This window comes from Bradyrhizobium sp. 25ACV, assembly GCF_054863005.1.
On the sequence record NZ_JAVAYO010000003.1, the window covers coordinates 55793 to 169652 of the forward strand.

Annotated in this window: 108 protein-coding genes and 3 pseudogenes (2 of these 111 cut by a window edge); 39 read left to right on the forward strand and 72 right to left on the reverse strand. The window is 64.3% G+C overall.

All coding sequences use genetic code 11. The annotated features are described in order from the left end of the window. The 24 genes from RAD04_RS07320 to motA form a co-directional block, all read right to left on the reverse strand. Positions 1-265, reverse strand: the start of a protein-coding gene (locus RAD04_RS07320) for a transglycosylase SLT domain-containing protein (RefSeq protein WP_461623236.1). 317 nt of this gene lie to the left of the window's left edge; the window shows 265 of its 582 coding nt (coding positions 1-265); its start codon is at positions 263-265; its stop codon lies beyond the left edge, outside the window. Beyond that, on the reverse strand, positions 216-1544 hold the full coding sequence (fliK, locus tag RAD04_RS07325) for a flagellar hook-length control protein FliK (protein WP_461623237.1): 1329 nt from the start codon (positions 1542-1544) through the stop codon (positions 216-218). Before fliK ends, RAD04_RS07320 begins: the two co-directional genes overlap by 50 nt. Then, positions 1541-2719 (reverse strand): chemotaxis protein, encoded by a 1179-nt coding sequence (locus tag RAD04_RS07330; protein WP_461623238.1) that lies wholly within the window; start codon positions 2717-2719, stop codon positions 1541-1543. Before RAD04_RS07330 ends, fliK begins: the two co-directional genes overlap by 4 nt. Then, complete coding sequence (locus tag RAD04_RS07335) at positions 2716-4029, reverse strand: MotB family protein (protein ID WP_461623239.1); 1314 nt, start codon at positions 4027-4029, stop codon at positions 2716-2718. Before RAD04_RS07335 ends, RAD04_RS07330 begins: the two co-directional genes overlap by 4 nt. Before the next feature lie 6 nt (positions 4030-4035). Further along, the gene (locus tag RAD04_RS07340) at positions 4036-4728 is read right to left on the reverse strand and encodes a hypothetical protein (protein ID WP_461623240.1); all 693 of its coding nucleotides are present in this window, start codon (positions 4726-4728) and stop codon (positions 4036-4038) included. Next, entirely contained in the window at positions 4725-6350 is a 1626-nt protein-coding gene (gene fliF / locus RAD04_RS07345) for a flagellar basal-body MS-ring/collar protein FliF (protein ID WP_018318450.1), read from the reverse strand. Before fliF ends, RAD04_RS07340 begins: the two co-directional genes overlap by 4 nt. Positions 6351-6642: 292 nt before the next feature. Next, the gene (locus RAD04_RS07350; RefSeq protein WP_461623241.1) at positions 6643-7554 is read right to left on the reverse strand and encodes a flagellin N-terminal helical domain-containing protein; all 912 of its coding nucleotides are present in this window, start codon (positions 7552-7554) and stop codon (positions 6643-6645) included. A gap of 263 nt (positions 7555-7817) precedes the next feature. Beyond that, entirely contained in the window at positions 7818-8723 is a 906-nt protein-coding gene (locus RAD04_RS07355; protein ID WP_461623242.1) for a flagellin N-terminal helical domain-containing protein, read from the reverse strand. Between the two features lie 241 nt (positions 8724-8964). Continuing rightward, positions 8965-9705 (reverse strand): flagellar type III secretion system pore protein FliP, encoded by a 741-nt coding sequence (fliP, locus tag RAD04_RS07360; RefSeq protein ID WP_018318447.1) that lies wholly within the window; start codon positions 9703-9705, stop codon positions 8965-8967. Next, a complete protein-coding gene (locus tag RAD04_RS07365) occupies positions 9702-10145 on the reverse strand; it encodes a flagellar basal body-associated FliL family protein (RefSeq protein ID WP_461617581.1) in 444 nt (147 codons plus the stop codon). The genes fliP and RAD04_RS07365 overlap by 4 nt, the downstream gene beginning before the upstream one ends. Before the next feature lie 42 nt (positions 10146-10187). After that, positions 10188-10895: a flagellar basal body L-ring protein FlgH gene (gene flgH / locus RAD04_RS07370; protein WP_091960834.1), complete on the reverse strand. Its 708-nt coding sequence runs from the start codon at positions 10893-10895 to the stop codon at positions 10188-10190. Then, positions 10896-11666: a MotE family protein gene (locus RAD04_RS07375; protein WP_461623243.1), complete on the reverse strand. Its 771-nt coding sequence runs from the start codon at positions 11664-11666 to the stop codon at positions 10896-10898. A 67-nt stretch (positions 11667-11733) separates the two neighbouring features. Further along, entirely contained in the window at positions 11734-12864 is a 1131-nt protein-coding gene (flgI, locus tag RAD04_RS07380; RefSeq protein ID WP_461623244.1) for a flagellar basal body P-ring protein FlgI, read from the reverse strand. Next, positions 12861-13337 carry a flagellar basal body P-ring formation chaperone FlgA gene (gene flgA / locus RAD04_RS07385; RefSeq protein WP_461623245.1) on the reverse strand — a complete coding sequence of 159 codons (477 nt, stop codon included), beginning with the start codon at positions 13335-13337 and terminating at the stop codon, positions 12861-12863. Before flgA ends, flgI begins: the two co-directional genes overlap by 4 nt. 13 nt (positions 13338-13350) lie before the next feature. Beyond that, positions 13351-14139, reverse strand: a complete 789-nt coding sequence (gene flgG / locus RAD04_RS07390; RefSeq protein ID WP_018318441.1) for a flagellar basal-body rod protein FlgG — start codon at positions 14137-14139, stop codon at positions 13351-13353. Between the two features lie 17 nt (positions 14140-14156). Then, complete coding sequence (locus RAD04_RS07395; protein WP_018318440.1) at positions 14157-14486, reverse strand: flagellar hook-basal body complex protein FliE; 330 nt, start codon at positions 14484-14486, stop codon at positions 14157-14159. Positions 14487-14488: 2 nt separating this feature from the next. Further along, positions 14489-14905: a flagellar basal body rod protein FlgC gene (gene flgC / locus RAD04_RS07400; protein ID WP_461623246.1), complete on the reverse strand. Its 417-nt coding sequence runs from the start codon at positions 14903-14905 to the stop codon at positions 14489-14491. Positions 14906-14916: 11 nt separating this feature from the next. After that, on the reverse strand, positions 14917-15297 hold the full coding sequence (gene flgB, locus RAD04_RS07405; RefSeq protein WP_461617578.1) for a flagellar basal body rod protein FlgB: 381 nt from the start codon (positions 15295-15297) through the stop codon (positions 14917-14919). Between the two features lie 84 nt (positions 15298-15381). Next, positions 15382-16467 carry a flagellar biosynthesis protein FlhB gene (gene flhB / locus RAD04_RS07410; RefSeq protein ID WP_461617577.1) on the reverse strand — a complete coding sequence of 362 codons (1086 nt, stop codon included), beginning with the start codon at positions 16465-16467 and terminating at the stop codon, positions 15382-15384. A gap of 13 nt (positions 16468-16480) precedes the next feature. After that, positions 16481-17521: a flagellar motor switch protein FliG gene (locus RAD04_RS07415; RefSeq protein WP_091960819.1), complete on the reverse strand. Its 1041-nt coding sequence runs from the start codon at positions 17519-17521 to the stop codon at positions 16481-16483. A 2-nt stretch (positions 17522-17523) separates the two neighbouring features. Continuing rightward, on the reverse strand, positions 17524-17913 hold the full coding sequence (gene fliN, locus RAD04_RS07420; RefSeq protein WP_091960816.1) for a flagellar motor switch protein FliN: 390 nt from the start codon (positions 17911-17913) through the stop codon (positions 17524-17526). Positions 17914-17989: 76 nt separating this feature from the next. Further along, on the reverse strand, positions 17990-18304 hold the full coding sequence (locus RAD04_RS07425; protein WP_461623247.1) for a hypothetical protein: 315 nt from the start codon (positions 18302-18304) through the stop codon (positions 17990-17992). Next, complete coding sequence (locus RAD04_RS07430) at positions 18285-19226, reverse strand: flagellar motor switch protein FliM (protein WP_028145750.1); 942 nt, start codon at positions 19224-19226, stop codon at positions 18285-18287. The genes RAD04_RS07425 and RAD04_RS07430 overlap by 20 nt, the downstream gene beginning before the upstream one ends. Then, positions 19223-20119: a flagellar motor stator protein MotA gene (gene motA / locus RAD04_RS07435; RefSeq protein ID WP_028145751.1), complete on the reverse strand. Its 897-nt coding sequence runs from the start codon at positions 20117-20119 to the stop codon at positions 19223-19225. The genes RAD04_RS07430 and motA overlap by 4 nt, the downstream gene beginning before the upstream one ends. A gap of 143 nt (positions 20120-20262) precedes the next feature. Between motA and RAD04_RS07440 the strand changes: the two genes are divergently transcribed. The 4 genes from RAD04_RS07440 (at position 20263) to RAD04_RS07455 (ending at position 24698) form a co-directional block, all read left to right on the forward strand. Further along, positions 20263-21048, forward strand: coding sequence for a DUF1217 domain-containing protein (locus RAD04_RS07440; protein ID WP_461623248.1), 786 nt, complete (start codon positions 20263-20265; stop codon positions 21046-21048). Between the two features lie 3 nt (positions 21049-21051). Beyond that, positions 21052-21780 carry a flagellar basal-body rod protein FlgF gene (flgF, locus tag RAD04_RS07445; RefSeq protein ID WP_104461701.1) on the forward strand — a complete coding sequence of 243 codons (729 nt, stop codon included), beginning with the start codon at positions 21052-21054 and terminating at the stop codon, positions 21778-21780. Positions 21781-21883: 103 nt separating this feature from the next. Further along, the gene (fliI, locus tag RAD04_RS07450; RefSeq protein ID WP_461623249.1) at positions 21884-23209 is read left to right on the forward strand and encodes a flagellar protein export ATPase FliI; all 1326 of its coding nucleotides are present in this window, start codon (positions 21884-21886) and stop codon (positions 23207-23209) included. Between the two features lie 853 nt (positions 23210-24062). After that, positions 24063-24698: a MarR family winged helix-turn-helix transcriptional regulator gene (locus RAD04_RS07455; RefSeq protein ID WP_091960795.1), complete on the forward strand. Its 636-nt coding sequence runs from the start codon at positions 24063-24065 to the stop codon at positions 24696-24698. A gap of 616 nt (positions 24699-25314) precedes the next feature. Here RAD04_RS07455 and RAD04_RS07460 read toward each other — a convergent pair. Continuing rightward, the gene (locus tag RAD04_RS07460; protein WP_461623250.1) at positions 25315-26886 is read right to left on the reverse strand and encodes a porin; all 1572 of its coding nucleotides are present in this window, start codon (positions 26884-26886) and stop codon (positions 25315-25317) included. A gap of 512 nt (positions 26887-27398) precedes the next feature. On the opposite strand from RAD04_RS07460, the gene RAD04_RS07465 reads away from it, so the two are divergent. After that, a complete protein-coding gene (locus tag RAD04_RS07465) occupies positions 27399-27878 on the forward strand; it encodes a MarR family winged helix-turn-helix transcriptional regulator (RefSeq protein ID WP_091960789.1) in 480 nt (159 codons plus the stop codon). Between the two features lie 76 nt (positions 27879-27954). Here RAD04_RS07465 and RAD04_RS07470 read toward each other — a convergent pair whose 3' ends face one another. Together RAD04_RS07470 and RAD04_RS07475 are read right to left on the reverse strand one after the other, a co-directional pair. Beyond that, a complete protein-coding gene (locus tag RAD04_RS07470; protein ID WP_461623251.1) occupies positions 27955-29037 on the reverse strand; it encodes an alpha/beta hydrolase family protein in 1083 nt (360 codons plus the stop codon). Between the two features lie 21 nt (positions 29038-29058). Further along, complete coding sequence (locus RAD04_RS07475) at positions 29059-29394, reverse strand: hypothetical protein (RefSeq protein ID WP_461623252.1); 336 nt, start codon at positions 29392-29394, stop codon at positions 29059-29061. Positions 29395-29868: 474 nt separating this feature from the next. On the opposite strand from RAD04_RS07475, the gene RAD04_RS07480 reads away from it, so the two are divergent. Beyond that, positions 29869-30933 (forward strand): ketopantoate reductase family protein, encoded by a 1065-nt coding sequence (locus RAD04_RS07480; RefSeq protein WP_461623253.1) that lies wholly within the window; start codon positions 29869-29871, stop codon positions 30931-30933. A 27-nt stretch (positions 30934-30960) separates the two neighbouring features. On the opposite strand, the gene RAD04_RS07485 is transcribed toward RAD04_RS07480, so the two are convergent. Beyond that, entirely contained in the window at positions 30961-31545 is a 585-nt protein-coding gene (locus tag RAD04_RS07485) for a LysE family translocator (protein ID WP_461623254.1), read from the reverse strand. Positions 31546-31805: 260 nt separating this feature from the next. Between RAD04_RS07485 and RAD04_RS07490 the strand changes: the two genes are divergently transcribed. Together RAD04_RS07490 and RAD04_RS07495 are read left to right on the forward strand one after the other, a co-directional pair. Beyond that, positions 31806-32624, forward strand: a complete 819-nt coding sequence (locus RAD04_RS07490) for a YkgJ family cysteine cluster protein (protein WP_461623255.1) — start codon at positions 31806-31808, stop codon at positions 32622-32624. Positions 32625-32727: 103 nt separating this feature from the next. Next, positions 32728-34242 carry a helicase HerA domain-containing protein gene (locus tag RAD04_RS07495; RefSeq protein ID WP_461623256.1) on the forward strand — a complete coding sequence of 505 codons (1515 nt, stop codon included), beginning with the start codon at positions 32728-32730 and terminating at the stop codon, positions 34240-34242. 3 nt (positions 34243-34245) lie between these two features. Here the strand turns inward: RAD04_RS07495 and RAD04_RS07500 are convergent, their stop codons facing one another. From RAD04_RS07500 to RAD04_RS07535, 8 genes are all read right to left on the reverse strand, one after another. Further along, the gene (locus RAD04_RS07500) at positions 34246-34986 is read right to left on the reverse strand and encodes an ABC transporter ATP-binding protein (RefSeq protein WP_091960769.1); all 741 of its coding nucleotides are present in this window, start codon (positions 34984-34986) and stop codon (positions 34246-34248) included. After that, positions 34983-35828, reverse strand: a complete 846-nt coding sequence (locus tag RAD04_RS07505; RefSeq protein ID WP_461623257.1) for an ABC transporter ATP-binding protein — start codon at positions 35826-35828, stop codon at positions 34983-34985. The genes RAD04_RS07500 and RAD04_RS07505 overlap by 4 nt, the downstream gene beginning before the upstream one ends. Next, positions 35828-37651: an ABC transporter permease gene (locus tag RAD04_RS07510; protein ID WP_461623258.1), complete on the reverse strand. Its 1824-nt coding sequence runs from the start codon at positions 37649-37651 to the stop codon at positions 35828-35830. Before RAD04_RS07510 ends, RAD04_RS07505 begins: the two co-directional genes overlap by 1 nt. A 54-nt stretch (positions 37652-37705) precedes the next feature. Beyond that, entirely contained in the window at positions 37706-38863 is a 1158-nt protein-coding gene (locus tag RAD04_RS07515; RefSeq protein WP_183236977.1) for an ABC transporter substrate-binding protein, read from the reverse strand. Between the two features lie 59 nt (positions 38864-38922). Beyond that, positions 38923-39501, reverse strand: coding sequence for an alkylhydroperoxidase domain protein (locus RAD04_RS07520; RefSeq protein WP_461623259.1), 579 nt, complete (start codon positions 39499-39501; stop codon positions 38923-38925). Positions 39502-39516: 15 nt separating this feature from the next. Further along, complete coding sequence (locus tag RAD04_RS07525) at positions 39517-40119, reverse strand: CMD domain protein (protein ID WP_461623260.1); 603 nt, start codon at positions 40117-40119, stop codon at positions 39517-39519. Between the two features lie 35 nt (positions 40120-40154). Beyond that, positions 40155-41189 (reverse strand): putative FMN-dependent luciferase-like monooxygenase, encoded by a 1035-nt coding sequence (locus tag RAD04_RS07530; RefSeq protein WP_095426610.1) that lies wholly within the window; start codon positions 41187-41189, stop codon positions 40155-40157. 166 nt (positions 41190-41355) lie between these two features. Further along, complete coding sequence (locus RAD04_RS07535; RefSeq protein WP_461623655.1) at positions 41356-42150, reverse strand: MetQ/NlpA family ABC transporter substrate-binding protein; 795 nt, start codon at positions 42148-42150, stop codon at positions 41356-41358. 320 nt (positions 42151-42470) lie between these two features. Between RAD04_RS07535 and RAD04_RS07540 the strand changes: the two genes are divergently transcribed. Beyond that, positions 42471-44258, forward strand: a complete 1788-nt coding sequence (locus RAD04_RS07540; protein WP_461623261.1) for a peptide ABC transporter substrate-binding protein — start codon at positions 42471-42473, stop codon at positions 44256-44258. A 1639-nt stretch (positions 44259-45897) separates the two neighbouring features. Here the strand turns inward: RAD04_RS07540 and RAD04_RS07545 are convergent. The 9 genes and pseudogenes from RAD04_RS07545 to RAD04_RS07585 form a co-directional block, all read right to left on the reverse strand. Next, on the reverse strand, positions 45898-46173 hold the full coding sequence (locus RAD04_RS07545; protein ID WP_461623262.1) for a DUF2934 domain-containing protein: 276 nt from the start codon (positions 46171-46173) through the stop codon (positions 45898-45900). A 232-nt stretch (positions 46174-46405) separates the two neighbouring features. Beyond that, positions 46406-46591, reverse strand: coding sequence for a hypothetical protein (locus tag RAD04_RS07550; RefSeq protein WP_104463822.1), 186 nt, complete (start codon positions 46589-46591; stop codon positions 46406-46408). Continuing rightward, the gene (locus RAD04_RS07555; protein WP_091960736.1) at positions 46588-46749 is read right to left on the reverse strand and encodes a DUF2934 domain-containing protein; all 162 of its coding nucleotides are present in this window, start codon (positions 46747-46749) and stop codon (positions 46588-46590) included. The genes RAD04_RS07550 and RAD04_RS07555 overlap by 4 nt, the downstream gene beginning before the upstream one ends. Before the next feature lie 485 nt (positions 46750-47234). Then, positions 47235-47417 carry a hypothetical protein gene (locus RAD04_RS07560; protein ID WP_091960733.1) on the reverse strand — a complete coding sequence of 61 codons (183 nt, stop codon included), beginning with the start codon at positions 47415-47417 and terminating at the stop codon, positions 47235-47237. A 47-nt stretch (positions 47418-47464) separates the two neighbouring features. Next, positions 47465-47776: a hypothetical protein gene (locus RAD04_RS07565; protein ID WP_461623677.1), complete on the reverse strand. Its 312-nt coding sequence runs from the start codon at positions 47774-47776 to the stop codon at positions 47465-47467. Positions 47777-47827: 51 nt separating this feature from the next. Beyond that, a pseudogene (locus RAD04_RS07570) lies at positions 47828-47974 on the reverse strand (hypothetical protein); the annotation flags it as partial. 13 nt (positions 47975-47987) lie between these two features. After that, complete coding sequence (locus RAD04_RS07575) at positions 47988-48686, reverse strand: alcohol dehydrogenase catalytic domain-containing protein (RefSeq protein WP_461623263.1); 699 nt, start codon at positions 48684-48686, stop codon at positions 47988-47990. A gap of 296 nt (positions 48687-48982) precedes the next feature. Then, on the reverse strand, positions 48983-49762 hold the full coding sequence (locus RAD04_RS07580) for a crotonase/enoyl-CoA hydratase family protein (protein ID WP_461623264.1): 780 nt from the start codon (positions 49760-49762) through the stop codon (positions 48983-48985). Positions 49763-49777: 15 nt separating this feature from the next. Next, positions 49778-50266 (reverse strand): tautomerase enzyme, encoded by a 489-nt coding sequence (locus RAD04_RS07585; protein ID WP_461623265.1) that lies wholly within the window; start codon positions 50264-50266, stop codon positions 49778-49780. Positions 50267-50386: 120 nt separating this feature from the next. On the opposite strand from RAD04_RS07585, the gene RAD04_RS07590 reads away from it, so the two are divergent. After that, the gene (locus RAD04_RS07590) at positions 50387-50977 is read left to right on the forward strand and encodes a TetR/AcrR family transcriptional regulator (RefSeq protein ID WP_244550611.1); all 591 of its coding nucleotides are present in this window, start codon (positions 50387-50389) and stop codon (positions 50975-50977) included. 31 nt (positions 50978-51008) lie between these two features. On the opposite strand, the gene RAD04_RS07595 is transcribed toward RAD04_RS07590, so the two are convergent. From RAD04_RS07595 to RAD04_RS07620, 6 genes are all read right to left on the reverse strand, one after another. Next, complete coding sequence (locus RAD04_RS07595) at positions 51009-52517, reverse strand: tripartite tricarboxylate transporter permease (RefSeq protein WP_461623266.1); 1509 nt, start codon at positions 52515-52517, stop codon at positions 51009-51011. A gap of 8 nt (positions 52518-52525) precedes the next feature. Next, positions 52526-53011 carry a tripartite tricarboxylate transporter TctB family protein gene (locus RAD04_RS07600; RefSeq protein ID WP_461623267.1) on the reverse strand — a complete coding sequence of 162 codons (486 nt, stop codon included), beginning with the start codon at positions 53009-53011 and terminating at the stop codon, positions 52526-52528. A 3-nt stretch (positions 53012-53014) separates the two neighbouring features. Continuing rightward, positions 53015-53962: a tripartite tricarboxylate transporter substrate binding protein gene (locus tag RAD04_RS07605; protein WP_461623656.1), complete on the reverse strand. Its 948-nt coding sequence runs from the start codon at positions 53960-53962 to the stop codon at positions 53015-53017. 142 nt (positions 53963-54104) lie between these two features. Further along, positions 54105-55085, reverse strand: coding sequence for a Bug family tripartite tricarboxylate transporter substrate binding protein (locus RAD04_RS07610; RefSeq protein WP_461623268.1), 981 nt, complete (start codon positions 55083-55085; stop codon positions 54105-54107). Positions 55086-55210: 125 nt separating this feature from the next. Next, entirely contained in the window at positions 55211-55996 is a 786-nt protein-coding gene (locus RAD04_RS07615; protein ID WP_461623269.1) for a 2-keto-4-pentenoate hydratase, read from the reverse strand. A gap of 5 nt (positions 55997-56001) precedes the next feature. Beyond that, positions 56002-57702 (reverse strand): acyl-CoA dehydrogenase family protein, encoded by a 1701-nt coding sequence (locus RAD04_RS07620; protein ID WP_461623270.1) that lies wholly within the window; start codon positions 57700-57702, stop codon positions 56002-56004. Positions 57703-57902: 200 nt separating this feature from the next. Between RAD04_RS07620 and RAD04_RS07625 the strand changes: the two genes are divergently transcribed. The 4 genes and pseudogenes from RAD04_RS07625 to RAD04_RS07640 form a co-directional block, all read left to right on the forward strand. Beyond that, complete coding sequence (locus RAD04_RS07625) at positions 57903-58832, forward strand: LysR substrate-binding domain-containing protein (RefSeq protein ID WP_461623271.1); 930 nt, start codon at positions 57903-57905, stop codon at positions 58830-58832. Positions 58833-58937: 105 nt separating this feature from the next. Continuing rightward, positions 58938-60149, forward strand: a complete 1212-nt coding sequence (locus RAD04_RS07630; RefSeq protein ID WP_461623272.1) for an ABC transporter substrate-binding protein — start codon at positions 58938-58940, stop codon at positions 60147-60149. A 33-nt stretch (positions 60150-60182) separates the two neighbouring features. Beyond that, positions 60183-60635, forward strand: coding sequence for a VOC family protein (locus RAD04_RS07635; RefSeq protein ID WP_091960650.1), 453 nt, complete (start codon positions 60183-60185; stop codon positions 60633-60635). Positions 60636-60679: 44 nt separating this feature from the next. Beyond that, a pseudogene (locus tag RAD04_RS07640) lies at positions 60680-62158 on the forward strand (AMP-binding protein); the annotation flags it as partial. Between the two features lie 51 nt (positions 62159-62209). Here the strand turns inward: RAD04_RS07640 and RAD04_RS07645 are convergent. The 3 genes and pseudogenes from RAD04_RS07645 to RAD04_RS07655 all read right to left on the reverse strand — a co-directional run. After that, positions 62210-63217 (reverse strand): annotated as a pseudogene (locus tag RAD04_RS07645) (tyrosine-type recombinase/integrase); the annotation flags it as partial. A gap of 570 nt (positions 63218-63787) precedes the next feature. Further along, on the reverse strand, positions 63788-64624 hold the full coding sequence (locus RAD04_RS07650) for a universal stress protein (RefSeq protein WP_461623273.1): 837 nt from the start codon (positions 64622-64624) through the stop codon (positions 63788-63790). Between the two features lie 64 nt (positions 64625-64688). Further along, on the reverse strand, positions 64689-68267 hold the full coding sequence (locus tag RAD04_RS07655; RefSeq protein ID WP_461623274.1) for a GAF domain-containing protein: 3579 nt from the start codon (positions 68265-68267) through the stop codon (positions 64689-64691). 384 nt (positions 68268-68651) lie between these two features. Between RAD04_RS07655 and RAD04_RS07660 the strand changes: the two genes are divergently transcribed. After that, positions 68652-69002, forward strand: a complete 351-nt coding sequence (locus tag RAD04_RS07660; protein WP_461623275.1) for a DUF7662 domain-containing protein — start codon at positions 68652-68654, stop codon at positions 69000-69002. A 644-nt stretch (positions 69003-69646) separates the two neighbouring features. Here RAD04_RS07660 and RAD04_RS07665 read toward each other — a convergent pair. From RAD04_RS07665 to RAD04_RS07675, 3 genes are all read right to left on the reverse strand, one after another. After that, positions 69647-70018 carry a hypothetical protein gene (locus RAD04_RS07665; RefSeq protein WP_461623276.1) on the reverse strand — a complete coding sequence of 124 codons (372 nt, stop codon included), beginning with the start codon at positions 70016-70018 and terminating at the stop codon, positions 69647-69649. 573 nt (positions 70019-70591) lie between these two features. After that, positions 70592-71269 carry a hypothetical protein gene (locus RAD04_RS07670; protein ID WP_461623277.1) on the reverse strand — a complete coding sequence of 226 codons (678 nt, stop codon included), beginning with the start codon at positions 71267-71269 and terminating at the stop codon, positions 70592-70594. A gap of 229 nt (positions 71270-71498) precedes the next feature. Then, the gene (locus tag RAD04_RS07675) at positions 71499-72398 is read right to left on the reverse strand and encodes a LysR family transcriptional regulator (protein WP_461623278.1); all 900 of its coding nucleotides are present in this window, start codon (positions 72396-72398) and stop codon (positions 71499-71501) included. A 99-nt stretch (positions 72399-72497) separates the two neighbouring features. Between RAD04_RS07675 and RAD04_RS07680 the strand changes: the two genes are divergently transcribed. The 4 genes from RAD04_RS07680 (at position 72498) to RAD04_RS07695 (ending at position 75833) form a co-directional block, all read left to right on the forward strand. Beyond that, the gene (locus tag RAD04_RS07680) at positions 72498-73703 is read left to right on the forward strand and encodes an arabinose transporter (RefSeq protein ID WP_461623279.1); all 1206 of its coding nucleotides are present in this window, start codon (positions 72498-72500) and stop codon (positions 73701-73703) included. After that, entirely contained in the window at positions 73700-74485 is a 786-nt protein-coding gene (locus tag RAD04_RS07685) for a carboxymuconolactone decarboxylase family protein (protein ID WP_461623280.1), read from the forward strand. Before RAD04_RS07680 ends, RAD04_RS07685 begins: the two co-directional genes overlap by 4 nt. A gap of 130 nt (positions 74486-74615) precedes the next feature. Continuing rightward, positions 74616-75011, forward strand: coding sequence for a (R)-mandelonitrile lyase (locus tag RAD04_RS07690; RefSeq protein ID WP_461623657.1), 396 nt, complete (start codon positions 74616-74618; stop codon positions 75009-75011). 48 nt (positions 75012-75059) lie between these two features. Further along, positions 75060-75833 (forward strand): SDR family NAD(P)-dependent oxidoreductase, encoded by a 774-nt coding sequence (locus RAD04_RS07695; protein ID WP_461623281.1) that lies wholly within the window; start codon positions 75060-75062, stop codon positions 75831-75833. A 124-nt stretch (positions 75834-75957) separates the two neighbouring features. On the opposite strand, the gene greA is transcribed toward RAD04_RS07695, so the two are convergent. The 3 genes from greA to RAD04_RS07710 form a co-directional block, all read right to left on the reverse strand. Beyond that, positions 75958-76440, reverse strand: a complete 483-nt coding sequence (gene greA, locus RAD04_RS07700) for a transcription elongation factor GreA (protein WP_461623282.1) — start codon at positions 76438-76440, stop codon at positions 75958-75960. A 61-nt stretch (positions 76441-76501) separates the two neighbouring features. Beyond that, positions 76502-76987 (reverse strand): hypothetical protein, encoded by a 486-nt coding sequence (locus RAD04_RS07705; RefSeq protein ID WP_461623283.1) that lies wholly within the window; start codon positions 76985-76987, stop codon positions 76502-76504. Positions 76988-77132: 145 nt separating this feature from the next. Next, positions 77133-77480 carry a hypothetical protein gene (locus RAD04_RS07710; protein ID WP_461623284.1) on the reverse strand — a complete coding sequence of 116 codons (348 nt, stop codon included), beginning with the start codon at positions 77478-77480 and terminating at the stop codon, positions 77133-77135. A 258-nt stretch (positions 77481-77738) separates the two neighbouring features. On the opposite strand from RAD04_RS07710, the gene RAD04_RS07715 reads away from it, so the two are divergent. Continuing rightward, positions 77739-77972: a DUF3551 domain-containing protein gene (locus RAD04_RS07715; protein ID WP_461623285.1), complete on the forward strand. Its 234-nt coding sequence runs from the start codon at positions 77739-77741 to the stop codon at positions 77970-77972. Positions 77973-78039: 67 nt separating this feature from the next. Here RAD04_RS07715 and RAD04_RS07720 read toward each other — a convergent pair whose 3' ends face one another. Together RAD04_RS07720 and RAD04_RS07725 are read right to left on the reverse strand one after the other, a co-directional pair. Beyond that, a complete protein-coding gene (locus tag RAD04_RS07720) occupies positions 78040-78570 on the reverse strand; it encodes a hypothetical protein (protein WP_461623286.1) in 531 nt (176 codons plus the stop codon). 250 nt (positions 78571-78820) lie between these two features. Continuing rightward, a complete protein-coding gene (locus RAD04_RS07725; RefSeq protein WP_461623287.1) occupies positions 78821-80368 on the reverse strand; it encodes an acetolactate synthase large subunit in 1548 nt (515 codons plus the stop codon). Between the two features lie 262 nt (positions 80369-80630). On the opposite strand from RAD04_RS07725, the gene RAD04_RS07730 reads away from it, so the two are divergent. Then, positions 80631-81209, forward strand: coding sequence for a L,D-transpeptidase (locus tag RAD04_RS07730; RefSeq protein WP_461623288.1), 579 nt, complete (start codon positions 80631-80633; stop codon positions 81207-81209). Between the two features lie 215 nt (positions 81210-81424). Further along, positions 81425-82240: a DUF2927 domain-containing protein gene (locus tag RAD04_RS07735; protein ID WP_461623289.1), complete on the forward strand. Its 816-nt coding sequence runs from the start codon at positions 81425-81427 to the stop codon at positions 82238-82240. A gap of 76 nt (positions 82241-82316) precedes the next feature. Here RAD04_RS07735 and RAD04_RS07740 read toward each other — a convergent pair whose 3' ends face one another. Next, entirely contained in the window at positions 82317-83123 is an 807-nt protein-coding gene (locus RAD04_RS07740) for a class I SAM-dependent methyltransferase (protein ID WP_461623290.1), read from the reverse strand. A gap of 269 nt (positions 83124-83392) precedes the next feature. Further along, positions 83393-84517, reverse strand: coding sequence for a threonine synthase (locus RAD04_RS07745; protein ID WP_461623291.1), 1125 nt, complete (start codon positions 84515-84517; stop codon positions 83393-83395). A 324-nt stretch (positions 84518-84841) separates the two neighbouring features. On the opposite strand from RAD04_RS07745, the gene RAD04_RS07750 reads away from it, so the two are divergent. The 3 genes from RAD04_RS07750 (at position 84842) to upp (ending at position 88137) form a co-directional block, all read left to right on the forward strand. Further along, positions 84842-86098 carry a GTP cyclohydrolase II gene (locus tag RAD04_RS07750; RefSeq protein ID WP_104465600.1) on the forward strand — a complete coding sequence of 419 codons (1257 nt, stop codon included), beginning with the start codon at positions 84842-84844 and terminating at the stop codon, positions 86096-86098. Positions 86099-86105: 7 nt separating this feature from the next. After that, positions 86106-87344 (forward strand): URC4/urg3 family protein, encoded by a 1239-nt coding sequence (locus RAD04_RS07755; protein ID WP_461623292.1) that lies wholly within the window; start codon positions 86106-86108, stop codon positions 87342-87344. Positions 87345-87507: 163 nt separating this feature from the next. Continuing rightward, positions 87508-88137, forward strand: a complete 630-nt coding sequence (upp, locus tag RAD04_RS07760) for a uracil phosphoribosyltransferase (RefSeq protein WP_018317218.1) — start codon at positions 87508-87510, stop codon at positions 88135-88137. A 9-nt stretch (positions 88138-88146) separates the two neighbouring features. Here the strand turns inward: upp and RAD04_RS07765 are convergent, their stop codons facing one another. Together RAD04_RS07765 and RAD04_RS07770 are read right to left on the reverse strand one after the other, a co-directional pair. Next, positions 88147-89259, reverse strand: coding sequence for a M48 family metallopeptidase (locus RAD04_RS07765; RefSeq protein ID WP_461623293.1), 1113 nt, complete (start codon positions 89257-89259; stop codon positions 88147-88149). Positions 89260-89262: 3 nt separating this feature from the next. Further along, on the reverse strand, positions 89263-90417 hold the full coding sequence (locus tag RAD04_RS07770; RefSeq protein WP_461623294.1) for a YjgN family protein: 1155 nt from the start codon (positions 90415-90417) through the stop codon (positions 89263-89265). A 416-nt stretch (positions 90418-90833) separates the two neighbouring features. Here RAD04_RS07770 and RAD04_RS07775 point away from each other — a divergent pair, with 416 nt between their 5' ends. Continuing rightward, a complete protein-coding gene (locus tag RAD04_RS07775) occupies positions 90834-92099 on the forward strand; it encodes a cytochrome P450 (RefSeq protein ID WP_461616792.1) in 1266 nt (421 codons plus the stop codon). Positions 92100-92160: 61 nt separating this feature from the next. Further along, positions 92161-93435 (forward strand): cytochrome P450, encoded by a 1275-nt coding sequence (locus tag RAD04_RS07780; RefSeq protein WP_461623295.1) that lies wholly within the window; start codon positions 92161-92163, stop codon positions 93433-93435. A gap of 227 nt (positions 93436-93662) precedes the next feature. Here RAD04_RS07780 and RAD04_RS07785 read toward each other — a convergent pair whose 3' ends face one another. Next, positions 93663-94583: a LysR substrate-binding domain-containing protein gene (locus RAD04_RS07785; protein WP_183236919.1), complete on the reverse strand. Its 921-nt coding sequence runs from the start codon at positions 94581-94583 to the stop codon at positions 93663-93665. A gap of 125 nt (positions 94584-94708) precedes the next feature. Between RAD04_RS07785 and RAD04_RS07790 the strand changes: the two genes are divergently transcribed. The 4 genes from RAD04_RS07790 (at position 94709) to mdlC (ending at position 99630) form a co-directional block, all read left to right on the forward strand. Then, the gene (locus tag RAD04_RS07790) at positions 94709-95878 is read left to right on the forward strand and encodes an acyl-CoA dehydrogenase family protein (protein WP_018317224.1); all 1170 of its coding nucleotides are present in this window, start codon (positions 94709-94711) and stop codon (positions 95876-95878) included. Between the two features lie 10 nt (positions 95879-95888). After that, positions 95889-96992, forward strand: a complete 1104-nt coding sequence (locus tag RAD04_RS07795; RefSeq protein WP_461623296.1) for a CaiB/BaiF CoA transferase family protein — start codon at positions 95889-95891, stop codon at positions 96990-96992. A 14-nt stretch (positions 96993-97006) separates the two neighbouring features. Further along, positions 97007-97858 carry an HTD2 family dehydratase gene (locus RAD04_RS07800; RefSeq protein ID WP_461623297.1) on the forward strand — a complete coding sequence of 284 codons (852 nt, stop codon included), beginning with the start codon at positions 97007-97009 and terminating at the stop codon, positions 97856-97858. A gap of 137 nt (positions 97859-97995) precedes the next feature. Continuing rightward, the gene (mdlC, locus tag RAD04_RS07805; protein ID WP_461623298.1) at positions 97996-99630 is read left to right on the forward strand and encodes a benzoylformate decarboxylase; all 1635 of its coding nucleotides are present in this window, start codon (positions 97996-97998) and stop codon (positions 99628-99630) included. A gap of 191 nt (positions 99631-99821) precedes the next feature. On the opposite strand, the gene RAD04_RS07810 is transcribed toward mdlC, so the two are convergent. Next, complete coding sequence (locus RAD04_RS07810; RefSeq protein WP_461623299.1) at positions 99822-100598, reverse strand: SDR family NAD(P)-dependent oxidoreductase; 777 nt, start codon at positions 100596-100598, stop codon at positions 99822-99824. 75 nt (positions 100599-100673) lie between these two features. On the opposite strand from RAD04_RS07810, the gene RAD04_RS07815 reads away from it, so the two are divergent. Then, the gene (locus RAD04_RS07815; protein ID WP_461623658.1) at positions 100674-101129 is read left to right on the forward strand and encodes a MarR family winged helix-turn-helix transcriptional regulator; all 456 of its coding nucleotides are present in this window, start codon (positions 100674-100676) and stop codon (positions 101127-101129) included. A gap of 164 nt (positions 101130-101293) precedes the next feature. On the opposite strand, the gene RAD04_RS07820 is transcribed toward RAD04_RS07815, so the two are convergent. Then, complete coding sequence (locus tag RAD04_RS07820) at positions 101294-102088, reverse strand: SDR family oxidoreductase (RefSeq protein WP_461623300.1); 795 nt, start codon at positions 102086-102088, stop codon at positions 101294-101296. 53 nt (positions 102089-102141) lie between these two features. Further along, the gene (gene trhA, locus RAD04_RS07825) at positions 102142-102837 is read right to left on the reverse strand and encodes a PAQR family membrane homeostasis protein TrhA (protein ID WP_461623301.1); all 696 of its coding nucleotides are present in this window, start codon (positions 102835-102837) and stop codon (positions 102142-102144) included. 178 nt (positions 102838-103015) lie between these two features. On the opposite strand from trhA, the gene RAD04_RS07830 reads away from it, so the two are divergent. Together RAD04_RS07830 and RAD04_RS07835 are read left to right on the forward strand one after the other, a co-directional pair. Continuing rightward, positions 103016-104485, forward strand: a complete 1470-nt coding sequence (locus RAD04_RS07830; protein WP_461623302.1) for a YcjX family GTP-binding protein — start codon at positions 103016-103018, stop codon at positions 104483-104485. Continuing rightward, positions 104482-105510 carry a YcjF family protein gene (locus RAD04_RS07835; protein WP_461623303.1) on the forward strand — a complete coding sequence of 343 codons (1029 nt, stop codon included), beginning with the start codon at positions 104482-104484 and terminating at the stop codon, positions 105508-105510. The genes RAD04_RS07830 and RAD04_RS07835 overlap by 4 nt, the downstream gene beginning before the upstream one ends. 47 nt (positions 105511-105557) lie before the next feature. Here RAD04_RS07835 and RAD04_RS07840 read toward each other — a convergent pair whose 3' ends face one another. Beyond that, positions 105558-107087: a glycosyltransferase family 39 protein gene (locus RAD04_RS07840; RefSeq protein WP_461623659.1), complete on the reverse strand. Its 1530-nt coding sequence runs from the start codon at positions 107085-107087 to the stop codon at positions 105558-105560. 416 nt (positions 107088-107503) lie between these two features. Between RAD04_RS07840 and RAD04_RS07845 the strand changes: the two genes are divergently transcribed. The 4 genes from RAD04_RS07845 to RAD04_RS07860 all read left to right on the forward strand — a co-directional run bounded on the left by RAD04_RS07845 (position 107504) and on the right by RAD04_RS07860 (position 111403). Then, positions 107504-109237 carry an adenylate/guanylate cyclase domain-containing protein gene (locus RAD04_RS07845; RefSeq protein ID WP_461623304.1) on the forward strand — a complete coding sequence of 578 codons (1734 nt, stop codon included), beginning with the start codon at positions 107504-107506 and terminating at the stop codon, positions 109235-109237. 237 nt (positions 109238-109474) lie between these two features. Further along, positions 109475-110674, forward strand: a complete 1200-nt coding sequence (gene sorA / locus RAD04_RS07850; protein ID WP_461623305.1) for a SorA family sulfite dehydrogenase catalytic subunit — start codon at positions 109475-109477, stop codon at positions 110672-110674. Positions 110675-110686: 12 nt separating this feature from the next. Further along, positions 110687-110995, forward strand: a complete 309-nt coding sequence (gene sorB / locus RAD04_RS07855) for a SorB family sulfite dehydrogenase c-type cytochrome subunit (RefSeq protein ID WP_461623306.1) — start codon at positions 110687-110689, stop codon at positions 110993-110995. Between the two features lie 207 nt (positions 110996-111202). Beyond that, entirely contained in the window at positions 111203-111403 is a 201-nt protein-coding gene (locus tag RAD04_RS07860) for a cold-shock protein (protein WP_008134691.1), read from the forward strand. A gap of 169 nt (positions 111404-111572) precedes the next feature. On the opposite strand, the gene RAD04_RS07865 is transcribed toward RAD04_RS07860, so the two are convergent. Continuing rightward, positions 111573-112034: an Lrp/AsnC ligand binding domain-containing protein gene (locus RAD04_RS07865; protein ID WP_018317238.1), complete on the reverse strand. Its 462-nt coding sequence runs from the start codon at positions 112032-112034 to the stop codon at positions 111573-111575. A 114-nt stretch (positions 112035-112148) separates the two neighbouring features. Between RAD04_RS07865 and putA the strand changes: the two genes are divergently transcribed. Next, a protein-coding gene (gene putA / locus RAD04_RS07870; RefSeq protein WP_461623307.1) for a bifunctional proline dehydrogenase/L-glutamate gamma-semialdehyde dehydrogenase PutA crosses the window boundary here: on the forward strand, positions 112149-113860 show its 5' portion. It continues 1288 nt past the right edge of the window; 1712 of the gene's 3000 nt are visible here — the first part of the coding sequence; its start codon is at positions 112149-112151; the stop codon falls past the right edge of the window.

Here is a 113860-nt window from a genome sequence, read left to right on the forward strand (position 1 = left end):
CCTGGAAATTTGCGATCGCATCATCCATGTCCCTGGCGAACACGGTCTGGCCGTCGGCGCCGAGGGCATAAGGATGCAGCGCGCCGCGGCGGCCGGTCTCGGTGAGACCGACTGCGTAGAGAATGCCAAGCGGAATCCCATGTTGCTGGGCCGCGCGCGCCATCTCGCGCTCGCAGGGGCGCGCGGCGTCGGTGGCCGCGTCCGCGGCGCCGGCATTACAGATAAACAGGGCCGCGACGAAGATGCGGCGCCACGTCCTGGTCATGACGCGTCTCCTGGCTGGGCTGGCGCTCCTGGCGGGCCTGCTTCGCGCCGCCATCGGATTGCCCCGACGACGTGCCTGCGCCACCGAACGCACCTTGCGACTGCGACGAAGGCTGTTGCTGGCCCGAGAGCTGCGGCTGCGACTGGCCGGAGCCGCTCTGGAATCCATCCAGCGAGCCGTGCTGCACGGGCGCGACGTCGGCGACATAACCCGCCGTCTGCATGAGATCACGGATCTGGTCGCGCTGCTGATCCAGCATCTGGCTCGTGTCCTTGCGCGCGGCCGCAAGGTGGACGGACACTTCGGTGCCGACGAGACGAAGGCGCACGGTGACGTTGCCGAGCGCGGGCGGCTCAAGATTGATGGTTAGAATCTTGAGCGGCTGATCCGGCGCATTGGTCTGGGATGCTGCGAGATCGGGCGCTGCGGACGCCGCCGGGGCTGCGGAGTCCTTCAGTTCGGCGACGACCGCATTGGCGACTTGTTGCGGGGCGTTGAACTGCGCCGGGGGCAGATGGGTCTCCTGCTGGACCACGGTGACCTTGGTCGTCTCGGGCAATGCGTCGCGCGTCGAGACCTTGGCGGCGCGTTCGACATTGGCCGTGACCGCCTCGAAGCCTGATGTCGCGGGCATGGCTTTGGCGGAAGCCTCGCTGCCTGGCTGCGCGGTCGCGGCTTGCGATGCATCGCCTTGTGCACGCGCGCCGGTCGGAACGGCAGCAGACGGCGCGGAATCCGCTGTCGTTGCCTTCGCCATGGCTGTGGCCGCAACTTCGCGCTTCGTCCCGGATGAGCGCTCGTCGCGCGCGGGCACGTCTTTCCTGTCGCCCGACTGCGACGGCATTTGCGGCTTCGCGGCCGATGCGGCAACGAGATCCTGTCCGACCATCACGGGAGCGTTCGGGCCGTTCGGAACGTCCGGCTTCGGATCATGGCCGACCGGACTTTGCGTCTCCGACGATTTGTCGGTCGTCTGGTCGCCAACCTTGAGCACGTCGGTCGCCTCGGTGCGCTCGTCCGTCTCGTCCTTCGACTTGTCCTTGCCCGCTGGGTGGGCCAGACGCGTGCGCAGCGCTCCGGCCTTCGCGGTCGCATCGCTGCCCTCATCGTTGAGTGCCTGCTTGGCGAGGTTCGAGACGGTGTGGAGCAGATCGTTGAACGACGAGCCAGCCTGCGATTTGGCCCCGGCGCTCTTTGCCGAACGCGACGTGCCGCGGATGTTGAGGCTCTCGGCGAGACCCGAGAAGAGCTGTCCGGAGGTTCCACTGAGCTTGGTCATGGGCGGCGGTCCCTGGTAAGGAGTTCGAGTTCGCCGAGCTGCTTCTGCGCGCGCGCGAGCGTCACGGTCGATGACGCCAGATCGAGACGCGCCGGCGTTGCCGGAGGCTTGTCGGAAGCAGTGGCGGATCCGCTCGGAAGCGGCTTGCGAATGTCAAGCGCAAGCTGCAGCGTGGCATTCAGAAGAGGCACGTCGCGCTCGGGCAGCTTCGACCGGTCGACTGCCTTCAGCTCGGCAAGACCGCCGTCATACTCGTCGGTGAGCGCCCGCGCGGCGCCGCGGAAGAAGTGCGCCCGCTCGCGGTCCGCCGAGGCGTCGGCGCTGAGCGTCAGCGCCCGTTCGCCGGCAAGCCGCGTCACGGCCATCTGCCCGCGCACCATCGCCGCGCGCGCGATCACGAGATAGAGCTTGAGGCGACTCGCGCGATCAATCTGCTCGAGCAGCGCTGCGATCCGCGCGAAGCGGCGATCGTCGAGCGCCAGACTCGATTGCGTCAGGCCCGAGGAAAAGCGCTGCCAGAAATCGCCGGCATAGATCGAGTTGCGGTAGTGGCGGATATAGGCCAGCGCCAGGAACTCGAACTTGTCGAAATCCTCCGCCTGCCCCACCAGCAGGATCTCGCGCCGCAACGCCGCCTCCTCCACCAGCGTACCTGGCAGGAGCAGGCGCGCATCGTCCAGACGCTCGATCGCGAGCGATGCCTCGGAACGCGCGAACAACGCGCCCTGGACCAGCGCGACCTGTCCGCCGAGGCCGGAGGACAGCGTCCGCGGCTTGACGTCCTTGAGCAGCTCCCGCGCTTCCTCCTGACGGCCCTCGACATAGGCGAGCGCTCCGTTGAACAGCCGCTCGTCGACGTTCATCTTGTCGCGCGGCAGCTTGCGGACGATCTGCGGCGCGCCGCCGCTGAGCAGGTAGATGACCGCAGCCTGGCTGTTCTGCGCATTGCTCCACACGCCCGGATCAGCGGCGAGAAACTTCTCTCCGATCTGCCGGATCAGCGTGACGTGGCTGCCATGCGCGGCGGTGTCACCGTTGGCGATGCCGTCCTGCACGGCTTGCAACGCGCGGACGAGCTCATAGGGCTCGCCCGACTGGCGCGCGGGTTGTGCGAGCGCGTTCGCTGCCGTGAACGGCAGGAGCAGCAGGGCGGCGCAGAAGAGCGGCCTCATCAAGGGCGCTTCTCACGAATCAGGATCTCGATCCGGCGGTTCTGCGCGGCCGCCGGATCGTTCGGAAGCTTCGGCCGGCGGTCGGCATAGCCTTCGACATGCTCGATCCGCAGTGCGTCGACGCCGGAGCGAACCAGCATGTAATAGGCCATCTGCGCGCGAGCGGTCGACAGCCGCCAATTGTCGTAAGTCTCCGAACGATACGGCCGATTGTCGGTATGGCCGCGGACGATGATCATGCCCTGGCGTTTCGTCAGCAACGGCCCGATCTTGTCGATCACGCGGATCAGCTCGGGCCGCGGCTCGGCCGAGCCGACCGCGAACATGCCGAAGCTCGCATCGTCGGTCAGGCTGATCAGAAGGCCTTCCTCGACCTGACGCACCTCGGCCGCCGGCCCGGCGCCCGCCTTGATGTCCGAGAGCGCGTCCGCGATCGCGGCCTGAAGCTGCTTGACGGTCGGCTGCTGGGTTTGCGCCGCATCGCGCGGCTCGGACTCCTTCGTCGTATCGTTGGGACGCGCCTGCGCGGCGGCGTTGGCTTGAACGCTCGCCTGAGCGCTGCCCTCGCGCGGGGCTTGCGCCGGCGCGGGCCCCGGCGGCAACAGCGGCGACAAGTTTGCGGACGACGCATCCGCGTTCGGCGCCAGGCTTCCGCCGGCATCGTCCGCCTTGGCACGACGCGGCTGCGGCTCGCCCTGATTTGTGCCTGAGGCGCCGTCGCGCGCGGAGGCAGTCGGCTTGGGCTCGCTCTCGATCATGCGATCGGCATCCTTGGACGCTTGCGGCGCCAGCTTCCAATAGCCGGGGTCGAAGGGATCGCGGTAGGCGTCGCCGCCCTTGAGACCATCCTCTTCGGCGGACGTCAGCGCGCCGGCGCGCCGCTGTCCCGTAGACTGGTTCGCGCTGTTCGCGATCTCGGAGAGCGTCGCATAGGGATCACGGAACAGAACTTTCTCTTCATAGGAGGCCGGCTTCTCGGCCGTCGGCGAGTCGCCGCGACGTTCCTCGTTCGAGCCGGCCGGCTGACGCTTGCCGTCCTGACCTTCGAATGAGGTCGGCTCCTTCTTGGAGAGATTCTTCAGGCCCTTCGGCGCGGGGGCATTTTCCGCCAGCTGGATCGGATTGAAATAGCTCGCGACGACCTGCTTCTGATCCTGGTTGAGCGCGTTGAGCAGCCACATGACCAGGAAGAACGCCATCATCGCGGTCATGAAGTCCGCATAGGCGATCTTCCATACGCCGCCGTGATGCGCCTCCTCAGCGAAAGCGCTGCGCCGGCGGACGATCACGAGTTCATGCTTGACCTCTTCCATGGCGGGTTACCGGCGTGCTTCCTTCAGGCGTTCGCTCCAGGCCGTGATCCGCGTCTCGATCACGGTCTGGTCGGCCACGACGCGAACCTCCAAGGTGTCGGCGGCCTCGTACTCGATGCCGGTGCGCCTGGACGTCTCGAGCTGCGTCTTCACGAGGTCAAGCAGCTCGCTCGGGCCAGTGACCTTGAACGCCGGCACCGACGAGTTGCCGGTCAGCGCCGCGATCTGCTCGACTAGCGATCCGATCGCCTTGTCGCGGACTGCCTCGGTGAGGAACGGCAGTAATATCCGCGCCACGGAGCTTGCGATGTTGGTCTCGATCTCGCGGCAAGCCGTCTCGAAGCCGCTCACGATCGCGACCGCCTGCTGGTCGGACCATTTGGCGCGCTCCTCGCCGAGACGGATCGCGCTGCGGACGCGCTCCTCGGCAAGCCTGGCGTCGCCTTCCGCGACGCCGGCCGCATGGCCGCGCCGGTAGGCGTCGTCCAGGAGATTGGCCGGCGGGGCTTCCGCCTTCAGCGCTGGAGACGGCGACTGCGGCAACGGCTGCGAATGGGCCAGGGGCTGCGGCGGGGGCTCGCGCATGACCTCCTTCGGCCTCGTCAGTACGTCCTGGATCCTGGGCGGCGGAGGCGGCGGTGATTTGACCCGGCCGTTCGCGTCGAACTGCGTCAGAAATTTTCCGATTGCCGCGTTCATGCCGCCTCCTCGCGTCGCATCCAGTCTTTAAGGATCGCTGCGGCTTGCGCCTGGTCGAGCCGGACGATCTGCTCCAGTCGCTTCTGCGGCGTTCGCTGCATCTTGCCTTCGAGATCTTCGACGAGATTGAGCTCGGGGTCCTGACTCTCGGCCAATGCAAGGGCCGCAGCAGCCTCGATCTCAGCGGCCTCGGCCGCCTCCACCTGCTCCTGCTCCGCGCGATGGGTCAGAATGCCGTTGACCGCTGGCCGCAAGCCGAACCAAACCAGCATCGACGCGACGGCCAGGATCGTCACCGCGTTGATGACGCTGCCGAGCTGCTTGTTGATCATCTCGACGAAGCTGATCGGCGGCACCGGCGCCAGCTCGCGCGAGCCCTCGATGAAGTCGACGGCCGTCACCTGGATCTGGTCGCCGCGCTGCTTGTCCAGTCCGCCGGCCGTCGCCGCGAGCTGGCTGATCTCGGCGAGCTTGCTGTCGACGATGGCCTGGTTGCTCTTGTCGCCGAGATCGGCGACCAGCCGCGCCCGATTGACCAGGACGGCGATGAAGAGCTTCTTCACCGAATAGCCGTCGCTCACCGTCGTCGTGGTCTTGGACGAGACCTCGAAGTTGGTGACATCCTCGCGGCGGGTCTTGTCCTCGCTGGAGTTCTTGCCGCCGCCGGCGTTGACCTGTTGATCGGGAAGGTTCTGCTGCACCGTGGTCGGCGTCGAACGGTCGGCGTTCTGCGAGGATTCCTTCTCGCGCACGTTCCGCACCGAACGCTCGGCCCGGCTTTCCGGATCGTAGACGGTCTCGTTGATCTGCCGCTTGTCGGTGGAGAGTTGCGGTGCGACGCTGACCTCGAAATTGTCGAGGCCCAGATACGGCGTCAGCGCCTTGCGGATGTTCTCCTGCACCATGCCGCCGACCGTCTTCTGGAGGCTCGCCATCTTGGTCGGAGCGGCGCTCGCCTCGTCCTCTTCGGCGAGCAGCATCGAGCCGTCGGCATCCAGCACCGTCACCTTGTCCCGGTTCATGCCTGGAATGGCGGCGGCGACGAGATGGCGGATCGACTGCGCCGTGCGTGCCTCGATCGCGCCGTCGGTGCGCAGCACGACCGATGCAGATGGCGGCTGCTGCGTCGCGCGAAAAGAGCCACGCACCGGCAGCACGATATGCACCCGCGCCGCCTTGACGCCCTTCATCAACTGCACCGTGCGCGCGATCTCGCCTTCCAGCGCCCGGAGCTTGGTGACTTCCTGCATGAACGAGGTCAGGCCGAGCGAGCCGATCTTGTCGAACAGCTCGTAGCCCGAATTGGCGCTGGTCGGCAGCCCCTTCTCGGCCAGCAGCATCCGCGCCTGCATGGTCTGGCTCGGGCGCACCGAGAGCGCGTCTCCGGCGGTATTGACGTCGAAGGTGATGTTCTGCTCGCGCAGCGCGGCGCCCATGCGCGTCACGTCTTCGCGGGTGAGGCCGGTATAGAGCGTCTCGAATTCAGGCCGGCTCAGATAGTACGCGCCGCCGACGACGGTCACGAGAACGGCAAAACCGATCAGGCCCAGGGCCATCAGGCGTCGCGGCCCAAGCTCCAGCAGATTGTTGAGCAGTTGCTGTACCTGCGCACGACTGAGCATATGACCTCGTACCAATGCGAACGTACGGGACACTCCGCTGCCAACCTTGTCTGAAGGTTGCGCGAGGACACGAATGTGTCAGTTCGCAGGCGAGGCGTTGCAATTTTACAAGAAGCCCGAGTGACGCGACCGGCCAGCGGCTACGTGCGCCTGGCCGCACGATCGGCCGCTGCGCATCGCATGAAATTCAACGTCGGGAGATCGATTGCGGGCATGTCGTGCCGTCGCGTCCGCCGGTCACGGCGGGGACCGTGCTCCCTCAAGGGAGCACGGTCGTTTTCGAAAGCGCCGCTTAGCCGCGGAACAGCGACAGGATGCTCTGGCTGTTCTGGTTGGCGATCGAGAGCGCCTGAACGCCGAGCTGCTGCTGGGTCTGCAGCGCCTGGAGCCGGGTCGATTCCGCGTTCATGTCGGCGTCGACGAGCTGGCCGATACCACGATCCACCGAGTCCATCAGCGACTTCACGAACTCAGTGTTGTTCGAGATGCGGTTCTTGATGGCGCCGAGGTTGGCGGCGGACTGGCTGACCGTGTTGATCGCGGCGGTGACCTGCGCGATGTAGGTATCGATCGTGGTCTGGTCGGCCGTCGAGTCGGTCAGCGCACCGATGTTGAGGCTGTCGACCGACGCGCTGCCGCTCACCGTATCGAGGATACCACTCGTGCTCGAGGTGTAGAGCGAGTAGTTGGCGACCGTCACCGTGATGGTGTTGATCGTCGGCGTGGCGCCGACGCGCGAGAACGACGACACCAGATTGACCGTGGCCGGGGTGGAGGCGTTGGTGCTCAGCCAGTTAACGCCGTTGAACGTCGCCGCATTGGCCACGTTCTTCATGTCCTGCTGGATCTGGGTGATTTCCGACTGGATCTTCTTGCGGTCGATACCGGCGGTCTTGGCTTCGACCAGCAGCGCCTGGAGCTTGGTCAGGCCGGAGTTCTGGTCGCCGATGACCTTGTTCAGAGCGGTGTATTCGGTGTCGACGGTCGCAGCCGACAGACCGAGCGAGTCGGAGACGGCGGAGAGCGCGGCGTTGTCGGCGCGCATCGAGGTCGCGATCGACCAATAGGCCGAGTTGTCCGAAGCGGTCGAGACGCGCTGACCGGTGGAGATGCGGTTTTCGGTCGTCTGCAGGTTGGCGCTGACATTCCGGAGGGTCTGGAGCGCAGTCATTGCAGCGGAGTTGGTAAGCAGGCTGGAAGCCATCTTTGATGTCCCTTTGAAAACAGATTGGATGGGGACATACCGGGCTTGCACCGGTACGACAGGGCGGCATCATGCCTTTGGGCTGCGGAAATGCGCGTAAACCCAATCCGTCGTAGCGGCCAGACTAGTCAACGAAGCTTGTGCGAGGCTTGTGGCGTTGTGATCCCGTTGCAACAGGGCAGCCGAAATCACCGTCCGCGCGTCAGGCAAACGAAAGGGCCGCGCTTCGCAAGAAGCGCGGCCCTCCTGAGATCGTCGAAGGCTTAGCGGAACAGCGACAGGATGCTCTGGCTGTTGTTGTTGGCGATCGAGAGCGCCTGAACGCCGAGCTGCTGCTGGACCTGCAGGGCCGCCAGGCGGGTGGACTCCTGGTTCATGTCGGCGTCGACGAGCTGGCCGATACCGCGATCCACCGAGTCCATCAGCGACTTCACGAACTCCGAGTTGTTCGAGATACGGTTCTTGATGGCGCCGAGGTTGGCGGCGCCCGAAGACACCGTGCCGATCGCTGCGGTGACCTTCGCGATGTAACCATCGAGAATGGTCTGGTCCGCAGCCGAGTCGGTCAGTGCACCGATGTTGAGGCTGTCGACCGACGCGCTGCCGCTCACCGTGTCGAGGATACCACTCGTGCTCGAGGTGTAGAGCGAGTAGTTGGCGACGGTCACCGTGATCGAGCTGGTGGTCGGCGTGGAGCCGACACGCGAGAACGACGACACGAGATTGACGGTCGTCGGCGTGGAGGCGTTCGTGCTCAGCCAATTGACGCCGTTGAAGGTCGCCGCGCTGGCGACGTTCTTCATGTCCTGCTGAATCTGGGTGATTTCCGACTGGATCTTGCTGCGATCGATACCGGCGGTCTTGGCTTCGACCAGCAGCGACTGGAGCTTGGTCAGGCCGGAGTTGCTGTCGCCGAGGACCTTGTTCAGAGCGGTGTACTCGGTGTCGACGGTCGCGGCCGACAGACCGAGCGAGTCGGAGACGGCGGAGAGCGCGGCGTTGTCGGCGCGCATCGAGGTCGCGATCGACCAGTAGGCGGCGTTGTCCGCGGCGGTAGCCACGCGCTGGCCGGTGGAGATCCGGCTCTGCGTGGTGGAGAGTTGCGAGCTGACAGACCGCAGGGTCTGGAGCGCGGTCATGGCGGACGAGTTCGTGAGCAGGCTTGACATTGCGAATGTCCCTTTATGTACGCGTTACATTTTCATCAGGGGACATACCGGACTTGCACCGGTACGGAGGGGCGGCATCATGCCTTTGGACTGATATGGGTGAGGTCCAACCCGCCGTGACGCCTTGCTAACACGTCGAATCTTGCCGGCGGATTAAGATCTGCCTGAATTCATCAGCAATATCATATGGTTAATATTACTTTCCGCTAACCATAACGCGCCGGGCCGTCGGTCGCCGCCGTTACGAGAACGAGCGCACCAGTCCGGAGGCGAGCAGATTCCAGCCGTCGATCAGCACGAAGAACAGCATCTTGAACGGCAGCGCCAGGATCGTCGGCGGCATCATCATCATGCCCATCGACATCGTCAGCGTCGCCACGATCATGTCGATGACGAGAAACGGCAGGATGATGAGAAATCCGATCTCGAACGAACGCCTCAGCTCGGAGATCATGAAGGCCGGGATGATGACGCGCAAATCGACACGCTTGTCGTCGAACTTCTTGCGAAAGCTCTCCGCGGCGAGCGACTCGAAGGTCTGCAGATCCTTGTCGCGGACATGGGCCAGCATGAACTCGCGGAACGGATCCGTGATCTTCAGATAGGCCTGCTCTTCCGAGATCTCGTTCTTCATCAGCGGCTGGACACCGGTCTCCCAGGCGCGATCGAACGTCGGCGCCATCACGTAGAAGGTCATGAACAGCGCGAGGCTGATCAGCACCAAATTGGCCGGCGTGGTCTGCAGGCCGAGCCCGGCGCGCAGGAACGACAGCGCCACCGCAAATCGCGTGAAGCTCGTCACCATGATGAGCAGTCCCGGCGCCACCGACAGCACCGTGATCAGCGCCATCAGCTGGATGATCCGGCCGCTGGTCGAGCCGTTTCCGGGCGGCAGCAGCGAGTTAAGGTCCGGTATCTGGGCGAGCGCCACTTCGGGCAGCACGACCAGAACCAACGCGAGCAGCAGGATTTTCACTCTCACTGAATCACCAGGGTCTCAATGATCAATTCGCGCACCTTGCCCGACGAGCGGATATTGGCGCGCTCGGTCAGGTCGTCGCGCAGATGCTGAAGCCCGCGCGATCCCTCGAATTGGGTCACCGTCGCCGACCGCAGATAGGTGACGATGTCCTCGCTGATGTGGGCGGCCAGGATGCCGGCATCCTCGTCGCTCATGCTCTCGGTCACCATGGAGGCTTCGATGCGGGCCCAGTTGTTGGCCGGCGCGGACAGATTGGTCACGATCGGAGACAGCTTCCTGAGCCGGGCGCTGCCGGCGTAGCTCGAGGCAAGCGGCGGCGGCGTGGCGGTCTTCTTCGCGTCGGCGACACGCTCGGCAGCCGCGAACAGATGCAGCCCGGCCAGCGCGCCCGCACCGATCGCGACAAGGGTCAGCGCCACGATGGCCGCAATCAGGCGCATCACGTCCCCTGCCCTCGCGACGCGGCCAGACCGGCGCGGACTTCAGAATGGTGCCACGGCGTCATAGATCCGATGTCCCCATCCAGGCTGCTGCACGTCGGACAGATTTCCGCGACCGCCATAGGACACGCGGGCTTCGGCGATCTTCTCGTAGGAGATCGTGTTGGTGCGCGAGATATCGCGCGGACGCACGATGCCGCCGACGTTGAGCACGCGCATCTCCGTGTTGACGCGAAACTCCTGCGAGCCGCTGATCATCATATTGCCGTTCGGCAACACGTCGGTGACGATGGCCGCGATCGAGAGCTTGATATCCTCGGTGCGATCGATCTGGCCGTTGCCCTTGATCTGGGTGTTGGTGCTGAGATTGGCGTTGGTCGATCCCTTGTCGCTCCACCCTGCGACGTCCATCAGCCAGTCGAGCCCGAACTTGACCTGCGAATCGCGCGAGCGCCCGGTCTTGTTGTCGAGCTTGGCCTTGTCCTGCATCGAGATGATCACGGTCACGACGTCACCGGTGCGCCGGGCGCGGGGATCGCGGTAGAGATCGGTGCCGTCGTCCCAGGTCGAGCGATAGCTGACAGGCGTGCGCATGCGCGGCGTCACCGGGATCGGATCTGCCTGGGTCCGGAGGCCACTGCCGACCGGCGACATTTGCGGGCCGGTCAGGACCTCGGACGGATCATGGAAGCATCCGGCCAAGGGCACGGACGCCAGCACGAGCGAGAGGATGAGGATCGGCTTCTTCATCTATTTGGTCTTTCCGTCATCCACGCGACGCATTCCGCCAAGCAGGTCGGCGAGGTGCGCCGCGCGTGCCGTATCCATCTCGTTGAAGATCGCGCTCGAGTTCCTCGGGCTGAGCTTGGCGAGCACGGCGGCGGCAGTCTCATCCGCCATGCCGGCAATCTGGGTCGCCGCAGCTTCGGGCTTCATGCGCGAATAGATCTCGACGACGCTGGCTTCGGCCTTCTTCAGGAAGTCATCGCGCAACGCCATCCACTTCTCATACTCGACGCGCTTGGCCTCGACCTCGGCGATCCGCTCGCGGAGCAGGCTCTCGGCCTTTTCCAGCTCCTTGAGCTGCCAGGCCAGCCTCGCATCGACGGCGGGGTCGGCGACGTTGCTGCAGAACAGGGCGACTTCATTGTCCGCGGATACAGCGGCCGGCGGCGCGGGTTTCGACGGCGCCGTGACGCTGCCGGGCTTGGCCGGACGTGCCGGTGCAGCTGGTGGTGCAGGTGCAGCCGCTGGCGTCTGGGAAGCAGGCACCGTGCCGGTAGTCGCAGGTCCCTGGTCTTCGGCCGCCCATGCCGTCGCCCGGATCGACGCATTGTCGCCTGGCATCGTGGTGACCGGCAGCGGCTTCTGCGGGCCGGAGGCGCGGGCGCGCGCGAAGGAGAGCAGATTGAGCGGCTTCGGCGGCTTGGCCTCGTCCAGGGCCAGCACGGGCGACGCGCCCGCGAGCACGGATGCCGCGACCAGCAGGAGGAGTTTGGTTTTGTGATCCAGCTTCAGCATCGGGCCGCGTGCGATTCTCGGTCGAGACCCCAGCATTGAGCGACCAAGCTTGCACGACGCTTGCGCATCATTGCACGATGACGTCGGCCTGGAGCGCACCAGCCGTCTTGATCGCCTGCAGGATCGCGATGATGCCCGACGGCTTCAGGCCGATCTGGTTCAGCCCGCGCACGAGGCGCTGGAGATCGACCCCGCTGAGGATAGCCACCTGCGATCCCGCCTCGTTGGCCTCGACCACGGTCTGCGGGACCACCACGGTCTGCCCTCGCGAGAACGGCGCCGGCTGCGACACCACGGGCATCTCCGTGACACGAACCGTCAGATTGCCGTGCGTCACGGCCACGGTCGATATCCGCACGTCGCGCCCGATCACGACCGTGCCGGTGCGCTCGTTGATCACCACCCGTGCCGGCGTGTCCGGCTCGACCGTCAGTTCGCCGATCTCGGCGAGGAAGCGGACAGGGCCGATGTGGCGCGGCTTCGACAGCACGATGGTGCGGTAGTCGCGCTCGAAGGCGATCTGCGCGCGGTAGCGTCCACCGGCGTAGCGGTTGATGGCGTCCAGGATGCGCGTTGCGGTAACGAAGTCGGGGTTCTTCAGCTGCAGCACCAGGAACTCCATCTCATGGAGACTTCCCTGCACCTCGCGCTCGACCAGCGCACCGTTCGGGATGCGCCCAGCCGTCGGCGTGCCCTGACTGACGTTCTGCGCCTGGCCTCCGACGCTGTAACCGGCGACCGTGATCGCGCCCTGCGCCACCGCATAGACGGCGCCGTCCGCTGCGCGCATCGATGTCATCACCAGCGTACCGCCGAGCAGCGACGTCGCATCGCCGAGCGACGACACCGTCACGTCCATGCGCTCGCCAGGCCCGATCGAGGGCGTCAGGTCCGCAGTCACCATCACGGCCGCGACGTTGCGCGTGCGCAGCGTCGTCGGACGCGTCGGATTGTTGGTGCTCGTGGTCTCGTTCCTGACGTTGATGCCCATGTTCTCGAGCATCGATTGCAGGGACTGCTCCGTGAACGGAGCGTTGCGAAGCGTATCGCCGGTGCCGTTCAGGCCGATCACGAGGCCGTAACCGACGATCTGGTTTTCGCGCAGACCCTTAATGTCCGCGATGTCCTTGATGCGGACGGCGGCATAGGCGCTGGCGGCCGAAAGCAGCAGGACGAGCGCAAGCAGGATTCTGGTCATGACCCGTCCACGACCTTCACGGTGCCGTCCGGCTGGACCACGCCCCTGATGATCACCCCGGTATCCGTATTGCGCACCGGGATGAGCGCGCCGGCCGCACCCGATTGCATCGCCGAACCGTAAGTGACGATGGACAGGCCGCTGTCTTCCACCACGACCTTGACCATGGCGCCGCGGGCGACGGTCCAGGGGTCTTCCACCGAGTTGGTTGGGATGGGCTGGCCCGGCAGCAGCGCGCGCCGCGCCATGCGGCCGACCAGGACCTGGCGCCCTTCGACGAACATGGCAACGCCAAGCAGGCTCGGCGCGAATGCGCGCTCGGTGATCATGTCGTCCCGGATCAGCTCGCCGGCGCGGATCGCAACCGCCGGCACCGGAAGCCGCTTCTCCTCGGCCTCGGCGAGGCGCGCCGAAGCCAGAACCAGCAGCACGGCGGCCAACCCGCGCACGATCAGGCCCACCCTGTTCAACATCGAGACACCGGAACTAGCGCATGCCCTTCGATACCGTCTGGGCCATTTCGTCCGAGGCCTGGATGACCTTGGCATTCATTTCGTAGGCGCGCTGCGCCGAGATCAACTCGGTGATTTCCTTGACCGGGTCGACGTTGGAGGCTTCGAGCCATTTCTGGTTGATCTTGCCGTATCCGGAATCGCCCGGCAGGCCGACGACCGGCGTGCCCGACGCCGTGGTCTCCTTGTAGAGATTGCTGCCCAGCGGCTCGAGGCCCGCCTCGTTGGCGAAGTTGGCGAGGTTGAGCTGGCCGATCTGGCGCGGGTTCACCTCGGTATCCAGCTTGGCGAAGACCTGGCCGGTCTGGTTGACCGTGACCTCGACCGTGCCCTGCGGTATTGTGATCGCGGGATCCAGCAGATAGCCGTCGATGGTGACGAGCTGGCCGTTGGCATTGGTGTTGAACGAGCCCGCGCGGGTGTATTGCACCTCGTTGTTCGGACCGAGCACCTGGAACCAGCCGCGGCCGTTGATCGCCATATCGTAGGGGTTACCGGTCTGCGTCAGCGCGCCCTGGATGTGCAGCTTGCGGATCGCCGCCGACTTGACGCCGAGACCGAGATTGGCGCCTTCCGGGATCGGCGAGGAGCCGTTGACGTTCGCGACGCCCTGCATGCGGTCCATCTGGTAGAACAGATCGGTGAACTCCGCGCGCGCACGCTTGTACGACGTCGAATTGATGTTGGCGATATTGTTCGCGATGACTTCGATGTTGGTCTGCTGGGCATTCATGCCCGTGGCCGCAATGGCAAGCGATTTCACAGCTTCATTCCTTCAGATCAAATCGACATCCGGACGACTTCTTGGTACGCCTGCACGACCTTGTCGCGAACCGCGACCGCCGTCTGCAACGCCTGCTCGGCCGACATCAACGCCTCCACGACCTTGCGCGTCGATTCCTTGCCCTGCATCGCCGAGATCGACGCCGCTTCGCCTGCCTTGAGCGTCCCGATCGCGTCGGTCGTCACCTGCTTCATCACCGATTCGAAGCCGACATCGTCGGTGGACTGAATGGCGGTCGGAGCCGCCGGCGAGATGGCCTGCGCCTCGGTCGCACGGCTCGCCGCTTGCCCAGCGGAAATCGCAGTGGATGAAATTGCCTCAAGCATTGTCAGCTCCTCAAGAGGTCGATGGTCATGCCGAGCATCGACCTCACCTGTTTCACGACCTGGAGATTGGCTTCATAGGACCGGTTGACTTCCCGCATGTCGGCCATCTCGATCATCATGTTGACGTTCGGCAGCTTGACGTAGCCGGCCTTGTCGGCAGCGGGATGTCCCGGGTCGTACTCCACGCGGTACGGCGTGGTGTCGACCCCGATCTCCTTGACCTTCGCCAGCTGCGCGCCCGAGGCGCGGTCCATCGCGGCATCGAAGGTGATGGTCTTGCGCTGATACGGATCGGCGCCGGCGGCACGCCCCGTCGAGGTCGCGTTCGCCAAATTCTCCGAGACGATGCGCATACGCGTCGACTGCGCTTCGAGCCCGGAGCTCGCGACCGTCAATGACGTTTGCAGTGAGTCCAGCATCTCAATTCACCTCAGCTCTTCGCGCTCGACAGCAGCATGCGGTGAAACGACCGCACGACTGCCGAGTTCATCGAGTAATCGCGACTGACGTCGCTGCCCTTGATCATTTCCTGCTCGAGGCTGACCGAATTGCCGGAGTGAACCACTTCCCAGCTGTCCTTCTTCGCGGTCGCCCGCGTGTCGGTCTCGGCCGCGGCCAGCTGCATGTGCGACGGCGACGTCATGGCAAGCCTCACCGGCATGCCGTCGAGCACCTTGTTGAAGGGCTCGACGTCGCGCGCCTTGAAACCGGGCGTGTTGGCGTTGGCGACGTTGGTGGCAATGGTCGACTGGCGGAGCTCGAGATAGCGCGCCTGCGACGATGCGAGTTCGAAGAGATAAAGCGGTCCCACGACAGCCCCGTTATTGTCCGTTGGGGCAAGCCTAGGGCGTTAAGCTTTCGTCAAGCTGTTGGGCAGGACGTCGTCCTCGGAATTCTACTGAACCTTCTCGGTTCGCGGCGCCTGCTTCGACTGCAGGAAGTAGATGATCTCGGCTACGGGGCGGAAAAACTCCGCCGGGATCACCTGATCGACCTGGACCGCCTCGTAGAGTGCGCGCGCCAGTGCCTTGTTCTCGATCACGGGAATCCGGTTCTGCTCGGCGACCTCGCGGATCTTCAGCGCGATCACGTCCATGCCCTTGGCCACCACGAGCGGCGCCGGATTTTCCTCGCGCTTGTAGCGCAACGCGATCGCGAAGTGCGTCGGGTTCGCGATCACCAGCGTCGCGCGCGATGCGGACGCGATCATCCGCTGCCGCGAGCGGTCGCGCGCCAGCGAACGCAGGCGCGCCTTGATCAGCGGATCGCCTTCCGCCTGCTTGTGCTCGTCCTTGATCTCCTGCTTGGTCATGCGCAGCTGGCGCCGCCAGTGGAAGCGCGCCCAGGCGAGATCGATCGCCACCAGGACGATGGTCGCGATGCAGATCGCCGAGACGATCCGCATCGCGATGTTGAGAATCATCTCCGGCAGCGCAACCGGATCGGTGTACATCGCCTCGAATGCCTTCGCCTCCGACGCGCGCAGCACGAAGGCGACCACGGAGGTCACCGCGGCCAGCTTGAACAGCGACTTGGCGAACTCGACCAGTCCCTGCGTTCCGAACAGCCGGCTCCAGCCGCTGATCGGAGAGATTCGCGACAGGTCGGGCTTGATGCGCTCCAGCACCAGGCGCGGCGCGTTTTGCAGCAGCGAGGCGGCGAGTCCGAACGCGCCGAGGGTGACGACCAGCGGCACCAGGAAGCGCAGCGCCTCGAGGCCGACCACGGTGAGCAGGTTCTGCGCGTCCGCGCCGGTCGAGAGCGGGAAGCCTTCGGGATCGTCCAGGAGGTTCTTCAACGTCGGCGTCAATTGCTGCACGCCCTGGCCGATCAGGAACGCCTGAATGACCATCAGCGCGGCCATCGAGGCGAAAATAGAGGCCTCCCGAGAGACCGGGATCTTGCCCTGTTCGAGCGCATCACGGACTTTCTTCTCGGTCGGCTCTTCTGTCTTGCTCTCCTGATCGGATGATTCTGCCATGCCCGTTCAGCGGTCAGCGGAAGACCAGCTCATCCTCCTGGTCGGGGTTGAGCTCGATTTCGCCCTTCTCCGCGAGGTCGAGCGCCAGGTCGGTGATGACGCGGCGCGCCTCCAGCACGTCGCGCTGGTTCGACGGCTCGCCGATGGCGAGCTCGTGCTCGACGACGCGGCGGACGCGCGAGGCGACCGCGGACAGGATCAGTTCGCGGAAATGCTTGTCGGTGCCCTTCAACGCGACGACGATACGATCGGTCGGCACCTGGTCGAAGATCATGGTGCGCGCCTTCGGCGCCAGGTTGATGACGTCGTCGAAGGTGAACAGCAGCTCCTTCAGCACTTCGGCCGATTTCGGCCGCTTCTCCGACAGGCTCTTCAGCATGTCCTCGATATGTCCGCGCTCCATCTTGTTGATGATGTCGGCGACGCGGGCGTAGGTGTCGGCGCCGAGGTTGCGGGCGAAGTTCAGCGTCAGATCCTCATGCAGCGTCTTCTCGAGCACCCTCATGGCGTCGTCGGCGATCGGCTTGAGGCTGAGCACGCGCCGCATCAATTCGTTGCGCAGGCTCGAGGGCAGCTGGCTCATGACCTTGGCGGCGCAGGCCGGCTTGACCTTGGACAGGATCAGCGCCGCGGTCTGCGGATGCTCCTTGGACAGGTAGCTCGCGAGCGAGTTTTCGGACACCGACGAGACACGGTCCCACACCGACCGGCTCGAATTGCCGAGCAGGTCCGACATGATCGCCGACACCTGGTCGGCTGGAAGCACGTCGCCGAGCACGGCCTCCAAGCCACCGAGGGTGCCGAGAATGTTCGCGCCCATCGAGAATTGCTGGGCGAACTCCTCGACGATGGATTCGAGTTCTTGCGCCGTGATCGGCCGCAGCTCGGCCGCGGCCTTGGTAACGATGCGAATGTCCTGCGGCTCGAATTGCGCAAGCACGCTCGCGGCCGCCTGCCGGCCCATGGCCAGTAGGAGCGCCGCGACCTTTTCCGTACCGCCCAGCGTGGCAACGCCTCGCTGTTTTACGGGAGCGATGCCGACCTGTGCCGCCATGGTCAGCTGTCACCCTGCCCTAGCGGCCCGACGATCTCCGTGAGCGAGACGCCGAAGCGGGAATTGTCCTCCTCGACGACGACCACCTCGCCGCGGGCGACGATGCGGCCGTTGACGACGACGTCGACGGGCTCGCCGACCCGGTGGTCGAGCGGAACCACTGCGCCGCGCCCGAGCTTCATCAGGTTCGCCACCGGAATGGTCGCCGATCCCAGCACCACCTGCATGGTGACCGGAATGCGCAGGATGGCATCGACATTGGCGAACTTGCCGCTCTCCTCCGCCGTGCGCGCGGCGATCTCCGCCAGCCGCTCCAACGGAGACGCTTCGGTATGGCCCTCGTCGGCGGCCGGTGCTCGCGTGGCAGACTCATAGTCGAAGGATTGCGCCATCTGGTATCGCCTCTTGGTATTTCCGCTCCCGGAGCGCCTTGGCGTTCCGCTCGTATTGGTTCTGCCGGCTCTCGCTTCAGTGCTTGTTCACCTCAGCGCCGCCTGCGCTCGCGGCCGGCGCGAGCCCGCTCCTCGCATCGAGCGCCGCGATCGCCTCATGGGCCTGATCGATCTTGGTGGTCAGCACGTTGGCGAGGCGCCCGAGATTGGCGGTGGAATCATGCGCCGCGGTGATGACAGTGTCGAAGGCGCCCGCGGTCTCGTGGACGATGGTGGAGAATTCGCCCTGGTAGCTGCGCAGCCGCGCCAGCTCGCGGTGCATCCGGGTCACCCGCATGCTGGTGAAGGCGAGCGCGATCAGCAGCACGGCATCAACGAGATAGGATATCATCGACGAACTCCCGTTTCTGATCCACGGGATCGGCCACCTGCATGGCGTAATAGCCATCGAGCTGGCCGATCTGACACCAGAACAGCACCTGATTGTTGCTCTCGAGGCGCGCCAGCGTGCGCGGCGTTGCCTCCAGCTCGAGCACCTGCCCCACCTTGAATTTCACGACGTCCTCGAGCGAAATCATCTTCTCGTCGAGCACCGCGCTCAGCGTCACTTCGGTGCGGTGAACCTCGCTCTCCATCTGCTCGCGCCAGCGCGGATCGGTCGCGCGGCCGTCGCTGACGACGACGTGAGCGAGCTTCTGCCTGAGCGGGTTGAGCGCGGAGTGCGGAATGATCAGGAACATCTGGCCGCCGCGGTAGAGTGCCTGCACCATCATGTTCGCACAGATCGACATGTTGCTGGCGCGCCCGATCGCCAGCGAGGCCATCGCCGTCTCGACCCGCTCGACGCGGAAGGTGACGTTCGACGTGCCGGCGAAGGCGCTCTGCAGCGCCTTGGCGAACCGCTCGAACAGCGCCTGGACCAGGCGGATCTCGATGTTCGAGAAAGTGCGTTCGACATCGAGCGGCGGTTCCGCGCCGTCGGATCCGAACATCGCCTCGACCATCGTAAACACGAAGTCGCGGTCCAGCATGATGATGACGCGCGAGTCCCACTGCTCGGCATAGAGCACCGCCGCGACCGCGTTGCCCTCGTAGTCCTTGATAATGTCGCCGAGAGGATCGTTGGTGATGCCGTTGACCGAGAAATAGCAGGGCGTTCCCGCCATCGGCTGCAGGCTGTCGGTACACGATGCCGCCATGCGATCGAAGATCACATTGAGCATCGGCATACGTTCGATCGATATGCCGGCCGCGTCCAGCAGGTAGTTCGGCAGCTGCTTGCGCTGATCGACCTCGACGTCTTCCATCATCATGCGCGGGCGGCCTTGGGTTCGGGCTCGGTGACGACGGCCTTGGGACCTGCGATGGTCTCGTTCTCGACGACGTCGATCGACGGCCGCTCGGTGCTCGCGATCATCTTGCGGCCATGCTCGACGGCGATCTGCGGCATGGCGCCGTTCATGAACGCCAGCAGCGTCTGCTTGACGATGATGTAGGGCCGGCACTTCTTCTCGCGCGTCATCTTGATCTTGATCGCGAAGGGCGAAAGGACGCCGTAGGACAGGAAGATGCCGGCGAAGGTGCCGACCAGGGCCGCGCCGATGAAGCCGCCCAGCAGCTTCGGCGACTGGTCGAGCGCGCCCATGGCCTTGATGACGCCGAGCACGGCGGCGACGATGCCCAGCGCCGGCAGCGCCTCGGACACCGTCACCAGCGCATGATAGGGCGCCAGCTTGCTCTTCACGATGGTGTGGATCTCCTCGTCCATCAGCGCCTCGATCTCGTGCGTGCGCGCGTTGCCCATGATGATGAGGCGGACGTAGTCGCAGATGAACTGGAGCAGCGAGGGATCTCCGAGCACGCTCGGAAACGCCTTGAAGATCTCGGAGGACGCGGGATCGTCGATATGGGCCTCGACCTCGTTGCGGCCCTTGCCCCTGAGCTCGCGCATCAGGGCGTGGAGCGCGCCGAGCAGATCAAGGTAGTAGCGTTGGCCGGGCACCGCGCCGGTGATGGCCTGCATGCAGGCAACGCCGGTATCCACCACCGTCTTCCACGGATTGGCGACGATGAAGGTGCCGACCGCGGTCCCCATGATGATGACGAACTCCCATGGCTGCATGAGCACGGCCAGATGCCCGCCCATGGCGGCAAATCCGCCGAGCAGCGCCGCTACCGTGATGAAAATCCCCACGAAACTGCCCAACGCGCCGCTCCATCGCCAATCCCACTGGGAATATCTAGTCGGCGAGCCTTGCGCGAAGCTGGCTTCCCGCCTCGCCAGCCCCGCGCAAGCAACCGGCGGCAGCTTGGGGCGGCGTCGCAACAGCGGCCAGAGGGGCGCGTGTCATGCTATCCACCATCGCGGACTACACCAGACTGACCAAGGACATGGGCAAGTCGCTGACGCAGGTCGCGACACAACCGGATGTCAGCCGCGAGACCGACTATTTCCTGAGCCATATCGGCAACGTGAAGACGATCGACGACTTCCTCAAGGACTATCGTCTCTATTCCTACGCGATGAAGGCCTTTGGCCTCAGCGACATGACCTACGCCAAGGCGTTCATGCGCAAGGTGCTGACCGAGGGTGTCGGCAACAAGAACACCTTCGCCAACAAGCTGACCGACACCCGCTACCGGGAATTCGCCACCGCCTTCAACTTCGCCGCCCTCGGCAGCAACGCGACGAAGACCACCCAGGCCACGACCGGGACGGCGACCCATTATGTCACGCAGACGATCGAGCAGAAAGCCGGTGACCAGAACGAGGGCCTGCGGCTGGCGCTCTATTTCACCCGCAAGGCGTCTACGATCACGACCGCCTACCAGGTGCTGGCGGACAAGGCGCTGACGCAGGTGGTTCAGACCGCGCTGGGCCTGCCCTCGACGATCAGCGCAGCCGACATCGACGCCCAGGCCAAGATGATCACGAACAGGGTCAAGCTCACCGATTTCCAGGACCCGGCCAAGGTCACCAAATTCGTGCAGCGCTTCGCGGCGATGTGGGATGCGACCCAGGCCCAGAGCAACAGCTCGACCAATCCCGCGCTGGTCCTGATCGGCGGCGCCAGCTCTGCCAGCATGGATATCGACATGCTCTCGAAACTTCAGTCCCTCCGGCTCGGAAAGTAGATCATGCAATCGGCCCTCTATGTGGGATTGTCGGCCCAGGTCGCTCTCGAAAAGCGCCTCCAGACGATCGCCAACAACGTCGCCAACGTCAACACGGCGGCATTCCGCACCGACGTGGTGAAGTTCGAAACCGTGCTGTCCAAGGCCGGCGCAAACCCGGTCGCCTTCTCCTCGCCCGGCGACAACATCATCTCGCGCGAGCAAGGCAACATCACCGAGAGCGGCAATCCGCTCGACGTCGCCGTGGTTGGCCAGGGCTGGATCGCCTTCGCAGGTCCCAACGGCACGGTTTACACCCGCGACGGCCGGCTCCAGATCGCCGCCAACGGCGATCTTCAGACCGTGAGCGGCTTTCCCGTCGTCGATTCCGGCGGCGCGCAGATCACGCTGGACCCGAACGGCGGACCGGTCTCGATCTCGCGCAGCGGCGCGATCACCCAGGACAACAACGAGATCGGCACCATCGGCCTGTTCAACATCCCCGCTGACGCCAATCTCGAGCGCTACGGCAATTCCGGCGTGACACCGGACCGGCCTGCGAGCGCCATCGCCGATTTCTCCCGCGACGGCTTCAAGCAGGGCTATGTCGAGGGCTCCGGCGCCAATCCGATGATGGAATTGACCAAGCTGATCGCGGCCTCACGCGCCTTCGACGGCACCAATTCGATGATCGAGGGCACCGAGAGCTCGCTGCAGAACGCCATCCGGACGCTGGGCGAACCCGGCAAGTAGACCGCGCCCCGCGCGCTTTTGTTTGTTGTTCAAGCATGAACTTTTCGGAAAACCGCTGCACACTTTTCCGGATCATGCTTCAGATTGAGGTTGGACGGTTTCCTTGAACGCTCTTCGGCAACTCGAGTGGGCGCTGCTGGAGCTTCAGCAGAGCACTCCCCTGGCAAGCGTCAGCGGCGCGATCTCCGAGATCGCGCCGACGCATTTCCGTGTCTCCGGCCTGTCGCGCTTCGTCAGGCTCGGCGAGCTCATCGGCGTCAATTCGGGCGGCAGGCCGCAGATCGGCGAGGTGGTGCGAATCGACAGCGAGGGCATCATCGCCAAGCCGTTCGACCGGCAGTTCGCCGGCGGCCTCGGCTCGGTCGCCTACCGGATGCCGCCCTTGTCGTTCGCGCCCGATCCGAGCTGGAAGGGTCGCGTCATCAATGCCCTCGGCGCGCCGCTGGACGGATTGGGGCCCCTCACGCCGGGCCCACAGGCGGTCTCGGCCGAGGCTGAGGCGCCCTCGGCCATGAAGCGCGCACGCGTGCACAAGCCGCTGCGCACCGGCGTACGCGTCATCGATTTGTTCGCGCCGATCTGCGCCGGCCAGCGCGTCGGCATCTTTGCCGGCTCCGGCGTCGGCAAATCGACGCTGCTTGCGATGCTCGCCCGCAGCCAGGGTTTCGACACCGTCGTGCTGGCCCTGGTCGGCGAGCGCGGCCGCGAGGTGCGCGAGTTCATCGAGGACGTGCTGGGCAATGATCGCCAGCGCGCCGTCACCATCGTCTCGACCGGCGACGAAAGCCCGATGATGCGGCGGCTGGCGCCGAAGACGGCCATGGCGGTCGCGGAATATTTCCGTGACCGGGGCGAATCGGTGCTGCTCATGGTCGATTCGATCACGCGTTTCGCCCACGCCGCCCGCGAGGTCGCGCTTGCCGCCGGCGAGCCTGCGGTCGCGCGCGGCTACGCGCCGACGGTCTTCACCGATCTGCCGCGCCTCCTGGAGCGCGCCGGACCCGGCGAGGAAGGTTCCGGCACCATCACCGGGATCTTCTCGGTGCTGGTCGACGGCGACGACCACAACGAGCCGATCGCCGACACCATCCGCAGCACGCTCGATGGGCACATCGTGCTCTCCAGGCACATTGCCGACCAGGCGCGCTATCCAGCCGTCGATGTGCTGGCTTCGGTCTCGCGCCTCGCCCACAACGTCTGGGATCCCGAAGAGCGCGAATTGGTCAGCAAGCTACGTGCCTTGATCGCCAAATACGAGGACACGCGCGACCTTCGCCTGATGGGTGGCTATCAGTCGGGACGTGATTCGGGCCTCGACCAGGCGGTCGACATGGTTCCGAGAATCTACGGTGCGATGCGGCAAGACGCTTCGGCTCCCCCGAGTGCCGATCCGTTCCGCGAGCTGCGGGACATGCTCAAGGGCGAGTAGCAGCGCGAGAGGCCGCGACCGCCGGCAACATGCGCCGCTATCCTGCTCCTGCCCGTTGTTTTCGACAGGAGATTACGCATGCCACCACGCCGCCGGCGCATGCGCCGCACGGCCGTCGCCCGTTTTCCGTCCTGAGCGCCGCCACTACTCGGCTGAGAGCAGCGGACGACCGCGCCGGAAGCGACCGCACCGGCGATTCTGCGAGCATAACGGTCAACAACCGACGCGTGTAGTTCCTCCGAGTTCCCTTGACGATTCTCCGGCTCCACCCACAAGTTGTGGATGACGTGCCGAACTCATCGTCGTCATGCACAAGCTTCGATCAATTTGCGTCGATCACGGTCAGCAGGATGCCGTGCAATCATGGCGTCGCAGAATTGAGTGCATGTTGCTTGCCGGGCAGCGTATTGCGTTCACTATCATGTGTCCCGATGAGCGAGATTGTCTTGAACGTCATTCGCCTGCAACGACATCTGGCTGCGCGAGCGTCTCTACTTGATTTTGTTGAGAAGCTCATTCATCGTTTCAACGGAATATAAGAAACGTCTGCGTGTGACTTGAACTCAGGGGCTTCGGTTGAACTATTCCGATCCATCGTCGGCTGGCGACGGCAACTCGGGCTCCCGTGCGACGACGCTGTTGGGATGCCAACGACGCAGTTCGTCACTCCGAAGCACGCGACGCGCATCGGTCCGGGTCGGGCGCGCTATAATTCGTTCCTACGAACGAGAGCTCGATACGACGTGTTCGCCGGACAGCTGCAACCGCTCGATGTCTTTCGAAGGTTTCGCGGGCCAGGGTGCAAAGCGGCTTCGGGGCGCCGCAGACGAAGTTCCGGGGACGAGGTAGATTCATGCCATTGGCACGGGAAGCCGTCGAGCTGCTGGTTCAGGCGGCGAGGGCTTGGTATTTCGAAGGCAATCAGCATGGATTGCGCGATCGCGAATGGATGGCGCTGCGCTTTCTCGGCCGCGCCAACAGGTTTTCGCGCACGCCATCCGCGCTGGCCGGCTTCATCGGCGCCACCAGAGCAACTGCATCGCAGATCGTGAAGACGCTGGAGAGTAAATCCTTTCTGGTGCGCAAGCCGTCGCAAGAGGACAAGCGTTCTGTCGTCCTGCACGTCACCGCCCAGGGCGAGAAATGCCTGAACCAGCACGACCCGATCAATCACGTGGTCAATGCGGTCACCTCGCTTGGAAACGACGAATGCGTCAGGCTGCGCGACTCGCTCCGCGAAGTTCTCAATCACCTCGACGCGGCCCATCAGCGGCTCGATGCCAGCGTCTGCCGGGACTGCATGTTTCTCGCCGAACGCGGCCCGGGCACCTCCAAAGGTCGCGCGAGCGCCGAATTCATGTGCCGCCTGTATCGCGCTCCGGTCTCGCTCGATGAGACCGAACTGCTGTGCACCAGTTTCGAGCGCACCCGCGACCGCCCCAAGATCGAGGAACATCTCGACCGCGCGCGGATGGCAAGCCAGGGCTGAGACGTACGCAATTTCCGCGCGAGTGGTTGCAGCACAGCCCGCGGACACGCAGCGCCTGTCTCTGAACGACGCATGCAGTTCTCTCGTGTCCCGGACAAGCAGAAACGCTGATAGCGTTGCTGCGCAGATGCTTCGCATCGCCGGGGAGACGCTGCGCTACGTCCGGGGCACGCGAGCGGAGTTATGACGCCCGCTCTCTCCACGCCGTCATTGCGAGCGCAGCGAAGCAATCCAGAGTCTTTCCACGGAAGGATTCTGGATTGCTTCATCGCCAGCGCAAAATTGCTTCGCAATTTTGTCGCGAGCCCCTCGCAATGATTGAGCGTCCTGCAATCACCTCTGTCGCCGAAACCGAATTTCGGTAGATCGAAATATTTGCACCGCGATTCTCAGAGCAGCGAAACAGGCTCGGTGCCGTAGCCCGGATGGAGCTCCAGCGTAATCCGGGACCGGCGCGCGGTACCGGGCGAGCGGTCCCTACACCATCGGGCAGGGCATTCGCGCGACCCGTTGGCTCGATCCGGGCAACGCGGGCGTCAGGCATCACGCGGGATGGGCGCACAAAAAAACACCCGGCGGTTTCCCGCCGGGTGTTCATCACGTGGTTCGAAAGATCTTACCAGTTGCGCTGGGCGCGGAGCAGCAGGGTGACGCTGTCCTGATCCTTCAGCTCGTACAGGGCGGCCGGCTTGGCCGTCGTGCCGGCACCGGCGTAACCGACCGTGCCCGAGTACTTCTGGTCGAGACGGGTCCAGTTCAGGTCGCCCGAGAACGTCAGGTTCTTGACCGGGGTCCAGCGGGTGATGATACCGATCTGGCCGACGGCGAAGTCAGGGTTACAACCCGTGACACCGGCGAGACCGCCGAACACGCCGCCTGCACCGCCAGCGCCGCAGAGAGCGGTCTTGGCGACCGAGCCGTACTGCGCCTGAGCGTAGGCACCGTACAGGGCGGTGTTCCAGTAGGGATCCCAGTTGTGGGTGTAAGCACCGCGGAAGCCCCAGGTCTTGACGGTTTCCTGCTGGCCGCCCGTGACGAACACGGTGTCCGGAGCATAGGCGAAGCCGACGCTCTGATAGGCAACGCCCGAGCTGCCGAACATCGAGTAGCTGCTGCCCGCCAGGTTCTGGAAGTTGTAGCGGGTCGCACCGTCGGTGTAGACGCCCGAAATGTTGATCACGTCACCCGCACCGGTCGGGATGTTCTTGATCGACAGAGCGAGCTGAACCGCCCAACCCCACTTGTCGTCGGGGTGACCGGTGGCCTCATTCGCGCCGTAGTAGGCAACGTGGTTGTCATGCGCAGCAACCGACGCCTGGAACATGCCCCAGGCCTGGTCGACACGGACCATACCGACGAGGTTCGGCGAACGCGAGCCGCCGATGGCGTTGGTGCCGTACGTACCGCCGACCATGCTGCCGACGGTCGCGCCGGTCAGGTTCACGTTGCCGGCCTGGTAGTAGGCCGTCGCGTCTTCAGCCGAGAACGAAGCCGTCACGCCCTGACCGAAGTCAGCGGTGTAGGTGAACTGGTTGACGCCAGTGACCGTGCCCGAACCGCCGACGAGGCTGTCGATGTTGTTGCCGGGATAGTTGGTCCAGGGCGCGTCGAACTGCGACACGGCCTTACCCATGGTGAAGCCGGCGAACTGGATGAAGGCGTAGTACACGCCGAGCGAACCGCCCGAGGTGTTGCCGTCGGTGCCGTTGATCGACGAACCAACGAGCGCCGGCGTCGCGCCGGAGGTGTTGAGGCCGAGGTTGCCGGTATAGACCGTGCCGCCCGTCGCGGAGCCGGAGCCCTGATAGCCACCGGTGGTCCAGGTGAACACGCCGTCGAAGAAGGTACGGACGACGCCGTATTCGGTCGCGGTGCGCGTGTCGATGTTGAGATCCTGACGAGCGCGCATCTGGTAGTAGTTGCTGAGGCGGTTGTGCGCACCGGCCGGAGAGCCGTTCGAAATGCCGTAGTTGCTGTTGGTGTTGAACGCGACTTCAGCGCGCAGATAACCACCCAGCTTGATGCAGGTGTCGGTGCCCGGGATGTAGTAGAAGCCGGCGCCGTACAGCGAGCAGATCTTCACGTATTCGACGGCCTTGGCCTTCACGGGGAGATCGGCTGCGAACGCCCCGGAGACGGCCATCAGGCCGGCAGCCGAGCCGAGAAAAAGCGTCTTCGTCAACTTCATTAGTAAACCTCCAGGTCGGTTCAGGGGGCTCGGCTCCTCGGAGGACGCCGCTTGACCCACTTAATTTCCGTTCAATTCAGGTCCGCACTGAAGGTCCGGACTGAAACGACAGTGAGGTGCCCCCCCTCCGTCGTAGCCTCACGTATAGTTTATAAAAACAACGGCCTCAATTTATTGATTTAGTGAATCGTAACTTCCGTCAGAGATGTTGCCCGATGGCAACAGAGGCGGTCGGAACGGCACCTAACTCTTTAATCCAAAACGAAAAAGCCCTCAGGGGGCATCCCGAGGGCTTTCTTGGAGGTCTCACATCGCTGTCCATCGACAGGGTCAAGAGCAGCAAAGATTGAGTGCTGCGAGACGTAATTTAATTAATTGCTTTTTGCAAGTACTAAACCGCCCAAACCGTTTCCGCCGCGCGGTGTCCGCCACAATTGTCTATGCGCGATATGCGAGACGATTCCCCAATATCCCATTAAAAGAGTGAACTGAGGGAAACGGGGGGCAGCCACATGATCGAGAAGAAACTCGACAGGGCGATTACGGACTTCATCTGGAACGTCGTCGAAATTCACTCCCAGCTGGAGGACATCCATACCTGCTGGGCCGGACTGCTGGGCATTACCGAGCCGCAGTGGCTGATCTTGATGGCGATCACCGAACTGGACGACGGGCGCGGCGTCGCCGGCATCGACATCGCGAACAAGTTGCGGGTCCACCCGGCCTTCGTGACCAACCAGACCAAGAGCCTCGAAAAGGGCGGCTTCCTGTCGCGGCGGCCGGCGCCGGACGATGCCCGCTTCGTTCTGATGTCGCTGACGGAGAAGGCCACGACGGAAATCGAAAAACTGTCCAAGAGAAAGCTCGCCTTGAATTCGACCATCTTCAACGAGCTCGACGAGAAGACCCTGGCTGAACTGAATGCCGCGCTCGCAACGATCGGCAGGAACGCCCGGCTGGCGGCACGATTGCTGGCTATCGACGTGTCGTGACGCACGCTGCGGCTTCGAGACAACCGCCTCGAAGCATGGCTGCAAAAACCGCTCTCAAATACGATGTCCCCTGGGGCTAGAGGTAGGTCACGGGATCAAGCTGACGGGCCGTTCCGAGCTTGCTGCCGAGCCATTCGAAGACGAAGTCGTCGACAGCAATGAAATTCTCGACCTCGCCGAGCGGGTGCCGGACATTGTTGGGCACCACGACCGAGCAATCGGCTCCGGTCTGCCGATAGCCGGCTTGCAGATCGAGGGCATCCTGCTCCCATATCATGGAGCGGCTCCCGACGACCATGAGTAGCGGACACGGGAGTCGACGCGACGGCGGCAGCGAACCCGTCGGGGCCCCGTCAGGGACCGCCTGCCCGAAACCGGTCATCCAGCGAAGCGATGCTCGACGCATCACCGGCGTCAAAAGTCCGCCATCGCACACGGCGGCCGCTATTCTGCGATCCGAGAGGGCAAGGCGGGACGCATGAGAGGCCCCCTCCCCTTCGCCATAGATTGCGATCCGCCGCGCATCGACATCGGGGCGAGCCTCCAGATAGTCCAACCAGCACTGAAGCCTGTGCTCCGGCTTGAAGGAGCGATGCACGGTTGAATTGCCGGCATCGACGAACAGGAGCGACATGGTCCCGCAGAGTGAGGCCGGCAACAGCCTGCTCATCATCGAGCCCAGGGTGATGTCCTCGTCACTGAGGCAGATGACCGTCGGCGCGGAAGTCCCACGACGGAGCGCCGGCAGAAAGAAGCCGGCCAGCGCCCCTTGGTCGAAGCAATCAATCTTGACCCGCTCGATCGCCAGTCCGGCCTCCGCCTCGAAACCTCGCAGGCTGATGCCGACCTCGTCTGCGAGGCCGGCACTTTCGACATCTTCCGGACAAGACAAGCGTCTGACGACTTCGAGGGCCGTCAGCGAACACAGCCACGCTTCCCGCGAAACCCAGGCGGATCGGTTTTGGTGCGCGGATTCGGCCAAGGTCCGGTAGTCGTCCGCGACCTTCAACCAGTCCGAAATCCACAGATGCCGGTGCGTCTCACGCCCAAGCTCCGCGACGGACAGGCTTTGGAAAAATTGGGACGCGCGATCCCGCAAGCGCGACAGGCTTTGCCCGGCGCCGTCGCACGAGCCGTGCGGCCAATGATCACCTTCCATGTCAGCCCCCGAGCGGCGCCGTCAACGGGTGCCCGGACTTGCGCCCAGACCTGCCGGCTTCGCGTGCGATCGCTGCCGCCCCTGATCGCGTCCATCGCGCTTGCGCCTGTCGATGCTGCCCGCCGCATCGACGTCTTTCGCCGCCATTCCCCACCAGCCCGCTGCGGCACGAGGTCGAGGCCGCCCCAACTCAATCGTCACGTCCCAGCTCCATCGCTGAACACAGTTGTTTGCCGCGCACTCCACCAGCCTTGCGATCAGACTTGCGATGCGGGCCTTGTCGTTTCTTGTTGCGATCGGCGAACCGAAATGACGTCGCTTCGCCGACGTAAAATACATGCCTGCGTAGGCCGGCATTGTGAAAGCACGATATGGTGAGAGATGCGGCGGATTGCCGCTTCATCGACGCCGATTGCGATGTGACGATGAGATGACAGCGAGACCGACGTGCCGATCATCGGCGCGAAGGGTGACTACTCCGATCGCGCCTCACAGCGAGCCGGGATGAGCGAAACATCCGACGGATCGAATTCGGTAAAGTCGCATACGAGCGAACCGATGGACCGCCACACGTGGCGGGACAGCGAGGCCCGTTGGGCGACAAATGAGGTCCCGTCGCGGATGAGCGCCGCGCAAGCCGGGGTCCTTGCCGGCGGGTGGAAGGATTGCCGGAGGGATGCTCTCACTCCGTCCCGGCCGCCGGAATTCGGCGCCGCCTTGTATGCATTATCCCAGTTGCCATCCCCGCACACTTCGCTTTACATGCCGGCAACTCGCCCGCGGATGACGGCCGGGGCTCAAAAATCACACACATTGTCAAAGGGACGGAATATGGCGCGCAACATATTGATTCTCGGGGCTTCTTACGGCTCGCTGCTGGGCACGAAGCTGCTGATGGCGGGGCACAATGTGACCCTGGTCTGCCGCGCCAAGACCGCGGAGCTGATCAATCGCGAAGGTACCGAGGTGCGCATCAAGCTGCGTGACGAAGCGGTGCACCGGGCGATCTTCTCGCGCAACCTGCCCGGCAAGCTCGACGCCGTGACCCCCGCCAATGTCGACCTCTCCCGCTACGACATGGTCGGCCTTGCGATGCAGGAGCCGCAATACACCAACCACACTGTGCGCGTTCTCATGGTCAAGATCGCCGCGGCGAAGCTGCCGTGCCTGTCGATCATGAACATGCCGCCGCTGCCCTATCTGAAGCGGATCCCGGCGCTCGCCGACATGGATCTGGAAGAGGCTTATACCAATGCACAGGTGTGGGAGCGGTTCGAGCCGGGGCTGGTGACGCTGTGCTCGCCCGACCCGCAGGCTTTCCGTCCGCCGGAAGAAGCCGCCAACGTGCTGCATGTCGGCCTGCCCACCAACTTCAAGGCGTCGGTGGTCGCCGACGAGAAGCACAACAAGGTGCTGCGCGAGCTTGAGGCCGACATCGACGCGGTGACGCTCGACGGCCACGACGTGCCGGTGAAGCTGAAAGTGTTCGATTCCCTGTTCGTGCCGCTGGCGAAATGGTCGATGCTGCTCACCGGCAATTACCGCTGCATCACGCCGCACGATCCGCAGTCGATCCGCGACGCCGTGCACGGTGACCTCAGCCGCTCGCAGACGATCTACGACCACGTCGACGCCATCGCCCGCAAGCTCGGCGCCGATCCGCAGGACCAGGTGCCGTTCGCGAAATACGCCAAGGCCGCCGAGAGCCTGCTCAAGCCGTCATCGGCGGCGCGCGCGGTCGCGAGCGGCGCGCCCTTCATCGAGCGCGTCGACCTCTTGGTGAAGCTGATCTCGCATCAGCTCGGCGTACCCAACGCCGAGATCGACCGCACGGTCGAGACCGTCGATCTGAAGCTGAACGAGAAGATCGTGCAGGGCGGATCCGGCGCGCAATAAGCGCGCCGCATCCAGCGACGTCGGCGCTCACGCGCTCAGGAATGATTGAAGCCAGATCAGGCCGGTCACCGCGACAAGCGTGACCGCGCCGGTGCGCGTGACCAGGTCGGGATGCCCGAGACGGCGCGCGCCGCGCCCGAGCGTTGCGCCCAGAGCGACCCACGCGGCGCCAGCGGTGACAATCTGAAGCGCAATCGCACCCAACCAGGGCAACAGTTCAAGCGGCCCTGCTCCAAGTGGCAGGAGCAGGAAGGCGAAGACGAGCGCTTTCGGGTTCAACAGGGTTGTGAGCAGCACCTGGCCGAACGTCACCGGTGCACCGTCGCGCAGCTCGCGCGTGTTGACTCGCCAGAGCATGACGGCAAGGCACAGGATGTAGATGGTCACCGCGACGCGGAGCAGGACGGCCGCGAGCGGGATATCCATGACGATGGGCCCGAGCGCCAGCCGCAACAGCGCGATCGCCAGCAGATAGCCGGCGAGCTCCGCCACAAGCAGATGAAGCGAGCGCACAATGCCGATCCCCGCGCCCGATGTCGCGAGCAAAGTGTTGGTCGGCCCGGGCACGGCCAGCAGGAAATAGGTCGCCGTGAAGAAGGTCAGGAAGCTCATGCGCCTGAGCTAGCAGCCCCTGCCCAGGCTTGGTTTGATCTTCATCATCGAATCCGGTCGTCAAAGCCCGGAATCGACCCGAATCCGCCCATTCCGTGATCGCCGATTTGCGAAAACGTTGCATCCATGCGAGGTCTGGCCTTACGTAACAGAGGCCGCCGAGATGCCTCGGCAGAGACTCCAGATGCCGGCTGCGGGCAGCAGGTTCCAAGCCTGCCCGCGATAGCCGGATTGACGGGCGAAAGAACAAGTCATCGAAGATGGATCAGTCGACGTTGCAGGTCGCTCGCGCGGTGGAGGCCGGCGCGACAACCATGAAGAGTGTCATCGACGCGACCGGATTGTCCCGTCTCAAGGTCGAGCGCGCCTTGAACACGCTGGAGAAGCAGAAGCTGCTGGTTCGCGACGGCCAGGGCTTCAAGGCAGCCGGCCAGCCGAAGACGGCGCCGTTCGCCCGGCAATGCGGATCGTGCAACGCCTGCTGCGACATTCTCGAGGTGGCCGCCGTCGACAAGCCGGTGAACCATCTCTGCAAGCACTGGCAGACGGGCACCGGTTGCACCATCTACGACCGCCGTCCCCAGATGTGCCGCTCCTTCGTCTGCGCCTGGCTGCAGGGGCATCTCGACGATGACTGGTTCCCGGCGAAGTCGGGCATTATCGTCCATTTCAGCCAGGATGCCGTGAACGTCACGGTCGACGACCATTGCCCCGATCGCTGGCGCGAGGAGCCTTATTTCGGCAAGCTCGCCGAATGGTCGCTGAATGGCATCAAGCGGATCGGAAACCGGGGCTATGCGACCCTGATCGTTTCCGGCGCCGACCGCTTCCTGCTGCTTGGACGCACGGTCGTTCCCGAGCCGACCCTGTTCGGCACGGCCTTCGTGCCGCTGACGGCCGACACGTTCCGGTTCTGGCGGGCGACATCGCCGGAGCATTTGCAGCGATTGCATGAGCGCATCGCCGAGATGGAGCGGATCAGGCAGGAATTCGGCTCCTGCGTCATCCCGGAGAACGAGGACGACGATCCGCAAGCCCCCTATCGGCCCGCACTTTTACGGTTGTCGAATCACGCCTGAACGCCGCCGTGGGCAACGCGGCTTGATCAGCGCCGTGCCGCTCGACGCGCCGCGGCGGGATTGATAAGCCCCTGTCCGCGAATGACGGGGACTTGAGTCGGGCATGACGGTTGCAATCGAGATGGGGCAGACCACGGCAGGCGCCGCGGCCGCCATGGACCTCGAGGAACTCTTGGCGACCCGTCTCCTGGTTCAGGGCAATTCGGGCTCCGGCAAGTCGCATCTGCTGCGGCGGCTGCTGGAACAGAGCGCGCCGTGGGTGCAGCAGGCTATCATCGACCCCGAAGGTGATTTCGTCACGCTGGCCGAGCGTTTCGGCCATCTCGTGATCGAGGCCGAGGATCACACCGAGCGCGGCCTTCAGGTCGCCGGCGAGCGCGCCCGGCTGCATCGCGTCTCCACCGTGCTCAATCTCGAAGGTCTCGACGCCGAGAACCAGATGCGGCGCGCGGCGGCGTTTCTGGGCGGGATGTTCGACGTCGACCGCGACCATTGGTATCCAATGTTGGTGGTCGTCGACGAGGCGCAGCTGTTCGCGCCGGCGGTGGCCGGCGAAGTCTCGGACGAAGCGCGCAAACTCTCGCTCGGCGCCATGACCAATCTGATGTGCCGCGGCCGCAAGCGCGGGCTGGCCGGCATCATCGCGACCCAGCGACTGGCGAAGCTCGCCAAGAACGTGGCGGCGGAAGCCTCGAATTTTCTGATGGGCCGCACCTTCCTCGACATCGACATGGCGCGTGCCGCCGATCTGCTCGGCATGGAGCGGCGGCAGGCCGAATCCTTCCGCGATCTCGAGCGTGGGCAGTTCATGGCGCTGGGACCTGCGCTGTCGCGCCGCCCCCTGCGTTTGCAGATCGGGCCGACCGACACCAGCCCACGCAATTCCACGCCGCGGCTGATGCCGCTGCCGGCATCCTCGCTTGAAGATATGCGCGCCGTGATCCTGGCCGCGCCGCCGCCCGATGCCAGCCGGCCGCAGCGCCGGCCGGCACCGGATTTGCTCGAACAGCTCCGCGCCGCGAAGGCCGCCGCTACGCCGGAGATCCGGCCCGAATTGGTCGAGGTGCCCGTCAGCGCCGAGGAGCTCGCGGAACGGCGCGAGCGCGTGGCTCGTACGCTGCGTGCCGTGCTGGCCGAGCCCGATGCCGGCTTCCGCGCCATCGGCGTGCTCTATCAGGAGTTCGTGGTCCGCTGCCGCATCGAGGGCCTCGGCTCCGCCGTGCCCGATCTCAACGAATTCCGCCGCATGCTGACGCATGCGCGCGCCGGCCTCGGCACTGATCTGGCCGAAGACGACGCCTGGCAGGACGTGTCGCTGCGCGCATCCATCTTGCCCGACGACATGCAGGGCGTGTTCATGATGATCGCGCGCGCCGCGAAGGAAGGCTGGCCATGTCCCGGCGACGCCGCGATCGCGCGCGCCTATGGCTCGCATTCGCTGCGCCGGGCGCAGCGCCTGCTCGGCTACATGGAGGAGCAGGGCCTGATCGTGGTCCAGCTCGACGGCGGCGGACGCCGGATCGTGACGCTGGTCGAGCTGGCCTGGGCCACGGCACCCGGCGATCCCAATGGCGATGATCTGCCCGCGGAGCAGGCAGCGAGCGCCGTGTCGGCCTGAGCGTCAGGCGGCCTCGGAGCCACCGAGATAGGCGTCGCGGATTCGAGGATCGTCCTTCAGCGCGCGTGCCGGGCCTGACAGCACGATCTTGCCGGTCTGGAGCACATAGGCTTCGTGTGCGATCTCCAGCGCGAGGCTGGCGTTCTGCTCGACCATGAACACCGAGACGCCCTCCTGATTGATGGTCCGGATCAGCTCCAGCACGCGGTCGACATAGAGCGGCGACAGGCCCATGGTCGGCTCGTCCATCACGATCATCCTCGGACGGCTCATCAGCGCGCGCGCCATCGCGACCATCTGCTGCTCGCCGCCGGAGAGCGAGCCCGCGCGCTGCGACAGGCGCTGACCGAGCTTCGGGAATAGGGTGAGCATCTTGTCGAGATCCTGCGCAACCGCGTCGCGGTCGTTGCGCACGAAGGCGCCCATCAGGATGTTCTCGCGCACGCTCATGTCCGCGAACAGCCGCCGCGCCTCCGGCACCGAGGCGATGCCGCGACGGACGATCTGCGGCGTGGTCAGCCCGATCAACGATGCGCCGTCGAACGTGACATCGCCCGAGCGCGGCTTCACAAGGCCCAAGATGATCTTCATCGTCGTCGACTTCCCGCTGGCATTGCCGCCGAGCAGGCAGACGATGTGGCCGCGCGCGACCGTGATCGAGAGATCGAAATGGACCTGGGCCTGGCCGTAGAAGGTGTTGACGTTGGATAATATGAGCAGCGGCTCGGGAGAGGAGTTCGTCATGCTGCGCTCTCCTGCTCCGACGTTCCTGACAGACCGTGGCCGAGATAGGCCTCGATCACCTTGGGATCGCTCCGCACCGCGTCGCCCGGCCCTTCCGCGATCTTCTTACCCTCGTCCATGACGATGACGCGATCGGACAGGCGCATCACCATCTCCAGCTTGTGCTCGATCAGGAGGATGGTCAGTCCTTCCGCCTTGAGCTCGGCGACCAGCGCCTGCATCTCCGCGGTTTCGGTCGGGTTCATGCCGGCCGTGGGCTCGTCGAGCAGCAACAGGCGCGGCTTCAGCGCGAGCGCGCGCGCGATCTCGACGCGGCGGCGGTTGGCATAGGAGAGGCTGTAGGCAGGCTGGTCGACGCGCGGCAGCAGCCGCTCGCCGAAGCGGGCGAGAATGGCTTTCACCTCCTCGCGGAGCCGCTCTTCTTCCGCCTTGACGCTGGCGGGCCGCAGCAGCGCCAACCCCAATTCCAGCAGCGGGCCGACCACCGGCACCGCCGGCTTCACCGCACGCAGCCGCGTGTGCGCGCCGATCAGGACGTTGTCCATCACGCTGAGATTGCCGAAGACGCGGCCGAGCTGGAACGTGCGCGCGATGCCCTCGCCTGCGAGCCGCTCCGGCGACAGGCCCGTGATGTCCTGGCCTTCGAAGTGAACTTTACCCGCGTCGGGCCGATCGAGCCCGGTGACGAGATTGAACAGCGTCGTCTTGCCGGCGCCGTTCGGGCCGATGATGCTGACAAGCTGACCTTTGGCGAGATCGAGATCGATCGCGTCGACCGCGGTGAGGCCGCCGAAGCGCCGCGTCAACTCGCGCAGGGACAACATGGAATTGAGCTGTGCCATCACAGCGTCCCCAGCAGGCCCTGCGGCCTGAACCGCACGAGCAGCAACAGCACGATGCCGTAGATCAGGATGCGATACTCCGCCGCGATCCGAAAGACCTCGGGCAGGCCGACCAACGCGACCGCTCCGAGAATCGCGCCGACGACATTGCCGAGGCCGCCGAGGATGACCACGGTCAGCGCCAGGATCGATTGCTGCGTGTTGAAGGTCTCGTGGTTGATGTAGGAATAGAGATGCGCAGCGATGCCGCCGCTGACGCCGGCGGCGAAGCCGCCGAAGATGAAGGCCAGCGACTTGTAGCGGTTGAGACTGAGGCCATAGGCACGCGCGGCGATGTCGTCGTCGCGGATGGCGCGAAAGCTGCGGCCGAGATGCGAGGTCAGCAATCGCCCCTGCAGCAGCGCCAGCACGACCATCACCGCAAAGCTGAACCAGTAGATCGAGGCCGGGCTGATCAAATCGTAGCCGAACAGCGACAGCGGCGGGATGCCGGAGATGCCGATCGGGCCCCGTGTGACGCTTTCCCAGTTCAAAATCACCAGCGAGACGATCTCGCCGATGGCGAGCGTCGCGATCGACACATAATGCCCGCGCAGCCGGAACGACGGCGAGATCAGCGCGGTGCCGAGCGCGGCGCACATCAGGCCGCCGCCGATGATCGAAAGGCCCACCGGTACGGAGAGGGTCAGCGACAGCAGCGCGGAGGTGTAGGCGCCGATCGCGAGCAGCGCGGCGTGACCGAGCGAGACCTGGCCGATCGTGCCCGCCACCAGCGTCAGACTGAGCGCGAGCATGCCGAGCAGCCAGGCGTTGATCAGGGTCTGGAGCACGTAGAACGACACCGGGAAAAACGGCAGAACCGCGAAGATCGCGGCCGCAGCCAGCAGCGCCCAGCGCGGGATGCGCACCGGGCGGCTCGGCGCGATGAAGGTGCCGGTGAGCGGCTCGGGCGGGGCCTGCCGCGCGCTGGCGAACAGACCGTTCGGCCGCAGCACGAGCACGACGACGAGCAGCAGGAACGCGAACAGATTGCGGTAGCTGGTGCCGAACACCGCAACGCCGTAGCTTTCGACGAGACCAAGCAGCAGGCTGCCAATGACGGCGCCGGGCACATTGCCGGCGCCGCCGACGACTTCGGCGACGACGCCCTTCAGCGTCGCCTGCAGGCTCATCGCGGTGTCGATCTGGTTGTAGTACATGCCGACCAGCATGCCGGAGACGCCGCCGAGCGCGGCGGCAATGCCGAACACCGCCTGATTGACGCGGTTGACGTCGACGCCCATCTGCATCGCCGCGTCGCGGTCCTGCGACGCCGCGCGCACGGCCCAGCCGAGCTTGGAGTAGCGCAGGAACACGAACAACAAGAGCGCGCTCGTGAGGCCGACGCCGGCAATCAGCAGGTCGAGCGGACCGATCGTGCCGCCGCCGACCTGAAAACGGACATCCGGCAACTGGCTCGGCAGCGCGCGCGGATTGGGCGAGAAGGTCAGCATGACAAGCTGATCGAGCACGAAGCTGATGCCGATCGTAGCGAGCAGCGGTGCGATGCGCACCGAATTTTGCAGCGGACGCAGGCCGAACCGCTCGATGATCAATCCGACAAGCGCGGCAGCCACCGCGACCACGATGATGGTGAGCGGCAGCGGCGTATGCAGCTGCACCACCGCGACCCAGCCGATATAGGCACCGACGAGATAGATCGAGCCCTGCGCGAAGTTGATCAGCCGGCTGACGCCGAAGATCAGCGCGAGCCCGACCGCAACGAGGGCGTAGACATTGCCGACGATCAGCCCGTTGATCGTGTAGTCAAGCCAGGAAGACACGCAGCGTTCCTACTGAAGGGAGAACGGGTCGGAGCGATCGCTCTAGCCATTAGATCAGGTCGGCTTGCCGTCCCAGAGCGCGAACTGGCCCTTGCGCACGACGAGCTCGGCGTTCATGGCGCCCTTGACGCGGCGGCTCTCGACGTCGAACGTCGCGGAGCCGAAGATGACGCTGGAGACGTCCTTCACTTTCGCGAAGGCATCGCGGACCGCACGGCGGTCGGTGCCGCCGATCTTGACCACGGCGGCCGCCATGTTCATCGCATCATAGGAATAAGCGTTGAAGGCGTCGGGCTCCTGCCCGCCGTATTTTGCCTTGAAGCCCGAGATGAATTTCTTCACCTCCGGCCTGGGATCCTCGGGGAAATAGCGCGTGCCGAGATGGACGTCCTCGACCGCCTCGCCGCCGAGCTCCAGGAATTTCGGCGAGTAGACCGAGCTGGCGGCGCAGATCACCTGCTTCAGGCCGACCTGCCGCGCCTGCCGGGCGATCAGCGCGCCGTCGGAATAATAGGAGATCAGGATCAGCCCGTCCGGACTGGCGTCGCGCACGCGCACCAGGGTGGAGCGGAAGTCGCGCTCCTCCGCGATGTAGCCCTCGGTCACCGCGATTTCGGCACCGTACTCCTTCGCCGCCTTGACGAAATAGTCGCGGCTGGTGCGGCCCCAATCGGTGTTGAGGTGCAGCACTGCGAGCTTCTTGAGGCCGAGGCGCTTCACGGCATAGGCCGCCAGCAGCGGCTGCTCGTCGGCCTGGCTGACCGAGGTGCTCCACATGAAGTCGCCGCCCTTGGTGAAGTCGGGGTGCGAATTGGTGAAGCCGAATTGCACGAGGCCGCCGCGCTGATAGATCGGCGAGGCCGCCATCGAGGCCGGGCTGGAGAAGTCGCCGAGCTCCATGACGATGCGGGGATCAGAGACGAACTTCTGGGCGATCGCCACCGACTGGCGCGGATCGCTCTGGCTGTCCTCGAATTGGTAGGCGAGCTTGCGGCCGTTGATGCCGCCGGCCGCCATGATCTCATCGAGCGCGAGATCAAAACCCTGCTTCCACTGCGTGCCATATTGCGCGTTCGGTCCCGTCAGGGGACCGCTGACGCCGAGCAGGATCGGTTCGGACGATTGCGCGAAGGCGCCGCGCGAGACGGCCGCTCCCGCCATCATGGCGGCGAGAGATCCCTTGACCAGGCTACGACGATCGATGTTGCTCATGCACGGCTCCATCCACTCAAGTGTTGAAAAAACAGCAATTCTTGTGCCGGTGAGATTGCCTATTTCGAGGGCTCGCCGAGCGACAACATCAGCCGGTTCGCCCAGTTGAAGAACGAGGCGCCGTTGATGACGTCGACGATCTCGGCATCGTCGAGACCGGCGCGGCGCAGCTCCGCGATATTGTCGGGCCCGAACGCGATCGGCGTCGCGGCCAGCGCGACCGAGGCCTTGACCACGGCATTCCAGCGCTCGCCGAGATCGGCCTTGATGCCTTCGTCGAGCAGGCGCTGCACGTCGTCGCGGCGCTTGGAATAGGAGCTGGCGAAACGCGCATGCACGGAGGCGCAATAGATGCAGCCGTTGTAGCGCGAGGTCGCGGCGGCCGCGAGCTCGCGCTCGGCGCGCGGCAGGCCGTCGGCGACATTGTAGAAGATGTCCTTGTCGGTCTTGGTGCGGGCTTCCAGCACTTCGGGGTCGCGCACCAGCAGGCGGAAATATTCCGATTTGGCGCGGGCGCGATCGACGAGGCCCGCGTAATGCCGCTCGGTGAGTTCGGCCTCGGGCAGCGGCTCGATCCAGGAGACCCAACCGAGCTCGTCTTGGGTGAAGACAACGGGCGGATTGACGGTGGCGCTCATGATTGCGGCCTCCTCTTATGCGTTCGCCGCGGCGAGCGTGCGCAAGCCGCTGACGACCCGCACCTGGAACGACAGGAACGCGACGAGCTGGGAGAACGTGACGATCCCGGTGGTCGACCAGCCGGCGTCAAGCAGCGCCTTCATGTCGGCGGCGGCCGCATCGCGCGGGCGGAACACCAGCAGATGCGCATGTTCGAGCGCAGCTGCGAGCCTGGCGTCGAGGGCCGGCTTGCTCGCCGCGCTGACGCGATAGATCAGGCCGGCGGTGTTCTCGATCGACAGTGGACCGGCGGGAAAGGAGCCGTATGGTCCCGAGGTCCTGCCCCGCGCGATCTCGGCGTCGATCGCCTCCAACAGGGGCGCGCCGTCCGCGTTTGCGGCAAGCTTGTCGCGATAGAAGGTGGCAACGGAGGACCCGCCATGGAGCCCGGTCACGAAGGCGGCAACCGCGGCGCGCTCGGCCAGCGAAAAATCGCCGGCGTCGATCGGCTCGAACAGCGAGAGATAACTCTTCTGCGCGTTCTCGCGCGCCTGCAGGCGGCGGGCGCGGATGGCGTCCAAGGCCGAGCCCGGCTCGATCCCGGCGAGTGTGTCGATGATATCCTGCGTACTCATCATTCGGCCTCGTGCAACGCGATGCTCTTCATGTCCAATCAGCCCGCCAGCGCCACGTCGGGCGCCGTCCGGGTCCAGCCCAGCGCCGGTGCGACCTTCTCCGCGACGAGATCGATCGAGCGCAGGACATGGGGATGCGGGGCATCGACCGAATGCACCTGGAACACGAGATCGGTCACCCGCTCCAGCGTGGCATCGGTGCGTAGCGATGCGATGACCTCGTCGGCGCCGCCGACATGGGTGTCGAACGCGGTGATCATCTCCTCCAGCGTCTCCCCCGGCTTGGCGTGGCCGCCCTTGAGAAACTGCGGCAGCGCGCGCCGCAAGCCAATGTCTGCAAGTCGCAACGCCTCACGATGATCGTCGGCGACGAACACGCTGCGCGAGGCCATGATGCGGGGCTCTGCCCCCTTGGGCAGCGCCTCCAGATAGGCATCGATGACCGGATTCTGGATCTCGGCAAGCGTCGCTTTCGGCGCCTCCTTGGTTCGCGGCTGGGTGCGCGACAGCAACAGGCCATCGCCGGCCTTGCCGGCGCGGGCGCCGCCCGCGACCGAGAACGTGGCTTGCCAGATCCGCTTGTCCAGTTGCGGCCGTTGCGGATAGATCGTGTCGCCACCCTCGAGCGGCTTGCCGACCAGCGCGGTGCGGACGACCTCCAGATTGCGCGCAAAAATCTCGTTGCGCTGGGCGCTGTCGAGACCGAAGGCGGCAAAGGCCGACGGATTGCCACCGGTGCCGACGCCGAGCTCGAAGCGGCCGTTGCAGATCAGATCGAGCACCGCGGCATCCTCTGCCACCCGCACCGCGTTCTCCAGCGGCAGCGTGACGATGCCGGTGCCGAGCCGGATGCGCGAGGTCTGGGCTGCGACGTAGCCGAGAAAGGTGAAGGGCGACGGCAGGCCGCCTTCGCGCTCGTGGAAATGATGCTGCGCGATCCACGCGGAATCGAGGCCCGCCTTTTCGGCGCGAACGATCTGCTCGGCCGCGAAGCGATAGCGCTCGGCGGGCGGGGCCTCGTCCAATAGCCGCGTGAAAAATCCCAGGCGTTTCAGATTTGCAAAGCGTTTCATGCGACCCCTGTCGGGCGAGGATGGCCAGGCTGCCGATGATGTCGATTACTGCTGCTCCACACAAGCGGGCATTGCGCAGGGCTCATACGCAAAGGCTCGTACGCAAGGCTGCCCGCCGGGATCGCCCCTGCACTGGACTTCGCTGGACGTTGGCTGGGCAGATTGCCTACCAGCTCGGCAGCACCGCGCCCTTGAACTTGGTCAGGACGAACTCCTTGACCTCCGGCGTGTGGTAGCTGTCGACAAGGATCTTGACCCAGGGCTTGTCCTTGTCGGCGGTGCGCACGGCGATCAGGTTGACATAGGGGCCCTTCGGGTCCTCGCGCAGGATCGGATCCTTGACCGGATCGAGGCCCGCCTGGGTTGCATAATTGGTGTTGATCGCGGCGGCGTCGACATCGTCGAGCGCGCGCGGCGCCTGCGCCGCGTCGACCTCGATGAATTTCAGCTTCTTGGAGTTCTCGGTGATGTCGAGCACCGTCGGCTTGAAGCCGGTGCCGTCCTTCAGCTTGATCAGGCCCTTGTCGCGCAGCAGCAGCAGCACGCGGCCGCCATTGGTCGGATCGTTCGGGATCGAGACCTTGCCGCCCTCGGGGAGGTCGGCGATGGCCTTGTGCTTCTTCGAATAGACGCCGATCGGGAAGTTCACGGTCAGGCCGACGGCCTCGATCTTGTAGCCACGGTCGGCTTTCTGGTTGTCCAGATAAGGCTGGTTCTGGAACGAATTGGCCTGGATCTCGCCGGCATCGAGCGCGGCATTCGGCACGACATAGTCGGAGAATTCGAGCAGCTGGATGTCGAGGCCCTGCTTGGCGGCGATCGGCTTCACTGCCTCGAGGATCTGCGCATGCGGCCCCGGCGTCACGCCGATCTTGATGGTCTCGGCGGTGGCTGCTGCCGACCAGGCGGCGAGCGCGGTTGCGAGGATCAGGGGGAAGCGAAACGACATCTTGGTCTCCATGGCACGGCGAGAATGATTGGAACCGTATTCGCTTCTCCGCCGGATGAAATCAATGAAATGGAAAACCATATTTGCCGCCCGGCGCGGACGACGCTTCTCCGTTCGATCCGGTGTGGGGAACGAACGCGCAAACAGCGCCGGAGTTTCGCCATGACCACCCACGCCGCTCCCGGGCAGCGGTCCGGGCCGTGGCCAGCAAGGGCGTTCCCCATCGTCATTTCGTCGCATGGCCGGGCAGTCACGCCGGCATTGCCGCCTCGTGCATGATGCAACATGATGGCCGCCGGCGACGATTTGTCTTCGCGGTGGAGGGTCATCTGATGAACGAGAACGAAATCCGGGGTCTGGTCGCGGAGGTGAAGCAAGGCACGCTGTCCCGACGCTCGTTCATCCAGAAGGTGGCCGCGGTCGGGTTAGCAGCGCCGATCGCGAGCCAGATCCTGCTCTGGCACGACGTGGCGATGGCGGATGCCACGCTGCCGTACAAGCCGACCAAGGCCGGCGGCGGCGGCCCGCTCAAGCTCCTTTTCTGGCAGGCGCCGACCCTGCTCAATCCGCACTTCGCGCTCGGCACCAAGGACCAGATGGCCTCGCGCGTGTTCTTCGAGCCGCTCGCCGGCTGGGACAAGGAGGGCAACCTCATCCCGTGCCTTGCCGCCGAGGTCCCGACCAAGCAGAACGGCAGCCTTGCGGCCGACGGCATGAGCGTCGTCTGGAAGCTGAAGCAGGGCGTCAAATGGCATGACGGCCAGCCCTTCACCGCCGACGATGTCATCTTCACCTGGCAATACGCCGCCGATCTCGCAACCGCGGCCTACACCACGGGATCCTACAAGGACATCAAGGTCGAGAAGATCGACGACCACACCGTCAAGGTGATCTTCAGGGCGCCGACGCCGTTCTGGGCCGATCCGTTCGTCGGCTCGGTCGGCCTGATCCTGCCAAAACATCATTTCGGCGACTATGCCGGCGCCAAGTCGCGCGAGGCACCGGCCAATCTGAAGCCGGTCGGCACCGGCCCGTACAAATTCGTCGAGTTCAAGCCGGGCGATTTGATCCGCGCCGAACGCAATCCCGACTATCACATCAAGAACCAGCCGCATTTCGACACGCTCGAGATCAAGGGTGGCGGCGATGCGGTGTCCGCGGCGCGCACCGTGCTGCAGACCGGCGAGTACGACTTTGCCTGGAACATGCAGGTGGAGGAGGAGGTGCTCAAGCGCATGGAGGCGGGCGGCAAGGGCAAGCTCGACATCACGCCGTCCGGCAATGTCGAGTTCATCATCCTCAACACGACGGACCCGTGGACCGAGATCGACGGCGAGCGCTCCAGCGTCAAGTCCAAGCACCCGACGCTGTCCGATCCCGCGGTGCGCCGGGCGATCAACCTCCTGATCGACCGCGACTCGATCCAGAAATTCATCTACGGCCGCGGCGGCATCGCCACCGCGAGCTTCGTCAACGCGCCCAAGCAGTTCAAATCGCCCAAGCTCAAATACGAGTTCGACGTCGACAAGGCCAACAAGATCCTCGACGACGCCGGCTGGAAGAAGGGCGCCGACGGCATCCGCGAGAAGGACGGCAAGAAGCTCAAATACGTCTTCCAGACCTCGATCAACGCGCCGCGACAGAAGACGCAGGCCATCATCAAGCAGGCCTGCCAGAAGGCCGGCATCGACATCGAGCTCAAATCGGTCACCGCGTCGGTGTTCTTCTCCTCCGACGTCGGCAATCCCGACACCTACTCCAAATTCTATGCCGACATGGAGATGTACAACACCACGCAGCCGCAGCCCGATCCCGAGCGCCTGCTGAACCAGTGCGTGTCCTGGGAGATCGCCACCAAGGACAACAAATGGCTCGGCCGCAACAACTCGCGCTATTCCGATCCCGAAGCCGACAAGGCCTACAAGGCCGCGCAGAACGAGCTCGACCCGGTCAAGCGCGCCGCGCTGCTGATGAAGGTCGACGAGATCTTCTGCGAAGCCCACGTGTTCCTGCCGCTGCTTTCACGCCCCATCGTCAACGCCGGCGCCAACAACCTCATGATCGACATCTCCGGCTGGGACACCATCACGTGGAATCTGGCGGCGTGGTATCGGGTTTGAGGGGGACGGCGCGAAGGCTCTCGTGTCCCGGACAAGCTGCAACGCGCATAGCGCGTTGCTGCGCAGAGCCGGGACCCAGGGGCGGCACGGTAGGGCGCAGCGACATGGGCCCCGGCTCTGCAGCGCACCACCCCGGCCGATGCTTCGCATCGCCCGGGGCGCTGCGCAGCGTCCGGGGCACGAGAGCGGAGTGTAACGCATGCTCTTTCCACGTCTTCATTGCGATGCTCTAGTGCAAATCCCAGCGGCGGTGCCGTAGGGTGGGCAAAGGCGCATAGCGCCGTGCCCACGATGTCCCCCCATGAGCAACAAGGCGTGGGCACGCTTGCGCTTTGCCCACCCTACGGCATCGAGTTTGTGGCGCGCAGCTTTGCTTACAGGCACGCCTTCGCGTTCTCGCGGCGCAATCCGCCCGAGCTTTGCTTCGTCGCTCCACCCTCATAAAGCCAAGAGGGCGCAGGGAAGGCCGGGTGCCAGCGTGCACCCGCGGTCCGCTGCGCGAATTATGCGCAGAAGGAGACCGCACAGCAGCATACAGGTGTCGCCGATCACTCGGCCTTCCCTGCGCGATGGTCGGACGGCTTATGCCGTGATCTCCCGGGAGCCGACCTTTCCTTCTGGCCTCCCTCGCCCTGCGAATTGACGATGTCGTCTGCCCGGTTGGGCTCGCGCGCATCTTCGCGAAAGACTTGACCGTAGCAACGACGGCCAGGACCACACGGTTTTGCCGTACGCACGGCCCGCTTGTTCGCCGCAGGGTTCGACGACGTTGTGCACGTTGCCATCGACCTGCCGGCGAGACGAACCTAACAGCGCCGCTCGTCGCACGCGGTTACGGACTCACAGGGACTACCCGCCCTGCCCGCACCTCTCATGCCGACGCTGCCGCGTCCACCGCAAGCCCGGCTCGCGACAGTGACGACACATAGTCGCCCCTCTTGGGTGAGCCGGGATGGGCGACACATACGCCGAAACCGAATTTCGGTAAAGTGGAATCTTTTTGTGAAGAGGGATTGACGGAGGGCGACACAGGGGCGGGATTCTGCCCGCCGCCATCCTACGCACTGCCTCCACTCAGGCTTCGTCAGACACTTAGACGTTTGCGAAGAACGCCTGCACATTGATCTGACCGTCAGTGCGAGCCCGCTTCTCAGGTATTATTCGGCAATCGGTGGAATCAGCGCGAAGGCATTCTCTATACAGCGGCGCAGTGTAGCGAAGCGAAACCCATCTGGGTGTATCCAATGCGAGGGCAAGACGGGTTTCGCAAGTACTCTACCGTCCTACCTGCCCGCTCTCGTGACATTATCCCAGCCGTCCCCATCCTCTTTTCCACTGTGTGCTTCAGATCACAGCAGAATCACGCGCCCTCCCCTACAATGACCCAGCATGGCCGCAAACAAGGTAACGGCGGTACGCGTGAGGCTGCGGAGGCGATCGACAGCTAGGGACTTTTGAGGCCGCCAGGGTGAAGAGCCCGGCGGCTTTTTTCTTCACTGCAATGCAGCACTGAGAACGTGGAGGCCTGGGCCTTCGCCGCGCCGAAGGGGCTTCGGCCCCGCAGGCGGACAAGCCCCGGGCATGACGACCTTGCAAAGGTCCGAATGCAATGCCCCTTGCGCGGGCCAGCACCTGTCGCCTACGAACCAGCCCCCTTCCGCTCCTCGCGCTCTTCCTCGAGCTGCCGCTCCGCTTCGAGCCAGAACTCCAGCTCGCGGTTGCTCGGCCGGCCCGCCTGCTCCCAGAGCTCGTAGGCGCGCGCGCGCACCTGGCCGCGCCGCATCACGCGGCGGAGCTTTCGCTTCAGCTCTTCGGCAAAGCTGCGGAAGCGCTGGCCGGTGGTCTCGTCCCTGACGAGCGCGGCCGCTCGCGTGGCGAGTTCGATCTGGTGCTCTATCTTTTTCTGCTCGTCCACCGCCGACACTGCCGTGGGAAAGGGATGTTGTCAGAGCCCGTGCTGTTCGGAGATTGAATTCCTTTCGGGGATGGTCTGTTCCCTCGGCAAAAGCGCGCGGGATGGGAGAGCGTAGGATGGGGTGAGCGAAGCGAAACCCATCGGGGGTCTAGACGACGTCGACGCATGATGGGTTTCGCAAGGGCTCACCCCATCCTACCCGACACCACTGCGAGCCGAAGCGGGCCCCAGCTCAGTGCCACGTCGTGTCCGCTTCGACGATCACCACTCTGATTTCCGGATCTTCCGCCGTATTGCAGGTGCAGGGCATGCCCTCGCCGCAGCGGCAGCCGCCGAGCTTCTCGCTCCAGGCCCGGAGCGGATGGTTTTCGCAGACCCATCCCAGACCCTGGCAGAATGGGCATTTCTTGTCGGTCACAGCGTATCCGGCGTCCGCAGCGTGTTCGACTTGTCCTCGTTGCGCAGCTCTTGCTCGGCCGCGTTCCAAAATTCTTCTTCGCGGCCTTCGGGCTTGCCGGCTTGCTCCCACAAGCGGTGCGCGCGTTCTCTGATCTCTTGCTCGGTCGGGTCGGGCAATTCTCGTCTCCTCTGGTGAAGCACGGCCCACCCTGGGGGGTATGGGGGGCTTGGAGGCGGGCCGTGCAGGCCAGCGATCGGCGGCGAGGCTGACCCGCGGATTCAAGCTTCGATCGTGCGCGGGAGTTCCTAATCGCGCGCGCCCGGGCGACGACGTCCTCATCAATACCTTGAGACCAGGAAAGAACAGGGCGCCCAGCCAGGACAGGAGCCACACGGGCAACGCCCCGGCTCTCAAGAAGGCCAGGCGGCCGCCATCACCGGGATCACGACCGCACATCCCCAGATCGCAAAAGTCAGGACACCAGGGTCGTGCAATGCCTCGGGAGGATGGAGATGCGAAGCTCGGAGATATTGGTAGCGGGAGAAGGATCCGCCACCACTTCCAAAAAAATCAAAATCCTACGTAAATTCATAAACTTGGATCGGAGGTGCGAACCCGAGCGTGATACCTCTCTTCCGGATGTAGCACCTTCGCCGCGCCTTCACTGCGTTGTTGCGCTACTCTCGAAGGGCTTATTTTCGGCGATGAACCTCGCCGCCAACACCAAGGCCCCCATCGAAAACTCCTTTCCATGCGCGGCAATCATACGCTCGGAGAGCTCCGCCAGTTCCTGGAAGAAGTGATCCTTGCTTGTGGCTTCGCTTCGCGCTTCGGTTGCTGTCATGAACTTCCTCCTGGAGCTCGCGGCAAGGCTCGTCGCCCAGCTCGCCGTTACTTGAAGATCTGCGGCGGGAACGTCACGATCGCCGCCTCGCCGCCGTGTGTCCCGATGGCAAGATGCTCGCCGTCGTCGGACCAGCGGACGGTCTGGACCGCGCTCCGGCCCGGCGGTTTAACGACCAGTTCGTCGGCTTCGCCAATCCTGGCAACGACGACCTTGCCGTCGGTGTATCCCGCCGCGACCAACGGACGTCCCGGATGCACGTCCACTGCCTCGACAAAGACGAAGCCACCGCGGCCGGTGCCAACGCTCGTCGGCTGTTCGCCACCGTCGTCGAGACTGGAAACGTCCCATGCGGTCATGCGGTAGGCTCCGCTCGTCACAAGAGTGCGGGAGTCAGCACTCCACGAAAGAGACCGGACGCTTGCAGGATAGCTCGGAATCCGAACGGCACGCGCATCGGAAAGGCGCAGCAATACGATACCTCCTTCTGCGACGGACATTGCCAGCCAGCTTCCATCGGGACTCCAGGCCAAGCTGGAGATGGCGCCCAAAGCCATTGAAGCGGTGGGCTCAGGTCGGGGTCCGAAGGCACGCACAATCGGCGCCTGATTTTTCCGCTAGTTTCAGCGATGCCTCGGACTTGTCGACGACAATGATGTCGGCCGCACACATCGCTTTGAGGCACTGGATTCCGATGTGACCCAAGCCGCCCGCACCGATGACGACACAGAATTCGCCCGGCAAAAGGTGACGCGTGGCTTTCTTCGCTGCGCGATACGCCGTGAGACCCGCGTCCGCGTACGGCGCGACCTCCTTTGGCGCAAGCGTCCGCGGCAGAGGGACAATGTTCCGTTCCGAGGTGCAAAGGACTTCTGCATAGCCCCCATTGCAATCGAGACCGGGAAATGTGCCGGAACCGTGCATGTCGAAGCCCCGACGGCAGGCGAGACACGTCCCGCCGGTGATCTTCGGGTGGACGATCACGGGATCGCCCTTCTTCAACCCCTCGACCTCCTTGCCGACCTCCTCGATCCAGCCGGCATTCTCGTGTCCCATGATCAGGGGCAGCAGCTTGTCGCCGGTCGGATCCATGTGCGGCTTCCACACGCCTTCGATGATGTGAAGATCGGTCCTGCATACGCCCGCACCGCCAATGCGAACGATGACGTCGGTCGATTTCGTCAGCTTCGGATCAGGCACTTGTTCTTCGCTAACCCAGCGCTCGCCGGAAAGCTTTTCGTCATACGCTCTCAGTACTTGGGCTTTCATGTTGTCCTCCGTCCGCGGCGAACTTCATGCTCGCCTTCGACGAGGCGGCTCAGCATTTTTCGTGCCAGCAAGCTCGAATGTCGCAACGCACCAGGGGATGCTTATGCTGAGGGCCCCTTGGGCCGAGCGAGTGGACTGGCGACAACAAGGCCAGCCACCCAGGCGCTGTACGCGAGATTGCGGTATTCCAGGTTAGCGTCCGCTTTGAGGCCGTGCCGGGAACAGCCTGCGCCCGCAATGCCGAAGCATACGCTCGACGCATCCGGTTGATCGCGGGATCGCTGCCGACCTCTTGCTCACCGCCCCTGGAAGACCGCCGGGCGCCGCTCGACAAAGGACTGGATGCCCTCGCGCGCGTCGGCGCTCTTGAGCACACGGTCCCGGATCGCCGGAATGCAGGCGATCGCAGCCGTCCCACCCTGCTCGGTGTATTTCGCGGCCGCTTCCTTGGTCACCTGAATCCCAAGCGGTGCGTTGCGGGCGATGATCGCCGCGATCTCCATGGCACGGCCGATCTGCTGGCCGGCCGGAACGACCTCCTGAACGAGACCGATCTCGCGCGCACGCTGCGCCGTGAATTCGTCGCAGAGGAAGAGGTGGTACATGGCGTTACCCCAGCCTGCGCGGGACAGATAGCGGAAGTGAGCGCCGCCCAGGGGCGCGATGCCGCGCTTGGCCTCCATCTGGCAGAACCGGCTGTCGTCGGCGGCCACTACGATGTCGCCGGCCAGCATCAGCTCGATGCCGACGGTGTAGACGATGCCTTGAGTCGCGGTGACGATTGGCTTCTTGCAGCGCTTGGTGAGGCCGAAAACGTCGACATTGCCTTCCTTGACAGTCCGCTTCTCGGCATTCGGGCCGAAGAATTTCGGCATGTCGAGGCCCGCGGTGAAGTCCTTGCCTTCCGCGCAAATCACGCCGACCCAGTAGCCGTCGTTGTCGTGCAACTCGGTCAACGCGTCCGACAGCAGATCCATCATCTGTGGCGAGAAGGAGTTCTTCTTGGCGGGATTGTCGATGATGATCTTCAGGATGTGATCATGCGCCTCGGTGCGGATCGTGCCTTCGGTGGTCATGCGAGCGTCTCCTGTCTACCTGTCGTTCTTGATGGCGAGTGCGGTTCGAATGGCTGCGGCCCGCTCCGGCGGGAACGCCGCTGCGCCCTCCTGGAGAATGTCGAGGAAGGACAACACGCCGCCGCGAGAGCCCCAATTGCCCTCTTCGATGATGCGGAAATTGACCCACCAGCTCGGAGAGGGCTCCTTCATCTCGCAGGCATCCGCGAGGGCGCTGAGAACGTTGCGAATGACCGTGGCCCGGTCCTCGCGGGTCCAGCAGCAGTCCATCACGACGACGTCCACCACCATGACGTCGCTCGGCTGGTCCGAGAGCAGCTCTCCGCCGTGCGCGATCATGTCGAATGGCCGCTCGAGGAAATGCACCTGGTAACCTCGCCGTGCCTGGGGAACGAGCCGGCCGACCTCCGGCACCAGCACGGCATCCGTCAGCGTCTTGGCAAGCACCCGGCGCTGCTGACCGGTCAATCGGCCTTGCGGGGTCATCACATGGATAAAGGTCATCTCGAGCTCTCCGGCTGACTATGTCACGTGACATACACCCACACGGCGCTGGCTATGTCAACTGTCATATTGTAGCGTTGGACGACGAGGTGCCCGATGACGTCCGATACGAGAGCGAAAATGGTGGCCGGGGCCGCCGATCTGATGAGCCGCCGCGGCGTGAATGCGACGAGCGTACGAGAGGTCGTGCGCCACACCGGCACGCCGCGCGGATCGATCAGCCATCATTTTCCCGGGGGCAAACGGCAGCTCATCGAAGATGCCATTGTCTTTGCGGGCACCCAGGTCAGCGGTCCCCTGCGGCATCTCACCAGCGAACGGGGGGCCATGGCCGGCCTGCGCGCCTTCATCACGCTTTGGAAGAGGACGCTGGAGCAGACGAATTATCAGGCCGGATGTCCTATCCTGGCAGTTGCCGTCGAGGAATATGTCAGCGATCCCTCCGATCAGGAAACCGCCGGCGGACAGGCGGTCCAGCGCCATCTGCTTGATCTCGCTCAGGGCATCTTTGCGGACTGGCAGCAGATCCTGTCCAATGCGCTGAAGCAGGAAGGCCTCACCGCGTCGCGCGCACGGCGGCTTGCCACGCTGATCGTCGCATCGGTCGAAGGTACAGTCGCCATGTGCAGGGCTGCGCGTAGCGCCCAACCCCTGGAGGAGGTCAGTCACGAGCTCGAGCTCCTGCTGAAGAGCGCAATCGACAAGCCATAGCGTCGAGAAGCGAGAGCCGCACAGGTCAACGTCAGGCTCCCTCGTCAAGCGCCACCAGTTCGCGCTTTCTGCGCAGCGTCGGCAACAGCGGTCCGATCAGCAGCACCAGAGCAAGCGCGAGGCACACCGCCGAGATCGGCCGCGTTACGAAGGTGCCGAGATCGCCCTGCGAAAGGATCAGCGACTTGCGCAGATTGTTCTCCAGCATCGGTCCCAGCACGAAGGCGAGCACCAGCGGTGCCGGCTCATAGCCGAGCTTGCGCATGAAGTAGCCGATGATCCCGAACGCGATCATCACATAGACGTCGAAGACGTTGTTGCCACTGCAATAGACGCCGATGATGGTGAAGAGGATGATGAGGGGGAACAGGATGTTGTAAGGCAGCTTCAAGAGCTGCACCCACATGCCGATCATCGGCAGATTGAGCACCAGCAGCATCAGATTGCCGATATACATGCTGGCGACGATGCCCCAGAACAGCCCGGGGTTCTGCGTGATCATCAGCGGCCCCGGTTGCAGCCCGTGAACCACGAAGGCGCCGAGCAGCAGCGCCATCACCACGTTGGGCGGAATACCGAGCGTCATCAGCGGAATGAACGCGCCGCCGGCTGCGGCGTTGTTGGCCGCTTCCGGCCCTGCGACGCCTTCGATGGCGCCATGGCCGAAACGTTCGGGCGTCGCGGAGAGCCGCTTCTCCAGCGCGTAGGAGGCAAAGGACGCTACGACGGCGCCGCCGCCCGGCAGGATGCCGAGGAAGAAACCGAGAATGGTGCCACGGCCGACCGGGCCGGCGCTCGCCTTCCAGTCGTCCTTGTTCGGGAGGAGCCGGGTGATCTTGGCATTGATGATGTCGCGCTTGATGGCCTGCTCGGTGTTGAGCAGGACCTCGGCGACGCCGAACAGACCCATCACGACCGGCACGAGTCCGATGCCGTCCATCAGTTCCATGCGACCGAAGGTCAGGCGCGGCTGCGCCGTAATGCTGTCGAGCCCGATCAGGCCGAGCACGACGCCGATACAGGCCATCAACAAGGCCTTCGCCATCGAGCCCTGGGTGAGGAAGGTCAGCACCACGAGCCCGAGCGCCATCAGGCTGAAATATTCGGCCGGACCAAAAACGATGGCGACGCTGGCGAGCTTCGGCGCAACCAGCATCAAGGCGACCAGCGAAAAGGTGCCGGCGATGAAGGAGCCGAAGGCGGCGATGCCGAGCGCGGGACCCGCGCGGCCCTGCTTCGCCATCTGGTGGCCGTCGATGCATGTGACGACGGATGCCGCCTCGCCGGGGATATTGACCAGGATCGAGGTGGTAGAGCCGCCATACATCGAGCCGTAATAGATGCCGGCCATCATGATGATGCCGGATTCCGGCGTGCCCGAGAGCGTCACGGGCAGCAGCAACGACATCGCCGAGATCGGCCCGATGCCCGGCAACACGCCGACCAGCGTGCCAATGAAGACGCCGATGAAACAGTAAAGCAGGTTGATCGGCGCCAGTGCGACCCCGAAGCCATGCGCGACATTGACGAGAGTATCCATGACCGTGCTCAGCCGATACCGAACATGCCGGACGGCAGCTGAATGCCAAGCGCTTGCTTGAGCAGCCACCACATGCCGACGGGAACGAGGATGGAAACTGGAATCGCCAGCGACCAGCGCACCGGGTCAATCAGGCGCATCAGCAGCAGCGTCAGCGGAATGGCGGCGAGCAGGAAGCCGAGCAGATCGAGCGCGATGGCGAACCCGGTGAGGCATGCGATGACGATGACCGGCCTGGCCCAGCGCGCATCTTTCCAGCGCGAGCCGAAGGTCGGCCCGCCTTCGGTGATCGCGGCAACGATGATCGTTGCCGCAAACGCGCAGATCAGGATGCCGGTATAGAACAGCACGAAGCCCGGGCCCGGATCGTGGATGGTGCCGAGCTTGAGCTTCAAGCCGGACCGGATCACGAAGATGCCGAGCCCTAGCGCGATCAGCCCGCTCCAAAGCTCCGAATTGTCGAGGCGAACCTTGACGTTGCTATCGCCGCTCATGGGTCAGTTCTTCTTGCCGAGCCCGAGTGCATCGATCACCTTGCGCTCAGATTCTGTGACCTCGACGACGAACTTCTTGTAGTCCTCGCTGTTCTTGTAGTTCGGCACCATGTCGTATTTGGACAGCGTCGCGACCACGGCCGGATCATCCAGCGCCTTCTTGAAGGCGTCGTGCAGCTTGGCGACGATCTTGGGGTCCATGCCCTTCGGGCCGGCTATGCCGAACGGCGAGTCGTAGACCACGGGATGGCCGAGTTCCTTCAGCGTCGGCGCGTCGGGAAAGTTCGGCGAGCGGCTCGCGGTCCACACCATCAGCAGGCGCAGCTTGCCGGCGTCGACCAGCGGACGCCAGCCGGTGGCGTCGGCCTGCAGCATCGTATGCTGACCGAGCACCGCGGCATTCGTCTCCGCGCCGCCCTTGAACGGAACAGCCGCGAGCTTGATGCCCGCGAGCATGGCGATCTGTTCCATCCCGACATGCGGCGAAGTCCCGACGCCAGGCGTCGCATAGGTGACCTTGCCCGGATTGGCCTTGGCGTAGTCAACCACGTCCTGCCATGTCTTGAACGGACCTTCCGCACTGGTCGTCACGCCGAAGGTGTAGCCCGAGAGGTGGATGATATAGGTGAAATCCTTCGACGGATCCCACGGGACTTCCTGCATCAGCGGCAGGCGGAACACTCCCATCGGGAGCTGCGCGATGGTGTAGCCGTCGGGCTTCGCGGATGCGGCCATGGTGGCTGGGCCGACCGTGCCGCTTCCTCCGGCCTTGTTGTCGATCGCGATCGGTTGTCCCAGCACCTTCGAAGCGCTCTCGGCGATCACGCGCATGGTGAGGTCGGTCGATCCGCCGGCCGGCCAGGGAATGATCAGCGTGATCGGCTTGGTCGGGTATTCCTGTGCGCCGGCGTAGACGGGCACGAACATGGCGAGCGCCGCGATCGCAATCATCAAACTGCTGCGTTGAAACATAAGATCCTCTCTCCAGTGGTTCGCTCGAGCTCGTGTCTTCATGTGTCCTGCCGGCGGCCTGCCATCGGCACCGTGAATCCCCTCCCCTGGCGGACCACGACTGCCGATGGCTTCCCGCACCTCAATCAATTCGCAGTGCGATCGAGTTGATGACGCCCCGCCATTTGGGAATTTCCTGCGCCATGAACGTCCCCAGATAGGCGGGATTGCTCGACGGCGCCGGGATGATTCCCTGCGCATCGAGGATCGGTTTGATCGAGCTGTCGTTCATGGCGGCGACGAAGGCCGCATTGAGCTTCGCGATGATCGGCTCAGGCACGCCCTTCGGTGCGACGACGCCGAAGAACACGCTGACGTCGAAACCTTTCAGGCCCTGCTCGTCGAAGGTCGGCACATCGGGCAGAACCGGCGTCCGCTCGATCGTCGTGACGCCGAGCGCGCGAAGGAGTCCGGCCTTGATGTGAGGTGCGGAGACGAAGATGTCGGCAAAGCTCATCTGAACCTGACCGCCGATCAGATCGTTGATCGCAGGCGCGCCGCCACGATACGGCACATGCAGGATGTCGGTGCCGGCGATGGCATTGAACATGACACCGGCGAGGTGAGTGGATGCGCCATTACCGGACGAGGAGAAGCTCAACTTTCCCGCATTCGCCTTCGCATACGCGATCAACTCCTGCATATTCTGCGCCGGCACAGAGGGATGCACCGAAAGCACGTTGGGCATTTTGCCGATCATGATGACCGGATCGAAGCTCTTGATCGGATCGTAGCTGAGCTTCGCGTACAGGCTCACATTGATGGCGAGCGGGCCCGACGTCCCGAACAGGAGGGTGTAACCGTCGGCCGGCGAGTTCGCGACGAAGTCGGCTCCGACGTTGGCGCCGGCGCCGGCACGATTTTCGACGATGACGGGTTGGCCAAGCTTGACCCTGACACCCTCGGCCAGAGACCGCGCCAATGCATCCGTCGGCCCGCCGGCTGCAAAGGGCACGACGAATTTGATCGGTCGCTCGGGAAATTCCGCCCACGCCATCGCGGGCATGGACAACGCAATGGTCGACGCAAGAAGTAATTTGCGGCAAAGACCGATGAACTCCATAGGCTGCTCCCCTCCCCGCAAGGCTGACGCCATGCCGTTTTCCAGCTCCTTGCCGGTGGGGTCTGGCGATCTCGTCGCGCAGCACGTCCGACTTCTTGTTCTAGGAAATTGTCCGTTCGATCAGATCACGCGTATGTCACCGTCACGCTGCCGAAAGGTCCGAAATCCGCGACGAACGTCTCGCCGGGCTTCGGTCTCAACATTCCCGTCACCGTGCCGGTGCTGATCATCTGCCCCGCCTTCAGGCCGATGCCGGTCCGCGAGAGTTCGTTGGCGAGCCATGTCACCGGCGCGATCGGATGGTCCAACGCGATCGCCGCACTGCCCTTCCGCCTCAGCGTCCCGTTGCAGGTCAGCACGACCTCCTGGCCGGCAATATCGCGCTCCCGCCAGTTCTCGATCGGCGGACCGTATGCAATCGTCCCGCTGCCGGCTCCGTCCGCAAGGATGGCGGGCAGCGGAGGAAACGCGGCGTCATGGACGAAGCGACACTCGGCCAGCTCCACGCCCGGATGCAGCGAAACGACGGCTTCCTTGACTTCTTCGATGCTGTAGGGAGCTTCACGCGGCGGAAGATCGGCGCCGAGCAGCGCCTGGTATTCGACTTCGGGAATGGGACTGCACTGGCGGGCATGTTCGACCGTCACCGGCGATGTCTTGATGAGCGGCGCGTAGACGCGGCCATAGATCGGCGAGTCCGTGCGCAACTCACGCTGCAACCCTTCCTTCATGGCCGCAATCTTCCAGCCCGCGACGGTCCAGCCGAGCTCCTCCTCGACCATGCGCGCGACGCGGTAGGCAGTGGCCTTGTCCGGCGGCACGAGACGCTGGTCGAGGCCGCTCTGCTGGCGTCCTTCACGGCGCAGGGTTGCGAGTAAATGGGCGAGTTCGCGTTGTGCCGACTGATCCATCGCGATTACCTCACCAGCAGCGCAGCCGCGCGCGACAACGGCACGGGTGCCTCATCCAGCAACAGGTCGATGGCCTCGTCCTCCCAACGCTGGCTCTCCAGGTTCAACGTGTTCGGCTCTTGCACGCGGTGCTCCAGCACGAAGCGCGCGAGCAGCAGGCGGCGGGCGTCGCCGCCGGATGCACCCAGACGCAAGCCCTCCTGGATGAACAGGGCGGCGGTGACGGCATGATAGAGCTTGCCGGCAGCAGCACGGCAGAAGCGCTCATTCTCTGGGCGTGCCGCGACCTCTTCCGCGAAGCGCATGGCGCTATTGATAGCGCCCTCAAGCCGCGTACGAAATTGACCAGGAACACCCTGCATCTCGGCGAGCCAAGACGCGAGATCATCGCGCAGGGCGGCGTGAGCGCCGACCTTTCCAACGGCGCGCTGCACGGCATCGAGCGCGTTGATGTTGCTGGTGCCCTCCCAGATCAGGCCGAGATGGGCATCGCGCACCAGCCGCGCGTTCGGCCAGTCCTCGATGTAGCCGTTGCCGCCGCGCGCCTCCATCGCACCGGTCGCCACCGTGACATTGTCGCGGCAGGCCCGGTATTTGACGATCGGCGTCAGCAGCCGCAGCACCTTCTCCGGTGCGGTCGCAGAATAGAGCAGCGCGGACAGCGCCTGCTCGGTCGGCACCATCAGCTTGACGAGCTGCCGGCGCATCAAGGGATGATCGACCACCGCACGACCGAAGGCATTGCGATGACGGGAAGCCTGGAGCGCCTCGTTGAGGCAGCGGCGCATCATCCCGGCGGCACGTGCCAGATGCGAGACACGGCTGGAATTCACCATCACCAGCATATGCTTCAAGCCCTGGTCGAGCTCACCGAGCTGATAGGCGACGGCACCATCGAACACGATCTCGCCGCTCGCCATGGTGCGGCTGCCGAGCTTGTCCTTGAGCCGCATGATCCGATAGGCGTTGCGGCTGCCATCCGGCAGCGTCTTCGGCATCAGAAACAGGCCGAGGCCGCGCCCGCCGCCGACTGCGCCCTCCGGCCGTGCCAGCAACACGGCAAGCTCCGCATCGGCGTTGGAGCAGAACCATTTCTCACCATAGAGCCTCCAATGCGCGCCATCGCGCACGGCGGTCAGTTCGGCCGCACCGACATCGGAGCCGCCGGCCTTCTCGGTCATGAACTGCGCGCATTTGAGCAGCGTGGCCGGATCCTGACTCCACATCCGCGAAAGATATCGTTCATGAAGCTCGCCGCTGCCGAAGCGCCGGACCAGCTCGGAGGAGCTGTCGGTGAGATTCACCGGACACAGCAGGCCGAACTCGGCCTGGGCGAACAGGTAGTGAAACACGTATTTCGCAAGCGGCGGCATGGCCGAGGGCCAGCCGAGCACGCCGCCGCGGTTGCACATCGCATGCATACCGAATTGTCCGAAAGCGATCTGCTCCATCTCGCGATAGGCCGGGTGATATTCGACCCACTCCTCGTCGCGACCGTGGAAGTCGCGGGAATGCAGGACGGGCTGATGGCGCTCGGCTTGATCGGAAAGGTCGTGAAGCCTGCCGCCGGCGAGCGCGCCGAGCTCGGCAAGATGCGGCTGGAGATGCGCCAGCAATGGCGCGTCCATGTAGAGGGGAAGCAGATCCCGAATGCTCCGGTCGATCGCAAAGTAGTTCAGCCCACGGCAGGTGGGCGCTAACGCCATCGAGCGTCGGGACGACGCTTCGCGACGGGCCAAACCGGCATGAACGGTCATGAGCTTCCTCTCCGGACGGACGTATCTTGGGCGGGGCGGACCCCGGGCCAGTGTTCGGGTATGACTTGACAGCGCTCCACGCAAACGACTTCTTGGGCGGGCGCCTTGAGCGAAACTCAAGGCCCGGTCATCCCGCGGGGCGCACCATCATGGCTTCACGACGACTTCCTCCACTCCATGCCGTGCGGGCATTCGAAGCGGCCGCACGACACCTGTCGATCACGCGAGCCGCCGACGAGTTGAACGTGACGGTCGGCGCAGTCAGCAGGCACGTCCGCGCACTCGAAGTGCGCATGGGCACCGCGCTGTTCCTGCGGGGATCGCGGGGCTTGGTCCTGACCTCGGCCGGCAAGGCGTTCGCCGATTCCACCCGCGAGGCCCTCGATCGCATTGCGGATGCCGCTGAAGGCCTGCACCTGCGGCAGTTCAGACGGCTATCCGTCGGCGTCTACGGATTCTTCCTGTCGCGTTTTCTCCTGCCGATGTGGCCGGGGCTCAAGGCGGCACATCCCGAGCTGGAGATCGATCTGCACACCAGCGCCAACCCGGTTGATCTTCTTGCCAGCCGCTACGATGCCGTCATTGCCGTCTCGGACGGAGAGCCGAGAGCCGGCCTCGTCACCCGGCCTCTGCTGCCGATCGCCACCGTGCCGGTCTGCTCGCCAACTCTGCTGAAGGATGGCGCGCTGGATTTCGCGTCCGTTCCGCTGCTGCACAACAGGCCACGGCCAGACGATTGGCGACGCTGGCTCGACCACGCGCAGCTCACCAAGGTGCCGATCCGCGGCGGAAGCAGCTTTGAAAATCTGGGGCTCGCGATCGAGGCCGCTGCGGCCGGGCTCGGCGCCGCCATCGCCATCGAGAGCCTGCTCGCTCCGGACCTTGCGCAACTCAATCTCGTCAGAGCGCATCCCGTGGTCCGGCCGACGCGGCGCCACTTCGTGCTCGAATATGAGCAACGCATGGCGGACGATCCGGCGGTCGCGGCCTTTGCCACGTGGCTCTGCAATGCCTGCAAGCAACAGGGCGCCAACAAGACGGCCGCCAGGACATCCTCGCGAAAGCGTGCAAACGATTGAGTTGAGTTTCACTCAAGGGACACCGCGAAAACCTCGTTTGCCAGTCCGAACCGGCTCTGACACAGACCCCAGCGTCACGCACCGATGATGGGGGGGAAACGCGGGATGAGGCTGCTATTCGGGATGCTGGTCGCGGGACTGGCGATCGCGGCAAGCTCGCCAGTGCGAGCACAGATCACCGGCGACATCGTGAAGATCGGCGTGCTGACCGACATGTCCGGCATCGTCTCCGATGCCACCGGCGAAGGCTCGGTCGTCGCAGCGCAACTGGCCGCGGAAGAATTCGGCAACCACGTCGCCGGCAAACCTGTCCAGATCGTCTTCGCGGACCATCAGCTCAAGCCTGACGTCGCCGCCAACATCGCGCGCAAATGGTTCGAGCAGGACGGCGTGGACGCCATTGCCGACGTGCCAAACTCGGCCGTCGCGCTCGCGGTGCAGGAGGTCGCCCGGACGCGTTCGCGGGTCATGCTGTTCTCTTCGCCCGGAACGACCGCGCTCACCAACCAGTTCTGCTCGCCGACCAGCGTCGCCTGGACCTTCGATTCCTATGCCCTTGCGCGCGGAACGGCCAAGACCGTGGTCGAAGGTGGCGGAAAGAGCTGGTACTTCGTGACGGCCGACTACGCCTTTGGCCATCAGCTTCAGAAGGATGCCAGCGCAGTCGTGCAGGCCAATGGCGGCAAGGTGCTGGGAGCCTCGGCGCACCCGCAAGGGACCACCGATTTCGCCTCCTTCCTGCTTCAGGCGCAGGCATCCAAAGCCAATATCGTCGGTCTCGCAAACGCCGCCGGAGACACGGTCGCAACCATCAAGCAGGCCGAAGAGTTCGGCCTCACCGCCGGTGGGCAGAAGATGGCGGCGATGCTTCTGCTGCTCACTGACGTCCACTCGCTCGGCCTTCAGGCGACACAAGGCACATTCCTCACGACGCCCTTCTACTGGGATCTCAACACACAGACTCGCACCTGGTCGGAGAAATTCGCGGCACGACGCAAGGGACAGCGGCCCACCTTCATGCAGATCGGCGTCTACGAGGCCGTCCGTCACTATCTGCAGGCGATCGAGGCAACCGGCTCGGACGACGCCAACAAGGTGATCGAGAAGATGCGCGCCGCTCCGATCGAGAGCGCCTTCACGCATGGCGCCACGATCCGCGAGGACGGCCGCGTCGTTCGCGACATGTACCTGGCGGAGGTGAAAGCCCCCAAGGACTCCAAGGGCGAGTGGGACCTTTACAAGATCCTCCGCACGATTCCGGCCCAGGATGTCACCATTCCGCTGGCCGAGAGCACCTGCCCGCTCGTGAAGCGCTGACCCGATATCCGACTTCAACATCCGAGGACGACAATGACGACACCCGAGAACGAGTGGCAGTATCCTTATGGCACCAAGCAGCGCTATCACCTGCAGCATGTGCACCTGTTCGCATCCAACGTCGATGCCACCATCGACTTCTACAGGACGTGGTTCGACGCCGAGGTGATGTGGGACGGCGACGTCGCCGGCGCGCGTAACGTCTTCATCAAGGTCGGCATTGGCGCGCTGCATCTCTACGACCAGCTTCCGCGCGGCGAGGGCAAGAATGCCGTCCACCATCTCGGCATGCAGGTCGTCGGTATCGACGAGCTGTACGACCGTATGAAGGTCGCCGGCCTGCATATTCCCAATCCCATCCGCCGCCTCGGCGGAGGCGGCGGTTATTTCATGCTCGGCGCCCCCGATGGCGTCGTCATCGAAATCTTCGAGCCGGGCAAGCTCCGCGAACCGGTGGTCCGGAGCTACTATGGCTTTGGGGGGTGAGACCCGTGGACACCGCTCCTCCGCTCGATACTGTCGCCGACCTCGTGGCAGCCCAAGCTCTGAAGACGCCTGACAAGACGGCCCTGACATTCGTGGACGTGACGTCTGACGGCATTTCTCGGACCGAGGAGCGCTCCTACACCCAGCTGGAACGAAACGGCGCTGCGCTCGCGCGGCGCCTCGCCGCGCTTGGCCTTCGGCGCGGCGAAACCTTCGCCCTGATGATGGCCAATCATCCGGAATTCGTCGAAGCAATGCTGGCTGCCGCAATGCTGGGAGCGGTCTTCGTGCCGATCGATCCCAGAACGATCGGCGAGAAGCTGAGCTTCATGCTGTCGCATGCCGAGTGCCGCGGAGTGATCTGCTCGGCAGACTGTGCGGCGGCCTTTGCGGGCCTGGACGGCAATGCCCTCTCCTGGGCCGTGATCCTCACGGAGAATCGCGCCTGGCCTCCCTCGGTCGCGCGGATGAATCTGAGCTACCGGGATGTCTTGAAGGAAGGCGGATCCAGCGATCGCATCGACGTTTTGCCGGCCGATCCCATGATGCTGATGTTCACCTCGGGGACGACGGGCAATCCCAAGGCCGTGGTCATCTCGCACGGCGCCTATATGAGCCGGGCGCGCGGCATGCACGGGATCGAGCTCAATGCCGATGACGTGCTCTACACCGGCCTGTCGCTAACGCACATCAATGCCCAGGGCACGCTGCGCATCGGCCTGACGGCAGGCTTGCCGGTCGTCATCAGCCGCAAGTTCAGCAAGCGCCATCTCTGGTCGATCTGCCGGAGATTCGGCTGCACCATGTTCAACATTCTCGGCGGCATGATCCCGGAGATCTACAGCATCCCGGAAGCGCCGGACGATTCCGACAATCCGGTTCGCCTCATCATCAGCGCCGGCATGCCGCCCGAGCTCTGGAAGGAGTACGAACGGCGCTATGGCGTGCAGATCTGCGAAATCTACGGCTCGACCGAAGGCGGCGGCGCCCTTACCAACCCGCCGGGATGCGGACCGATCGGCAGCCTGGGCAAGCCCCCGCCCGAGCTCGAAGCCGCGATATTCGATGACGACGGACAGCGCTGCCCGCCCATGCAGCCCGGCGAGCTGCGCTTCCGGCGCCGGGATGGCGTACCGATCAAGACCACGTACTTCAGAAACCCGGAGGCAAGCGACGCCAAGGTCGTGGAAGGTTGGTTCCGCACCGGCGACGTCGTCCACGCTGACGAAGACGGCTGGTTCTTCTTCCACTATCGGATCGGCGGAGGCGTTCGGCGCGACGGCGACTTCATCAACACGGCGCTGGTCGAAGCCGCTCTGATCAAATCGGGCCTCCTCTCCGACGTCTTCGTCTACGGCGTCGCGACCCCACGAAATGTTGCGGGCGAGAGGACCCTGGTCGCAGCGGTTGTCCCGCGCACGCCTGATTTCAGCGAAGCCGCGCTGCTCACATATTGCAGGTTGGTATTGCAGAAGCGTGACATTCCCGAGCTCATCCAGGTCTTGACCGAGATTCCGAAAACGATCTCCGAGAAGCCGATCGAGCGGGCCTGCGTCGAGCGGCTGCGGGCGGATGACCAGGCGGTTGACCATCTTGGTGAAGCCGGACATCTGGCCGCCGGTCTTTGGCGACGGGAAGACATAGTCGGAGGTTGCCCGCTGGAAATGTTTCGCGGCCGTGAGCACCTCGTCAACCAGGTGAGTGCGCGGCACGTCGTGGTGCAGTCCCATCTTGGTCCACGCCGCATCGAAGGTGATTCGGTCGTCCATGATGTGCTTTCGCCACTCGATCATGGTAGGCTCGCTGCGGCGCGGGCCGCCGAGCAGGCACATGCGTGACAGGAGACCGAAAGCCCCGAGCTTGCCTGATGCATCCCAGACCTTGATGATTTCCTCATCGGTCAGAGCGCGCCCCTTCGTTCGGCGTCCGACCCTTTGCGCCCGGGTTTCCTTGGGCGCGCGATAGCCGGCGAGCACGTTGTGCTCGACATAGCCCTCGCCGACACACCATTCGAGAAAGGTATGCACGTGCTTGCGCAAGTCCTTGGCTGCACCGCGCTTGCCGGTCTTGGCAATCTTGTCGACCGCGGCCATGATCTACCGTCGCGTCAGGTCCCCTACGCCGCTCTCGGCGTGATCCTTGAGCCCGCGCCGCAGTGCCGACATTGCTGGCTTCCAGTTGACGACTTGACGTTCGGTCAAGGACATCTGGTAGGGACCATCTTCAACAATGAGGGCCGCGAGCGTGGTGCGCTGCTTCTCGGCTGCTTGTTGCCGCCTCGCCTCGCGCTTCGGGTCGTTCGGGTCCAAGCCCTTGACGACCTCGCCTGCGGCGATGGTGGCGGCCTTGCGCGCGGCCTTCTCACTATATTTGGGCCACGCGCCGAGGGTCTTGCGCTGGGTCCCCCTCACCCCCGGCTTGGTGAAGAGGTAGACCCAGGTCCGGCCGCCGGTGGCGCGCATGCGCAAGGCCAAGCCGGGCAGCTTGTCGTCGTGGAGATAATGCTGCGACTTACCGGGCGGCAGCGTTGCGTTGCGGATCACCGTATCAGTGAGTGTCAGCTGGTTGGCCGGCTCCGTCATGATTCATTCCCTCTCTCTGTGCCCGGTGTGCCCCGCAAGAAGGCGGTCAGCCCTCGAACAGAACCGGGCCTCAAACCTTCTTCTTGTTGTGTGCCGGCGCAGGGAGGATCTACAGACCCAAACAGAACCGGGTCTCAGACCTCCCCCGTTTTTTGTGCCCCAAGGGAAAATCCCCGGCGGGCACAACAGGGGCATACAAAATGTAGTAAGGACACCTAAGGGCTCTTATGGCCACATATAGCCATAACCACCTTCAACTAAAGGAGTTTCTATATTCCAACTGTGGCTGGATTTGGTTGACTCGGGTCTACGGATTGTGGTTCACACGGGAGAGGTCCAAGGTTCGATCCCTTGTCCGCGCACCATTCATTTTCCTGACCGCTGCCGGTTGCGGACGATCGCCCTGGCCTCACGGCGGCGGGACCGCCCGTATCAAAAATGTCGAAAACAACCCCATGCACAGTAGCCGGCACCAGCCGAATCAAGGGGTTGCGCCTTTTCCGAATCCTGGTTTGACCCGTCGGGCAAGACAGGAGCAGGGTTGCATGATCTGAAGAGAGGCGAGCGGCTCTAATGAGCCATCAGAACAGGCAGATCCGCATGCTCCATGATATAGCTGGTCGCCCCGCCGAATATCATTTGCCGCAACCGGGTGCGGGTGAAGGCTCCCTTGATCAAGAGGTCGCAGCCCTCAGCTCTAACGGCATCGAGGACTGCCTCTCCGGTATCGCGATCCTCCAGTTCAACCGTTCTCGCCTGCGCTGCAATGTCATTGTACCGCAGTTGCTGGACGATCTGATCGGCAGACGGTCCTGGTACCGCTTGGCCGCCAACGACGGTTAGGACCGATACCTTTTCGGCCAGACGAAGCAACGGCATGGCAAATGCGTTTGCCCGAGCTTGCTCGGTACTACCGTTCCAATGGATCATAATGTTTGTTGCGACGCTTCTTGGTGCATTCGATGGCACAAGTAGAACGGGCCTGCCGCTCTCAAACAGCGCGGACTCAATCGCGCGACGGTGAGGGCCCGCAGCATCAATGTCAGACCGTACCATCACGATCAGATCGAAAGCGCGCCCATAGCTTCCGACAAAATCTTCGCCCTCAGGGGCGGTCTCCAGCCAGCCGAAACATGGTCGACCCAATCCAGCGGATCGAGGAACATCGTGCTTCAGCATGAATGCTTCGAAAAAGTCCCGCATGTCGTTCAATTCGGCTTCGCTCTTCACTTCATACGAATCTAACAGAATGCCGGTGGCCAATTCCGCGGCCAGATATTGAGGGATGCCGAACCGGAGCGGAAAGCCTTCGATATAGGCGCCGGTACGATGCGCGAGGCGTACAGCGACATCGAGCGTGGATGTCATCATCGGAATATTTTGAAGCGGGACCAAGAGCGTCTTCATTTTCGACCTCCGGTGTTTGCAGTGAATATCGACGCAGGATTCCTAGTTTCGCTTGAATTGATGCCTACGATAATTTCACGTCGCGTCGTTCCGGTGTGCCGCTACGCGGCAGCCTGATGATGAATTCCGTATGATCGCCGGGCTCGGTATCGACATCGATGCTGCCGCCGTGCTGTTTCACGATGATGTCGTGGCAGATTGAAAGGCCAAGGCCAGTTCCTTCGCCTGCGGGCTTGGTTGTGAAGAATGGATTGAATATTTTCTCTCTCACGTCGGCCGGGATGCCGGCGCCATTGTCGCGAATCCGGATCTCGACGGCGCCGCCGAGATTTGTCGTCGTTGCGCGCAGCCTTGGCTCGAAGCCGTCGCCGGCGGCGTCCTTTTGTTTGCTCGCCGCGTAGAAGCCATTTGAAACGAGATTGAGGAACACCCGCGTGATTTCCTGCGGATACAGATCGAGCGCCCCCGCAGACGGATCGAGGTTCCTTTCGAGCGTGATATTGAAGCCTGCTTTCTCGGCGCGCGCTCCGTGATAAGCAAGGTTGAGGCTTTCCTCGAGGATGGCGTTGATATCGGCCGCGCGGCGTTCGCCAGACCCTTCGCGAGAGTGCAGAAGCATATTCTTGACAATGGAATCGGCGCGCGTTCCGTGCTGCACGATCTTTTCCAAATTGCCTTGTAGCATGTGTATCAGCACGTCGATGTCCAGCCTTGCTGCCTCGCCGAGTCCGGCTGAGCGCAGCGCGTCGCCGAGTTCTTCGATGAGTTCGGAGGAAAGCGCAGCAAAATTGTTGACGAAATTGAGCGGATTCTTGATCTCATGCGCAATGCCGGCGGTGAGTTGCCCGAGCGAGGCAAGCTTCTCGGTCTGGATCAACCGATCCTGCGCATTTCGCAATTCCTCGAGCGATTGGGACAGTTCCATAGTGCGCTCGCGCAGCTCGTTCAGCAGGCGTGCATTCTCGATTGCGATCACGCCCTGGTGTGCGAAATTGGACACGAGCTCGATCTGCTTGTCAGTGAAGGATCTAACTTCCTGGCGAAAGATCGTGATGGTGCCAATCAGCTCATCGTCCTTGAGCATGGGCACGATGACGAGGGTCCGTGCGCCGGCAAGGTCGGCAAGCGCGCGAACGTTCGGGTTGCCTTCGACGTAGGGCGGCTGGGTCCTGATATCGTCGATATGAACCGTCTGATGAGTTTTCTCGACGGTGCCTAGCCCGCTCGCCGGATGTGGGCGGATGCTCTGGTATAGCCGGGTATCAACATAAGCTTGCGGCGCGTTGTGCAGTGCGACCGTGCGAAAGCCGCCGTCCTCATAGAGATTCATGGTGCCGAAGCCGGCGCCGCAAATTCGCGTCGCGTTCTCCAGCATCTTGTGAAAGACCGGCGTCAATGCGCCCGATGAAGCGCTAATGATTTCCAGCACCTCCGACGTTGCCGTCTGCCGCTCCAACGATTCATTCAATTGTTCGAACAGACGCACGTTGCCGATGGCGATGACAGCTTGATCTGCGAAAGTCTGAAGCAGGGTGATCTGCTTCTCGCCAAATGGACGAACCTCCGTGCGACGAAGCACGATCGCACCCATGCTCTCGTCATCGCGCAACAGCGGCACGCTCAGAACGGTCCGAACGTTTGAGCGAAGCGCATATTCGCGTCCGGTCGGGAACTCCTCGCCTTCGGGCCCGAGCAGGTCGTGCACATGAACGGTGCGACGGTCGATAATCGCCCGGCCGGTGGGCGATTTGACACTGATCGCCCGCCGGCTCCACACCACGGGAACTTGTCCATGATGGGCCTGGATGACGATGTCGTCGCCGTCCCTCAGAACCACCAGTGCATCATATGCCTCGCAAAGTCCGCATGCGCTTTCCACGATCGCCTTGAGCACCGGACCGACCTCGGTCGGCGAGGAAGCGATAACCCGCAAGATATTGGCGCTGCCGGTCTGGTACGTCAGCGCCTCAGACAGATCTCGCGTTCTGGTCTGCAATTGTTCGAACAGCCGTACATTCTCGATGGCGATCACGGCCTGGTCGGCAAATGTGGCGACCAGCTCGATCTGTTTTTCCGTGAAGGGCTGCACGCGCTTGCGAGCGATTACGAGCGCGCCGATCGGCTCATTCTCGCGCAGCAGGGGAACACCGAGCGCCGTGCGCTGACCAGCCATGGTGATGGACTCGTGCAGGCCGTATTCGGGATCGGCAGCGACGTCGAGGATCTGCACTGGACGGCGCTCGAGTACGGCCCGACCTGTAACCGTGCTCCGGCCTGGCGCAATCGGGTGACCCTGCAGAAACGCGATGTAGTCCTCGGAAAACCCCACCGCTGCGCCGGCTTGGTATTCATCGCCCTCGCGACGCATGATGAATGCCATCTCCGCCTCGCACAGCCGTGCCGCCGAATCGACCAGCGTGTTGAGCACGGTCTGCAGATCGAAGGTCGAGCGGCTGATCACCTTCAGCACGTCGGCAGTCGCGGTTTGCTGCTGGAGCGATTCGGCGAGATCGCGCGTCTTCGCCTGGACCTCATCGAACAGCCGGACATTCTCAATCGCGATCACGGCCTGATCGGCGAAAGTGGAGACCAGGTCGATCTGCTTGTCCGTGAACGAGTTCACGGCCTTGCGGCCCAGGAACAGCACGCCGATCGTTTCTCCGGATCGAAGCAAAGGTACGCCCAGGAGGGTCCGGTAACCGCCGGCCCTCTGCTGCTCGGGATAAGCGTATTCGGGATCAGCCAGGACATCCTGGATCTGGACAGCCTTGCCGGACAGCAGGACGCGCCCAACGACGCTGCCGCGTCCAGCATTGAGACGAATGCCCGCTGAGACCTCGGCCCACTCGGGCGAGAAATTGTACCGAGTTGCATGATAGTAGGCGCCGTCGGTGTCCTGCCGGACGATTGCTGCCATGTCGGCACCACTCAGCCACGCCGCCGATTCCGTGAGCGTGTCGAGAACCGTTTGCAAATCAAACGCGGAGCGGCTGATGACCTTCAACACATCGGCAGTCGCCGTTTGCTGCTGCAGCGATTCCCGCAAGTCGTCGGTGCGCGCCTGCACCTCATCGAACAGCCGCGCATTCTCAATGGCGATAACGGCCTGATCGGCGAAAGTCTGCAGAAGTTGCACATGGTGCGGAGCGAAGGCACCCGGCTCGACCCGCGTTACGCTGATCATGCCGATTACCGCGCCTCCGGTCGTGAGCGGAACGAACAACATGCTGCGAAAGCCGCGGGCGCGCGCGATGAATTTGATGTCGTTTGTCAGCGCTTCGGTATCGGGGGTCGGCACCACCTTACCGACCCGCGTCCTTTCAAAACTCTCGAAATCGGCAATCGGCCGCGGAAACATCTGCTGCAAAGCTTGATCGGCAGCAGAATTGGTCGGCGTGAAGGCCGCCAAATGGGCAGTGCCGTCCATGAAGCGGAATACGGTCGTCGAAAAGCCGCCGAGCAAGGCATTGGCGCGCCTCGCGATCGCATCGAATACCGGCTTCACCTCCGATGGCGAACTGGCAATGATTTTGAGGATGTCCGCGGTGGCGGTCTCGCGATCTTGTGCGGCGCGCAATTCGGCCAGGAGCCGCGCGTTCTCTTGGTGCAATTCCGCCACAACGTCCTGAGGAAGCGCGGCCATGATGAAAATCCAGGTCGCCAGCCGGTTCGCGGCCGACGACAAAATCCAATCAAGAAAGCGTCGGGAACTATTCCACCATCAGGTGCTTCCGACCAGACGTATCGTTAGTTGATTTTCAATCGACCACGCGTCAATTCGCCTCCGCGATCTACCGAAGCAGCGAGCTCCACGAGTCGCGCTGCTTTGGTCCACATGGCGGCAGATCGCCGGATCCAAGAGCGGCTATTGCCGCGGCTGATTTCGGACCGCCTCCAATCTCTCAATGCGAGATACGGTCTGATTTAATTTTGCGCTAGCTTTTTCCGCACCAATGCTTCAGACTTGCCTTTATTATGGATTTAATTTTTAAGGGCGTTCCGATGGGAAAACCTGCCGTTTCCCGCGATGCTTTCCGTGGGCCAGCGCACAGGGCCGCAAACGATTCGGCTCACGTTCTCGGAAATTGAAGCAATTCTCGGCAGGCCGTTGCCGCCGTCAGCGTACAAGTTCAACGCCTGGTGGGGAAACAGTTTGCGGAAAGCTGGGCACACGCAATCTAGGGCCTGGCTCCATGGCGGCTTTGCGGCCAGGGTTTCATTGGGACAGCGAGCCGTGGAGTTCATCGATATTGAAGAACTTCACCGCGCCGGGTTGTGCTCCGCCCGTACCGGCAAGGTCCATCAGAGATCATCGCCGAGAGCGCACGTCAGGAGCGCATCGCGTCAATCGCGTGGGCTATCAGGACCGCAACGCTGACGCCCATAAGGATAACGAGGACCCAGTTCAAAAACACGTTCGCCTCCACTTTTGGAATTGAACGCGAGCAACTGTGCACAGTCAAAAACAACCGGCCAAAACTATTAATTTCGGCTTGGGTTGAGGATTCAATGTAACTGTTGCGTCCGTTGTCGGCCCTATCGATGGAATGCCATGAATAGAAGAACCCCGACAACGCACGCCGCGAGCGAGAGCAAGTAAATACCCACGGCAAATCCCGACTCATCTCGAACTGGAGATTTAAATGGGAACTCGCATTAAGCGCCGGTCAAGCCCAAGGCTTCCAGGAAACGGTTGATATGACCTTTAACCGTCCTGCTGCGGCAATCATGGCACGGCAGCCGAAAGTCTCTACCGCGACACTCTAGCTTTAAATGACTGAATTAAATGCACTTTGCCATGGAGATTAGGTTTGATTTAATTCCGCTCTCATGCGATGCGCGCGTTCTTGAAGCAGTCTGGGCGGCTGAGGCCGGCTGGGCTCTGCTTCGGCTTAGAGAGCCTTTGGGCCAGAGCAAAACAGCAATCCACACTTCACGGTCGCGTGCACGAAACCATTTTGGCGGCCAAACGAAGCGGCGCTGAAACAACACCGTCCGATGCTGAGAGGGAGTGAGGGAGGATTAAATGCGCAGCCTAATTTTCGGGGTAGTGCTCGTCGCGCTAGCAACGATCGGATCTTCATCGTTTGTTTCGGCCGCTCTTTCGGCAACGCGGGATGCGAAGTCCGCAACGATCTCAACGCGGTTCGCGCCAGCACCAAATGCTCCCACCTGCACTTTCGCCCCTAGGCCGCGGGCAAGTTTGAGCGTGCGTTCTTGAGCGGCTGTTTTCCGAACCATGGATCGGCACTCCGCTGGTCGATCAGAACCTGATTCAATCTCAACGGCTTGAACGAATAACAATTGCGACCAAGGATAATTGCGCATTGTGCGTAGCTTGGGGATATTTGCTAATAGGTCAAGGCATCTGCATTTTCCGAATCGACGTTCCATGGTCGCTGGCTCATGCGTCGTATTCGGGGGTGTAGGTGTGAGCCAGTTTCTATCGATGCTGCTGCTAACAACAGCCGTGGTTCTAACCGTCTGCTTCGGGGTGGCGGCCTGGCGCCTCTCTGACGAAAAGGACACCGACATCACTGGCCAGATCGCACGCCAGTCCTATGGATGGAAAGCGGCACCGGCCAGATAACCCTTCGCTTGCCTCCTGCGCGCGCTCTGAAATGCCGATTGCGCTTCCCTGGCACGGTCCTTGCCAATCCCGGCCTATCTTGACCGGTCCTGGCAGGGAGCCGTTTCGCGATGAAACAGAAATCTCGAACCTCAAAGCCGCAAAGGCCTACACTGGCACACATAGCTTCCGATTTGGTGAGATTGCTTAAGGCAATACAGGATCTCGAGGGCCTCAGAGAGAAAGTCCGGCTAGCAGAAGCCCGTCGCGTATTGCACTAAGCTTGGCGGGTAGAGGCGCATTATTAACGTGTGGCTAGATCAGCGCCGTCGCCCTGAAGCCTGTCGATCGCAGGTGATCACGGCGCCCGCCGGCAGAGGTGTAAGACGGAGCAAGCTTCAGGCCGCGCGCTCCGGCCGCCAGGCCGCGTAGAGACCAACGAGTGTCCCGATCGCGGCCAGCGCGGCGGCAAGCAGCACCTGCAATTCCCCATCATCGGTGGGGCCGACGGACGACACCAATCTGGTCACGATCACGAACAGGATGCCGACGGCGGCGGCTGCACCCACGCAGAGATAGGCGAGCTCTCGCGTCAGGCTGCGGCCGAGAAGTCCGAGCGCCGTGAAATACATCGCGCAGGCGTTGGGATGAACGAACAAGGCAATGCGCGCGTAAGCGCCATAGGCGTCGAACAGGGACGCGCATCGGCGCAGGGCCGCCTTCGAGGCCACCCGCTGCAGGAATGGTCTGAAGAAACGAGCCTGTCCGTAACTCAAGACGGCGCCCAGGATGATGGCGAGCCACGCCACCACAAAGACGGAAGCATCCGCCGACTTTGGATTGAGCGCCACGGACATCAGAATGAGGGCGGTTCCGGGAAAATAGCCGAAATACGGGAAGACCGCCTCCAGCAGCACGCAGACGAACATGAAGACCAGAAACCATGACGACCCGGTCGCGCCATGGACGATGGCGTTCAGATCGAAAAGGTTCGTCCTGTACAGGAAGAGGTACATGCACATGGCCAGTACTGCCAGCGCGTAGAACGGCAACGCTCCCGACAGAAACCGTCTCATCCAACCATCGGGCTTTGTTTCGCGGACACGGCGGGGATCATCGATATCAGGACAGGACAACAAAGACGCATGGTTCATGCTTTAGGCGAATGGGATTGCTCCTGCAATCCTCGCCTCACCCTGCACACCCCATGCAATCGATCAAATCTCCATGTTCTGCGCGCCTGAAGTGCTGGACGCGGTCATGCCGTTCGACTTGCCGATTCGACTTGCCGGTCTACTTGCCGTTCTACTTGCCGCGGTATCGCAGCGCCTCCACCAGCAGCGAGAAGGCCGGGGAAGGCTGGCGCCGGCTGGCATAGTAGAGATGGTATCCCGAGAACGGCGGACACCAATCCGAGAGCACGCGGACAAGACGTCCCTCTGACAAATACGGCTGCACATGTCCCTCGGTGAGGTAGGCAAGGCCGAGGCCCTTCAACGCTCCGTTCAAGAGCAGCCCCGCGCTGTTGAACACGAGCTGGCCCTCCACCCGCACATTGAGCTCCCGCCCGTTCTTCTCGAATTCCCAGGCATACAGGCTGCCGCCGTGCGTCGGCAGACGCAAATTGAGGCAATTGTGCTGGGTCAGATCCTGCGGCGTCTTCGGGCGCTTGCGGTCGGCAAAGTAGGACGGAGAGCCGACGACGGCCATCCGGAGATCGGGACTGACGCGCACGGCGATCATGTCCTTGGCGACAAGCTCGCCGGGACGGATGCCCGCATCGACCTGCTGCGCGACGATATTGGTGAGCCCGTAGTCGATGACGATCTCGACGTGGATGTCGGGGTATTTGGGCAGAAGCTTTCCCAGCGCCGGCAGCAGGATTTCGCTGGCGGCATACTCCGTCGCGGTCACCCGAACGGTTCCGGCAGGCTTTTCGCGAAACTCGCCGAGGGCAGCGAGATCGTTGTCCATCTCGGTGAACTTGGGGCCGATGCTCTGGAACAGCCGCTCGCCGGCCTGGGTCGGAGTGACGCTCCGCGTCGTTCGATTGAGCAGCCTGACACCCAGCCGCTCCTCCAGATTCCGGATGATCTGGCTCAGCGCGGACTGAGTCATGCCAAGCTTCGCCGCCGCGCGCGTGAAGTTGCGCTCCCGCGCCACGGCCAGGAAGGCAAGAAGGTCGCTCGCGTCGTCCCGATGCATTGATTAGTCACTCTAATAACTTCATTCGAAATCTATCACCTAATCAAGGCACGGCGAAGGTCCTAGGTTCGGAGCAGCCACCAGGAGCCCTGAATCAGCATGCCAGTGACAGCCATGCAGCCCGTCGCCTCGCTTCGCGTCACGGCGAATTTGCTGCCGATCATGGCGGTCGTCTTCGCAGTCTTCCTCGTCATCGGCATGGCGATGCCTGTGCTTCCGCTTCATGTGCACGACGGATTGGGGTTCGGCACGTTCGTGGTCGGCCTGGTCGCCGGCAGCCAGTTCGCGGCATCCCTGGTCTCGCGGCCATGGGCCGGCCACGTCTCGGACAGAAGCGGGGCGAAGCGCGGTGTCATCGCCGGCCTCATCGCGGCCGCGGCGTCCGGGCTGTTCTACCTGCTCTCGCTCGGCTTCACCGAGGCTCCGCTGGCCTCGGTGACCATTCTGCTGCTGGGACGCGGCCTGCTCGGCGCCGCCGAGAGCTTCATCATCACGGCCGCGGTCAGTTGGGGGCTGGTCCTCGTCGAGAGCGGCAACACCGGCAAGGTCATCGCCTGGGTCGGTTCGGCGATGTTCGCGGCCTTCGCTATCGGCGCCCCCGCAGGCTCAGCGCTTTACGCCACCTACGGCTTTGCCGCGATCGCGCTCGCGACGACGGCAGCGCCGCTGCTGGCTCTGCTGTTCGTGATGCAGCTTCCCGCGGCGGCGCCGGTGCAGCAAGTGCGCCTGTCGTTCGCCAAAGTGCTCGGCGCGGTATGGGTGCCGGGCCTCGGATCGGCCCTCGGCAGCGTCGGCTTCGGCGCGGTGACGACGTTCGTTGCCTTGCTGTTTGCCAGCCGGGGATGGGCCAATGGATGGCTTGCTTACACGGCCTATGCCCTCGCCTTCATCCTGGCGCGCGTCTTCTTCAGTCATCTGGCCGATACGATCGGCGGTGCCAGGGTTGCGCTTCTCTGTGCCCTGGTCGAAGCCGCCGGGCAGGCCCTGATCTGGCTTGCGGCACGACCCGAGATGGCACTGGCCGGTGCCGCGCTCACCGGGTTCGGCTTCTCGCTGATCTATCCCGGCTTCGGCGTCGAGGCCGTGCGCCGCGTTCCCGTGCAGAATCGCGGCCTGGCCATGGGCGCCTACACCGCCTTTCTCGACCTGGCGCAGGGGATCGCCAGCCCCGCGCTTGGATTGATCGCGACCGGAGCAAGGCTGAACGTTTTGTTTCTCGCAAGCGCCGTCACCGTGCTCTGCGCCGCGCTGGTCGCCTGGTGGCTGCTGGCGCACCCGTTCACCGTCGAAGGACATCCGCAATGAGAACACTCGCAACCACCTTGTTGTCATTCTGGCTCATCGCCGGCGGCCCGGTCGCCGCGGACACGGCAGCCGTCAAAGGAGCAAATCCCATGTCGACATCGGAAGACATCCGCGCCGTTGCGCCGGCGCTCGAAGCCTACGCGCAAAAGTTCGTCATCGGCGATCTCTGGAAGCGCCCGGATCTTTCGCCGCGAGACCGCAGCATCGTCACGGTCGCGGCGCTGATCGCGCGCAACCAGACCGTGGAGCTGCCGGACTATCTCGCACGCGCGCTCGACAACGGGGTGAAGCCGGCGGAGATATCGGAGATCATCACGCACCTCGCCTTCTACACCGGCTGGGCGAACGCGGTGGATGCGATCCCGGCGGCGCGCGACGTCTTCAAGAGCCGCAACATCGGGGCCGATCAGCTCCCGCCGGCCTCTGGGCCGCAACTGCCGCTCGACGAAGCCGCGGAGAAGCAGCGGGCGACCCGCGTCGGCGAGCAGTTCGGGCAGATCACGCCAAGCCTCGTCCAGTACACGACCGACGTGCTGTTCCGCGACCTCTGGCTGAGGCCGGCGCTGGCACCGCGCGACCGCAGCCTGGTCACCGTGAGCGCTCTCATCGCGACCGGTCAGGTCGCGCAGATCACCTATCATTTGAACCGCGCGATGGACAACGGGTTGACGCGGGAGGAAGCCGGCGAGGTGCTCGGCCATCTCGCCTTCTACGCCGGCTGGCCCAACGCATTCTCCGCGGCGCCGGTGATCAAGGACGTCGTCGAAAAGCGGCCGCGCTGAGCGGAGACGTGCCGTGATCAGGCGCAGGGACGTGCTCATTGGCGGCAGCGCCGCCGTTGTCATTGGAATTCGCCGCGCGCAGGCGCGCGCGTCGGAAGCACAGGAGACGCACATGACCATGGACTTGGACATCGACATCAAGCGAAACGGATCGCGCCCGTCCCAGAAGGGACCGCAGGACTGGTTCACCTGCACGGTGCGCATCGACCCGCTGTTCCAGGCCCCTGATCCGGCTCGGGTGGGCGCGGGCCAGGTTACCTTCGAGCCGGGTGCCCGCACCGCCTGGCACACGCATCCGCTCGGACAGACGCTCATCGTCACCGCGGGACTGGGTTGGGTTCAGCGCGAAGGCGGAGCCATCGAGGAGATCCGGCCGGGCGACGTCGTGTGGTTTCCGCCGGGACTGAAGCATTGGCATGGCGCCTCGCCGACGACGGCGATGACCCATATTGCCATCCAGGAATCCTCCGGCGGCAAGAACGTGGACTGGATGGAGAAAGTGAGCGACGAACAATATCAGAGGTAATGGACGGGCGCTGTAGAGTGCGTTCTGACACATCGGGAGAAGCAGCGCATGGCGATCATCTTCATCACCGGCAGCGCGGACGGCCTCGGCCGGGCGGCGGCGCAATCGCTCGTTGATCAAGGTCACCGCGTGGTGCTGCACGCGCGATCGGCGGATCGCGCCGCCGATATCGGCGAGTTCGCGTCGCGTTGCGCCGGGATCGTGGTCGGCGATCTCCGCAGTGCCGCAGATGCAAGAAGCATCGCCGACCAGGTCAACGCAATCGGGCGCATGGACGCGATCATCCACAACGCCGGCGTCTACACGCGGCCGGACCGTGGCGCGACGCCGGAGGGCCATGCCGAAACCCTGGCCATCAACACGCTTGCGCCGTACATGCTGACGGCCCTGATCGAGCGGCCCGACCGATTGGTGTATCTCAGCAGCGGATTGCACCGCGGTGGAGAGGGCTCGCTCGACGACCTCGATTGGACACATCGGGCCTGGGATTCGGCCAAGGCCTATGCCGAGAGCAAGCTGCACGTTGTCGCGCTGGCGTTCGGTCTGGCACGACGCTGGCCCAAAGTCCTGAGCAACGCCGTCGATCCCGGATGGGTCCGCACCAAGATGGGTGGTTCGGGCGCCCCGGTCGATCTCCACACCGGACAACAGACCCAAGCCTGGCTGGCGGTGAGCGAGGAGCCCGCCGCTCTGGTCAGCGGGCGCTACTGGCATCATCTCCGGCGGGAGGAGCCGGCCAGTGAGGCGACCGATCCGGATTTTCAGGACGCACTCATCGAAAGATTGGGCAGGCTGACCGGAGTTCCGCTTCCGCAGGCCTAAAGCGCGATGCGATTTGGATGAATCTTCATCGCGCTTTAGGTTGTTGTTGGCGCATGATCTTTCCGGAAAGCCGCTTCGCACTTTTCCGGATCACGCTTTCGCCAGACCAAGACGGACCCTGCCCCTACCCGATCGACAGAATCTCGATCTCCTGCGCGCCCGTCCCTACGACGTCACCCACCGCCTTCCCCATCAGCGATCGCGCGACCGGCGCGACGAACGAGATCGTCCCCGCCTTGGGGTCGGCTTCGTCCTCGCCGACGATGCGGTAGGTCTGCACGCGGCCGTCGGTGCGGCTGAAGGTCACGGTGCTGCCGAAGGCGACCGTTTCGGTCGAGGTCGGATCGGGAATGAGCTGCGCGGTGCGCAGCCGTTCGGTGAGATAGCGGGCGTCGCGCAACGGCACCGCCGACTGTCGGCGCTTTTCGTTGACGTCCTCGATGGCCTGCGCGGCCTCATAGGCCTCGCGGGCCTGCTGAAGCTGCGTCTGCAACGCAAGCAGGCCTGCTTCCGTCACGAGGTTGGGATGCGGCGAGATCGGGCGATCCGGCAACAGCGTCTCGGACGCGGTTTCGGCGCTTTCTTCCTTGGTAAAGGCGACGCTCAATTCAAAGATCCTGTCGAACTGTCCGGGGGTGGCGGCGCCGCGCGCCGCTGATTGCCCCAGACTATATCTCAAGTTCGACGAAACGACGGAGCTTGAAGACGAGATCAGGCATGGCCTGGCGGAACCGCGTCGCGTTCTGGAAATTGGTCGAAAACGGCGCGAAGGTGATCATGGCGTTCCAGTGCCTGTAACCGTAGACCGTGACCGAGGCGCCGGTCGCCGGGAAATTCTCCAGCTTGCGCAGCTCGCCAAGCACGAGATCGGCAATCGCTTCCGCCGGCAACAACTGCTTGCCATCCCGCGTCGTGGCGATTTTCGCAGGCGGCTCGACCGGTTCCGCAGTGGCTGGCGCGGTGGCGGGCGCACCCTCCTGCCCGGTCGACGTCGCCTCGGGGACGGGCGCGGCGACCGCGTCCGCTCCGTTCGACGGCACTGCCGGCGGACCCTCGGTGAGCGGCGGCGGTGCAACACTGTCTGCGCGCTTGTTGCCACCAAGGATGCTGCTGATCATGGCCACAAGGCCAGCATCCTTCACGTCGTCACTCATCACTCCCCCCAAGCTTCGGCCTACTTTAGCACTGCACTCGCAGACCGCCACCGGGGATATGAGGTCGGCAGCCGCCCGGCCAGCGCCCATCTGGGCAGGCACCGCCGGCGCAACGGCTGATCACGTCGCGCCGCCGTGCGATCCGTCACTGCTTATCGAACGGAATATATTGCTGGTACTGCTTGGGCACCGAGCTGCGATAGCGCGCGGGCACGGTGCCGGTGTCGACGGAGTGGTCGATTTCCTGCCGCCGCGTCATCTTCTTCTTCGCCGGCTTCTTCGACGCGCTCTTCTTGGAGTCGGTCGGCTGGCTGGACGTGTCGGTGGTTGCACTCGGCGCCGCCGTCGTGGCCGGCGCAGTGGTTGTCGCCGCAGGCGCCGCGGTTCCGCCGGCAGCCGGCGTGCTTTGGGCCAGGGATTGGGCCAGGGCATGCGGCGTTTGCGTCATGAGCGCCAGCGCTGCCACTGCAGCCAGCAAATATGTTTTCTGCATCAGAACCTCCAAATGCCTTGATCCGTATGAGGCAAGCCTAGTCCCACGGGATCGAGGCGTGCAAGTTCGCCGAGGATAGGTCGGAACCCGTGCGCGAACTGTGGCCGAGATCACAGTGCAAGCCGCTGGCTGCGTCACGATGGTCCTCGCTTCGAACGCATCCGGCGTCGCAGACACCAACACAGCATGACCCCGCGTCAGACAGGCCACGGGAACGCCAAGGCTCGGTCGTTTCACCCACCATTGAAGGAGATCGAAATGCGTCGCACCATCCTCACGCTTGCATCGTTCGCAACGCTGATCGCCGCATCGTTGTCGGCGGCCCCGGCCCAGGCCGGAAACGACAGATACTGCCTGCAGGGCCGCAACTGGGGCTATCCCGGCAACTGCCAGTTCGCGAGCTATCAGCAATGTGCGGCGACCGCTTCCGGCACATCGGCCTATTGCGGCATCAACCCGCGCTACGCGTACTCGCAGCCGTATCATTACTGATGACGTAGGTGGTGAGACTCCCTCTCCCGCAAGCGGGAGAGGGAGAGCACCTATTATGTGGCAACGATTAGCCCGACCTCTGCGTGCCGGCTCCCAATCCGCTTTCCTCGAGCCGCGTCGCGAACCAGAGCGAGAGCGGCTGATCGATAGCGGCGCTGACATACACCTCCGACATCGTCACATGATGCTTGTCCAGCACGAGCAGCACGCCGATCCAGTAGGGAAACCAGACATGCACGTCGGTCAGCGCCCGCAGCTTGTGCTGGTCGTGCTCAAGCGGGGTGTGATTGCTCGCCTTGCGGATCTCCACGGTTAGCAGATTGTTCGGGATCTCGCGCTGATGCACGACCACATCGGGGTAGATCGACTTGCCGAGATGGTCGTCGGTCGAGATGATGGTGCCGTGCGGCAGATGCAGCGTGCGCTCACCGAGCCGGTCGTAGTTGCAGTCGACCGACCAGCCGGAGAACTGCTTCTCCAGATGCACGGCGAAGCGGTGCGTGATCGCGCGCTCGCCGATGTCCTTCTCGAACAGGAAGCCCTCGTGGGCGTAGAAGTCCCGCAGCGCCGCGATCACCTTGTTCAGCTCGGTCTGCATCGTGCCTCCGGGCTCATTTCGACCTTACGCGTCCCGACCGGTCTCTCGCACCCTCGCCCCGTTCTTACGGGGAGAGGGTGGGGTGAGGGGGCGTCTCCGCGAATTCGGTTGTGATGATAGGTCGAACGCGCGCGGCGCGCGAGTCGGATGGTCTTTTGCCTAGGCTTGCAGCCTGCCTTGCCCCTCACCCGGATTGCTACGCAATCCGACCTCTCCCCGCAGAAGAGCGGCGAGAGGTAAAAGAGGCATCCTACATCTGGACTTCGATCAGCCGCGGCCCCGGCTCGGCGACGGCTTCGGCCAACGCCTTGTTGAACTCGTCGGCATTGGTGACGGCGCGGCCGGGCACGCCCATGCCCTTGGCCAGCGCAACGAAATCCAGCGTCGGGCGGTCGAGGCGAAGCATGTCGTTGGCGCGCTGGCCGGGCTCACCGGCGCCGACATTGTCGAACTCGCCGCGCAAGATCTGGTAGATGCGGTTGGCGAACACGATGGTGACGATGTTCAGGTTCTCGCGCGCCTGGGTCCACAGCGACTGGATCGTGTACATCGCGCTGCCGTCACCGACCATGGTGATGACTTTGCGGTCCGGGCAGGCGATCGCGGCGCCGATCGACAGCGGCGTAGAGAAGCCGATCGAGCCGCCCATGTTCTGCAGCCAGTCATGCGGCGCCGCCGCCGCCGTCGGCGGGAAGAAGCCGCGGCCTGTGGTGAGGGATTCGTCGACCATGATCGCGTTCTCGGGGATCGCACAGGCGATCGCCTGCGCGATCGAGGCGAAGGTGAGCGCGCCGGTCGGCTTGATCAGCTCCTGCACCGCACGCGGCTTGACGTCCTTGGCGCTGGCCTTGACGGCGCCGGCGAGCGCTTCGAGGGCTGCGACCGAATTCTCGCCCCAGGAGGTCATGCGATGGACGTCGCAGCCCTCGGGCTTGAGCATGCTCGGCTTGTTCGGATAGGCGAAGAACGCGACGGGATCGTCGGACTCGATCAGCACGATGTGACGGAACTTGGCCAGCATCGGCAGCGCGTTCTCGATGACGTAGTGAATGCGGTCGATCGAGAAGCGGCCGCGGCCGCGCGCCATCTTGGGGCGGAAGGTCGGGCCCATCACGGTGCAGCCGGTCTTGGCGGCGATGCGCTCGGCCAGCGCCAGGCCCTGCTCGCTTAGGGCGCTGCCGGTCATCAGCAACAGCGTGCCCTCGCCGTCGCCGTGCAGGATTTTTGCGGCCTGCTCGACCGCCTGCGGCGAATAGCTGGCGCGCTGCTGCTCGGCTGGGACTTCGGCGATGCCGTCGGCCTCGTTCCAGGCGGTGTCGGCGGGCAGGATCAGGGTTGCGATCTGCCCCGGCGCGCTCTTGGCGGCGGCGATCGCGGCGGCGCCGTCGGCGGCCACCGATTTGGAGTTCGGCGAGGTCCGGACCCAGGACGACATCGGCCGGGCCAACCCCTCGATGTCGGAGGTCAGCGGCGCGTTGTAGTCGATGTGATAGACGGCATGCTGGCCGACGATGTTGACGATGCCCGAATTGGCCTTCTTGGCGTTGTGCAGGTTGGCAAGACCGTTGGCGAGGCCGGGGCCGAGATGCAGCAGGGTCGAGGCCGGCGTACCCTTCATGCGATAGTAGCCGTCGGCCGCGCCCGTCACCACGCCCTCGAACAGGCCGAGCACGCAGCGCATGCCGGGGACCCGGTCGAGCGCTGCGACAAAATGCATCTCGGAGGTTCCCGGGTTGGAGAAGCAGATGTCCACCCCGCCCTTGACCATCGTCCGCACCAGGCTTTCCGCACCGTTCATTCTTCTTGCTCCCGCAACCGCCGATTTCGAGTGAGGTATCCGACCAATCATTGTTCGCAGGCCCCGTCAAAGCAATAGAGGCCATCGCGGCCCTGCCCCGCGCGAGGATGCGCTGGTTTGGCTAACGCTTTCCCGCAAACGGCATGGTTGCCGATTTGATAACGCCTATGCTGGATGGTGTCCTCACGGGGCCGTGGCTTGCGAAAAGCCCGCAAATATGGCCTGTGCCCTTTGTTGAATCGATTTTTTGCTGGGGGAAACAATGATCCGGTTTTTTGCCGCGCCGATTGCCGCCATCGCATTGCTGTCGGCCATGGCGGGCGGCACACTCGCCGAAGAGTTCGACTCGCGCGACATCATGGGCGGCGGCCCGAACTTCTTCCGTTCCGGTGCCAACCCGGTCCCCCGCACCACCGTCATGTATAACGGCAATTACGCCCCCGGCACGATCGTGGTGAACACCAGCGAGCGGCGGCTGTATCTGGTGCTGCAGAACGGCCAGGCGCTGCGCTACGGCATCGGCGTCGGCCGCGACGGCTTCCGCTGGGGCGGGGTCCACAGGATCACTGCCAAGAAGGAATGGCCGGACTGGACGCCGCCATCGCAGATGCTGGCCCGCCGGCCGGATCTGCCGCGCCACATGAAGGGCGGCGTCGAGAATCCGCTCGGCGCGCGCGCGATGTATCTGGGCTCGACGCTCTACCGCATCCACGGCTCCAACGAGCCGGAGACGATCGGCCAGGCGGTCTCCTCGGGCTGCTTCCGCATGACCAATGACGACGTCAGCGATCTCTACGCCCGCGTCTCGGTCGGTACTACAGTGGTGGTGCTGAATAACTGACGCAAACTCTCGTAGGGTGGGCAAAGCCGGAGGATCGCGCGAACGCGCGGTCCGCCCGGCGTGCCCACGGTTTCGAGATGGTGGGCACGGCGGCGCGCCTTTGCCCACTTCTGCGATACTGTAACTCTCTTGTTACAGACAACGCCGGGAACCCGCAGGGCGCGTGAATCTGCGGTCTTGTGCGCGCGACGTGAATACGGCAGCGTCGCACGACGATGAGCGCACTCAATCCGTCCCCGGCTGCCCTTCGCATCGCCCTGCTGGCGCTCGCCGCGCTCACCTGCGCGCCCGATCCCGCGACCACGGCGGTGGCGGGCGAATTGCCCGCGGTGGCCTCGCGCCAGCGCTCCGAGAAGAAGAATTTTACCGACGGCGAGATCGTCGAGGGCTTCCTGAAGACGGCGTTCGGCGCCGAATATCACCTCGCCGGCCGCGTCGACCGCATCCGCAAGTTCGACGGACCAGTGCGCGTTTACGCCGAGAGCGACCGCACCGACCGCAAGACACAGCTCGCAAAAGTCGTGGCCGACATCGCCCATCGCGTGCAGCATCTCGACATCGCCATGATCGCGACCGCCGAAGCGGCCAATGTGCGGGTGAAGCTGGTGCGCGACCGCGACCTCTTCCGCACCATCTCCAGCTTCTATGGCGCCGAGAAGGCGCGCGAGATCCGCACCTCGCTCGACCCGCAATGCCTGTCCGGCTTCCGCAAGAACGACAATTTCGAGATCGAGCATTCCGACGTCATCCTCACCGTCGACAACGGCGATTTCGTCTTCCTCGACTGCGCCTATGAGGAGCTGCTGCAATCGCTCGGGCCCATCAACGACACCGCGAGCGTGCCCTGGACCATGTTCAACGACAACGTCTCGATGGGCTATTTCGACGTCTACGACCAGTACATCCTCAATCTGCTGTACGATCCCCGCATCAAGCCCGGCATGACCGTGGCCGAGGTCAAGGCGGTGCTGCCCGCCGTGCTCGCCGACGTGCGCACCTGGGTCAGGGAGGTGAATGATCTGAAGGAGTGAAGGCGCTTCGCGCCACCTTCTCCCACAAGGGGAGAAGGAAAAGCACGTGCGATCGCGGCGGCTTATCGCTTCAGTCTCACACCTTCCTTGCCTTCGACATCAGGAACTGCTGGCGCATCACATTGTGGCCGGCGTCGAAATATTCCGAGATCAGCGCCTCGAACTCGGCTCGGAAGCTCTTGAGCTTGTCCGGCTCGTCCTTGTACTGGGCGACGAGCTTGATCAAAGGGCCGATCGTCGCTTCCATGGTGCGGCGGAAATGCTGCGGGCTGAGGGCGGACGGCGTCATCATGTCCATCTCGAAGGAGAGGTCCTTCGTTCTCCCCGCGAGACGCTCGGCGACGATCTTCGGATCGCCCCACAACACCGGCGATGCCACGCCCTCGGGCGGAGGCAGATGGCGGCCGATCAGCGCGAACATCCGCCCGACATACAGATGCGGCGGCCAGGTGGAGAAGGCGATGGTGCCGCCGGGCTTCAGCACGCGCAGCATCTCGCCGATCGCGACGTCCGGACGCGGCGCGAACATGTGGCCGAACTGGCTGAGCACCACGTCGAACTCGTTGTCGCCATAGGGCAGGCTTTCGGCGTCGCCGTCCTTGAAGTCGACATCGAGGTTCATCAATTGCGCATGCTCGCGGGCGCGTTCGATCAGGACCGGCGACAGATCGAGACCCCTGACCTTCGCACCGCGGCGCGCCGCCGTGATCGCGACCACGCCGGTGCCGCAGCCGACGTCGAGCAGCCTTTGGCCGGCGGCAACGCCGGCAAAATTTGCAAGCCTGGCCGCGCTGGGTGTCGTGAAGACCTCCATCGGCGTGAATAGCGACCACGCCTCCTTCTGGACTGCCTTGAAAGCTGCAAACGGGTCCTGCGCAGTCATGGAACTCTCCCTTTGCTCGAGGTCGATCTTCATGAGGCTGGCGAAGGTCGCCGAAGGTTCAACGCAGCCGCATGGCTCCGCGGCAACGCGGATGCCGGGGCCTTCGCCTCGCCGAAGCGGCTTCGGCCGCGCCGCAACACGGCCCAACAGCTCGTATTGTGGATTAGCGTCAGCGTAATCCACCTCTTCTGCTTCCGCATCGAAAGAAGTGGTGGGTTACGCCCCGCGGACTGCGCTTCGCGCATCCGCGCAGCCAACCCACCCTACGATTACTGCACCAGATCGGCCACCGTCGTCGCGGCCTTCAGGCCGGTGCCGGTGAGGACCGCGACCGTGGTCTCGGCCGCCTTGATGGCACCGGTGGCGGATAGTTTTTCCAGCGCGGAGGCAGCACTTGCACTGGTCGGCTCGACGAACAGGCCCTGCCGCGCAAGGCGTCGCAGGGCGGCGACGATCTCGTCCTCAGTCAGCGCGACAGTGCCGCCGCCGCTCTCGCGCAAGGCCGCGATGATCTCGCGCAGGCGCAGCGGGTGCTTGATAGCGGTGCCTTCGGCGATGGTCTTGCTCACCTCGCGCGCAACCGGCGTATCGACGCCGGCCTGAAAACTCGCATCGATTGGCGAGCAATTGAGCGGCTGCGCCGCGAATAGCCGCGGCAATTTTGTGATCTGCCCGGCCTTCAGCAGCTCGCGGAAACCGAAGGCGCAGCCGAGCAGAGAGCTGCCGGCGCCGACGGGAACGATGACGTTGTCGGGCGCGCGAAAGCCGAGGTCTTCCCAGATCTCATAGGCGAGCGATTTGGTACCTTCGAGGAAGAACGGCTGCCAATTGTGGCTGGCATAAAACGTCTGGCTTGACTGCCGGATGGCTTCCGCTTCCGATTCCTCGCGCGGGCCCTCGACGAGCTGCACCGCGGCGCCGTAAGCGCGCACCTGCGCGATCTTCGCCGGCGACGTCGAGGCCGGCGCCAAAATCTTCACGCGCATGCCCCCGGCGGCACCGAGCCCGGCCATCGACGAACCGCCATTGCCGGACGAGTCTTCCAGAATCGCGTTGACGCCGATCTGCCGCAGGAACGACAGCATCACCGCCGAGCCGCGGTCCTTGAAGCTGCCGGTCGGGTTGAACCATTCGAGCTTGAACAAAGGCCGCAACTCGCCCCAATCCTGCTGCACCAGCGGCGTGCAGCCTTCGCCGAGCGTGATCGGAGTCTTGATCTCCACCGGCAGCGCCGCGCGGTAGCGCCAGAGCGAGCGCGTGCGGCCGTCAATGTCCTCGCGCGAGATCCCCGCCCCCGGCGTCACCAGAAGCGGCGTGCGCTCGTCCGAGCACCAGCGCGGCTGGTCGAGCGGATAGAGGTTTCCATTGCGGGGGTCGATGTAGCTGGCGGGCATGGGGTCTCCGGGGCGGGCAGTCGATCCAGTCGATATGTCTGAATATGCGGGTTTTATCCAGTCGCTCGTTGGAACGCCGGCGCGCCCCTGCCCCTTCAAAAATTCAAGCAATTACATACATATACGGCGTAGCGCGGCGTCGCTCGTCCATCCGGGCGAGCGCGGGAACGTACCTAGGGACCAGACCTCACGATTAACTTGTCTGTCGCGTCTTGCCGCTACAATATGTTGGATTGAGCTTGCGTCGCCGATGGTCCGCGTCGGCAACGCGACCGAGCCAGGCCCGTCCGAGCGGCGGGCCGTTGGCTTTTTGGGAGTTTGGTCATGAGCCGCGCGAACCGTACCGACCACATCCGCCTGACTTCGCATCCGGAGCCGGGCCGGAAGTCCGCCTTCCCGATCCACTGGGGCGCCACTGACGCGCGCGCCCGCGGACCGATCATCGGCACAGTCTCGCGCGCCGGGGATCGCAACGTGATCGGCAGCCATGGCGGGTCCTATGCGATGTACCGCGCGCTCGCGGTGTCCGCCGGCGCACTCGATCCGATTCGCAGGCCCGACCTCACCAACACCTTTCCGGCCGCGACCATCGGGCCGTTTCCTCAATGGAGCGATCCCACCAAGATCGTTGCGCTCGATCCGTGGGGGCATCTGGTCGCCGAGAATTTCGGCAAGGAGATCGCAGAAGGCTCCGACATCCGCCCGAGCATCGCCGTGACGCGGGCGCGGCTCGACCTGCCGGAGATCCGCGAGGCGCTGGCCGCGAAACGCTTACGCGCAGACGGCGAGGTCGTGCATGCCAATGGCAGCGTCTCCGTCGTGAAGATCGCGATCGATCCGGTCTGGTACCTGCCGGGGCTTGCGGCGCGCTTCGGCACCGCTGAGACCGAGCTGCGGCGCACGCTGTTCGAGCAGACCGCCGGCATGTTCCCCGAGCTCGTGACGCGGCCGGACATGAAGGTGTTCCTGCCGCCGATCGGCGGCACCACGGTCTACATGTTCGGCGATGTAACGAAACTGCCGGACCATCGCACAAAAATCACCTGCCGCGTGCATGACGAGTGCAACGGCTCCGACGTGTTCGGCTCCGACATCTGCACCTGTCGGCCCTATCTGATCCACGGCATCGAGGAATCCGCGCGCGGCGCGCAGGAAGGCGGGCTCGGGCTCGTCGTCTACAACCGCAAGGAAGGCCGCGCGCTCGGCGAGGTCACCAAATTCCTGGTCTACAATGCGCGCAAGCGCCAGGAGGACGGCGATGCGGCCGCCGCCTATTTCGAGCGCACCGAATGCGTCGCCGGCGTCCAGGATGCGCGCTTCCAGCAATTGATGCCGGATACGATCCACTGGCTCGGCCTGAAGCGCATCGACCGCTTCCTGTCGATGAGCGACATGAAGCATGACGCGCTGACCTCCCAAGGCATCGACATCGTCGAGCGCGTGCCGATCCCTCCGGAGCTGATTCCCGCCGACGCCTATGTCGAGATCGCCGCGAAGAAGGCAGCCGGCTATTACTCGACCGACATCGCGCCCGAGAAGGACGTGGACGGCGTGGTCGGGCGTTCGCTGGAAAAATACTGATCGCGCGATGGCGGACGCTTTGGAATTGCAAGCACGCTCGCTGCTCACCGCAGATGCGGTGCGCGCGCGGGCCGGGCAGATGCTGCAGATCGGCCTTGCCGGCGGCCTCCGCCACTTCACGATCGATCTCGACCGGATGGATGGCGTCGCGGAGGCCGTGCTCGCGGTGACGCGAAAAGCCTATCCGGCGCTGAAGATTCCCTTCCATGCGCGCTGGCGGCATTTCGTGCTCGGCGGCGCCGACCGCTGGGCCAAGCTTGCCGACGCGGCTTCGTGGCCGGACCGCGCGGCGCGGGCGCGCGCCGAGTTCGACCTTGCCATCGTCAGCGTGCTGCTCGATGCCGGCGCGGGCGCGGCCTGGCGCTATCGCGATACCATGAGCGGCGAAAGCATCGGCCGGTCCGAGGGGCTGGCGCTCGCGAGCCTCGACATGTTTGCGAGCGGACTTTTCTCGGGCGATGCACGCGCGCCGTTCAGGGCCGATGCGGACGTGATGGCAAAACTGCCCCTCGCATCCCTCACCTCTGCCTTTCAGGTGAGCGATGCCAATCCCCTGGTCGGGCTGGAGGGGCGCACCGATCTGTTGCGGCGTCTTGGCCGGCACGTCGCCGAGCGCGCCGACGTTTTCGGCTTGAATGATACGCCGCGCCCGGGCGGCCTGTTCGATCACATCGCGGCGCAGGCCAAGGGCGGCGCCATTGCCGCACCGGCGATCCTGTCGGCGGTGCTGAATCAGCTCGGACCGATCTGGCCCTCGCGGCTCGAACTCGCGAAAATTCCGCTCGGCGATTGCTGGCGCCACCCCGCGATCAAGGCCGATGACGAAACCGCGGTCCTCGTGCCGCTGCACAAGCTGTCGCAATGGCTGAGCTATTCGCTGATCGAGCCGCTGCAGCGCGCCGGCCTCGATGTGACTGACATCGACGGCCTCACCGGGCTTGCCGAATACCGCAATGGCGGGCTGTTCGTCGATCACGAGGTGCTGCGCCTGCGCGACGCCGCGGATGCCGAGCGCGCGCATGCGGTGGACTCGCTGCTCGTGGTGGAATGGCGTGCGCTGACGGTCGCGCTGCTGGACCGGCTGGCCGAACTGGTTCGCACAAAACTCGGCCGCACGCCGGAGTCGCTGCCGCTCGCCAGCATTCTGGAAGGCGGCACCTGGGCCGCGGGCCGCGCCATTGCCTTTGCGCGCCGGCCCGATGGATCACCCCCGCTCAAGGTCATCAGCGACGGCACTGTGTTTTAACCCTCTCCCCTTGTGGGAGAGGGTGCCTCGCGACAGCGAGGCGGGTGAGGGGTCTGTCTCCGCGACCCATCTCTCAGTGAAGTTCGCGGAGACGACCCCTCATCCGGCGCTTCGCGCCACCTTCTCCCACAAGGGGAGAAGGGAAGAAGAAGAGCATCCCATCATGGAAGGCGTCACGATCGTCGATCATCCGCTGGTGCAGCACAAGCTGACGCTGGTGCGGGACAAATCGATTTCAACAAAGTCGTTCCGCGAGCTGATCAAGGAGATCGGCATGCTGCTTTGCTACGAGGTGACGCGCGATTTGCCGCTCGCGGATACCGTGATCGAGACGCCGCTGGCGACGATGCACTCGGCCAAGATCGCCGGCAAGAAGCTGGTGTTCGTGCCGATGCTGCGCGCCGGCACCACCTTTGTCGACGGCATGATGGACCTGGTGCCGACCGCGCGCGTCGCCCATATCGGGCTCTACCGCGAGCCGCACAGCTTTGCCGCGGTCGAGTACTTCTTCAAATCACCATCCGATCTCGGCGAGCGCCTCGCCATCGTGGTGACGCCTGTCGTCGCGACCGCCAACACGGCGGTGGCCGCGATCGACCGGCTGAAGGAGCGCGGCGCCAGGGACATCCGCCTCGCCTGCCTGATCGCAGCGCCCGAAGGGCTCGAGCGGCTGCGCGGATTGCATCCGGACGTTCCGATCTGGACTGCTGCGGTGGATGAAGGCCTCGACGAGAACGGCTTTATTTTGCCGGGCCTCGGCGACGCCGGCGACCGCGCTTACGGGACGCGGTAAGCGGAAAGCTCAAATTTTCCCGCTGCCGCAGATCAGCTTCAGCGACTGCCATTCCTTGTCCGTCAGCAACGGCGGGCCGCTGGTGGGACGATCCTCTTTCGTCATGCGGGCGAGACGATCCTCGGTCAGCGGATGGCTGGCGAGGATATTTGTCAGGCCAGAGCCGCCCTCCTTGCCGGTGATGCGGAACATCAATTCAGCCGCAGGCTTCGGCGAGCGGCCGAGCTTGTGCATGATCTCGATCGCGAATGTATCGGCAGCGGTCTCGGCCTCGCGCGAATAGGAGGCTTCGACGACGGTGCGTGAGGCAAAGATCACGGCGGATGAGCCGGTGACGTCGCCGAACAACAGACCGATCAGGAATGAGGTGCCGCCGTTGTAGATCAGCCCGCGCATGTTGTCGTAATGCTTGAGATGGCCGAGCTCGTGGGCGAGGATGCCGGCGAGCTCGTCGGGGTTTTGCGCCTTGTCGAGCAGCCCTCTCAGCACGTAGACCTTGCCGCCGGGCAGCGCGAACGCATTCGGCACCGCGGTCGGCAGCACGCCCGCCGTCATGGAATCATCGTCGAGGCCGGCGGCATCGCGCAGGCGGTTGACCAGCTTTGTGAACGCGGCCTTACCCGCGGGGTCTTCGCACACGCTGCGGCCGAAGATGGTCTTCACCTGGACTTCGGAGGCATCGCCGATGCGCCGCTCGATCGGTTTCGGCACCAGCGGTGCAAGCCGGTCGGCGGCGAGCGGCACGCCGAACAGCACGACGCAGACGATGGAGACGGTGGCGGCCACCGACCAGCCGACGATTTTTGCGACGCCGCGGCGCGAGGTCCGGTGCTCGTCGAGATGGGTGCAGCGGACGGTCACGTCTGCCGCGAGCACAGCGTCGCGGATCTCGAGCCGCGCCAGCGGCGGCGCCGTGGTGCAGGCCAGACGCAAAATCCCGGGTGGACTGTCGGCGCGGCGAATGTCGGCATAGGACCAGCGAACCGGCGTTCCGCCCTCCTCAAGAATCTCGAGCGCATCGGCGAACGCCAGCGTCACCTGCCGCCGGCGGCTCGACGTGCCGTCGAAGAAGATGGTCGGCTTGGCGGCCTGCGCCGGAGCCTCGGCAAACACGTCACTCACAGCTCAGAATCCCGCGACATCGAGCCCGTCGGCAAAACCTTCGCCGAGCGCGCTGGCAAGCTGACCGCTGCCGCGCACATCCGCCGCAGCTCCGATATTGTGCACCTCGACGGTCTCCAGCACCTTGGCCCAGAGATCACGCTGAAGATAGACCCGCATGACGATGTTGATCGCAAGCGCCAGCGCGAGATAGCCTGCTACCATCATCACCACCATCGGGATGCTCCTGGCGGCATTGTCGGAGCCGAACACCTGATCGGCGGGAACGCCGCTCAGCTGGACGACCAGCAAGGCGGAGCCGCCGAGATAGGCGGAGAACACCATCGAGAGCAGCGTCCACCAGCCGATCACCTTCCAGTACAGGCCGTAGAAGGCGTTGTGCGGCAGGTCCGAGGACAGGCTGATGCCGCCGATGCGGATGCCGTCGAGCCACCAGCGCCATTCGCGCGCCTTGAATTCCGCATAGAAGAACGGCGCGAGCGGGAAGATCACCAGCGCGATCGGGCTGAGCAGCCACAGCCACCAGCCGCGCTTGAAGAAGGTCCAGCCGTTGCCCTCGAAATCGCCGCGGAGATCGCCGTAATGGGTGTGCTGCATCTTGTAGCGCTCGAGCGCGGCCGCGCGCCAGGGCAGCGCCAGGCCAAGCGTCAGGAATACCAGCAAGCCCCACGCCATGGCGCGGAACGAATAGGCCCAGCCCGACCCGTCCATCCAGAAGCGGACGCCGCGCCAAACGGTGCGCGTCAACCGGTAACGTCGCGCGCGAAAAATCGCGAACTGGCCGAAGGCGTAGAAGCCGATGAACAGCGGCGTCGAGGCAAAACCTTGCCAGCGCTCGAACTCGATGCCGATCAGGAAGTAGGCGAGGTAGATCGGCACCAGGATCGCGAGCGCAAACAGGAAGCCGACCAGCAGCTCCTTGGCGCGGCCGGTATATTCGGCGGCATCGCCGTCGATCGCGGTGTTCGCCCACAGATGACGGCGGATGTCGGTGACGAGCCAGAACCGGTAGAAGCCGAAGGTGACGAGCTCCAGCATGGCACCCTTGGTGACCATTTTCCGGAACTCGGAGCGGTCACCGCTGAAATCGACCCGCGTGGGCGGCAGCGGCGGGGGTAAGGGCTCGGAGCCGATCGGCGTCCATTGCATGTCGTTCACGGCGGCAACCTCGGGATGCGGTCTTGATCGGGTCAAACTATAGATCAGAGGTTGGTCGGCCCCCAAGATGGCAGGGTTCGATTTACCTCGATTCCAGTCGGTTTCTGGCACGTTTTCACGACAAAGGGTGTGCGGAGGGTCACGCTGATCGAGATCCCGTAGCCCGGATGGAGCGTCAGCGTAATCCGGGGAGTGGTCGTTGCGGCCCGATCCCCGGATTACGCGGAGCCTGTCATCGGGCGGCGCTTTGCGCCGACCCGTTGGCTCCATCCGGGCTACGCGCCCGGCCACGCCCAAAGGTTGGATGTGACAAAACTCTCCCTTGCTCCGGCGCAGACAACCGGCTGTAATTACAAATCAAATACCGCAGCGCAGAATTCAACGAGAACGCGCGGTACGTGCCAGGGAGAACGGTCATGCATGGGACCATCGAGAGCGCGGCCAAGCTCGACGCCCTTCGCGAGCGCGCCACGACACTGCCGCTGGAGCAATTCGATCCGGGCGATCCGGAACTGTTCAGGACCGATACGTTCTGGCCGTATTTCGATCGGCTGCGCCGGGAAGATCCTGTGCACTACTGCAAGGATTCGATGTTCGGCCCGTACTGGTCGGTGACGCGCTACAACGACATCATGGAGATCGAGACCAACCACGCGGTGTTCTCCTCGGCGTCTTCGCTCGGCGGCATCACCATCCGCGACATCGATCCGGACCTGCGCCGCGAGAGCTTCATCTCGATGGATCCGCCGCGCCATGCGGCGCAGCGCAAGACCGTGGCGCCGATGTTCACGCCGACGCACCTGGACAACCTCGCCCTCAACATCCGCAAGCGCTCGGCCGAGTGCCTGGACAATCTGCCCCGCGGCGAGGTGTTCGACTGGGTCGACCGCGTCTCGATCGAGCTCACCACCCAGATGCTGGCGGTGCTGTTCGACTTTCCCTGGGAGGACCGCCGCAAGCTGACGCGCTGGTCCGACATCGCGACCACGATTCCCGGCCCCGACGGACTTGTCGCCACCGAGGACGAGCGTCAGGCCGAGCTGACCGAATGCGCCGGCTATTTTGCGCGGCTGTGGAAGGAGCGTATCGCGCAGCCGCCGAAGAGCGACCTGTTGTCGATGATGGCGCATGGCGCCGCGACGCGCGACATGGACGCCAAGAACTTCCTCGGCAATCTCGTGCTTTTGATCGTCGGCGGCAACGACACCACGCGCAACACCATGTCGGGCTCGCTCCACGCGCTGAGCCAGCATCCGGAACAGTATCGCAAGCTGCGTGAAAACCCCGCATTGCTCGATAGTTTCGTCCCCGAGGTGATCCGCTGGCAGACGCCGCTGGCCCATATGCGGCGCACCGCGCTCGCCGACTTCGAGTTCCGCGGCAAAGAGATCAAGAAAGGTGACAAGGTCGTGATGTGGTACGTCTCGGGAAACCGCGACGAAGAGGCAATCGAGAAGCCCTACGACTTCATCATTGACCGCGCCCGTCCGCGCACGCATCTGTCCTTCGGCTTCGGCATCCACCGCTGCGTCGGCCTCAGGCTTGCCGAACTCCAGCTCAAGATTATCTGGGAAGAGATCCTGAAGCGGTTCGACCATATCGACGTCGTCGGCGAACCGAAGCGGGTCTATTCGAGTTTCGTGAAGGGTCTGGAAGAACTGCCGGTGAAGATTGCGGCGTGAGACAACTCCCTCTCCCCGCCTGCGGGGAGAGGCGAGGAAAGAACCAATTGGAGCCACGACGATGAACATCCAAGCGCCGGTTAAAGTGGACAAGGCCGAACGCATGCGCAGGGCCCGCGAGGAGGCCTATGCGACGCCGTTGGCGCAGTTCCACCCGGGCGCGCCCCGGCTGTTCCAGGATGACACGCTGTGGCCGTGGTTCGAGCGGCTGCGCAAGGAAGAGCCGGTGCATTACTGCACCAACGCGCCGATCGAGCCGTACTGGTCGGTGGTGAAATACAACGACATCATGCATGTCGACACCAATCACGGCATCTTCTCCTCGGACTCGACGCTCGGCGGCATCTCGATCCGCGACGTGCCGGAAGGCTACGACTATCCGAGCTTCATCGCGATGGACCAACCTAGGCATTCGTCGCAGCGCAAGACGGTGTCGCCGATGTTCACGCCGACACATCTGGACGAGCTGGCAAAGCTGATCCGCCAGCGCTCGCAGACGGTGCTCGACAATCTGCCGCGCAACGAGACCTTCAACTTCGTCGAGCGCGTCTCGATCGAGTTGACGACGCAGATGCTCGCCACCCTGTTCGACTTCCCCTGGGAGGAGCGGCGCAAGCTGACGCGCTGGTCGGACGTTTCGACCGCGCTGCCCAAGAGCGGCATCGTCGCCTCCGCCGAAGAGCGCCGCCGCGAGATGGACGAATGTTACGCCTACATGTCCAAGCTGTGGAACGAGCGCGTCAACTCGGCACCGCGCAACGATCTGCTGTCGCTGATGGCGCACAACGATGCCACGCGCCACATGGACCCCGACAACCTCATGGGCAACATCATCCTGCTCATCGTCGGCGGCAACGACACCACGCGCAACACCATGACCGGCTCGGTGCTGGCGCTGAACGAGAACCCGGAGCAATACGACAAGCTGCGCGCCAATCCGGAGCTGATCGACTCCATGGTGCCCGAGGTGATCCGCTGGCAGACGCCGCTGGCGCATATGCGCCGCACCGCGTTGCAAGACACCGAGATCGGCGGCAAGCACATCAGGAAGGGCGACCGTGTGGTGATGTGGTACGTCTCCGGCAACCGCGACGAGGAGATGTTCGAGAAGCCGAACGACTTCATCATCGACCGCCCGCGCCCACGCACTCACCTCTCCTTCGGCTTCGGCATCCACCGCTGCGTCGGCATGCGCCTCGCCGAGCTGCAGCTGCGCATCGTCTGGGAAGAGATGCTGAAGCGCTTCGACCGCATCGAGGTGGTCGGCGAGCCCAAGCGGATCTATTCGAGCTTCATCAAGGGATATGAGACGCTGCCGGTGCGGATTCCGGGCTGATCGCGCTTCCGCGGCACGCTCGACACTCTCCCCTCACCCCGAGGAGCCTGCAAAGCAGGCGTCTCGAAGGGCGAGGCCACAAGCCGGGCCTGCATCCTTCGAGACGCGCGCAAGGGCGCGCTCCTCAGGATGAGGGGCAAATACCCCAGCTATAAAATCTCGGCATGACAGCTCGCGCCAGATGCGAAGGCAAGGCGGCGCCTGACTGTTCTACGACACAAACGCATCTAACTCAATTTGATGTCCCAGACGCCTTCCTTGCGGCAGGCGGCGACTTCCTCTCGCAGGAGCGCCGTGACGGCGAGCGAAGCCGTCGAGACCGGGCGGTCGATCGGAGAAGCGAAAATGAGCTCGCGCGTCATCGGCTTGGATACCGGCGCGGTTTCCAGCCGCCCGTCCGCGACCTCGCCGTGGACCGACGACGGCGGCAGCAGCGCGAAGCCGAGCCCCTCCTCGACCAGGCTGGTCAGCACGCGAAACGAATCCGCCTCGAGCTGGACGTCGAGCTTGATCTTGCGCTGGGCGGCCGCGTGCTCGATCAGCGCGCGGAGGCCGTGGGAATGACTCGGCAGCACCAGCCGTTGCCGCAGCAACCAGCCGATGTCGACGTTCTTCTTGCGCGCGAGGCCGCAGCCGCGCGGACCGACCGCCACGATGTTGTCGCGCCCCAGGCTCTCCACGTTGAGATGCAGATCGGCGGAGCGGCCGTAGAGGATGGCGAGATCCATCTCGCCGCGATGCAGCCATTCGACGAGATGGCCGCTGTAGCTCTCGACGATGCGCAGCGAGATGCCGGGGAATTTTTCGACGCAGCGCCGCGCAAAGCGTGCCGACAGCACGCAGCTCACGGTGGGAACGAGGCCGAGCACGACCTGGCCCGACGGCGGCCCTTTGGACGACTGGATGTCGTCGCGGATCTGGTCGATCTGCCGCACGATGCCGGAGGTGCGCGCCAGCAGCAGGCGCCCTGCCTCTGTGAGCACCATGCCGCGGCCGTTGCGGGTGAACAGCTCGGTGCGCAGCTCGTGTTCCAGCAGCTTGATCTGCCTGGAAAGCGCCGGCTGCGCCACGCGCAGCGTGTCGGAAGCCTTGCTCAGACTGCCGAGCTCCGCCACGCAACTGAAGGTCCTGAGCTGCCGGAAATCCATGCTTGCCAATCCTGGAAGGCTACTCCATACGCTATAACAAATGAGCATAGGGGGCTGGCGTTGTTTTCACAACGCCTGAGGATCGGCCGGCGTTATCTTAACTGCCGCTAAGAACTGGAAACGCCATGAGTGAAGAACACCACACCGAAGATTACGCCGACATCCGTGAAGCCGTCGCAAAACTCTGCGCCCAGTTCCCCGGCGAATATTGGCGCAAGCTCGATCGCGAGATGGCCTATCCCAAGGCGTTCGTCGACGCGCTGACAGCGGCCGGCTATCTCTCGGTGCTGATCCCCGAGGAATATGGCGGCGCGGGGTTGAAGCTGTCCGCGGCGGCCGCGATCCTCGAAGAGATCCAGCGCGCGGGCTGCAACGGCGGCGGCTGCCACGCCCAGATGTACACGATGGGCACGGTGCTGCGGCACGGCAACGCCGAGCAAAAGGCAAAATACCTGCCGAAGATCGCCAGCGGCGAATTGCGTCTGCAGGCCTTCGGCGTCACCGAGCCGACCAGCGGCACCGACACCTCCTCGCTGAAAACCTTCGCGCGCAAGGACGGCAACGACAGCTATATCGTCAACGGCCAGAAGATCTGGACCAGCCGCGCCGAGCATTCCGACCTGATGGTTCTGCTGGCGCGGACCACGCCGAAGGAGCAGGCCAAGAAGCGCACCGACGGTCTTTCAGTGTTCATCGTCGACATGCGCGAGGCCAAGAACAATGGCCTCGAGATCCGCCCGATCCGCACCATGATGAACCATGCCACCACCGAAGTGTTCTTCACCGACATGAAGGTGCCGGCGGAGAATCTGATCGGCGAGGAAGGCAAGGGCTTTCGCTACATCCTCTCCGGCATGAATGCCGAGCGCATCCTGATCGCCGCCGAATGCGTCGGCGACGCCAAATGGTTCATCGCGAAGGCAACGAACTACGCCAAGGAGCGCAGCGTGTTCGGCCGGCCGATCGGCCAGAACCAGGGCATCCAGTTCCCGATCGCCAAGGCCTATGCCTCGATGCGCGCGGCCGAGCTGATGGTGAAGGAAGCCACCCGCAAATACGAGGCCGGGCTCGACTGCGGCGCGGAGGCCAACATGGCCAAGATGCTGGCGGCCGATGCGTCCTGGGAGGCGGCGAACGCCTGCATCCAGACCCATGGCGGCTTTGGCTTCGCCGAGGAATACGACGTCGAGCGCAAATTCCGCGAGACGCGGCTCTACCAGGTGGCGCCGATCTCGACCAACCTCGTGCTCTCCTTCGTGGCCGAGCACGTGCTCGGCATGCCGCGCTCGTACTGAGGCCACCATCATGGGAGCATTGGACGGGATCAGGGTGATTGCGGTCGAGCAAGCGGTGGCGGCGCCGTTCTGCTCCTCACGTCTGGCGGATGCCGGCGCCGAGGTGATCAAGATCGAGCGGCCCGAGGGCGATTTCGCCCGCGGCTATGACGCGGCGGCCAAGGGCCAGAGCAGCTATTTCGTCTGGCTCAACCGCGGCAAGCAATCGGCGGTGGTCGATCTCGCGACGAAGGAAGGTTGCGCCGAGCTGGAGAAGCTGATCGCAAGCGCGGACGTGCTGATCCAGAACCTCAAGCCGGGCTCGATGGACAAGCTCGGCTTCTCGCGCGAGCGGCTGCTGAACGACTATCCAAGGCTGATCTCCTGCACCATCACCGGCTATGGCGACGAAGGCCCCTACGCGCATCGCAAAGCCTATGACCTCCTGATCCAGGCCGAGAGCGGCCTCGCCTCGATCACCGGCAATCCCGATGGCGCCTCGCGCGTCGGCATGTCGATCGTCGACGTCGCGACCGGCGCCACGGCGCATGCGGCGATCCTGGAAGCGCTGATCGGACGCGGGCGCACCGGCAAGGGCTGTGACATCCGCATCTCCATGTTCGACGTGATGGCGGACTGGTGCACCGTGCCGCTGCTCAACTCCGAAGCCGGGAATCCACCCAAGCGCATGGGCCTGCGCCATCCCTCGATCGCGCCCTATGGCGTGTTCACCTCGAAGGACGGCAAGGACATCCTGATCTCAATCCAGAGCGAGCGCGAGTGGAAGACGCTATGCGCGAAGGTACTGGATCAGCCCGATTTGCCCACCGATCCCCGCGTCGCCAACATGGTCGAGCGTGTACGCAACCGCGACTTCACCGACACGACGGTGGCGGATATCTTCGGCAAGATGACGCGCGACGAACTGCTCAAGCGGCTGTCGGATGCTGATATCGCCTTTGCCGAGGTCAACACCATGGCCGACCTCACCAACCATCCGCATCTGCGCCGCATCGAGGTCGACACGCCGCAGGGACGTGTCAGCTATCCCGCGCCGGCGCCGATCATCGTCGGCGAGACGCGCGCTTACGGCGCTGTGCCCGCCATCGGCGAAAAGCCAAAGTCCAAGACGTAAGAGAGCGAGGCGTCATGACCGAGAAGCTCGACATCGATCACTTGCGGCAATGGATCGGCCGCAGCACGGAGGCCACCGACATCGTCACCGCGCAGCTCGTGATGAGCCTGCGCGCGACGCTGTTCCAGGAGGTCGGCGAGCCCAAGAAGGGAGACGCCGCGCCGTTCACCGCGCATTGGTGCCTGGCGCAGCCGGTGTTTCCGATGTCGATGCTCGGGCCCGACGGCCACCCCACACGCGGCGGCTTCCTGCCGCCGGTGCCGCTGCCGCGCCGGATGTGGGCCGGCGGCGAGATCGAGTTTTTGCAGCCGCTGCAGGTCGGCGATGAATCGACGCGGACCTCGCGCATCGCCGACGTACAGGTGAAATCGGGCTCGACCGGCACGCTGTGCTTCGTCTCGGTCGAGCACAGCATCTCCTCGCCGCGCGGCGTCGCCATCCGCGAGCGGCAGGACATCGTCTATCGCGAGATGACGAGCAGCGCGCCGGCTGGCGGCAAGGCCCCGACCCCGCCGCCGAAGGCGCAGCACCGCGAGACCCACGTCTCCGACCCCGTGCTGCTGTTTCGCTATTCCGCGCTGACCTTCAACGGTCACCGCATCCATTACGACCGAGACTACGTCACCAAAGTCGAGGGCTATCCGGGCCTGATCTTCCACGGTCCATTGCAGGCGGCGCTGATCATCGAGATGGCGGCGAAGCTGCACGGCGGCAAGGCGCCGAAGAAGTTTGCGTATCGCGGCCTGCAGCCGCTGTTCGAGGGCACCGAGTTCTCGGTCAACGCCAACGAGACCGAGGCCGGCATGGAGCTGTGGACCGCGAACGCGGAAGGGCAGCCGACGATGAAGGGCACGGCGGTGTGGTGATAGATTCACCGTCATTCCGGGACGGTCCAAAGGACCGGACTATGGTGCACAATTGCGCACCTGAGAATCTCGAGATTCCGGGTTCGCTTCGCGCCCCGGAATGACTGCTCAATAACAAGCATTCGGGGACGGAAACCATGGCCAAGAACGGTAAGACCGGCGGCAAGACCGGCAGCAAGTCCGTCACCGTGAAGCAGGCGACGCTCGACCTGCTGCGCTCGTTCGGCATCGACAGGGTGTTCGGCAATCCTGGTTCAACCGAGCTGCCGTTCCTGAGCGACTGGCCCGATGACATCGACTACGTGCTGGCGCTGCAGGAGGCCTCCGCCGTCGGCATGGCCGACGGCTATGCGCAGGCAACCCGCAATGCCGGCTTCGTCAATCTGCATTCGGCCGCCGGCGTCGGCAACGCGCTCGGCAACATCTACACCGCGCATCGCAACCAGACCCCGCTGGTGATCACCGCGGGCCAGCAAGCGCGCTCGATCCTGCCGCTGCAGGCGTTCCTTTATGCCGAGCGCGCGTCGGAATTTCCGCGGCCCTACGTCAAATACAGCGTCGAGCCGGCGCGGCCCGAGGACGTGCCAGCCGCAATCGCGCGGGCTTATTACACCGCGATGCAGCCGCCATGCGGGCCGACCTTCGTGTCGATCCCGATCGACGACTGGGCGCATGCCTGCGCGCCGATAGAGGCGCGCAAGGTCAGCCGGGAAACCGGCCCCGAGCTTGAGCCGATGAAGGCACTGGTCGCCGCGCTCGCTAGCGCAAAGAACCCTGCCCTCGTCGTCGGTCCCGGCGTCGACCGCGCCGGCGCGGTCGATTTGATGGTGCGCGTGGCCGAGAAGGCGAAAGCCAGCGTCTGGGTCAGCCCGTTCTCGGCGCGTTGCTCGTTCCCCGAGCGGCATCCGCAATTCGCCGGCTTCCTGCATGCCTCGCCGGCGCAGCTGTCCGACGCACTGCGCGCGCATGATCTCATCGTCGTGATCGGTGCGCCGGTGTTCACCTTCCATGTCGAGGGCCATGCCGCGATCTTCGATGGTAGCGCGACGATTTTTCAGATCACCGATGATCCGGATGCCGCGGCCGTGACGCCCGTCGGCACCAGCATTGTCGCGACGATGAAGCCGGCACTCAGCCTGCTGCTCGACCTGCTGCCGGAGAGCAAGCGCACGACGCCAAACGGCCGCACGCTGCCGCCGGCGCCGCAGGCCGCCGATCCCCTGCCGGTCGAGTTCCTGCTGCATTCGCTGTCGCAGGCGATGCCGGAGGGGGCGTCAGTCGTCGAGGAGGTTCCTTCGCACCGGCCGGCGATGCAGAAATTCATGCCGATGCGCGGCCAGGATTCTTTCTACACCATGGCGAGCGGCGGCCTCGGCTATTCCCTGCCCGCCGCGGTCGGCATGGCACTCGGCAAGCCGAACAGCCGCACGGTCTGCCTGATCGGCGACGGCTCGGCGATGTACTCGATCCAGGCGCTGTGGACCGCTGCGCAGCGCAAGCTGCCGCTGACCATCGTCGTCATCAACAATTCCGGCTACGGCGCGATGCGCTCATTCAGCCAGGTCATGCAGGTGCGCAACGTGCCGGGGCTCGAGCTGCCGGGGATCGATTTCGTGAAGATCGCCGAAGGCATGGGGTGTCACGCGGTGCGGGTGACGAAGGCCGCGGAGCTCGGCGAGGCGCTCAAGCGCGGGATGGCGTTTGAGGGCACGAGCCTGGTCGAGGTCGTCGTGGATTCGGCGGTGCCGGTACTGTACGGGCAGAAGCATTGATCTTGTCGTCCCTGCCTAGTGCGCAATTGCGCACGGGGCGCAGGGACCCATACCGCGTGATCTATCGGTAAGGCGAGGTGTCAGTACCGCGGGCAAAAACACGACCAGTCTTCGCCAAACTTCTCCCTGGGGTTATGGGTCCCCGCGTTCGCGGGGGACGATACTGAGTTTGTTGCGCCACCGTCCAAAAACTACGACGCCAGAAATCCCCCGTCCGCCGCCAGCACGTGCCCGACCACATAGGACGATGCATCCGACGACAGCCACACCACCGCTTCCGCCACCTCCTCCGGGCTCCCCATCCGCCGCAGCGGCAGGCCAGCACTCACCGTTGCGATGTCGCCGACGCCGGCGCGGAGCATCATGTCGGTGACGACGCGGCCCGGCGCGATGGCGTTGATGCGGATGCCGCGCGGGGCGTTCTCCAGCGCCGCCGAGCGCGTCAGCGAGATCGCGGCGGCCTTTGAGGCCGAATAGAGCGAGAAGCCGGGATTGGGATTGCGCACGCCGCTGACCGAAGCGTTGACGACGATGCTGCCGCGCCCCTGCGCCAGCATGGCCGGCAGCTGGTGGCGCAGGCACAGGAACAGCGCGCGAACATTGGTGTCGAACACGCTATCATAGATCTCCGTCCCCTGCTCTTCCAGCGGCGCGCGGCGCTCCTGGAAGCCGGCATTGTTGAAGGCGACGTCGAGCCGGCCGCAACGTTCGATCGCCGTGCCGACGAGGCGCGCGACGTCGTCCTCGCGCGTGATGTCGGTCTTGAGTGCGATCGCCTCCGCGCCGAGTTCGCGGCAAGCGGCGGCGGTGGCCTCGATCTCGGCCTCGCGCCGGCCCGCCACGATGATCGCCTCGGCGCCTTCGGTCGCCATCCGCGACGCTGTGGCGCGGCCGATGCCGCTGCCGCCGCCCGTGACGAGGCAGACCTTGCCCCGCATCCGCTGACCTGCCGGCAAAGCTCCGCTCATGGCTCACTCCAAAACCCTTGCGCGCGCCGCTGCGCGCATATAGTTGTATGATACAACTATATGCCGGGAGTCAAGATGGTCGAGCTTGCGCTGATCGACGACATTCGCGCCGCCTCGCGGTTGATGGTGCGCGAGCTCGGCTTCATGGATGCGACGGTGGCGGCCTCGGACTATCCGCCCTCGGCCGTGCACACCATCCTGGAGATCGGCATCCGCGGCCCGATGACCTCAGCCGAGCTCGGCGATTTCCTGCAGCTGGAGAAATCCAGCGTCAGCCGCCTGGTGCGCAAGCTGATCGATTGCGGCGAGCTCAGAGAGACGCCGGATGAGAATGATGCACGCAGCAAGCTGTTGTCGTTGACGGCGAAGGGGCGGCGCACGCTGGAGGCGCTGCATGCGTTCGGCCGGCAGCAGGTGCGCGGCGCGTTGGCGGCGCTGACGGCGGCGGAACAGCGCACCGTGCGCGAGGGGATGATGCTCTATGCGCGGGCGTTGCGGCAGAGCCGCGTGGAGGAGATGTTGCCTCGGTAACCACCGGCGTCGTCCCTGCGAACGCAGGGACCCATACCGCGTGATTTATCCGTAAAGCGCAGGTGTCAGTACCGAACAACTGCCGGTCTTCGCCAAACTTTGCCCTGTGGCTATGGGTCCCCGCTTTCGCGGGGACGACACCGAGATTGTGGCGCCCGCCTCCCCTACTTCCCGAACTCCTCCCGCATCCTGGCCTGGATCTTGGCCATGCCGCCGATCCAGCGATCATAATTCTCGGTCTTCTTGCGCATGTAGCCGAGCACCTGCGGATGCGGCAGGATCAGGAACGTTTCCTGCTCGAGGGCGGCGAGCACGTCTTTCGCCACCTGCTCCGGCGTGAGATCGCCGTCGCCGGATTGCGGGCCCTTCGGGATCGAGCGCAGCATGTTGGTGTCGACACCCTGCGGGCAGAGGATCGAGACCTTGATGTTGTCGGCCTTGTGCGAGATCGCGAGATTCTCGGCAAAGCCGACCGCGGCGTGCTTGGTGGTGGAATAAGCGGGGCTGCCGACCTGGGACAGCAGGCCCGCGGCCGAGATCGTGTTGAGGAAATAGCCACCGCCGCGCGCCTTCATGCGCCGGATCAGATGCCGCGCCGCATAGACATGGGCCATGACGTGGATCGCCCAGCTGCGCTGCCACGGCTCGTCCGAGGCGCCGCCGGCATTGACCGACATCGGATCGAAGCCGCCGCCGATGCCGGCATTGGAGCAGAACAGGGCGATGGGGCCGAACTGCCGCTCGGTCTCCTCGATGACGTGCGAGATGTCTTTCTCCTGCGCGACATCGCATTTGAAGGCCGCGCCATCCACCATGGCCGCGACCGCCCGCGCATTGGCGGCGTCCATATCCGCGACGACGACCTTGGCTGCGCCCGCATTGTAAAACGCCTCGCACAGCGCCTTGCCGATGCCGTTTGCGCCGCCCGTGACGACCACCACCTTGCCGGTCACCTGCATGCGACGTCTCCTCTTGTCTTATACCGCTTCTTGGAAGACCCCTTGGGCCTCGCTCAGCTCAACATGAGGTCGAGCACCGCGGTATAATGGCACGCCGCGCCGGCCAACACAAAGCCGTGCCAGATCGCATTCTGGAAACGCAGCCGCCGCCAGGCATGGAAGATCACGCCAAAGCTGTAGAGCAGTCCGCCCGCAAGGATGAAGCCCAGCACCAGCGCGGGCAGCGCCCGGACCACGGCGTCGTAGAGCATCACGCCGCTCCAGCCCATCGCGAGATAGATGCCGACCGAGACGCGGTCGAACCGGCCGGGGTAGAAGAGCTTCAGCACGATGCCGAGGATGGCGACACACCAGACGCCGGCGAGCAGCACCAGCGCGAATCCGCTGTCCTTCACCTCGAGGATGAACGGCGTGTAGGTCGCCGCGATCAGCAGATAGATCGCGGAGTGGTCGAACCGCCGCAGCAGCCATTTGGCCGGCGACACCGGCCAGAGATTATAAGTTGCCGACAGCACCAGCATCGAGAGCAGGCCGGCGACGTAGATCAAGACGCCGACGATATCGATCGTACTGGCATAGACCACCGTCAGCACCACCAGCACGGTCGCGGCGATGATGCCGAAGAGGACGCCGATCGCGTGGATGACGCCGTCGGCGATCAGCTCGGCGCGGTCGTAATTCCAGCCGATCACGTCGGCTGCGGCGTGGACGGAGGTGGATGCGAACTCTTTCAGTTGGAAGACGGTCATGGCAATCCGCAAGATGAGGCAATGTCCTCTTGTATGGGTCTTTCGGGATCGGCGCGTCGTTCAAACGGCTGATTTTCCGACAAAGACGGTGGAAGTATGGAGCTTGATTTTCTTCACGCAATTGCCACTTTTGTGATCGGTCACACAGTCCCGCCGCCCCCGATCCATTAACGTTCATATGGCATTCAGTTTCCAGGATATGGTCGAAGAAGCGCGCTTGTCCGCGCAGGCGCTGATCGACTATGGCGAGCACTTCTTCAACCCGACTGTGCGGTTAGGCGTTACCGGCCTGTCGCGGGCCGGCAAGACCGTGTTCATCACCGCGCTGATCCACGGCCTCACCCGCGGCGGCCGATTTCCGGTGTTCGACGCTTACGCCTCGGGCCGCATAGCGCGCGCGCATCTGGCGCCGCAGCCCGACGATGCCGTGCCGCGTTTTTCATATGAGAGCCATCTGCGCGCGCTGGTCGAGGAGCGACGCTGGCCGAACTCGACCGTCGACATCAGCGAGCTCAGGCTCGTCATCGAGTATCAGCGCCCGAACGGCGCCGATCGCACGCTGACCCTCGACATCGTCGACTATCCCGGCGAGTGGCTGCTCGACCTGCCGCTGCTGCAGAAGAGCTTTGAGCAATGGTCGGCGGAGAGCCTGGCCTTGTCGCGCGAGGCGCCGCGCGCGCATCTCGCCAGCGAATGGCACGCGCATCTGGCAACGCTCAAGCCCGACGCGCGCGAGGACGAGCAGGCGACGCTCACCGCTGCAAAGCTCTTCACCGATTACTTGCGCGCCTGCCGCGACGAGCGCTTTGCAATGAGCCTGTTGCCGCCCGGCCGTTTCCTGATGCCCGGCAATCTCGCAGGCTCCCCGGCACTGACCTTCGCGCCGCTCGACGTGCCCATCGGCGGCCAGGCGCCGGACGGATCGCTGTGGGCGATGATGGTGCGCCGCTTCGAGGCCTACAAGGACGTCGTGGTGCGGCCGTTCTTCAGGGATCATTTTGCCCGGCTCGATCGCCAGATCGTGCTGGCCGACGCACTGTCCGCGTTCAACTCCGGACCCGAGGCGCTGCACGATCTCGAAGCCGCCCTTGCCGGCATTCTCGATTGCTTCAACATCGGCCGCAGCACGATCCTCTCCAGCCTGTTCCGACCGCGCATCGATCGCATCCTGTTTGCAGCGACCAAGGCCGACCATCTCCACCATTCCAGCCACGACCGGCTCGAGGCCGTATTGCGCCGCGCCGTCTCGGGCGCCGTTGCGCGCGCGGAAAACACCGGCGCCGCGATCGACGTGGTGGCGCTTGCCGCGGTGCGTGCCACAAGAGAAGCTCAAGTCGCGCGCGGCCGCGACAAATTGCCGTCGATCCTGGGAACACCAGCCGCGGGCGAGAGCGCGGGCGGTGAATTCTTCGACGGCAACACGGAGGTTGCGACCTTCCCGGGCGATTTGCCGCTGGATCCCGAGCCACTATTCAACGGCAATGCTGCGTTCCGCGGCCTCGCGACCGAGACCGCCGGGACAAGCGATTTCCGTTTCCTGCGCTTCCGCCCGCCCACACTCGACCGCGAGGGCACCGAGCCGCCGACGCTGCCTCACATTCGCCTCGACCGTGCCTTGCAGTTCCTGATCGGAGACAAGCTCGCATGAACGACCGATCGAAGCCACGGCGGCCGGCGACGTTCCGGCTCGACGATCCCGGCGTCGTCGTCACCGAAGCCGACGAGACCAGCCGGCTCAGCCGAGCCACCATCCAGATCACGCCGGAGCACGATCCGCAGGCGCTGCCGGTGCCGATCGAGGCCGCGCGGCCGGCGCGGCGCGGACTTCCCTGGGGTACGCTGTTCTGGTCAGGCCTCGCCGGGCTGACGCTGCTCGGCACCGGGCTCGGCGTGGTCCATCTGATCGAGGACCTGTTCGCGCGCAGCGAGACACTCGGCTACGTCGGTCTCGCCTTTGCGCTCGTCACCGCGCTGGCGCTTGCGGTGGTGATCGGCCGCGAGGCATTCGGTCTGGCGCGGCTGGCGACGATCGAGCAGCTGCACCAGCGCGCCGCCGCTGTGCTCGCCAGCGACGACCGCAAGGAAAGCCGCGTCATCGTGCAGGATCTGCTCAAGATCGCGCACCAGAACCCGCAGCTCGCACGCGCCCGTGCGACGCTGGAGAGCCACACCGGCGAGATCATCGACGGCGCCGACATGATCCGCCTTGCCGAACGCGAGTTGATGTCGCCGCTGGATGCGGAGGCGCGGCGGCTGGTGTCGTCAGCCGCGCAAAAAGTTTCGATCGTGACGGCGGTCTCGCCCCGCGCCGCGATCGACGTGACGTTCGTGTTCGTCGCCGCGCTGCGCCTGATCCGCCAGCTCGCTTATCTCTACGGCGGCCGCCCCGGCGCGCTCGGCATGATCCGACTGCTCCGCCACGTCATCGCCCATCTCGCCATCACCGGCGGCATGGCCGCGAGCGACAGCCTGGTGCAACAGATGCTCGGCCACGGCATCGCGGCAAAGCTGTCACAGCGGCTCGGCGAAGGCGTGCTGAATGGTTTGCTGACGGCACGGCTGGGATTGGCGGCGATCGACGTCACGCGTCCGCTGCCGTTCGCCGCGCTGCCGCCGCCGAAGCTGTCGGATCTGGCGACGGATCTGCTGCGGAAGAAGGATGAGGAGGAGTAAGGCTCTTTCTTACCCTCCCCCTCCAGGGGAGGGTAAGAGAAGGCGCGCTACCCGAGGGGATCTTGCTCAAAATCCCCCGCCAGCACCTTCCACTGGAACAGCGGCGAGTCCTTCGGCGGCGACAGCTCTGGCGTCCAGCCAGTGAGCTTTTCGATCACATAGGTATCCGCGAGAACACCGCGCCAGCGGCGTTCGACCCGGCCGAGCGGCTCGCGCTTGGCGGGGACGTTCTCCCACAGCGATGCGCGATCGTCGGGCTCGCGGCCGACATAGATGCCCGCATGCCCCTTGATCCGGTCCATGCCGGGATCGCGGAAATCCTGGAAGCGGCCGCGCTCGTTGATCTCGATGACGGGCACGCGGCCCCTGAACAGCCAGCGCATCATGGCATAGGTGCGGTAATCCGTGGTCGCGATCCAGGTCGCGCCTGTTTCGTCGAGCGCGGTCTGCGCGCGCGCGGCGACCTGCTCATAGGCGGCTTCCGCGCCGATCGGGTCGATCTTGCCGAGCAGATTCCAGGGCGCGGCGACGTAATAGAGGAACACGATCACGGCGAAGGCGACGCCAGAGCCGATCGCTGTCCTCGCCCAGAACAGCGAGGAGTTGAGCATGCGTGCCGACCAGCCCTCCTTCGCCATCGTCGCAAGGTTCACAGCCGCGGCGGCGAAGCCGACCGGCCACATGAACATCGGCCAGGTGTCGCCGACCCTGAGCATCGTCGACTTGAAGAGGAAATAGGCGAACGGCACCAGCACCGCCGTCGACAAGAGAATTCCAACGGGCTCGCGCGTGCGATAGCCGCGCCATGCCGTCAGCACCAGCCCGGTCAGCACCACCGGCAGCATGACGAAGCCGACCAGACCGAATTGCAGGCCGATAAAGTCGCCGATGGTCCGCAGCGAGATGCCGTAATTGGCGGCGGCGCGTACGCCCTGGAAACGAAACGAGGCCCAGTCGTGCTGCGCGTTCCAGATCAGCACCGGCGAGAACACGGCGATCGCGACCAGCACCGCGAGATAAGGGTAAGGACTGCGCAGCCAGCGCCAGCGCCAATCCGGCACCAGCAGAAAGGCGGCAACCGCGGGCGCGAACATGATGGCGGTGAATTTCGACAGCATCGAGAGGCCGGCGAACAGACCGGCCGCAAGCCACCAGCGTCCGTCGCCGCTTTGCACGAGCCGCACCAGCGACCACATCATCGCCACCGCAAACGGGATCATGGCGACATCGGGCGCCACCTTGGCCATCAGCAGGCCGTAGTAAAGTGCAGCTTCCGGCATCAGCACCGCGAACAATACGGCGCGCACATCATGGGTGAGGCGGCGGACGATGTCGGCGAGCAGGAGCTGCGTCACCAGCATCGCGACGATGCCGCCGAAACGAACCCCGAGCGTGGTATCGCCGAAGATCGCGGTTCCGAAACGGATCAGCCAGGCAATGCCCGGGGGGTGATCGAGGAAGCTGAGTGCGCCCTCCTTCGACCAGGTCCAGTAATAGGCCTCGTCGGTGCGCAGCTCGATCGCGCAGGCGTAGACGATGCGCAGCAGGGTCATCGCGGCGATGATCGCTACGGCCATGACGAGGGGGCGGCGCGAGGCGCCGTCTGGCTTCACAGAGATGTCGGGAGCGATCGTCACGGCCGCGCTTTTCCCCAACTTGGGAGGGGGAGTCAATGTGGGGGGCGTGCCGCATATACCGCTGTCGTCCCGGGCAAGCGAAGCGCGGACCCGGGACCCATAACCGGGGTGGAGTTTGGCGAAGACTCGGAGTGATCAGCCCGCCCCATAACCACTCCCTGGGGCTCTGGGTCCCGGATCGGCGCGCGCTTTGGGCGCGCTTGTCCGGGACGACAGCGGAGGGTGACCGCAAGGGCGCGCCTTTGCCCACCCTACGATTTCGTAACCTTACCGCGCATGTGATCCCGCAGCCTGTCCACGTCGGGAATTAAACGCTACGCTGGCTGTTCTCCTTCATGAACTGATACAACCGAATCATGGCCACCGCTGCTGCATCCATCTCCGAACTCGTCCGCGGGACCAGCGTGCGGCAGGTGCGGCTCGTCTGCGGCGTGATCCTGTTCTGTTATGTGATCAGCCATTTCCTCAACCATGCGCTCGGCAATATCTCGGTCGAGGCCATGGAAGCCGGGGTCTACTACCACACCGTCTTCTGGCAGTTCCTCCCCGTCTCGATCGTGTTCTACACCGCCGCGCTCACGCATATGGGGCTCGGCATCTACGCGCTGTATCAGCGCCGGCAGTTCCGCTGGCGAACGATCGAGCCGCTGCAGCTCGTGCTGGGCTTGAGCATCCCCGCATTGGTCATGGCACACGTGGTCGGGGTGCGGCTCGGCTACACGCTATACGATCACCAGAAGCTCTATCCGCAGGAGCTCTATCTGTTCTTCGTCGCAGCGCCGGGCCGGCTCTGGCAGATGACGATCCTGCTTCTCATTGCCTGGGTGCACGGCTGCATCGGAATTTATTTCTGGCTCCGTCTCAAGCCGTTCTTCACGCGCGCCGCCCCCTATCTGCTCGCCGCCGCGGTGCTGGTCCCGACATTGTCGCTGCTCGGCATCTACCAGGGCGGCCGCAGCGTCGCGATCGAGGCCGATGACGGGGAATGGCGCACGCACAATCTCACGCGACGCCAGGTCGGCACGGTCGCGGAAGGCAACACGCTCGATCGCATCACCGGCGCCTTCACCGTCACCTATTTTGGGCTGCTTGGCCTGGCGCTGGCGGCACGCGGCGTGCGGGCCTGGCGCGAGCGGCGCGGCGGCATGATCGCGCTGTCCTACGGCAACGGCAGGACGGTGCGGGTTCCCAAGGGCCTCTCCGTGCTGGAAGCGAGCCTGCGCCATAATCTGCCGCATGCCAGCGTCTGCGGCGGCCGCGCCCGCTGCTCGACCTGCCGCATCCGCGTCATCGGCGATCATGGCATCCTGCCCGAGCCGTCGCAGCGCGAGGCCTTCGTGCTGACCCGCGTCGGCACCAACGACCCCTCGATCAGGCTGGCCTGCCAGCTGCGGCCGACGTCGGATCTTTCCTTCTTCCAGCTGTTCACCCCGCAAACGTCGTCGGCCAACGCGCAGGCCTCGGCGCCGGCGAGGATCGGCCAGGAGCGCTATCTCGTCAGCCTGTTCGTGGACATGCGCGGCTCGACCCAGCTCGCCGAGAAGCGGCTGCCGTTCGACACCGTCTTCATCGTCAACCGCTTCCTCGGCGCGGTCTCGCAGGCCGTGATCGAGAATGGCGGCCAGCCGAACCAGTTCGTCGGCGACGGCATGCTGGCGCTGTTCGGGCTCACGGCCGATCCGCAAACCGCCTGCCGGCAGGCGCTAAAGGCTGCCAGCGGCATCGCCACCCATATCGACGAGCTGAACCAGCTGTTGAGCCACGATCTCCGCCAGCCGATCCGCTTCGGCATCGGCATTCACGGCGGCGAGGTCATCATCGGCGACATCGGCTATCGCGATCACATCGTCTTTACGGCGCTGGGCGATGCCGTCAACGTCGCCGCCCGCCTGCAGGACATGACCAAGACGCTGGCCTGCGAGGCGATCGTCTCGGACGAAATCCGCAGCACGGCGGGCCTCGCCGACGATACGCTGCCGCAACAGGAGGTCGCGATCCGCGGCCGCGACGAGCCGATGGCGGTGCGCGTGGTCGCGGACGCGCGGGAGCTGACGGCGCTGGTCGATCGCAGCGAGCGCGTCGCGGCGTAAGGCGTGCCACACGAGCGGTGCGCCCCCTCTCCCGCCTGCGGGAGAGGGTTGGGGAGAGGCGCGCGGCGGCATTGAGTCAAGCAACCAACGTCGTCGCACGTAACACCGGCGTGCTGCAGCGCAGCGGCATGGGCCTGCTGCGAAAGCACGAATTGACTTCGTTCAAATCGTTGCGACAGATGAGCGCGGCTCGCGGTGATGACCGCGAGCCAACGAAAAGCTCCGGGAGGGGACCAGATGTTCGATCGACGCGACCTGCTCAAAGGAGCGGGGCTTGCCGCACTTGCGGCCACACTGAATGCCACCAAGGCGCTGGCACTCGATACCGTGACCCTGCCCTTCGCCAATGGCGAACGGCCGCTGGTGAAATATCCGCAGAAGCGAGCGATGATTGGGCTAACCAGCCGGCCGCCGCAGCTCGAGACGCCGTTCGCGATCTTCAACGACGGTCCGATCACGCCGAACAATGCGTTCTTCGTGCGCTATCACCTCTCCGACCTGCCCTACAATCTCGATCCCGACAAGTTCACGCTCGAGGTCAAGGGCAAGGTCGACAAGCCGCTGAAACTTTCGCTGAAAGACATCAGGAAGATGAAGGCGACCGAGATCGTCGCCGTCAACCAGTGCTCCGGCAACAGCCGCGGCTTCTTCGAGCCGCGCGTCGCCGGCGGCCAGCTCGCCAACGGCGCCATGGGCAATGCGCGCTGGCGCGGTGTGCCGCTGAAGGCGGTGCTGGAGATGGCGGGCGTGCAGGCCGGAGCCAAGCAGGTCACCTTCAACGGCATGGACGGGCCGGTCAGCGACAAGACGCCTGACTTCGTCAAGGCACTCGACATCGCTCACGCCACCGATGGGGAGGTGATGCTGGCCTATGGCATGAACGGCGAGGATTTGCCGTTCCTCAACGGCTTCCCGCTGCGCCTGATCGTGCCCGGCTATTACGGCACCTACTGGGTCAAGCACCTCAACGAGATCACCGTCATCGACAACGTCTATGACGGCTTCTGGATGAAGTCGGCCTATCGCATTCCCGATACGCCGAACAATTCGGTCGAGCCCGGCACTGCGCCGAAGGCAACGATCCCGATCAACCGCTTCACCATCCGCTCCTTCATCACCAACGTGCCTGATGGCGCCAAGCTGAAGGCGGGACGCACGACACTGCGCGGCATCGCCTTCGACGGCGGCAAGGGCATCAAGGAGGTCCAGGTCTCCACCGACGGCGGCAAGACCTGGGCCAGCGCCAAGCTCGGTAAGGATCTCGGCAAATATTCGTTCCGCGAATGGATGCTGCCGGTGAAGCTCGCTTCCGGCCAGGTCGAGCTGAAGGTCCGCGCCACCGGCAATGGCGGCGAGACGCAGCCGGATACGCCGCGCTGGAACCCGGCGGGTTATCTACGCAACGTCGTCGAAACCGTCCGCGTCACCGTGGCCTGAGGGAGAATGATCATGCAGCGCACCGTTCTCCTCGCCGCCACCCTCGCCCTCGCCGCCTTGGCGGGTTCAGCTCTTGCAGCACCGGTCAACTACAAGACCCCCGACGAGGTCGCCGCGTTCAAGCCCGGGCCCAATCTCGAGGTAGTGCAGGGTAATTGCAGCGCCTGCCACTCGTCCGACTACATCAACACCCAGCCGCCGATGAAGGACAAGAAAGGCTTCTGGCAGGCCGAGGTGACCAAGATGATCAGGGTCTATGGAGCACCGATCGACGATGCCGATGTCGGCAAGATCGTCGATTACCTGGCCGCGACGTATTGACTGACAGCGCGCGGCACGCCGGCCATTTGACCGCGAAACGGGCAAAACCGGCAAAAACGCCGCGAAGTTGAGCGGAATTCGGCGAAAGGCCGATGTGGTTTGAGCTACCAAGCCGGCCACATTCCGCGTATCCTGTTAGGACCGAACCGGCCGGTTGGCGGGGACTGGCGTTCGAGATCTCGGAGGAAGACCCGCGGAGAAGTCGTGATGGCTAAAGGTACGGTCAAGTGGTTCAACCCGACGAAGGGTTATGGATTTATCCAGCCTGCGTCGGGCGGCAAGGATGTGTTCGTGCATATCTCGGCAGTGCAGAAAGCCGGTCTGTCGTCGCTGAACGAAGGACAGACGGTGGAATACGAAGAGATCGCAAACCGGGGCAAGACCTCCGCAGAGAACCTCAAAGTATAAGCCCGCCAGCTTTTGCTGCCTCCCGGACCCTTCCGGGAGCCGGGCCAAGAAAATTTTAGAAGACGGCCAGTGCATTCGACGACAGGCGTTGCGACTGCACACGGAGAGCTATTTCCCGCGAGGACCGCTCGTTCAACGCCTCAGCAATGACAATCGCGACGGCACTTCGTCAGCCCACCGGTAGCGGTGCGTCGCGCTTGATCTCCTCCATCACCGCATAGGTCCGCGTCTCGCGCACGCCCGGCATCGACAGCAGGGTCTCGCCGAGGAAGCGTCGATACGCCGCCATGTCCGCGAGCCGCGCCTTCACAAGATAGTCGAAGCCGCCGGCAACCATGTGACACTCCAGCACCTCGGGCGCGAGTTTCACGGCGCGTGCAAAACGTTCGAAATTGTCCGGCGTGGTCTTGTCGAGCAGCACCTCGACGAACACCAACAAACCGAGGCCGAGCCGGTGCGGGTTGAGCCGCGCGCCATAGCCTTCGACAAAGCCCTCCCGCTGCAAGCGCTTCAGCCGCTCGCCGATCGAGGTCGGCGACAGCCCGATGCGCTCGGCGAGCTCGACATTGGCGATGCGCCCATCCTCCTGCAAAATCGAGAGTATCTTCCGGTCGATTCGATCGAGTTCCATGGTTTATCAGGCTAAGTTGCTTATCATCTTCATTTTCTAAGGCAAATCGGCTATATTGTCTATCGAACTACGGTCAAGCGGGCCTTATCCTGGATTTTAGCCACAGGACACGCCATGCCGAACATCCCGCCGCCCTTCACCGCCCCCTACGCGCCCGATGATGCCGAGATCGCCGCGCGCCTCTTGCCGACATCGCATCTGTCCCCGCCGCAGGAGGCCCGGATCGACCGCACCGCGACGCGGCTGATCGAGGCGATCCGCAAGCGCGACGACCGGCTGGGTGGGGTCGAGGACATGCTGCGGGAGTTCGCGCTCTCGACCAAGGAGGGGCTGGCGCTGATGGTGCTGGCCGAGGCCCTGCTGCGCGTGCCGGACGCGCGCACCGCCGACCAGTTCATCGAGGACAAGCTCGGCGAAGGCGACTTCATCCACCACGAGACCAAGTCCACGGCCTTCCTGGTCAACGCCTCGGCCTGGGCGCTCGGCCTGTCGGCGCGGGTGATCCAGCCCGGAGAGACGCCAGACGGCACCATCGGCCGTCTGGTGAAGCGCCTGGGGGCACCTGCGGTACGTACCGCCACGCGCCAGGCGATGCGGCTGATGGGCAATCATTTCGTGCTGGGCGAGACCATCGAGCAGGCGCTGGAGCGGGGCAGGCCGCGCTCCGGCCAGAAGCCGCGCTATTCCTTCGACATGCTCGGCGAAGGCGCGCGCACGGCCGCCGATGCCAGGCGTTATTTCGATGCCTATGCGAGTGCGATCGAGACCATCGGCAAGGCTGCGGGCAGCAATCCCCTGCCCGACCGGCCCGGCATCTCGGTCAAGCTCTCGGCGCTGCATCCGCGCTTCGAGGCGATCAGCCGCGACCGCGTGATGGCCGAGCTGGTGCCGCTGCTGCTCGACCTCGCGCAGCGCGCCAAGGCGCATAACCTGAACTTCACCGTCGATGCCGAGGAAGCCGACCGGCTGGAGCTGTCACTCGAAATGATCGCGGCAACGCTCGCCGATCCCTCGCTGGCCGGCTGGGACGGATTTGGCCTCGCGATCCAGGCCTATCAGAAGCGCGCCAGCGCAGTGATCGATTACGTTGACGCACTCGCGCGCGCGCATGACCGCAAGCTGATGGTGCGGCTGGTCAAGGGTGCCTATTGGGACACCGAGATCAAGCGCGCGCAGGAACGCGGGCTCGACGGCTATCCCGTGTTCACGCGCAAGGCGATGACGGATCTGAACTACGTCGCCTGTGCGACCAAGCTGCTGGCCCTGCGGCCGCGCATCTTCCCGCAATTCGCCACCCACAACGCGCTGACGGTCGCGACCGTGCTGGAGCTCGCCGGAAAGAGCGGCGGCTTCGAATTCCAGCGCCTGCACGGCATGGGCGAAGCGCTCTACGAGCAGCTCGCCAAGGATCATCCTGGCATCGCCTACCGCACCTATGCCCCGGTCGGCAGCCATCGCGATCTGCTCGCCTATCTGGTGCGGCGCCTCCTGGAGAACGGCGCCAACTCGTCGTTCGTGGCGCAGGCCGCCGATTATCGCGTGCCTGTTACGGCGCTGTTGCAGCGTCCGGCGGATGCCATTGTCCGGCCGCAAGCGGCGGCACATCCGAAAATCCCGTTGCCGGGCGATCTGTTCGCGCCGGAGCGGCGCAATTCGCGCGGCGTCGAATTCGGCGCACGCGTCGCGCTCGATCATTTGCTCGCCGACGTCAAAGCCGAGGCGGCCGAACTCGAGCCAATCGCCGACGCGACACCGGATCAAGCCAATGCAGCGGTGACTGCTGCGCGCGCCGGCTTTACCGCCTGGAGCCGGACACCGGCGAGCAC

Bases quoted from the DNA above. Each gene is read 5' to 3' on its own strand.
- RAD04_RS07800 (WP_461623297.1), top strand. From the start codon at position 97,007: ATGACCGAGAAGCTCGACATCGATCACTTGCGGCAATGGATCGGCCGC.
- fliF (WP_018318450.1), bottom strand. From the start codon at position 6,350: ATGCTCAGTCGTGCGCAGGTACAGCAACTGCTCAACAATCTGCTGGAG.
- RAD04_RS07830 (WP_461623302.1), top strand. From the start codon at position 103,016: ATGGCATTCAGTTTCCAGGATATGGTCGAAGAAGCGCGCTTGTCCGCG.
- RAD04_RS07520 (WP_461623259.1), bottom strand. From the start codon at position 39,501: ATGAGCGCCACCGTCAATCCGCCCGTTGTCTTCACCCAAGACGAGCTC.
- RAD04_RS07515 (WP_183236977.1), bottom strand. From the start codon at position 38,863: ATGAGCAACATCGATCGTCGTAGCCTGGTCAAGGGATCTCTCGCCGCC.
- RAD04_RS07595 (WP_461623266.1), bottom strand. From the start codon at position 52,517: ATGGATACTCTCGTCAATGTCGCGCATGGCTTCGGGGTCGCACTGGCG.
- RAD04_RS07670 (WP_461623277.1), bottom strand. From the start codon at position 71,269: ATGAGACGGTTTCTGTCGGGAGCGTTGCCGTTCTACGCGCTGGCAGTA.
- RAD04_RS07790 (WP_018317224.1), top strand. From the start codon at position 94,709: ATGAGTGAAGAACACCACACCGAAGATTACGCCGACATCCGTGAAGCC.
- RAD04_RS07465 (WP_091960789.1), top strand. From the start codon at position 27,399: ATGATCGAGAAGAAACTCGACAGGGCGATTACGGACTTCATCTGGAAC.
- flgA (WP_461623245.1), bottom strand. From the start codon at position 13,337: ATGTTGAACAGGGTGGGCCTGATCGTGCGCGGGTTGGCCGCCGTGCTG.
- RAD04_RS07350 (WP_461623241.1), bottom strand. From the start codon at position 7,554: ATGGCTTCCAGCCTGCTTACCAACTCCGCTGCAATGACTGCGCTCCAG.
- RAD04_RS07415 (WP_091960819.1), bottom strand. From the start codon at position 17,521: ATGGCGGCACAGGTCGGCATCGCTCCCGTAAAACAGCGAGGCGTTGCC.
- RAD04_RS07575 (WP_461623263.1), bottom strand. From the start codon at position 48,686: ATGAAAGCCCAAGTACTGAGAGCGTATGACGAAAAGCTTTCCGGCGAG.
- RAD04_RS07725 (WP_461623287.1), bottom strand. From the start codon at position 80,368: ATGAACGGTGCGGAAAGCCTGGTGCGGACGATGGTCAAGGGCGGGGTG.
- RAD04_RS07565 (WP_461623677.1), bottom strand. From the start codon at position 47,776: ATGACCGCATGGGACGTTTCCAGTCTCGACGACGGTGGCGAACAGCCG.
- RAD04_RS07580 (WP_461623264.1), bottom strand. From the start codon at position 49,762: ATGACCACCGAAGGCACGATCCGCACCGAGGCGCATGATCACATCCTG.
- RAD04_RS07355 (WP_461623242.1), bottom strand. From the start codon at position 8,723: ATGTCAAGCCTGCTCACGAACTCGTCCGCCATGACCGCGCTCCAGACC.
- sorA (WP_461623305.1), top strand. From the start codon at position 109,475: ATGTTCGATCGACGCGACCTGCTCAAAGGAGCGGGGCTTGCCGCACTT.
- RAD04_RS07720 (WP_461623286.1), bottom strand. From the start codon at position 78,570: ATGCAGACCGAGCTGAACAAGGTGATCGCGGCGCTGCGGGACTTCTAC.
- RAD04_RS07745 (WP_461623291.1), bottom strand. From the start codon at position 84,517: ATGCCCGCCAGCTACATCGACCCCCGCAATGGAAACCTCTATCCGCTC.
- RAD04_RS07425 (WP_461623247.1), bottom strand. From the start codon at position 18,304: ATGATATCCTATCTCGTTGATGCCGTGCTGCTGATCGCGCTCGCCTTC.
- flgI (WP_461623244.1), bottom strand. From the start codon at position 12,864: ATGACCAGAATCCTGCTTGCGCTCGTCCTGCTGCTTTCGGCCGCCAGC.
- RAD04_RS07540 (WP_461623261.1), top strand. From the start codon at position 42,471: ATGAACGAGAACGAAATCCGGGGTCTGGTCGCGGAGGTGAAGCAAGGC.
- RAD04_RS07335 (WP_461623239.1), bottom strand. From the start codon at position 4,029: ATGGAAGAGGTCAAGCATGAACTCGTGATCGTCCGCCGGCGCAGCGCT.
- RAD04_RS07705 (WP_461623283.1), bottom strand. From the start codon at position 76,987: ATGAGTGACGACGTGAAGGATGCTGGCCTTGTGGCCATGATCAGCAGC.
- RAD04_RS07590 (WP_244550611.1), top strand. From the start codon at position 50,387: ATGGTGGCCGGGGCCGCCGATCTGATGAGCCGCCGCGGCGTGAATGCG.
- RAD04_RS07375 (WP_461623243.1), bottom strand. From the start codon at position 11,666: ATGCTGAAGCTGGATCACAAAACCAAACTCCTCCTGCTGGTCGCGGCA.
- RAD04_RS07860 (WP_008134691.1), top strand. From the start codon at position 111,203: ATGGCTAAAGGTACGGTCAAGTGGTTCAACCCGACGAAGGGTTATGGA.
- RAD04_RS07625 (WP_461623271.1), top strand. From the start codon at position 57,903: ATGGCTTCACGACGACTTCCTCCACTCCATGCCGTGCGGGCATTCGAA.
- RAD04_RS07475 (WP_461623252.1), bottom strand. From the start codon at position 29,394: ATGCCGGCCTACGCAGGCATGTATTTTACGTCGGCGAAGCGACGTCAT.
- RAD04_RS07480 (WP_461623253.1), top strand. From the start codon at position 29,869: ATGGCGCGCAACATATTGATTCTCGGGGCTTCTTACGGCTCGCTGCTG.
- RAD04_RS07620 (WP_461623270.1), bottom strand. From the start codon at position 57,702: ATGGCGTTAGCGCCCACCTGCCGTGGGCTGAACTACTTTGCGATCGAC.
- RAD04_RS07820 (WP_461623300.1), bottom strand. From the start codon at position 102,088: ATGCAGGTGACCGGCAAGGTGGTGGTCGTCACGGGCGGCGCAAACGGC.
- RAD04_RS07840 (WP_461623659.1), bottom strand. From the start codon at position 107,087: ATGGCCGTAGCGATCATCGCCGCGATGACCCTGCTGCGCATCGTCTAC.
- trhA (WP_461623301.1), bottom strand. From the start codon at position 102,837: ATGACCGTCTTCCAACTGAAAGAGTTCGCATCCACCTCCGTCCACGCC.
- RAD04_RS07615 (WP_461623269.1), bottom strand. From the start codon at position 55,996: ATGGATCAGTCGGCACAACGCGAACTCGCCCATTTACTCGCAACCCTG.
- flgC (WP_461623246.1), bottom strand. From the start codon at position 14,905: ATGCTGGACTCACTGCAAACGTCATTGACGGTCGCGAGCTCCGGGCTC.
- RAD04_RS07365 (WP_461617581.1), bottom strand. From the start codon at position 10,145: ATGCGCCTGATTGCGGCCATCGTGGCGCTGACCCTTGTCGCGATCGGT.
- RAD04_RS07500 (WP_091960769.1), bottom strand. From the start codon at position 34,986: ATGACGAACTCCTCTCCCGAGCCGCTGCTCATATTATCCAACGTCAAC.
- RAD04_RS07755 (WP_461623292.1), top strand. From the start codon at position 86,106: ATGGCGGACGCTTTGGAATTGCAAGCACGCTCGCTGCTCACCGCAGAT.
- RAD04_RS07470 (WP_461623251.1), bottom strand. From the start codon at position 29,037: ATGGAAGGTGATCATTGGCCGCACGGCTCGTGCGACGGCGCCGGGCAA.
- RAD04_RS07865 (WP_018317238.1), bottom strand. From the start codon at position 112,034: ATGGAACTCGATCGAATCGACCGGAAGATACTCTCGATTTTGCAGGAG.
- RAD04_RS07675 (WP_461623278.1), bottom strand. From the start codon at position 72,398: ATGCATCGGGACGACGCGAGCGACCTTCTTGCCTTCCTGGCCGTGGCG.
- mdlC (WP_461623298.1), top strand. From the start codon at position 97,996: ATGGCCAAGAACGGTAAGACCGGCGGCAAGACCGGCAGCAAGTCCGTC.
- RAD04_RS07585 (WP_461623265.1), bottom strand. From the start codon at position 50,266: ATGACCTTTATCCATGTGATGACCCCGCAAGGCCGATTGACCGGTCAG.
- RAD04_RS07710 (WP_461623284.1), bottom strand. From the start codon at position 77,480: ATGCAGAAAACATATTTGCTGGCTGCAGTGGCAGCGCTGGCGCTCATG.
- RAD04_RS07630 (WP_461623272.1), top strand. From the start codon at position 58,938: ATGAGGCTGCTATTCGGGATGCTGGTCGCGGGACTGGCGATCGCGGCA.
- RAD04_RS07780 (WP_461623295.1), top strand. From the start codon at position 92,161: ATGAACATCCAAGCGCCGGTTAAAGTGGACAAGGCCGAACGCATGCGC.
- RAD04_RS07735 (WP_461623289.1), top strand. From the start codon at position 81,425: ATGAGCGCACTCAATCCGTCCCCGGCTGCCCTTCGCATCGCCCTGCTG.
- RAD04_RS07715 (WP_461623285.1), top strand. From the start codon at position 77,739: ATGCGTCGCACCATCCTCACGCTTGCATCGTTCGCAACGCTGATCGCC.
- RAD04_RS07610 (WP_461623268.1), bottom strand. From the start codon at position 55,085: ATGGAGTTCATCGGTCTTTGCCGCAAATTACTTCTTGCGTCGACCATT.
- fliN (WP_091960816.1), bottom strand. From the start codon at position 17,913: ATGGCGCAATCCTTCGACTATGAGTCTGCCACGCGAGCACCGGCCGCC.
- RAD04_RS07490 (WP_461623255.1), top strand. From the start codon at position 31,806: ATGGATCAGTCGACGTTGCAGGTCGCTCGCGCGGTGGAGGCCGGCGCG.
- RAD04_RS07455 (WP_091960795.1), top strand. From the start codon at position 24,063: ATGCCATTGGCACGGGAAGCCGTCGAGCTGCTGGTTCAGGCGGCGAGG.
- RAD04_RS07695 (WP_461623281.1), top strand. From the start codon at position 75,060: ATGGCGATCATCTTCATCACCGGCAGCGCGGACGGCCTCGGCCGGGCG.
- flgF (WP_104461701.1), top strand. From the start codon at position 21,052: ATGCAATCGGCCCTCTATGTGGGATTGTCGGCCCAGGTCGCTCTCGAA.
- RAD04_RS07485 (WP_461623254.1), bottom strand. From the start codon at position 31,545: ATGAGCTTCCTGACCTTCTTCACGGCGACCTATTTCCTGCTGGCCGTG.
- RAD04_RS07530 (WP_095426610.1), bottom strand. From the start codon at position 41,189: ATGAAACGCTTTGCAAATCTGAAACGCCTGGGATTTTTCACGCGGCTA.
- RAD04_RS07730 (WP_461623288.1), top strand. From the start codon at position 80,631: ATGATCCGGTTTTTTGCCGCGCCGATTGCCGCCATCGCATTGCTGTCG.
- fliK (WP_461623237.1), bottom strand. From the start codon at position 1,544: ATGACCAAGCTCAGTGGAACCTCCGGACAGCTCTTCTCGGGTCTCGCC.
- flhB (WP_461617577.1), bottom strand. From the start codon at position 16,467: ATGGCAGAATCATCCGATCAGGAGAGCAAGACAGAAGAGCCGACCGAG.
- RAD04_RS07460 (WP_461623250.1), bottom strand. From the start codon at position 26,886: ATGAAGTTGACGAAGACGCTTTTTCTCGGCTCGGCTGCCGGCCTGATG.
- RAD04_RS07495 (WP_461623256.1), top strand. From the start codon at position 32,728: ATGACGGTTGCAATCGAGATGGGGCAGACCACGGCAGGCGCCGCGGCC.
- RAD04_RS07655 (WP_461623274.1), bottom strand. From the start codon at position 68,267: ATGGCCGCGCTTCCTCAGGACGTTGTGGCGGAATTGCACCAAGAGAAC.
- RAD04_RS07395 (WP_018318440.1), bottom strand. From the start codon at position 14,486: ATGCTTGAGGCAATTTCATCCACTGCGATTTCCGCTGGGCAAGCGGCG.
- RAD04_RS07785 (WP_183236919.1), bottom strand. From the start codon at position 94,583: ATGGATTTCCGGCAGCTCAGGACCTTCAGTTGCGTGGCGGAGCTCGGC.
- RAD04_RS07650 (WP_461623273.1), bottom strand. From the start codon at position 64,624: ATGAAGACGCTCTTGGTCCCGCTTCAAAATATTCCGATGATGACATCC.
- sorB (WP_461623306.1), top strand. From the start codon at position 110,687: ATGCAGCGCACCGTTCTCCTCGCCGCCACCCTCGCCCTCGCCGCCTTG.
- RAD04_RS07835 (WP_461623303.1), top strand. From the start codon at position 104,482: ATGAACGACCGATCGAAGCCACGGCGGCCGGCGACGTTCCGGCTCGAC.
- RAD04_RS07660 (WP_461623275.1), top strand. From the start codon at position 68,652: ATGCTTTCCGTGGGCCAGCGCACAGGGCCGCAAACGATTCGGCTCACG.
- RAD04_RS07810 (WP_461623299.1), bottom strand. From the start codon at position 100,598: ATGAGCGGAGCTTTGCCGGCAGGTCAGCGGATGCGGGGCAAGGTCTGC.
- RAD04_RS07795 (WP_461623296.1), top strand. From the start codon at position 95,889: ATGGGAGCATTGGACGGGATCAGGGTGATTGCGGTCGAGCAAGCGGTG.
- RAD04_RS07815 (WP_461623658.1), top strand. From the start codon at position 100,674: ATGGTCGAGCTTGCGCTGATCGACGACATTCGCGCCGCCTCGCGGTTG.
- RAD04_RS07340 (WP_461623240.1), bottom strand. From the start codon at position 4,728: ATGAACGCGGCAATCGGAAAATTTCTGACGCAGTTCGACGCGAACGGC.
- RAD04_RS07505 (WP_461623257.1), bottom strand. From the start codon at position 35,828: ATGGCACAGCTCAATTCCATGTTGTCCCTGCGCGAGTTGACGCGGCGC.
- RAD04_RS07535 (WP_461623655.1), bottom strand. From the start codon at position 42,150: ATGGAGACCAAGATGTCGTTTCGCTTCCCCCTGATCCTCGCAACCGCG.
- RAD04_RS07560 (WP_091960733.1), bottom strand. From the start codon at position 47,417: ATGACAGCAACCGAAGCGCGAAGCGAAGCCACAAGCAAGGATCACTTC.
- RAD04_RS07665 (WP_461623276.1), bottom strand. From the start codon at position 70,018: ATGGAACGTCGATTCGGAAAATGCAGATGCCTTGACCTATTAGCAAAT.
- RAD04_RS07680 (WP_461623279.1), top strand. From the start codon at position 72,498: ATGCCAGTGACAGCCATGCAGCCCGTCGCCTCGCTTCGCGTCACGGCG.
- RAD04_RS07685 (WP_461623280.1), top strand. From the start codon at position 73,700: ATGAGAACACTCGCAACCACCTTGTTGTCATTCTGGCTCATCGCCGGC.
- RAD04_RS07775 (WP_461616792.1), top strand. From the start codon at position 90,834: ATGCATGGGACCATCGAGAGCGCGGCCAAGCTCGACGCCCTTCGCGAG.
- RAD04_RS07740 (WP_461623290.1), bottom strand. From the start codon at position 83,123: ATGACTGCGCAGGACCCGTTTGCAGCTTTCAAGGCAGTCCAGAAGGAG.
- RAD04_RS07440 (WP_461623248.1), top strand. From the start codon at position 20,263: ATGCTATCCACCATCGCGGACTACACCAGACTGACCAAGGACATGGGC.
- RAD04_RS07430 (WP_028145750.1), bottom strand. From the start codon at position 19,226: ATGATGATGGAAGACGTCGAGGTCGATCAGCGCAAGCAGCTGCCGAAC.
- upp (WP_018317218.1), top strand. From the start codon at position 87,508: ATGGAAGGCGTCACGATCGTCGATCATCCGCTGGTGCAGCACAAGCTG.
- RAD04_RS07605 (WP_461623656.1), bottom strand. From the start codon at position 53,962: ATGATTGCGATCGCGGCGCTCGCCATGTTCGTGCCCGTCTACGCCGGC.
- flgH (WP_091960834.1), bottom strand. From the start codon at position 10,895: ATGAAGAAGCCGATCCTCATCCTCTCGCTCGTGCTGGCGTCCGTGCCC.
- RAD04_RS07750 (WP_104465600.1), top strand. From the start codon at position 84,842: ATGAGCCGCGCGAACCGTACCGACCACATCCGCCTGACTTCGCATCCG.
- RAD04_RS07525 (WP_461623260.1), bottom strand. From the start codon at position 40,119: ATGATGAGTACGCAGGATATCATCGACACACTCGCCGGGATCGAGCCG.
- RAD04_RS07635 (WP_091960650.1), top strand. From the start codon at position 60,183: ATGACGACACCCGAGAACGAGTGGCAGTATCCTTATGGCACCAAGCAG.
- RAD04_RS07600 (WP_461623267.1), bottom strand. From the start codon at position 53,011: ATGAGCGGCGATAGCAACGTCAAGGTTCGCCTCGACAATTCGGAGCTT.
- RAD04_RS07845 (WP_461623304.1), top strand. From the start codon at position 107,504: ATGGCCACCGCTGCTGCATCCATCTCCGAACTCGTCCGCGGGACCAGC.